We start from the raw sequence: 102651 nt of genomic DNA, 5'->3' as shown, positions 1-102651 counted from the left end.
AACCCCTCTTTCCAGAATGAAAATCTGGCGTCCTAACCGATAGACGAAGGGCGCACATTTCAAAAACGGCGGTCACCGCAAAGCCGGAACCGCCGCCGCAGCAAACATCATTCTCGGAGATTTATCTCCGGATACATCCCGCAAAAGGCCAAAGACCTCTCGCAAAGGATGGCACGCCCTAGGGGAATCGAACCCCTCTTTCCAGAATGAAAATCTGGCGTCCTAACCGATAGACGAAGGGCGCATGCGGTTGCTGGGCGCCCTTATAATCAGGCAGATGAAATGCCGCAAGCGCAAATCAGCGAATTCTTCAAAAAAATGACACAAGAGAGGCGCCGGTCGCGGCGCCTCAATAAGTATTTGTTTTTTCCGCCTAAAATCCGTGCGCGCACGGTCGGCGGAAAATCGGGCTTACCAGCTTCCGGTGTTCTGCATCGAAGCCCAGGGTTCCTGCGGCGGCAGCGCATCGCCTTCCTGCAGGATTTCAACCGAAATGCCGTCGGGCGAGCGCACGAACGCCATATGGCCGTCGCGCGGCGGGCGGTTGATGGTGACGCCGCCATCCGCCATCTTCTGGCAGAAATCGTAGATATTCTCGACCCGATAGGCGAGGTGGCCGAAATTGCGGCCGCCGGAATATTCCTCCGGATCCCAGTTATAGGTCAGCTCCAGCTTCGGCACGTGGTCGTTGTCGCCCTTTTCGAGATCGGCGGGCGCGGCGAGGAAAATCAGGGTGAACCGGCCCTTTTCGTTCTCGATCCGGCGGACTTCCTTCAGCCCCATCAACTCGCAGTAGAAGCGCAGCGAGGCGTCGATATCCGTTATGCGGACCATGGTGTGGAGATAATGCATAGGTCACTTTCCTGTGGGCTAGTCTGAAAATTTCTGCGGCGTTGACCCGCAATTCCCGATTTCATGCGTTTGGGTATTGCAGGAATCAGATGGATGAATGTTATTCTTGCATGAAGAATCAGTTAATTCGCGGCCTGGGTTTTTCAAGAAGCGGGGGCAACATGGCCGAGAGGTCTCAAGCGGGAAGATATTCTGCCGCAGAGGATGCGGGCCTCGAAGCCGGCGAACTGCTCGAGGTGACCGGCTTCGTGAAATGGTTCGATGTCGGCAAGGGTTTTGGTTTCGTTGTGCCGGATAACGGCATGGACGATATTCTCCTCCACATCACCTGCCTGCGCAAGGACGGCTACCAGACCATACTGGAAGGCACCCGCGTCGTGGCGCTGGTGCAAAAGCGCGAGCGCGGCTATCAGGCGTTCCGCATCCTGTCCATGGACCAGTCCACCGCCGTTCATCCCTCGCAGATGCCGCCGGTGAAAACCCATGTCCATGTCGAGGCGACCAGCGGGCTGGAGCGGGTGATCGTCAAATGGTTCAACCGCGAAAAGGGCTTCGGCTTCCTGACGCGCGGCGAGGGCACAGAGGACATCTTCATCCACATGGAGACGCTGCGCCGCTACGGCCTGACCGAGCTGGTTCAGGGCCAGAGCGTGCTGGTGCGATTCGGCGACGGACCGAAGGGCCTGATGGCTGCCGAGGTTCATCCCGACATTCCGAATCCGATGCACCGCACCAACTGAGGCGCCGCGCGCTCTTCCGCGTTGGGTCCGGCCTTTCGACGCTTCCACAGCTTCCGGCTCCACCTCAGGGCGGCGTATCCACATTGAGTTTTGCGCCGACGCCCCATAAGGTCGGCCACGGCGGCGAGACCGCCAGGCTTCGAGGCGAGGATCCCATGAAACGCACATTCGGCAATTGGAAAATGCTGGCGGCCGCCTTCCTGCTGCTGTTCGGCGGGCTTGCCGTGGCCCAGACCGAGATCACCTTCGAAACCTCGCAACTGACGCTTCATACTGCAACCGGCGACCACGAGATCGTCGTCGAACTCGCCGATACCGAACAGCAGCGCCAGCGGGGCCTGATGTACCGCACCGAGCTCGCCCCCGATCACGGCATGATCTTCGACCTCGGCCCGCCGCGCACGGCCTCGATGTGGATGGCGAACACGCTGATCCCGCTCGACATGGTGTTCATTCGCACGGATGGCTCGGTAGCCGGCTTCTACGAACAGGCCGAGCCCGGCTCCAAACGCGTGATCGCCTCGCGCGAGCCGGTGAAATACGTGCTCGAGCTCGCCGGCGGTCAGGCGCAGGCCTACGGGTTGAAGCCCGGCGACACCGTCACCGGCCCGGCGCTCAAGCAATAACGCCGCTTCGCCTCTTTAAGTATTGCGATCGGCCCGCGAACCGTGTATCCGACCCGCATCGGCGGAGTGTAGCGCAGCCTGGTAGCGCATCTGGTTTGGGACCAGAGGGTCGGGAGTTCGAATCTCTCCACTCCGACCATTTTCCCGTACTGAAATCGCTAGAGATACTGATTTCATTGGGTTTGTGCGCGAATAACTCTTGTTTCCATTTTATCGCTGGTATCGATAGACGATGTCCGCAGGATCAGGCGCCTTGGCATGTTCATCCAACACGCCACCCAGCCGCTTCGCGATGGCGATCGATCGCACATTTTCCGGCGCGAAATAACTGACCAGCGTCTCCAGTTTGCGCACGCCGAAAGCCCATTGGCGCAATGCCATAGCTGCCTCTGTGGCGTAGCCGTGGCCTTCGAACCCGTCGAATAGGAACCAGCCCAGCTCATCCTCGGTAAACAGCGGGCCGCTATTGATGCTGACCATACCGATAGCCTGCCCGGTCCCGGCCAATTCCACCATCAACCCGCCGTGACCGAACATGCCCCAGGATCCGATGCAATGGCAGAACATGCCCCAGGTCTCGCGATCATCGAGAGGTCCGCCCATGTAAACCGCACGCTCGGACTGCATTATGGCGGCGTAATCTTGGTAGTCAGAAAAACGCGGTGGCCGCAGGCACAAACGATGGGTCTCCAGAGTTGGAGCGGTCTCGGTCAATTGGCTCTCCTGTGATATCGATTAAGTCGTTGTCCTGAATAAAGGCATCTCCGGACCGCCATCCTTCAAAACGCGATCGGTTCCTGCACCAGTTCCACGCCGAAGCGCGTCCGGACCTTGTCACGGATATGGTCGGCCAGGGCGGCGATGTCGGTGCTTGTGGCGCCGCCGTGGTTGACGAGGACGAGGGCGTGGCGGGCGTAGGTGCCGGCGGGGCCGAGACGGAAGCCCTTGAGGCCGCATTGCTCGATCAGCCAGCCGGCGGAGAGCTTTACCGTGCCGTCGGGCTGGGGATAGCGCGGCGCGCCTTCGATTTTTGCGGCCTTTTGCGCGCTGACGACCGGATTGTGGAAGAATGAGCCGGCATTGCCCAGCGTTCGCCAGTCCGGAAGCTTGGAGGCGCGCAGCGCGACGACGTGGTCCAGCACCTCCTGGGCGGAGGCCTGCTCGGGCAACAGGTCGAGACCGGCGTAATCGCGTTTCGGTTTCCAGGCGCGGGGCAGGGCGAGCGTGACCGACAGGATGACATGGCGGCCGGGCTCGGCCTTGAAATGGCTCTGGCGATAGGCAAAGCGGCAGGCTGCGGCATCGAAGCTGCGAACAACGCCGTCCTTGAGATCATAGGCCTCGAGCGACAGGAAAAAATCGGAGAGTTGCGCGCCATAGGCGCCGATATTCTGGATCGGCGCGGCGCCGACCGTGCCGGGAATGCCGGCGAGATTTTCCAGTCCCGGAATGCCTTGCGCGACGGTCCAGGACACGAAATCGTGCCAGTTTTCGCCGGCCCCTGCGGTGACGATGGTTTCGTTCTCCGTCCGGCGCACGACCTGCCGGCCGCCGATCCGCATCAGCGCGACGATGGCCTCAAGCCGCTCATCCAGAACCACATTGCTGCCGCCGCCGAGAATGCGCAGCGGCAGGCCCGAGACCGCGCTTTCGCGGGCAAGCGCGGGCAGTATGGCGGGATCATCGACGATCACGGCCCGGCGCGCCGCGGATTTCAGGCCGAACGTGTTGCTGCCGGTCAAGTCGAAATCGGAAATTATGTCCATCGGAGCGGTTCACCTTTTGGCGTCCGGCCGGACCGGCGGGCGCTGATGGTCGGTCAGATAGCCGAAAGCGCCGGCGCGGCGCAAGGCCGGCCGACGCTCACGGGGGGCAATCGTTTTCGACCGGCGCTCCGCTCTCAGGTCCGCCCGTAGATCAGGTCGCGGGCGATATCGGTCGGCTGGCCGAGGCGTGCCTTGTAGATCTCGTAGTTTTCCATCACCCGCTGCACGTAATTCCGGGTTTCCGGATAGGGGATCGATTCGATCCAGTCGATCACGAAATCGAGGTTCTTGCCGCGCGGATCGCCGAAGCGCTCGATCCACTGCGGAACGCGCGCTGGTCCGGCATTATAGGCGATGAAGGTCAGGATATAGGAGCCGCCGAACCGGTCGATCTGCTCGCCGAGATAATGCGCGCCAAGCGTTGCGTTATAGGCGGGATCGCTGGTCAGCCGGCTTGCCGAATAGGAAAGGCCGTGCCGGCTCGCCACGCGCTGCGCGGTGGTCGGCAGAAGCTGCAGGAGTCCGCGCGCATTGGCCGGCGAGACCGCGCCGGGGTTGAATTCGGTTTCCTGCCGGGCGATCGCATAGGCGAGCGCCATGCCGGAGCCGGAAATATTGGCGTTTGTCGGGATCACGCCGATCGGGAAGGCGAGTGCTGCGACATCCAGCCCGCGGCCATAGGCGATCTTGCCGATCTGGAGCGACAGCATGTGGCTGCGGTCCTTTTCCGCCTGATAGGCGAGCAGCGCCAGCTCCCCGGGGCTGGTAAGCTGATAGGCAAGCGCGCGATAGAGCGAATCGGCGCGCCAGCCATGGCCGACCGATTCGAGCCGGTCGATCGCCTGGACGGCGGGATTGCGCTGGTAGTTTGTGCGATCGCTCGCCGTCGGGCTCGGATAGGGCGCATCGAGCCGCGTCTGGCCGAGCTTCTGCAGCGCAAGCTGACCGTAGAAGGTGGTCTCGTACTGGCCCGCCTTGCGGTAGAAATCGCGCGCGTTGCCGGGGCCACCCGCTTCCGCGGCGCGGCCCTGCCAGTAATAGGAGCGCGATGCCGAGATCGGCGTCGTTGAAATCGCGACGATGTCGGCGAAATGCTTCGAGGCGGTGCGACCGTCATTCAGGCCCCGCAGCGCAATCCAGCCGGCGTGGAAGGCGGCGTCGAGCCGGTCGAGACGATCCTCCGGCATGGCGGCGGCGACCACCTGGTAGGCTTCGCGCGGATGGCCGTCCTCATAGAACTGCCGGCCGATGATGCGGCTTTCGTCCCACCACTGGTCGGGGTTGACGAGCGCTGCCTGATTGCGCGGCATCTTCTTCAAAAGCGCGGCGGCGGTGTCATACTGGTTGGTCTGACGGGCGTTACGGATCTGTATGTAGAGGAAGGCCGGATCGCTGCGCCATGACGAATGCACGGCGTTGATCAGGCTGCCGGCATTGTCCTGTCGGCGAATGACGGCGGCCCAGGCATTGTAGAAGGACTGCGCATTGCCAAGCTCGGAGAACCGCTTGGCCTGGGTCGCGCGGTCGCGGTAAAGCAGGTAGATCATCCGGTTCTTGTGGTCGGTCTGGCTGAGGATCGAACCGAACTCGTTGAGGATCTGGTTTTCCGAACTGGTGTCGAGCGCCCATCCGGTCCAGGCCCGATTGATGATGGCATGCGCCTTCTGCTTCTGCCCGGTCGCCATATAGGCGCGCGCAAGCAGGATCGTGCCGTCCGAAGTCTCGGGCAGCGTGTTGCCGAAGGCGGCCAGCACATTGTTGGGCGAAGGGTTTTCGCGCGCGAAGGCCCGTTCGGAATTGGCGCGCAGCGAGGAGAGTCCCGGCCAGCCGCGAAGCTCCTGCTGGGCCTCGGCGATTTCGGAGGAGGGGACGCCGGGCTCGCCGGAAACGGCGATCGCCCAGCTCAGAATCTGGTGATCCAGGCTGTTGTCGGGCAGCCGGGCCCGTGCCTGCATCGCGCCGGGCACATTGCTGTCCTTCAACGCGTCGAGACCCTGTTTCAGCACCGTGCTCGAAGTCGGATTGGCGATCGGCTGGCTGATCGCGCCCGTCACCTCAAGTGAGGGCGGAAACGCCGAGCGATCCGGGCGGGCATAGGGAATGGGCGCTGCCGAGGGAAATTCCTGTGCGGCGAGAGGAATCATCTCCGCTGCCGTCATCACGGCGGCGAGCGAAAGCATGGATAGTGTTTTCTTCATTCGATCATCCAGGGGTCGAATTCAGTCGGGCTCCGTCAATCTCGTTTATCGCGGTTAATATCGCCTTAAGCTATCACATAATCGAGCGGTTTGCTCCACCGAATGCTAATGCTTGCAGTACCTGATGTCCGGCATTATGGTGCGCGCGATTAACAACAAGAATGCGGCTTTAGAACGAAGGCCGTCAGGAGAATCTGCATGTTCAAGGGGTCCATACCCGCCCTTGTTACGCCCTTTACAGCCGACGGCGCGGTCGACGAGCAGGCATTCGCCGCGCATGTCGACTGGCAGATCGGCGAGGGCAGCCATGGCGTGTCGCCCGTCGGCACCACCGGCGAAAGCCCGACGCTGAGCCATGACGAGCACAAGCGGGTGGTCGACCTCTGCGTGGAAGTGGTCGCGGGCCGGGTTCCGGTGATCGCCGGCGCCGGCTCCAACAATACCCGCGAGGCGATCGAACTGGCGCTCCATGCGGAAAAGGCCGGCGCCGATGCACTGCTGGTGGTCACGCCCTATTACAACAAGCCGACCCAGAAGGGGCTTTTCGCGCATTTCTCGGCGATCGCCGAGGCCACGAAGCTGCCGATCTTCATCTACAACATCCCCCCGCGCTCGGTCATCGACCTGATGCCGGAGACGATGGGCGCGCTGGTGAAGGCGCATTCCAATATCGTCGGCGTCAAGGATGCCACGGCCAAGCTCGATCGGGTTTCCGAGCAGCGCATGACCTGCGGCAAGGATTTCATCCAGCTTTCGGGCGAGGATGCCACGGCGCTCGGCTTTGCCGCTCAGGGCGGCGTCGGCGCAATCTCCGTCACCGCCAATGTCGCGCCGAAGCTTTGCGCAGAATTCCAGAACGCTCTGCTTGCCGGCGATTTCGCCAGGGCGCTGGAATACCAGGACCGACTCATGCCGCTCCACCGGGCGCTGTTTCTTGAACCGGGCGTTTGCGGCACTAAATACGCGCTGAACCGGATCGGCCGGATGGACGGCGCGGTCCGTCTGCCGCTGACGCCGGTGGATGACAGAACTGCCGCCGAAATCGACGCGGCGCTGAAACATGCCGGATTGCTGAACTGATCGCGTCCGGCCGATAGCAGACTGGAAGACTTTCATGGCTCCGAAGGGCAGCAAGGGTGGTCGGCTCAATATCGTGGCCGAAAACCGCAAGGCACGGTTCAACTACGAAATCCTCGACACGCTCGAGGCGGGCCTCGTGCTGACCGGAACCGAGGTCAAGTCGCTGCGCGAGGGCAAGGCCAATATCGCCGAATCCTATGCCTCCGACGAGGATGGCGAAATGTGGCTGATCAATTCCTATCTGCCGGAATATCTGCAGGGCAACCGCTTCAATCACGAGCCGCGCCGCCGCCGCAAGCTGCTCCTGGGCAAGCGGGAAATTCATCGCCTGCGCTCAGCCGTCAACCGCGACGGCATGACGCTGATCCCGCTGAAGCTCTATTTCAACGATCGCGGAAGGGCCAAGCTCGAGCTTGCACTCGGCAAGGGCAAGAAGCTGCACGACAAGCGCGAAACCGCCAAGAAGCGCGACTGGAACCGCGAAAAGAGCAGGCTTCTCAAGAACCTCGGCTGACGGGAACGGCGATTGCCGCCTTTGCGCGGCCCGCCACTTCAGTCCTCGAAGTCTGAACTCACCACTTCCGGCGCGCGCTGGGGCCGTTCCGACGGTTCGCGTCCGATGTCCTGCTTCAGCGAAACCAGATCGATGAAGTGGTCGGCCTGCCGGCGCAGATCGTCGGCAATCATCGGCGGCTGGGTCGCCATGGTGGAGACCACCGAAACCTTGCGGCCCTTGCGCTGCAGCGCTTCCACCAGCGTGGTGAAATCGCCGTCACCGGAAAAGATCACAAGGTGATCGACCGTCGATGATTGCTCCATCGCGTCGATTGCCAGCTCGATATCCATATTGCCTTTGATCTTCCGCCGACCCATGGAATCGGTGAACTCCTTGGCGGGCTTGGTGACGACCTTGTAGCCGTTGTAATCCAGCCAGTCGATCAGCGGACGGATCGAGGAATATTCCTGGTCTTCGATCAGCGCCGTATAATAATAGGCGCGCAGCAGGTAGGCCTTGCCCTGAAACACCTTCAGCAGTCTGCGATAATCGATGTCGAAACCGAGGCCCTTGGAGGCGGCGTAAAGGTTCGCGCCATCGATGAAGAGCGCAATTTTCTCGCGCGGGTCAAACATAAAACATGTCCTCAAATATAATCTATATTACCGCCGGCTGTTATATGATTGCATCGGCGATATACGGGTAAACGACGAGAGGTCAAAATTGTGCCACAAAGTTTACAATTCGCCTCAGATTTAAGCATCTGTTCAACGGAATTCAACACCAAGTTTTAGGCTGCACAGGTAAAACACGCAACGCGGCAGCGGCGAGGCTCCAAAGGGGTGAATTGCGCCCTTGAATTCCGGGCTCGGCTCCTTTATGAGGTGCCATTCCACAGAAATCTCCTAAAAGGACAGTCAATGGCTCGTGTCACAGTTGAAGACTGTATCGACAAAGTCGACAACCGGTTCGATCTCGTTCTGCTCGCAGGACATCGTGCGCGTCTTATCTCCCAGGGCGCCCAGATCACCGTCGACCGCGACAATGATAAGAATCCGGTCGTGGCCCTTCGCGAGATCGCCGACGAAACCCTTTCGCCCGACGATCTGAAGGAAGACCTGATCCATTCGCTTCAGCGCCACGTCGAGGTCGACGAACCCGAGGCCGACAGCTCGGCCAGCGCTTCGGCCGACGAGGACGCCGCCGAGACCGCGGATCGTCCGGACATGCCGGATGCGATCCCCTTCGACCAGATGTCGGAAGAAGAGCTTCGCTCCGGCATTGAAGGCCTGGTTCCGCCGGAAAAAGGCGACGACTACTGATATTGACGGCTGCGGGCGGACCCCGCGGCCGCTTTCCATTTCAGCGGACTTGAGGTCCGCATTGCGCCCGTAACGGGCCCGGTCACTGAGCCATGATGCGGCAATACGAACTCGTTGAGCGGGTACAGAAATATAAGCCTGACGCCGATATCGCGCTGCTCAACAAGGCCTATGTCTACGCCATGCAGAAGCATGGGCGTCAGAAGCGCGCCAGCGGCGATCCCTACATCTCGCATCCGCTCGAAGTCGCGGCGATCCTGACCGACCTGCACATGGACGAGTCGACGATCGCGGTCGCGCTGCTGCATGACACGATCGAGGATACTTCCGCGACGCGTGACGAGATCGACCAGTTTTTCGGTGATGAGATCGGCGCGCTGGTCGAGGGGCTCACCAAGATCAAGCGGCTCGACCTCGTCTCCCGCAAGGCGCAGCAGGCCGAAAACCTGCGCAAGCTGTTTCTCGCCGTGGCCGATGATGTGCGCGTGCTGCTGGTCAAGCTTGCCGACCGGCTGCACAACATGCGCACGCTCTATTACATGCGCGCCGACAAGCGCCGGCGGATTTCCGAGGAGACGATGGAGATCTATGCGCCGCTCGCCGGTCGCATGGGCATGCAGGACATGCGCGAGGAGCTGGAGGACCTGTCCTTCCAGTATATCAATCCGGAAGCCTATCAGACGATCCACGACAAGCTGCAGGATCTCGCCGGCCAGAACCAGGCCATGGTGAAAAGCATCGAGGACGAGCTCAAGGCTCTCCTGACCGAGCATGGTCTCGTTGACGTGAAGGTGAAGGGCCGGCTGAAGAAGCCGTTTTCGATCTTCAACAAGATGCAGTCGAAATCGCTGTCCTTCGAACAGATGTCGGACCTTTACGGCTTCCGTATCATCGTCGACGAGCTTGAAAGCTGCTACCGGGCGCTCGGCTTCGTGCATACCCGCTGGCGCATGGTGCCGGAACGCTTCAAGGATTACATCTCCAATCCGAAGCAGAACGGCTATCAGTCGCTGCATACCACCATTGTCGGGCCGCTGAGACAGCGCATCGAGCTGCAGATCCGCACCCGCGCGATGCATGATATCGCGGAATACGGCATCGCCGCCCACTCCCTCTACAAGGAAGGCAAGGTTGCCGGCGCGGCGCACGACGAAACCAATGTGTTCTCCTGGTTCCGCAAGACCATCGAGGCGCTGGCCGAAGGCGACAGCCCCGAGGAATTTCTCGAGCACACCAAGCTGGAACTGTTTCAGGACCAGGTGTTCTGCTTCACGCCCAAGGGCCAGTTGATCGCGCTGCCGAAGGACGCGACGCCGATCGATTTCGCCTATGCGGTCCACACCAATATCGGCGATACCTGTGTCGGCGCCAAGGTCAACGGGCGGATGATGCCGCTGGTGACACGGCTCAACAATGGCGATGAGGTGGAGATCATCCGCTCCGGCGTGCAGGTGCCGCCGCCGGCCTGGGAAGGCATCGTCGTCACCGGCAAGGCGCGCGCGGCAATTCGCAGGGCGACGCGGGCTGCGATCCGCAAGCAGTATAGCGGCCTCGGCTATCGGATCCTGGAGCGCACCTTCGCCCGTTCGGGCAAGACCTTCTCGCGCGAGGTGCTGGCCTCGGTGCTGCACCGTCTCGGCCAGAACGATGTCGAGGACGTGATCGCCGCCGTCGGGCGCAACGAGCTCTCCTCCGTCGATGTGCTGAAAGCCGTGTTCCCCGATCACAAGGATGAGCGCGTCACCATCAAGCCAAACGTCGAGGATGGCTGGGTGAGCCTGCCGAAAGGCGAGGGCATGGCGTTTCGCCTGCCGGACGCCGATAGCGAGGCGGGCGTGCCGCTGCGCGGCCTCAACGGCGCGGCAATCGTGCGGTTTTCGCCGTCGGGCGCGGTGCCCGGCGACCGCATCGTCGGCATCACCGAAGATGACGGCAGCATCACGGTCTACCCGATCCAGTCGCCCGGCCTGCAGCAATACGAGGACCAGCCCGATCGTTGGGTCGACATCCGCTGGGATATCGATTCCACCAATGACAAGCGGTTCCGCGCGCGCATTGGCATCAACGTGCTGAACGAGCCCGGCACACTCGCTCGCATCACCTCGACCATCGCCACGCTTGACGTCAATATCCGCTCGATCCGTATGGATGTGATCGCCGAGGATTTCGCCGAGGTCGGCATGGATATGGAGGTCTGGGACCTTCGCCAGTTGACGCAGACGATCAACCAGCTCAAGGCGCTCGATTGCGTGGCGACCGTTAAGCGAGAATTCGTCTGACCGGACCTTCTGATCCATCGTCTTGTTCGGCGCCAAAATGGAACATTATGGTTCGAGTTTGCGTCTAACAGTCATCAACCGACGAAAGGCAGGAACGCCATGTGGGATGGTTTACGCGACTTCTTCAAACGCTTCACGCACCCCAAGGTCAGCGAAAGCGAGGCCGAGGGCGTGAAGCACGTTTTCGACAATATCGACCAGAATTTCGACCCCGGCCGTCCGAAGCCCGAGGATTTGCGGGAGAGCGACGATGAAGAGGTGCGCCGCCGCGTGAAGTCGGACTGAGTCGCCAAAACGCGCTTGCATTCATCCTCCCAGCTGTCAAAACTAGACCATGCTTTTCAAGAGACGTTCTCCGGCAAGTTTTTGGCAGCGATTGCGCGGCGCGGTCTGGCCCAGAAAGGGTTTCTGGCGCGTGCCGGTCTATATCTATCATCGCACCGTGCGGCTGCGCGCCACGCCGCACGCGATCGCCATGGGCATCGCGGCAGGCGTGTTCGTGTCGTGGACGCCGTTCATCGGCCTGCATTTCGTCTCCGCCTTTGCGATCGCCTTCGTTCTTGGCGGCAATCTGTTCGCTTCCGCCCTTGGCACGGCCTTCGGCAATCCGTTGACCTTTCCCTTCATCTGGCTCTCCACCTGGAAATTCGGAAGCTTCATTCTGGGGCGCAGCGCGGAAGGGCGCCAGCATATCGACCTTGTCGATCTGGTGAAGAAGTTCGAGCTTTCCGATCTATGGAAACCGCTGCTGGAGCCGATGATCGTCGGTTCGATCATTCCCGCGCTCGTCTGCGGCGGTCTGTTTTATCTCGCCACCTATTACGCGGTGCAGTCGTTCCAGACCCGCCGCCAGGCGATGATCGCGGCGCGCCAGGCCGAGCTGCAGAACGGCGCCATCAACGGTTCGAAGAATTGAAACCACCGGGAGGAATGCCATGATCGTCGGCCTCGGCAGCGACCTGATCGATATCAGGCGCGTGGAAAAGACCATTGAACGCTTCGGCGAGCGCTTCACCGCGCGCTGCTTCACCGATATCGAACGCGCGAAGTCCGACCGGCGGCGAAACCGCGCCGCCTCCTACGCCAAGCGCTTCGCCGCCAAGGAGGCATGCTCCAAGGCGCTGGGCACCGGCATCGCGCGGGGCGTGTTCTGGAAGGATATGGGCGTGGTCAATCTGCCGGGCGGCAAGCCGACCATGAAGCTCACCGGCGGCGCCGGCATAGCCCTTGCACGCCTGATTCCCGAAGGTCATGAGGCGCGGATCCACATCACGATCACCGATGATTACCCGCTCGCGCAGGCCTTCGTCATCATCGAGGCGGTGGAGGAGAGCGCGAAACCTTCTTAAAAACATTGCCCGTTTTTGGCTAAGGGGCTAAAGCTCATGGCGAAACCGGTGAGCAAAAGGAAGCACTGCGTGTCTGAAAAAGAAGAAAAACAGGAAAGCTCGCTGTGGAGCAATGTGAAGGTCATCGTTCAGGCCTTGCTTCTGGCGGTGGTCATCAAGACCTTCCTGTTTCAGCCTTTCACGATTCCCTCCGGATCGATGATGCCGACGCTTCTGGTCGGCGACTATCTGTTCGTGAACAAGTTTTCCTACGGTTATTCGCGCTATTCCCTCCCGTTCTCGCCGAACCTGTTTTCAGGCCGCATTTTCGGCAGCGATCCCGATCGCGGTGATGTCGTCGTGTTCCGCTATCCGCCAAACCCCGATATCGATTACATCAAGCGCGTGATCGGCCTTCCCGGCGACCGGGTGCAGGTCAGGAACGGTATTCTGTATCTGAACGACGAGCCGGTGCCGCGCACCGCCGACGGCACTTTCACCTCCGATTATCGCCGTGATCCCGGCCGCGATATCCCTGTCTTCCGCGAAACGCTGCCCGATGGCGTGAGCTACGATACGCTGGACGAATTGCGCAACGGTCCGGGCGACAATACCCGCGAGTTCATCGTGCCCGACGGGCATTATTTCATGATGGGCGACAATCGCGACAACTCGCTCGACAGCCGTTTCGATGTCGGTTTCGTGCCGGCGGAAAATCTCATTGGCCGCGCCAGCCTGATCTTCTTCTCGCTCGGCAATGACACCTCCTTCGCCCAGATATGGAAGTGGCCGTTCAACATGCGCTGGGACCGCATGTTCAAGGTTATCGGTGGCTGAATGACGGAAAAGCACGGCGCTGATGTCGACGCATTTGCCAAGCTGATCGGCTTCGATTTCGCCGATCGCAAGCGCCTCGCGCTGGCGCTCACCCATGCCAGCGCGCGCAGCGGCAAGGACGACAATTACGAGCGGCTGGAGTTTCTCGGCGACCGGGTGCTGGGGCTGGTGATCGCCGAGAACCTGTTCCGGCTGTTTCCGGGCGCAAGCGAGGGTGAGCTATCGGTGCGGCTGAACCAGCTTGTCAGCGCCGAGGCCTGCGCGCGGGTTGCCGACGATCTAGGCCTCCACCGGTTCATCAAGACCGGGCAGGACGTGAAGAAGCTCACCGGCAAGCGCGTTTTGTCGATCCGCGCCGATGTCGTCGAAAGCGTGATCGCGGCGCTCTATCTGGAAGGCGGGCTGCAGCCTGCGCGCGATTTCATCGAAACCTGGTGGAAGCCGTTGTTCGCCGATGGCGTGACGCTGCGCCGCGATGCCAAGACGGAACTGCAGGAATGGGCCCATGCCCGCTTCGGCCAGACGCCGGTCTACAAGGTCGAGGACCGTTCCGGTCCCGATCACGAGCCGCGCTTCACCGTGAAGGTCATTGTCGATGGCGTGGCGCCCGAAACCGGCATCGATCGCTCCAAGCGCGCCGCCGAACAGGTTGCGGCGACACGGCTGCTTGAGCGCGAAGGCGTGTGGTCGGCAGAGAGCTGAGCCTGATTTTTTGAATCTGTTATAATGCGGCCGCCACGATGCGGAAAACCGCAGGAGTTGCCATGAGCGAGACTGAAACCATGCCGGAGGGCGCCGACACCCGGTCCGGCTTTGTCGCCCTGATCGGCCCGACCAATGCCGGCAAATCCACGCTGGTGAACCGGCTCGTGGGCGCCAAGGTGACGATTGTCAGCCACAAGGTGCAGACGACGCGCGCCACGCTGCGCGGCATCGCCATCCACGACAGGACGCAGATCGTGTTCATGGACACGCCCGGCATCTTCAAGCCGCGCCGCAGGCTCGATCGCGCCATGGTGATGGCCGCCTGGAGCGGCGCGCGCGACGCCGACCTCATCGTGCTGCTGGTCGACAGCGAGCGCGGCCTGAAGGGCGATGCCGAGGCCATTCTCGAAGGCCTGAAAGAGGTGCGCCATCCGAAGATCTTGGTTCTGAACAAGATCGACCGCGTGCGGCCGGAAGACCTGCTGAAGCTTGCTGCGGCCGCCAATGAGGCGATCGACTTCGAGGAAACCTTCATGATTTCCGCCGCCACCGGTTCGGGCTGCGACGATCTGATGGATTTTCTGGCGAAGCGGCTTCCCCAGGGGCCCTGGTATTATCCCGAAGATCAGATTTCCGATCTGCCGATGCGCCAACTCGCCGCCGAGATCACGCGTGAAAAGCTGTTCCTGCGGCTGCATCAGGAACTGCCCTATTCCTCTCATGTCGAGACCGAAAAATGGGAAGAGCGCAAGGATGGCTCGGTGCGCATCGAACAGGTGATCTATGTCGAGCGCGACAGCCAGAAGAAGATCGCGCTTGGCAAGAACGGCGAAGCGATCAAGGCGATTTCCATGAGCGCACGCAAGGAGTTGTCGGAAATTCTTGATCAGCCGGTTCACCTCTTCCTTTTCGTCAAGGTGCGGGAGAACTGGGGCGACGATCCCGCGCGCTATCGCGAAATCGGGCTCGATTATTCGGACTGATCCGCCGGGAGACGCCGCGCTGTGGAATGGAACGACGAAGGCATTGTTCTGGGCAGCCGCCGCCACGGCGAAACCAGCGTGATCGCCGAGGTGATGACGGTGGAACATGGTCGCCATCTCGGCATGGTGCGCGGCGGCCGGTCGCGGACGATGCGGCCGGTGCTGCAGCCGGGTAACCGGGTCTCGCTCCACTGGCGCGCGCGGCTTTCCGAACATCTCGGCGAATTTCGGGTCGAGCCGATCGAACAGCGCGCGGCGTTTCTGATGTTGTCCGCGCCGGCGCTTCACGGCGTCCAGGCGATGGCTTCACTGCTGCGGCTCCTGCCGGAGCGTGACCCGCACCGCCATCTCTGTGCGGCGATGGAAGTGATCATTTCCCATCTCGACGATGCCAGCGCCGCCGGCGAACTGTTCGTGCGCTTTGAACTGGCGCTGCTCAACGAACTCGGTTTCGGCCTTGATCTCGCCCAATGCGCGGCAAGCGGCGTGACGACGGATCTTGCCTATGTGTCGCCGAAAACCGGCCGTGCGGTCTCCGAGGCGGCGGGAACGCCCTATGCCGACCGTATGCTGGCGCTGCCGGTGTTTCTGCGACCGGACATGAACGAGGCTGCCGACCGGGCCGATCTGGAAGCCGGCTTCAGACTGACCGGTTTCTTTCTCAACCGCCACGTCTACGAGCCGCGCGGCCTGAAGCCGGACATGGCGCGCGAAAGCTTCATCCAGGCCACGCTGAAGGCGCTCGACGCTGCCTCTGTCTGAGTGAATGTGAACTACAGGTTCTCGGCGAGCGCGCAGAATTCGGCGATGCTCAGCGTCTCGGCGCGGCGCGTCGGGTCGATGCCGGCCTTGGCGAGCAGTGCTTCGCCGCCGAGGCTCTTGAGGCTCTGGCGCAGCATCTTGCGGCGCTGGCCGAAGGCGGCCTGCGTCACCCGCTCCAGTGCCGCGGCCGCGACCGGGATCGGCTCCGCGCGGGGCGTGAGGTGCACCACGCTTGAGGTCACCTTGGGCGGCGGGGTGAAGGCCTGCGGCGGCACGTCGAAGGCGATCCGCGCCTCCGTCCGCCATCCGGAAAGCACGCCGAGCCTGCCATAGTGATTGTCGCCGGCTTTCGCGACGATGCGCTGGGCGACCTCCTTCTGGAACATCAGCGTCAGCGATTGCCAGTAGGGTGGCCATGCCCGCGGCAGCAGCCAGTTCACCAGAAGCTGGGTGCCGACATTATAGGGCAGGTTGGAAATGATCCTGACAGGGCGATCGCCGGCAAGGGCGGCGAAATCCGTCTTCAGCGCATCCCCGCTGATGATCTCCAGCCGGCCCGGATAGTGAGACGCGATCTCCTCGAGCGCCGGCAAGCAGCGCTCGTCGCGCTCGATCACGGTGAGTTTCTCCGCGCCGAGCGAGAGGATCGCCCGCGTCAGCCCGCCGGGGCCGGGACCGACCTCGATCACATGGGCTCCCGAAAGATCGCCGGCGGTGCGGGCGATCTTCTGGGTGAGGTTCAGATCGAGCAGAAAATTCTGGCCGAGCGCCTTCTTTGCGTCGAGTTCGTGGGCGGCCAGCACTTCACGCAGAGGCGGCAGGTCGTCGATCTGGCTCATGCTGCGTTTTCCGAAAGCCGCGCCGCGAGCTTCAGCGCCTCTTCAAGGCTGGTCGGATCGGCAACGCCTTTGTCGGCGATGTTGAAGGCCGTGCCGTGGTCCGGCGAGGTGCGCACGAAGGGAAGGCCGAGCGTGACATTGACGCCCTCCTCGAAGCCGAGCGTCTTGACCGGGATCAGCGCCTGATCGTGATACATGCAGATCGCCGCATCGTAGCGGGCGCGCGCGGCGGCGTGAAACATGGTATCGGCGGGGAGCGGGCCTGCGATATCGACGCCTTCTGCACGCAGGCGCTCGATCGCCGGGCGCACGATCTCCTCGTCCTCGCGCCCGATCGTGCCCTGCTCGCCGGCATGGGGGTTGAGGCCGGCGACGGCGAGGCGCGGCGCGGCAAGGCCGAAGCGGGATTTGAGCTCTTGCGCCGTTATGCGGATCGTATCGACGATCAGCGCTTCATCAAGGGCCGCCGGAACATCCTTCAGCGGAATATGGATCGTGACCGGCACCACCCGCAACGCCGGGCAGGCGAGCATCATCACCGGGCGCACCCGTTTTCCGGTCTCGCGTCCGGCCAGGGCAGCCAGAAACTCGGTGTGGCCGGGATGCTTGAAACCGGCGCTATAAAGCACCGATTTGGCGATCGGATTGGTGACCACGGCGCTCGTTTTGCCGCGCATGGTGAGCTTCACCGCCGTCTCTATCGCCGCGATGGTGCCTTCTCCGGTCGCTGGATCGGGTTTGCCGGGCGTGGTGGTGAGCGCGGTGTCGATCGCGAACACCGGCAGGGTCTCGTCGAACCGCTCAAGCGCTGCCTCCGGCGCGGTGATCTCGATCGGGATATCCAGTCCGAGCATTTCAGCGCGCGCAGCAAGAATGCGCGGATCGCCGAGATAGATGAAGGAGGGCAGCCCGCTTTCGCCGCGTCTCTGCCATGCCTTCAGGGCAATCTCGGGGCCGATGCCGGCAGGATCACCCTGCGTCAGCGCCAGCGGTTTTAAGGTGTCCGTTGCCAAGGATTACGACTTGCCCGGGGTGACGATCTGCGCCTTGTCCCGCAATTCCTCGAGGTACTTCTCACTTTCGGCGTCCGTGTCCATCTCGGCGGAGTCTTCCTTGTTGCTCAGTACCAGCCGGGCGGCATAGTCGTCGCTGGCGGTCTTGCGCTCGCACACGGCCAGGAATTCGGCACCCACCGGCGTGGTGATGACGGAAGTGGTGTCGCCGCTCGACTTGATGACCGGGTCCTTCCACTGAGCCGGCAATTGCGGCTCGAGGAAACGGCCGAGATCGATGACGGTGACGTCGTTCATGGTCGCGGCGAAGGAAATCGCCTGATCGCAGCCCGGAAACTTCTTGCGCGCGGCCTCGGCCTCGTTCTTGCGCTTGCCAAGCAGCGAGCCGCGCTCCTTTTCCGGCACCACGAAGACGATCCGCTTCAGCAGGTATTCGGTGGTTTCGGGTTTCTTGCCTTCCTTTTCGGCCGCTTCAAGCTGCGGGATGAACTCGTCGTCGGGAAGCAGCGTGTTGGCGCCGTAGCGGGCGCGCAGAAGCTGGCCCCAGCTCATGCTGACGGCGATGAAGAACTTGAAGTGATCGACGCCGACGCCAGCCTGATTGAGGATGCTGCTCATCTGGGCGACAGACATCTTGTTGCCATTGGCGAAGTTCTGAAACGCATCATCCACCTCAGCCTGGGTGACGGATGCGCCGCGGAACGCGATCTCCGACTGCTTCAGCGCCTGGTCGATCATTGCCTCGCGCGCCTTGGCGTCGGTCGCTCCCTTGGTGCCCATCAGCTGCAGCAAGGCCTTGCGCTTGGCGATATCGTCATTGGTGATCGGCACATTGTTGACGATCACCTCGATATCGACTGTCTTGGCGAACGCCGTCTGGGCAGGGGCGCCGACGATCGATGCGGTCGCGATCACGGCAGCGGCAAAGGCATTCACGGTAAATCTGGCGACGTTCATGTCTTATTCCTTTCCCCGGCCGGGGCTAAAACGCCAACCGGCCGCATCGGTATCTTGTGTCCGCGGGGCGTCACGGCCTCCCAGGAAACGATCGAACACATCGCTCGCTTCAAGCCCCGCTTTGTTTCAGGAGACATGTAACACCGGGCAACGGCTCGCATATCGATCCTGAACCTGTGAGGGAAATGTTTTGTCCATTTCAGCGGCAAAAGCAAGGCATGGCCCCGATTCGTTATCTGCGGAAGCGCTAGAAACTGCCGCCGAAATTGTCGGAGCCGATTGCGATATCGCCGAGCGTGCGCAGCGTCAGGCGCGCGCCGATCGTCCAGTCGACGCCCTTGGCATCGTCGGTATCCCAGCTTTCCTGGTAGGTGATCGAGAACAGGGTGCAGATGTCCTCATAGGTCAACCCCACCCACCGGCGCGTCAGGACATCGTTGCTGAGGTCGTAGGTCAGGGACCCCGAGATGCCCCAATTGTCGTTGAACCGGAACGTGCTTGTAGATTTGATCTCGCTGTTCCGCTCGTCATAGGCGTAGCCGGGCTGGGCCATGACATTGGTGTAGTCGAGCGCGGTGTCGAAGCGGGCCGAGGTGAAGGTAATGCCCGCATCGGTGCGCTGCAGAGAGAAATCGGTCTCGTCGAAACGGGCCGACCCATTGATGCCGATGCCGAACGGGAACGAAATCTGGGCAGCGCCGACATAGTCGGAGCGATCGGTCTCCAGACCCGATTCCATGCCGACGCCCACGAGGTCGGGGGATGCGAAAGAGTTCGCGCCGGCAAGCTGGAAGGATTGACCGAAAAGCCCATCGACCATGATGCCGTTGTCGTAGACGCCGCGATAGCGCAGCCCGATATTGGCGCGGGTGCCGCCCTCGACGCGGTCGTAGCCGGAGAACTTGTCGCGATCGAACAGCGTGGTGGCATCGAAAACGAAGCTCTGGCTGTCCTCGTTCGGCAGGCCGCCGGCATGCTGCTCGTCCGGGCGGACGAAGATCTGGCCGATCGGCTCAAGAATATGCGAGCTGAAGCCGTTGGTGATCAGCATTGGATATTTGACTTCCAGGCCGGCCGTCAGCATGGCGCGGGCGGCAGCGTCCTGATCGACAAAATTGCCGGCGTAGTTGTACGTGCCCGGCGAGATCTGGTTCGGATCATCGACATTGAGCAGGTAACCGTCGGCGCGCGCGGCCAGGATCGGCGTAAGCTGCAGGCCCTGCGGCGTGGTGAAGGTCTTCTTCCACTCGACCTCGCTGGTCAGCCTTGTGCTGTTGCCCTGAAGACCGAGGAAACGGTCGTTGACCGCGGTGGGCACCACATCGTTCTTCTGCCGCACGATATTGGTGAGGTTGTTGGTCACGGAAAGCTCGCCGCCGGCGAACGGGCGCGGAGCGATATAATCGTAATCGATGACCGGCAGAACGATCGCCTGTTCGTCCTCGCTGGCGTTCTGGCTGTTGGCGTCCTGGACGTCGAAATAATTGCCCTTGATGGAGAGCGAACTGCGCTTGCCAAGACCTTCCAGATAGACCTGGTTATTGAAAATCCGGTCGTCATGGCCGTCGATCGAATAGGTGCGGGCGAAATTGGTGTCGCTCTGCACCATGACATCCCAGCCGAAAACCCAGCGCGGGTTGATCTGGAACTCGCCGGTGGAGGCGATCATGCCGCGCAGGTCATTGTCGGCATCGCTGGTGCCGGCGGGGAAGCGGCTGCTGCCCAACTGGTCGATGCCGGCCATGCGCAGCGTGTGCTGGCCGTTGCGGTAGCGCTTGCGATACTCCGCCTCCAGCAGAAAACCCTGCTGGGTGTAGCCTGTTCCGGTGAAGGTGACGTCCGCGCTCGGGCCGAGCGGAATGTAATAGGGCACGGAAATGCCGAAACCGAGGTTTTCCTCAACGGTCGCAGAAGGGAACAGGAAGCCGCGCTTGCGCTTCACGCTGGCGTCGGGAACGGTCACGGTCGGCAGGATCGCGATGGTGTGGCCCAGAAGCTGGAACCGGGGATGCTCCAGCCGCACCGTCTTCTCGACGCCGTTCTGGATGACACGCTGCGCCCTGATCTGCCAGAAGGGCGGCTTTTCCGGATTTTCCGCGCAGGGAATGCAGGCGGTGTAGACGCCGTTTTCCAGCACCATGACATCATTGTCGATTCGCTCGGCGCGCTCGCCGGCGATCGCGATATCTTCCGGGGTGCGCACGCTGATGGCTTCGAGAAAGCCGTTGGCGAAGTCATCGGTGACGTCGAGCTTTTCCGCGCGCAGGCGGTTGCCGTCGGCATCGATAACCTCGATGCCGCCGTAGGCCATCAGCTTGCCGGCCTTCTGGTCGTATTCGACCTTGTTGGCGACCATGCGGTAGCCGGCATAGTAAATCTGCACGCCGCCAAGCGCGTAGACCTGCTGGGTGTCGTGGTTATAGACCAGTTCGTTGGCGCTGAGCAGCATCGGGCCCTGATCGTCGGCGGGCGGCTCGGGAAGCATGCTTTCCTGCGCCGCTGCCATGGAATGCAGCCCCGCTCCGGGTGGGGTCAATGCGGTGGCAAGGACCAGGAGCCCGGCAAGGCGATATGCGCTTAGTTTACGCCGGGCCACTAACCATCCTCCTGATGCAGCAATATCGTCAAACCCAATGCCATCGCCACGACAACCGGAATCCAGGCTGCCAGAAGCGGGGACAGGATTCCGCTGCTGCCGAACGCCTTTACAAGAACACTCGTCACATAAAGCAGAAACCCGGACAGGATGCCACCCAAAATAACGGTGGGCGACTGCGCAAAGCGCGAAAACTTGAGGCAGACCGTCGCGGCGATCAAAGTCATAGCAACCAGCAATAATGGTAGCGAAAGCAGGTAGTTATACTGGGTTTCCAAGGCGCTGGTCGAAGTTCCGAACTGGCGCGCCAGGGTAATTTGCCGCGGCAAGGCGAAGAAGCTTACGAGATCGGGCTGGACGAGGTGCTGCTGGACGAAATCCTCCTCCAGGTTGGTCTTCACCTGCACCTCGTCCATATGTGTGGATAATTCGCCCGCCTCGGTCTGGGTCACATCATGCAGTGTCCACCAGCCATCATTCAGCACGGCCCGGTTGGCATCCTGGCGTTTGGCGATTCCCCCGTTGTCGTCGAAATAGATCACGACGGCGTCGAGCAGTTCGGTCCCGTTCTCGGCGATGCCTCGGCCGCCGATAATCGTATCCTGCCCGTCGGTGATCTGCCTGAGCCAGGGCACGACCTGATCCTGCTTGCCGCCGACGGCCTCCAGCCCGAGGGCCCGTTTCTGGCTCCAGGAGGCGAGCGGGTTGAGCGCCAGCACGCTTGCCGCGCCGAGCAGGGCCGCGCCGACCACGAACGGCATGATGAACTGCCACACCGAGATTCCCGCAGCGCGGGCGACCACGAGCTCATGGCGACGGTTTAGCGCGATCAGCGCCACCATTGCCGAAAACAGCGCGATGAAAGGTATGGTCTGCTGCAGGATATAGGGCAGGCGCAACGCGGTGATCAGCAGGGCGTCGCCAAGATTCTGCCCGGCCTCCTCGGAAATATTGCCGACCACCTCGCTGAAATCGATCAGGTAGATGATCGAGACCACGCCGAACAGGAACCATAAGACGGTGATGACGTAGCGGACGAAGAAGTAGCGACCGAGAACGGAGAAGATCATGCCGCACCTCCGCCATCGGCCTTGCGCGGCAGACGGAACAGCGCGGCCATCATCCGGCCGAGCGGCCCGGTCTTGCGCCGCGCCCGGCGCGGCCGCAGGAGCAGATAGAGCCCGACGGCCAGCGACACGAAGATGATCGCATAGCAGACATAGACGAAGAACGGGTCGTTTTCCGCCTGATTGGAGCTGAAGTGGGAGAGCAGCCTGAGCAGCAGCGTCAGTCCGAACGCGCTTGCCATCGGCGGCACCCGCCGCTCGCGGTGGGAGCGGGCATCGCCGACGATCACGATTGTGAACACGGCATAGATGAAGGGCAGCGTCCAGTCGGTCAGCCGCCGGGTCAGCTCGGCGCGATAGGAGCCGGGATTGCCTAGGTAATCGGGGTCGTCCTGCGGCGGATTGAGCAGGTAGGCGAGGCCGCGATCGGTCGCGCGCCGGCGAGTCTGGCTCTTGTCGCTGGTCAGTTCGGAAAGGTCAAAACTGTAGGAATCGAACTGAACGATGGAGACGTCGCCGTCCTGGTTTTCCCGCTGCACCTGGCCGTCGCGCATGATGAGCTGGCTGCCGCTTTCATCAACCGCGCCTTCCTTGGCGTAATAGATGTAGGAGTTTTCCGGCTCGCGGTAATCGGCGACGAAAAGCCCCTTCAGCACCCGGCCGGACATGCGTTCGGAAATCTGGATGTAGAGCCCGTCCTCGATCTCGCGGAATGTCTTTTCCTCGATCACGGAGGACAGAAGGTCGGCATAGACGGAGGCGATCACGCTGCGGGCCTCGGCGCGTGAGCGCGGCTCGATATAATTGTCGAGGACAAAGGAGAATGCGCAGAGTACGACGGCGAACGCCAGAATCGGACGGTAGATGATCGAGCGCCCGGCGCCGGCGCCGTCGATGACCGCAAGCTCCGAATCATTGTTCATCGACGTCAGCGTCTGCGCCGTGCCGAGCACGATGCCGAAGGGCAGGACGGTCGGAATCACGGTCGGGAGAATCAGCGTCGCCAGCGTCAGGAACGAGACGATCGACTGGCCGCTGTCGGTCACCAGATTGATGCGTCCGAGCACCTGCGTCAGCCACAGCACCGCCAGCACCGGCAACAATGTCGCCAGGAACATGCGCACAACCCGCGCCAATATGTAGCGTTCCAGTATCTTCATGCCGTTAGGTGTCGTGCGTTACGGAACGGACCGGCGTCAGGTCGTTTCGCGAAGCGGGCTGACCTTCTCCTTTCTGGTGAAAATGTAAAGACTTCCGGTGAAAATCACCACCGATGCAAGCCATCCGAGTATGATATCCGAAAGATAATGACCGCCATAGGCCAGCCGCATCGCCGGCGAGGCGAGAGAAAGCGCGATCAGCGGCGGCATCAGCAGGATCCGGAAACGCTCCGGGACGAGGAAGATCGCATAGCAAAACAGCCAGCCGGCGCCCGCCGCCTCGCCGGAAATGAAGGAGCAGTTCGACTGGCAGGCGCCGGAAAAATCACCGGCTGGCACGAAGGTCAGATCGCCGCCGAAAAGATCGGTGTTGCGCGGCCTCGGCCGGTGGGAAATCTCCTTCAGCACGCTGTTGACCAGAAGGCCGGGGCCGATGATCAGGGCGACGAGCCCGGCCAGCAGCCTGCGGGCGAGCGCCTTGTCATAGGTCGCGCCGTGATGGGACCAGACGATGATCAGGCGGTAGATCAGGGTAAGGCCGAGAATGATCGGCAGGTAGAAGATCGCTTCGCGCAGCAGGCCGAGCATCACGTCGCCGGAAATCGGAAAGCTGCCGCATATTTTGCCGTCCGGCGCGCTGGTGCTGCAGGTCGTCTGATGAAAGAACGCCCGGGAGGCCGCGAGGTCGATGCCGGGAAAGAGATAGAAAACGAGAAGCAGCAAACACCACAGCGCCAACAGCAGAATGAATGCGGCCTTGAGCGGTCGCATCGTGCCAAAGCGGCCCGGCAGTTTCTCAAGCCATTGGTGGTGTTGCTGCAATGCGGCGTTTCCGGTTTCGTTGGCGGCGCGGCGCACACACCGTTTCCATTTTCGTCGTTTTAAGTGTTATGAGAACCGGGTCAACCATTCTTGGCCGGTTGCGTTAACAAGGGGTGGATTTCTTTTTCACCCTATCCTGTCAATTCCGTGACACCAGAACCCGGAGCATGAAATGAAGTTCTCGATCTCCTTTGTCGACAAGGCCGAAAGCGCCGGAAACACCGCGATTGTCCTGGCGAGCGCCGGTCACGTTCCCGCGGGACTTCAGGCGGTCGGCATGGGCGAGACGCTTTACGAGAAGGCCTCGGCCACCGCCGGCTTCAAGGCGAAACTGTGTTCGACGCTCGATCTGCTGGCGCCGGCCGAAGGCGACGCGGCGCGGATCGTGCTGATCGGGCTTGGCGAGCGCGACTCGCTTTCGGCCAATGCCTGGCTCAGAGCCGGCGGCAAGGCTGCCGCTGCTGCCGGCAAGGCTGCGAAACTGGTGGTCTATCCGGACAGCGCCGCAACCGCGTCCGAGCTTGCGGACTTCGCGCTCGGCATGATTCTCGGCGGCTATTCCTTCGATCGGTTCAAGACGACGGGCAAGGACGAGGAAGAAGACGGTAACGGACGCGAGATCCCGGTCGAGATCGTCACCGGCGATGTCACAGCCGCCAATTCTGCTTTCGCGGATCGACAGGCTGTGGGCGAGGGCGTGGTGCTGGCGCGCGAACTGGTGAACCTGCCCGCCAACATCCTCGGCCCGCGCGAATTCGCCGACAAGGCCGAGGCGCTCACGGCACTTGGCGCCAAGGTCGAGATACTCGATCGCGACAAGATGGAAGAACTCGGCATGGGCGCGCTGCTCGGCGTCGCCCAGGGTTCCGTGCGTCCGCCCTATCTCGCCGTCATCCACTGGAATGGCGGCGGCAATGACGAGCGCCCGATCGCCTTTGTCGGCAAGGGCGTGGTGTTCGACACCGGCGGAATCTCGATCAAGCCCGCCGCCTCGATGGAGGACATGAAGGGCGATATGGGCGGTGCTGCGGCCGTCATCGGCCTGATGCATACGCTCGCCGCGCGCAAGGCCAAGGTCAATGTCGTCGGCATTCTCGGCCTCGTCGAGAACATGCCGGACGGCAATGCCCAGAGGCCCGGCGATATCGTGACCTCGATGTCCGGCCAGACGATCGAGGTGATTAATACCGATGCCGAGGGCCGGCTGGTTCTCGCCGATGCGCTCTGGTACTGCAAGGAACGCTTCAAGCCGCGCTTCATGATCGATCTCGCGACACTGACCGGCGCGGTCATGGTGGCGCTCGGCGCACACCGCGCCGGGCTGTTTTCCAATGACGACGGCCTTTCGCAGGAGCTTTCCGACGCCGCCGAGCGCACCCAGGAAAACCTGTGGCGGCTGCCGCTTGGCGACGAATATGACAAGATGATCGACAGCCGCTTTGCCGATATGCGCAATACCGGCGGCTCGCGCTATGCCGGGTCGATCACCGCCGCGCAGTTTCTGAAGCGCTTCGTGGGCGAAACGCCCTGGGCGCATCTCGATATCGCGGGCACCGCCATGGGCGCGCCGAAGAGCGAGATCAATGGCGGATGGGCGTCCGGTTTCGGTGTCAGGCTTCTCGATGAGCTGGTGCGCGCCCATTACGAGGCGCGTGACTGAGGGCAGGGGCGTTCATGGCGGAGATCCTGTTCTATCATCTGACGGAATCGCTGCGCGATGCGGCCCTGCCGCCGCTTGTCGAGAAAAGCCTGGAGCGCGGCTGGCGGGTCGCTATCCAGGCGACCAGCGAGGAAGAGCGCGACCGGCTGGACGAGGTGCTGTGGACCTTCCGCGCCGACAGTTTCATCCCGCACGGGCGGGATGACGAGCCGGACGCGGAACGCCAGCCCGTGCTGCTGACGACCGCGGAAACCAATCCTGGCAAGGCCGATATCCGATTCTTCGTGGAAGGCGCGCCGGTCTCGGCCGTCGAGGATTATCAGCGCGTGGTGGTGATGTTCGACGGCCACGATGTCGATGAGCTGACCGCGGCGCGGGCGGAATGGAAGCGGCTGAGGCAGAGCGAGCACAGCCTCACCTATTGGCAGCAGGGCGAAGGCGGGCGCTGGCAGAAGAAGGCGTGAGGGCCGCGGCGCTCGCCCGTCAGTTGGCCTCCAGCGCCTCGGGCTTGGCGATCAGACTATCATCCTCGTTTTGCTTCAGGAATTCAGCGAAGTAGCGCTTCAGCTTCGGAATCTTGATGAGCTCGTCGAACGAATATTTGTGGGCGTCGCGGACCAGCGTCGACGGATTGAAATAGGCCTCGGCGTTTTCCGGCGTCAGCACGAAGGGCGGCTTGCCTTCGCGACCGAGAATATAGCTCATGATCAGCGCGCCGGTGCGATGATTGCCCTCGATATAGAGCTGGGGACGGCTGAGCACGCGGACATAGACGCCGGCCGCACGCTTACGCACCGGCTTGCCCTTATGGCGCTCGTACCAGTCCACGAGACCGCCGATATCGCCCAGTTCACGATCGTAGAAATGGGCCTCCGTGCGTTCGATATGATTGCGGAATTCCGCGCGCGCCTCTCTTGAGGAGCCGCACAGGACCCGGTGGTTGAGCTCCAGGAGATGGTGAAATTGCCCGATCCTGAGGATGTCCGTGTTGTCGCGCAGCAGCTGGTCGACATAGCTGTAGCCCTCCATCATATGCTCGACGATGCTGTCGGACATGCCGTCGCGCTGCATCGTCAGGCGCGCATTGATGAGGGCGAACTGCCGCTGGGTCTCGCGCAGCCTTTCTTCGATCTTTTCAAGGTCGAGTACGTGTTTGAACATCTTGGTTTCCGCTCAACCCTGAATTGGGTTTGAGTTTGATAGCGTAGCGAAACGTGCTTTGAAAGCAACGGCTTCGTTCCGGATATCAAAAGGGCGGCATCCCGAAAGAGCCGCCCGAAATGCGTCGATTGCGACCGTGCCGTCGATCAGCTGAACTCGCCGGAGAGATATTCCTTGGTCAGCTGCTGCTCCGGGTTTTCGAAGATCTGCTTGGTCGCGCCGACCTCGACCAGGAAGCCGGTGCGGCCGCCCTGCGACATGTCGACCGAGAAGAAGGCGGTCTTGTCGGCAACGCGGATCGCCTGCTGCATGTTGTGGGTCACGATCGCGACGGTGTAGTCGTTCTTCAGCTCCAGCATCAGTTCTTCGATCTGGCGCGTGGCGATCGGGTCCAGCGCGGAGCAGGGCTCGTCCATCAGAAGCACGGTCGGCTCAGTGGCGATTGCGCGGGCGATGCACAGACGCTGCTGCTGGCCGCCGGAAAGCGACAACCCGTTCTGCTTCAGCTTGTCCTTGACCTCGTTCCAGAGCGCGGCGCGGCGCAGCGCCTTTTCGACGCGACCGTTGATATCGCCCTTGAAGCCGTTGAGGCGCAGACCGAAGGCGACGTTTTCGAAAATGCTCATCGAGAACGGGTTGGGCTGCTGGAACACCATGCCGATATGCCGGCGCACGACGACCGGGTCGACATTCCGGCCATAAACGTCCTGGCCGAGGAAGTGGACATGACCCTCAAGGCGGAAGGAGGGGATCAGGTCGTTCATGCGGTTCAGCGAACGCAGCACGGTCGATTTGCCGCAGCCCGACGGGCCGATGAAGCCGGTGATCTTGCCTTTTTCGATGTCGACATCGGAATCGCGCACGGCAAGGAAGTCGCCGTAGAAAATCTTCTCGATCCGCGCGCCGATCGCAACTTCGGGGCTGACATCGGCGGCTGGGGCGGTGTTCATTTCCAGTGTGGCAGACATAGTTTTACGACCTTTTTCCTAAACGCGGCGGGTGCCGAAGGAGCGGCTGAGAATGTTGAAGACAAGCACGATGAGCACAAGCACAAGCGATGCGGTCCATGCGAGTTCAATCTGGTTTTCATAGGGCATTGCCGAGAAATTGTAGATCAAGATCGACAATGACGCTGTGGGCTCCGTGAAGCTTCCGATCCAATAATTCGAAAACAGCGCTGTAAACAGCAACGGGGCCGATTCTCCGGACGCGCCCGCAACCGCCAGCATGACACCGGTCATAACACCCGGGAGCGCTGTCGGCAAAACAATTCTGGTGGCAACCTGTGTGGCATTACAGCCCATGCCATAGGCTGCGTCCTTCATGCGCTGCGGCACCATCCGGAAGGCCTGTTCGGAGGTCAACAGGATGGTCGGCAGCATCAGGATCGCCAGGGAAAGCCCGCCGGCGACCGCCGAATAGGTCTTCATGACGATGACCAGCCAGGCATAGACGAAAACGCCCGAAAGGATCGACGGAAAGCCGGTCAGCACCTTGCCCACGAACCGGACCGTCGCGGAGAAGCGGCTGTTGGGATTGATCAGGCCGGTATAGACGCCGCCGAGAACGCCGATCGGGATCGAGATCACCGATGCGATCGCAACCATCACAAGCGTGCCGACGATCGCGTTGCCAATGCCGCCGCCCTGTTCAAAGGGGGCGGGCGGCAGTTCGGTGAGCACCGCCGTGCTGATGCGCGCGCCGCCGCGGCTGATCAGCATGTAAAGCACCGAGATCAGCGGAACCGCCGCAATGCCGGCCAGGATCCAGAGGATGACGGTCTGGATGAAGTTCATCATCGTGCGCCGTTCGGCAAACGAGAAGCTCAGATTGGGATCGCCGAGGGCAATCACCTCGGGATTCATCGTTGTCTGATCGGTCGTCGTGGTCATGTTCGGTTTCCCAATGGCCTTACGTTACGGTCTGGCGCGAGGTGTAGCTCATGATGATCGTGCCGATGATGTTGACGGCCATGGTGATCACCAGCAGGGCGACGGCGGCATACATCAGCGGGCCGATCTGGTTCGCACCGGCTTCCGGGAAGGTGGAGGCCAGAAGCGATGCCAGCGTCGTTGCCGGCGAAAACAGCGACAGCGAAACCTGCTGTGAGTTGCCGATCAGCATGGCAAGCGCCATGGTTTCGCCGAGCGCGCGGCCGAAGCCGAGAACGAGCGAGGCGAAAATGCCGCCGGAGGCTGTCGGGATGATGACCTTGCGGATCGCTTCCCACTTGGTGGTGCCCATGCCGTAGGCCGCTTCCTGGATCTTCATCGGGATCGCCTTGAAGGCGTCCTGGGAGATCGCAGCGACGGTCGGCAGGATCATGATCGACAGCACGATCATGGCCGGGAACATGCCGGGGCCGGCAAGCTTGGTGGAAAAGAACGGAATGAAGGGCACCGTATCGTGCAGCCAGTTGGCGATCGGCCGGATTGCCGGGATCAGCACATAGATGCCCCAGAGGCCGAAAACGACCGAGGGGATCGCGGCCAGCATTTCGACGATCAGCCGGAACACCCAGGCCAGACGGGCATTGAGAAAGCCCTGAGTCAGAAAGATCGCGACCGCGATGCCGAGGCCGCCGCCGAAGATCAATGCCAGAAACGACGAGTAGAGCGTGCCCCAGATTTCCGCGAGAATGCCGTATTCATTGGTGTTGGGGTTCCACTCGACGGTCGTCAGGAAGCTCAACCCGTATTGGCGCATGGCGGGCGCTGCCTGGCCGCCGATCTTCCAGAAAATATAGGCCAGCAAGACGACGATCAGCAGGCCTGCCAGAAATGTCAAAAAGCGGAAGGATTTGTCGTAACCGTACTCGAAAGCGGTCGGCGGGCGCGAAACGCTGCCGTCGCTTGGCGGGGCGGATTTCGATGTATGGGCCATCAACGGGCTCCTGCTGGCGGCGATCGGGTGGCCGCGATCTGACAAATAACGAGCGTCACAATTCTTGCGCGGTGCTGCAATCGGACGAAAGCCGGGGCGCAAACACGTTACGCCCCGGCGAAAGCTTGATCAGGCCGAAATCAGCCGCCGATTTCTTCCATCGACTTCTTGTTGATTTCGATGATGTTTTCCGGCAGCGGGATGTAGCCCAGCTTGTCGGCCATGGTCTGGCCGGTGGTCAGGCCGTAGTTGATCATTTCCTTCAGAGCCGCAACGGTGTCGGCGTCCTGGCCGTCCTTGTAGAACAGCATCCAGGTGAAGGTGGCGATCGGGTAAGCCTGCTCGCCCTTCGGGTCGGTGATGAAGGCGACGTTGTTTTCGTCGAGTTCGGCCGAAGCGAGCGCGGCGCTACCGGCTTCCGGACCAGCCTTCACGAAGTTGCCGGCCTGGTTTTCCAGCATGGCGTAAGGCGTGTTGGTCTGCTGGGCGTAGCCATACTCGATGTAGCCGATCGCGCCGGGGGTCTGCTTGACCGTGGCGGTGATGCCCTGGTTGCCCGGAGCGGCGACGAAGTTCGAAGCCTTCGGCCACGGAACGGTCTTGCCGCCGCCGACCGTGCTTTCGAAATCGGACGAGATTGCCGAAAGATGGTTGGTGAAGTTGAAGTTGGTGCCCGACGAGTCCGAACGAACGACAACGGTGATGTCTTCGTCGGGAAGCTCGACGCCTTCATTCGCGGCGGCGATCGCTTCGTCGTTCCACTTGGTGATTTCGCCGAGGAAGATCTTCGGGTAGACGTCGCGCGGCAGCTTCAGCTCGGAAACGCCTTCGAGATTGTAGGCGAGAACAACTTCACCGGCCGTCATCGGCAGGAGAACAACGCCGCCGTCGACCTTGGCGATTTCTTCGTCATTCATGGCAGCATCGGAGGCTGCGAAATCGACAACGCGGTTGGTGAAGTCTTCGATACCGCCGCCGGAGCCCTTGGCCTGGTAGTTGACTTCGATACCGGTCTTCTGGCCAAAATCCTTAAACCAGGCCGAATAGAGCGGGAAGGGGAAGGAGGCGCCCGAGCCGGTCAGCGACGTGTCGGCGGCGTGAGCGAAAGTGCCGGAGACGGCCATGGCGACGGCAACGGCAGCAACCTTAGCGCCCTTGGAAAAATTTCCGATTTTCATCAGATAGCCCTTTTGAGGTTTGGTTGAAAACGGGAGTGCTATAACAACGAAAGTCATGTAAGCATATATTGTTGTAAAAATTTCATAATTCCCGAAATTTACCGGTGTGCTGTTATTTAATATTCAAATAACTGTCATAAAACTGTCATAAAAGGTCAAGGTACGGATTTATTCTGCGGTTGCCTTTCATCTGGACTGCGCTTGACGCTTGGCGGCATGCCCGGCTTGGGCAAAATCTGGCTAGGCCGGGCTGCAGGGTTCGCCGGCCTTTGATGCAGGCCGCACTTCAATGATGCGAATACCATTTCGGGACGTTCGGCACATCATTGGGTACGTTCAGGCGATACACGGCCCCTTTTTCCCCTTAATCAGAAGATCGATCCGTCCGGGTTAGTGAAACGTGTCGCTTCCGGAAAATCCATCGCTTTAAGGCACATGGCGCATACGTACGTGCTCAACGCAAGTTTGCATGATGCGCCACGTCCTTAAATGTTAGCGACTGCTATCGAATCTGCTTGTATTTCTGTGCGCTTAATGTCATCTCGCTAAATCAGGAATCAGCTTATTAGCTTTAATGGGGGGCTACATGACATTGTCGAGAGAGAACCTGCGCGGCGGGCGCATGACCAAGGTCGCGGGCAAGGCAGCGAGCTACGCGCCGCGCGCAACCGCATCGGTGATAGCGCTCAGCATGCTGGCGCTTTCGTCAGGTGCGGCTTATTTTGGCACGGGGGCTTCGACTGCATTTGCGGCGAATGAGTGTGGATCGGCTGGCGGTGCCAATGCGGTGATCGATTGTACCGGCAATAAGCCGGTCGGCATCACCTATAATTACCTGCAGGGTGCGACTGTTACGCTCAATGATCCCGGCATGAAAATCGGCGATGCTTGGTATAATTTTAGCTTCACTGGCGTGAGGCTCACGTCGAGCGGCGGCAATGCGCTTACCCTCAACGCCGACAGCTACAACAGGATTTACTGGCCGGTTGTGCTGCAAGGCGACGGCGCGGTCGCCGCCAACTTTTCCGGCGGCGAGGTGCGGGGCGGGCTCCTTGCGACAGCCAATATTGTCGTCACGCTCGCGCCAGGCGGCACGGCCGATCATATGGGTACGGTCAAACTTGACGGCACGACGGTAAGCATCGGCTCGGCCCTGACCCCAGGCACCAACGCCGTGATCGTGAACGGCAATGCCGACGGTTCTGAAATGGCGGCGACGATCACCGGCGGTTCGTCCGTCAGCATCGGCGGAAACAATGCCTTTGGCGTACGCCTGACGGGTAGCGGCGTCGGCAATACCGGCTCTGTCGTGGTCGATGGCGCAAGTCAGATCACGGCCTCCAACAGCGTCAATATAGACATCAGCAATCCGGGTCTTCACAAGGCAACCGCGATCAGCGTCGAAACCTCCGGCGCCTCCAGTATGGGCTATGTGTCCTTGTCGGACGGTGCCGATGTCAGCGCATCGGCCACCAACGCTCTTGATCTTGCTCTTTCTACCGGTATTTCCAACAAGGCCGGGGACGGCGGCGTCGAAACCATTGTCGACAACGCAACGCTTTCGTCCACCGCGACTTCGCTTGAGATCTCCACAGCTATTGCGATTGATAACCAAAGTGTCGGCGGTGTGGCTCAAGCCACTGTGAAAGGTGCGGGATCAGTTTCCGCAGCAGCTGAAGCCTATACCGTTTTGGGCAGCGGAACGCAGGCTTCCGCAACGGCGATCCGCAATGCCTCAGACACGCAGAATGCGTTCGTGTCTGTTGCCGAAGGCGGAACATTGGAATCCGAGGCCAATGGTAAGGAAGCCTACGCTACAGCCTCGGGCATCCTCAACAACGCAGGTCTTGAGGCTGCCGTGCGCGTGGATGGCGCCAGCGTTCTGAAAGCAGAAGCCACCAGCACCAAAAGCTACGCCGTTGCGACCGCAATCGAAAACCGGGCGGAGACCGAAGCGCGGATCCGCATTCGCGGCGGCAGCGTCATCACCAGCAGGGCGACGGGCGCGGCGAGCGCCGGTCTTGGCGGGTTTGCCGCCAGTTCGACCGGCGTTCTCAACGCTTCGACGGCGGGCGACGCTTCCACCGTCATCGACGAGATGTCGAGCGTTGCCGCCGGGGCGTTCAGCACCTTGCAGAACACCAACGCTCTTGCGGTCAACACCTTCACGTCGCTTGGAGAGGCGCGAACCGCGCTGGACAACGGATCGACTGCGGTTGCCTTGGCTGAAAGCGAGCTTGATGCTACCGCGCTTGCGGTTCGCAACTTCTCCTATAATGGCGGCGGCCGGGTCGAGCTTGACAATGGCAGCACGATCACTGCCACGGCGGACAGCGTTGACGGCAGCGCCACGGCGACCGGGATCATGGCCGTCGCGGTTGGTGGCGACGCCATTGTTCGCCTGCTGGGCGCAAGCGATGTTTCCGTCGACGTCAGCGGCAGCGATGTTTACGCCTATGGCGTGATGAACACCCTGAGCGGGGCCGGCACGGCCGGTGTTGAAATCGATGCGGGCAGCGTGGTCGATCTCGGAACCTACGACCAGGCGGAGACGAGCGCATATGTGACCGGCGTCAGCAACAGTGCCAAGGACCCGCTTGGCGTGGCCTACGCTTCGATCAAGGGGCTGGTTTCCGGCACGGCGGACGCCAGCGAGGCAGCCGAAGTCTTTGGCGTCGTCAACGCTGCCGCGGGCGGCGAGGCCGTGATCGAACTTTCGGAATCGGCGGAAGTGATCGCGGAAGGCACGAGCAAGAATGACATCGCCACCGCTGTCGCGATAGAAAACACCAACACCGCCGGCCTGGCCAAGGGCGTGGTTGCGGGTGCCGGCAGGGTCACTGCCTTTGCCGAAGGCGCGCTCGATGCCAATGCGGCCGGGTTCAGCAATGTCTCGGGTTCCGGCTTTGCGGGCCTTGCCCTTGCTGAGGCGGGCAGCGTCAGCGCAACCGCGATCAGCGGTACCGCATCTGCCGAGGCACGGGCACTCAACAACTTTGCCAATGACGGCGACGCTTTTGTCGAACTGCTCGATGCCAGCCTCGCTTCGGCCGAGGCCAAAGGCCAAATTGCCACGGCGCGCACCGTGGCCAACGAAGTGCATGGCGCTGGCGAAGCCTTTCTTGATCTTGGTGTCGGCAGCACGTTGCTTGCGAAGGCGTCGGCGAGCGATGAGGCGCGGGCGGTGGCTGCGACCAACTTCGCCCACAGCGCCGGTGGCTCGGCAACCGCTATGCTGGGCGGCCTGATTTCCGTTGGCGCCGAGGGCGATGATGACGTCATTGCGGGCGGAGTGTGGAACAGCTCCCGCTTCGGCGACGCCGACATGATCGTGTTGGGGACGGGCGACGTCAAGGTCGGTATTATCGGGGCTCTTGATGCCTCTGCCACCGGGCTGCGCAACATGACCGAAGAGGGCAGGGCGCGGCTGCTCGTGGAGGACGGCGCTTCGATCAGCGCGATCTCCGCTGCGAGTTTCTATGCAGAATCGATCGGCATCGAAAATGCTGCCGTGGGCGATGGAACGGCCCACTCCATCCTCGGCGGCGTCGCCTCTGTAATAGCGGGCAGCATCAGCGGTGATGCAGAAGGAACGGGCCTCAGCACCGAGACCGATGGCGCCGGCGACGCCGTCACGGAAGTCAAGTCGACGGCTTCGGTCAACACGACGGTGGGGGCCGACAATGGATTTGCAAGCTCGATCGGGGTGGGCAGCCAGGCCCATGGCACCGGCGATGCCTACGCCACCTCCGAAGCCGGTTCCTATATCCAGACGATTGCAGATGGCGGCCCTGTTGCCACGGCCATCGGCATCGGCGCGCTTTCCGAAAACGGCAATGCGACCGTTGTGACCGCGGGCGATATCGCGCTCGAGGCAAGTTCCTCCGGGGATATTTTCGCGGCCGCTGCTCTCGCCCAGGTTAACAATGGCGGCATGGCCAGCCTGACGATGAACGGTGGTTCGGTTTCCGCGACCGCTTCCGGCGCGGCGATCGGCCTCGGCACGTTCACGCTTGGTTCGGGCGCAACCTACGCCGTCAACGCGCTTGGCGGTTCGGTGGCGGCCGATATCGGCATCAAGACCGAGTCCGAAGCCGGCCACACCGGCACGGTGATGATCGGCTCCGATGCCACGATCACCGCTACCGGCGGTCATGACGGCATGGCGCTTGTCGATCTCGACGGCGCGGTCACCGTGACCTCCACCGGCACGGTCGTCGGCACGGCCTGGCTCGGCGCGGGCGATGATAGCTTAAATCTGGCCGGCGGCTCCTGGACCGGCGACATCCAGGGCGAAGACGGCAATGATGCTTTCAGCTGGACCGGCGGCGCGCTCAACAGCGGCTTCTACGGCGGCGCGGGCAATGACACGGCCTATCTCGGCGGCGGCGCGGTCTATGACGGCACCGAGGTGTTCGATGGCGGCGCCGGCGTTGATGCGCTGACCTTTAACGGCGTTTCGGCGACGACGGCGGGCTCGCTGATCGCCAACTGGGAAACCTTCAGCCTCGACAACACCATGCTGACGCTGACGGGCGGGGCGATTACCGTCGGTTCGACGTCGGACGCGTCGCAGGGGATCTACCTCAACGGTTCGACGCTTCAGGTCAACGAGAGCACCATCTTCAACGGCAACATGTTCCTGAACCCCGGCTCGACGCTGTCGTCGGTTAACGGGGCGACGGGCGATGCCATGACGGTGACGGGCAACCTCACCGGCGGCGGCACGCTCGCGATCGATGTCGATCTGGCCAATGCGGTCGGCGACTCGCTCACGGTCAACGGCGCCAATCTCGGCGGCGTCACCACGCTGTCGCTGAACGAGCTGTCGACGGGCTATGCCTCGGGCAAGGCAATCGAGATCATCACGCTCGATGGCGGCGAGCAAGGCGCCTTCGTTCTGCCGGGTTATAATGTCTCGGGCGCCTATGCCTACGCGCTGTCCGAGGTCGGCAATCAGTACTTCCTGACCGGCGATTTCTCCAACGCCACGCCGGTCTACGAGGTTCTGCCCGAGCTGATGCTCACGCTGAACCGCCCCGACTCGCTGCAGGATCGCGTCGGCGAGCGCTACTGGAACCTCGGTGATGTGTCCGATCCGGGCTATGTCTGGGCTGATTTCACCGGCGGCCGCGAGCATTATGACGGCACCGAAGGCACGCTGAACGCCTCCTACAATGCCGATATCTACCGGCTTCGCATGGGCGTGGACGCGCAGTTCGGCGAGACCGAAAGCGGCTTTGCGGTTGGCGGCCTGGTATTCCAGTATGCCAACGCCTCGGCCGATGTCAGCTCGCGCGTCGGCGGCGGCGATGTCATCACCCAGCTCTTCGGCATGGGCGCGACGATGACCTGGTACGGCAATAACGGCTTCTATGTCGATGGTCAGGCCTTCGGCAATGTCATCAACAATGACATCACGATCGCCGGCACGCCGACGCTCAGCATGCAGCAGTCTTATGGCTATTCGCTGTCGGCTGAGACCGGATACCGCTTCGATGTGGCGCCGGGCTGGGCGGTCACGCCGCAGGCGCAGCTCACCTGGGGCTCGGTCAATTTCGATGACTTCACCGGCGTCTATAACGAAGACGTATCGCTGGTGAAAGGCGACAGCCTTGCCGCGCGCATGGGTCTGCAGACCGATTACCGCACCGACTGGACCACCGCTACGGGTGAAGCCCGCAGCGCGTCGTTCCACGGCGTCGCCAATGTCTATTACGACTTCACCAACGACCCGAGCGAGGTCCGGGTCTCGGGCGTCAACATGTCGACGGATGACGGCGACTGGACCGGCGAGATCGGCATTGGCGGCAGCTATACCTGGCTGAACGGCAAGCTCGGCATCAATGGCGACGTAACGGCCTCGACCGGGCTGGAAAACTTCGGCGACAGCTACGGCCTCACCGGCAAGGTCAGCTTCCAGATGCAGTGGTAAGCGGCTGTCCTTTTCCAAAACAGAACCCCCGGAGCCTTTCGGTTCCGGGGGTTTTTCGTTCAGCTCGTCTAAAACGATTTGAGCCGGCTCAGTTGTCGTCCATGCAGCCGAACATGTCGAAGCCCAGAATGCCGTTGTCGCACTCGGGCGGTCCGGGCTTGCAGGAGAGCGTGGGGCAGGCATTGGTGTCCTTGGTCGGGACAACGCGCTGGACCGCATGGCCCTGTTCCGCGAAGCAGATGGTGGGGCTGTCGACATAACGGTCATAGAGGATACGGCCATTGCCGTTCGGCGAGGGATAGCGCAGGATTGCGGCACCCTGCTGGCGCAGGATAGACTGAACCTGATTGCAGGTCAGGTCCTGAATGTCGTATCGGTTTATCGGCTCCTGCGCGCCCGCCGCCCCGAATGAGGCCAGAAGCATGCCGGCTGCGATGAAAGTTTTCATGATCTCCAAACCCGCAAGGGCCTCCCTGATTGTCTTGATAACCCGCATCTAGAGGAATTGTTTCATCATGGTACAACTTAAAATGGACGATTCAATTATTATCGATGTCCTGAAATCCGTCCGCCGCATCGCTCTCGTCGGCGCGTCGCCCAAACCGGAACGCCCAAGCCATCGGGTGATGGGGTTTTTGATGTCGAAGGGCTACGAAGTCGTGCCGGTCAATCCGGGACTGGCGGGCAAGGCGATCCATGGCCAGACCGTCTATGGCAGCCTTTCCGATATTCCGGGTGCCATCGATATGGTCGATATCTTCCGCGCATCGGCTTTCGTCGGCGGCGTCGTGGATGAGGCGCTGACGCTCGCGCCGCTGCCGCGCGTGATCTGGATGCAGCTCGACATCCGCGACGATGCCGCGGCCGAGCGTGCGCGCGCCCGTGGTCTCACCGTGATCATGGACCGATGCCCGGCGATCGAGTATCCGCGCCTGATCGGCGCCTGACGCGCTAGCCCTCTTCGCGCAACATGTCCGGATCCGCGCGCATCTCGTTCAGCAAGGCTTCGTTTTCGCAATAATCGCGGAAGTTGGCTGCCGCAGTGTTGCCGGCGAGGTCGGCGCGGCAGCGCTCCTTGTCGCGGCAGCCGGCGCAATTGGCTTCCATGCCGTAAAAGAGCCGGCGGTACTGGAATTCCGCCTCGACCGGGTCGATGTTGAGCGCCTTCATCATCTCGGTCATTTCCGCAGCGTCGCGCGGCTCGGCGAAGGCGAACTGCGCCGTGGAGAGCGCCGGGAAGATCGGATTTGCGCGATGCCGCCCGTGCGCGCCACGATCGGTTCCCGCAAGGCCTTCAATCAAAAAATCCATTGCTGTTCTCCGCGTTGTCGACAGCGATACTGTCACCTGTATAAAAGACAGCATTGATCCCGATCAAAAAGCCGGAGGGGAGCTTTCGGCCGGGGCACAACACAGGGAAGGAACAGATCATGGAAAACCGGGAACCGGGATTTTCGACGCTTTCGATCCACGCGGGCGCGGCGCCAGACAGTGCTACGAATGCGCGGGCAACGCCGATCTACCAGACGACTTCGTTCGTCTTCAATGATTCCGATCACGCCGCGGCGCTCTTCGGCCTTCGGGAATTCGGCAATATCTACACCCGCATCATGAACCCGACCACGGCGGTGCTGGAAGAGCGCGTCGCAGCGCTTGAAGGCGGTTCGGCCGCACTTGCGGTTGCCTCGGGCCACGCAGCCCAGCTCCTGACCTTCCACATGCTGATGCAGCCCGGCGACAATTTCGTCGCGGCCCGCCGTCTCTATGGCGGTTCGATCAACCAGTTCGGCCATTCCTTCGAGAATTTCGGATGGCAGGTGCGCTGGGCCGATTCCGGCGATCTCGACAGCTTCGCCTCCCAGATCGACGATCGCACCAAGGCGATCTTCATCGAAAGCCTCGCCAATCCGGGCGGTACCTTTGTTGATATCGAGGCGATCGCCAAGGTCGCGCATGACCACGGCCTGCCGCTGATCGTTGACAACACCATGGCGACGCCTTATCTGGTGCGCCCGCTTGCCCATGGCGCCGACATCGTCGTGCATTCGCTGACCAAGTTCCTCGGCGGCCACGGCAATTCCATGGGCGGCATCCTGGTCGATGGCGGCACGTTCGATTGGTCGAAGTCCGGCAAGTATCCGATGCTGTCGGAGCCGCGCAGCGAATATGGCGGGCTGGTGATCCACGAAGCCTTCGGCAACCTTGCCTTCGCGCTTGGCGCCCGGGTTTTGAGCCTGCGCGACCTCGGCCCGGCGATCTCGCCGTTTAACGCGTTCATGATCGCGACCGGCATCGAAACCCTGCCGCTGCGCATGCAGCGTCATTGCGACAATGCGCTCGCCGTCGCCAAATGGCTGAAGCAGTCGGACAAGGTGTCCTGGGTCAGCTATTGCGGGCTGGAGGATGATCCCAATCACGGGCTTCAGCAGCGTTACGCGCCGAAGGGGGCAGGGGCGGTCTTCACCTTCGGGCTGAAGGGCAGTTACGAGGCCGGCAAGACCTTCGTCGGCGGGCTCGAACTGTTCTCGCACCTTGCCAATATCGGCGACACGAAATCACTGGTTATCCACCCTGCATCCACAACCCATGCACAGCTTACGCCGGAGCAGCAGGTTGCCGCCGGCGCGGGTCCGGATGTGGTGCGGCTGTCGATCGGCATCGAGGATGTCAACGACATCATTGCCGACCTCGAGCAGGCTCTGAGCAAGGTCTGATCCGGTTGCGCGTGACGGGTGGTGCTGAGCGCCGCCCGTCACCAAGCCTGAATGGTCCCGGGCCTGCCGCCACTAAACAGCGAGCGCGACCTCGCGGTCGGCGGATTTTGCGGGCTGCGGCGTGGGACCGTCATAGAACACGATGCGATTGCGACCGTCGCCCTTGGCCTGATAGAGCGCGCGGTCGGCCTCGGTCAGCATGGATTCGATATTGCCGATCCGGCCGCGCATCAGCGTAACGCCGATGCTCACGGTCATCCTCAGCTCGTGACCGTCCTCGTGAAACGTGGTGGCTTCCAGCGTCGATCTGATCCGCTCCGCGATCTGGTTGGCGGTGTTTCGATCGGTAACCCGCGTGAAGATCGCAAACTCCTCTCCACCCGTGCGGCCGAATATGTCCCTTTCACGCAGGCATTGGCGCACCACGTGCGTGAAGTTCACCAAGGCCCTGTCGCCCGCATTGTGGCCGTAGACATCGTTGATGCTCTTGAAATCATCAAGATCGAGAGAGAAAAACGCGAACAGGTCCGTCTTGGCGGAGCGTTGGGACATCTTCTCGATTTCATCGACGACCCCGCGACGGTTCAGGACGCCGGTGAGAGGATCGCTGAAGGCGAGGTCGCGCAGGTCGCGTTCCAGCCTTTCGACCGTCAGCCAGACGGCAAGGAAGCCTTTCAGGGAGAACAGCACGAAACCGGTTATCAGTGCAATCGAGGTGGTCGCGCTACCAAGCGAAGGCGGCGCTTCCTGCAGATTGTAGGCGCTGAGCAAGGCAAGGCAGGTAAGGGCCTCAACGACGAAGATTGCCATGAGCGAATGGCGAAACGGTCCTTTGAGCGCGTGCAGGTTCTTGGCCATGAAATAGAAGCCGTAAATCGCGACCGCGAAGGCCGCGATATAGAAACTGGCGACATTGGCAACGCTATCAAACCCCGCAAGCCTGCTGACGACAACGGCGGCGAACCAGAGCCCGACGATTACCGAGGTGAAGGCGGCGGGCCGGTCTTCGCCGCAAAGGCTGAGAAGCCCCGCGGTCGAAAGCGCGCGGGCGCTGATGAGGCCTGTGAACGCTATCATTCCGATCAGACGCAACTCGTCGCGACCGGCCACCGTGAGGAGTGCGAGGCCGATCCCTTGGGCAAGCAGGGCGAACACCCAGTAAAGCACATACGCACGACTTCGATTCCGCAGCCAGAGAGGAAGCAGAAAGGCGGCCAGAAGCAAGCTGTCCGCTGACCAGGCTATGACTGCGGTCAGGTTATAGGGCAAATCGAAATCCCGAATATCTGCAATGCGGGCCCTGAGCATAGCGAGGGTGCAACCCATCCTCCAGATACGCACCGACCCATTTTTGGTGCTAAACGATTTAATTCGATAGTTTGTGAAGTTTTACACAATTGAAACGGGAACAAAAGAACCTTTTTCGCCGGAAATCGTCTCGCGCCGGACGCAAACCATCTCTTGAAGTGACAAGGTGTGGCACTCTATGTAGGGGAAGACGAAAAGATTCGAATGAGACCGGCGACGATCAGCGCCCGAAGGAAAGCCATGACAAATCCCGTAGACACCGCGATGGCCCTCGTACCCATGGTCGTGGAGCAGACCAATCGCGGCGAACGATCCTATGACATCTATTCGCGCCTCTTGAAGGAGCGGATCATCTTCCTGACCGGCCCGGTCGAGGACCATCTGGCGTCGCTCATCTGCGCGCAGCTCCTGTTCCTCGAAGCGGAAAACCCGAAGAAGGAAATCGCGCTTTACATCAACTCGCCGGGCGGCGTGGTGACGGCAGGCATGGCGATCTACGACACCATGCAGTTCATCCGTCCGGCCGTGTCGACGCTTTGCATCGGTCAGGCCGCGTCCATGGGCTCGCTGCTGCTGGCCGCCGGCGAAAAGGGCATGCGTTTCGCCACGCCGAATGCGCGCATCATGGTTCACCAGCCTTCCGGCGGTTTCCAGGGGCAGGCCTCCGACATCGAGCGTCATGCCCGCGACATCATCAAGATGAAGCGCAAGCTCAACGAAGTTTATGTCCGGCACTGCGGAAAGACCTACGAGGAAGTTGAAACCACGCTCGATCGTGACCATTTCATGGATGCCGGCGAAGCGCAGGACTGGGGTTTGATCGACAAGGTCATGACCTCGCGCAGCGAAATCGAAGGCGCGAACTAAGCATCGGGGCCGTTCGGTCGATATTTTTGGACGGATGGCCGCCTTTGGCGGGCCGGGCGATGTCGCAGAGTTGCAATCGCGATATGCAAATCGCGCCGAGCGACGCTTTTGGGGTTTTATCCGCCGTTGAAGCCGTTAATAGTATGGCAAACCGAAGCTGTTACGACAACGTAGTGCGTAACAGGACCGGGCTTGACGGCATGGCCTTGAAGCGGGCATGACCCGTCGTGTTGTTGCCCTTTTGTTTTGCGAGCGTTCTTCAGGGCGGCAGAAAGCGAATATGATAGTGGCCGTTCAAGGCGGGCGGCTTACTGGAAGGAAGTGATAATGAGCAAAGTCGGCGGTAACAATGGCGGTGACTCGAAGAACACGCTCTATTGTTCCTTTTGCGGAAAGAGCCAGCACGAGGTCCGTAAGCTGATCGCTGGCCCGACGGTTTTCATCTGCGATGAATGCGTCGAGCTGTGCATGGACATCATCCGCGAGGAAAACAAGACCTCGATGGTGAAGTCCAGCGACGGCGTGCCCACGCCGCAGGAGATCATGGAGGTTCTGGACGAGTATGTGATCGGACAGAGCCATGCCAAGCGCATTCTGTCGGTGGCGGTCCACAACCACTACAAGCGGCTTGCGCACGCCTCCAAGGGTGGTGGCGAGATCGAGCTGTCGAAGTCCAACATCCTGCTCGTCGGTCCGACCGGCTGCGGCAAGACCTATCTGGCCCAGACGCTCGCCCGTATCATCGACGTGCCGTTCACCATGGCGGATGCGACGACGCTGACGGAGGCGGGCTATGTCGGCGAGGATGTCGAGAACATTATCCTGAAGCTGCTGCAGTCTGCCGATTACAACGTCGAACGCGCCCAGCGCGGCATCGTCTATATCGATGAGGTCGACAAGATTTCGCGCAAGTCCGACAACCCCTCGATCACCCGCGACGTTTCGGGCGAGGGCGTTCAGCAGGCGCTGTTGAAGATCATGGAAGGCACGGTTGCCTCCGTGCCGCCGCAGGGCGGGCGCAAGCATCCGCAGCAGGAATTCCTGCAGGTTGACACCACCAACATCCTGTTCCTGTGCGGCGGCGCGTTTGCCGGTCTGGACAAGGTCATCTCGGCGCGCGGCGAGCGCACCTCGATCGGCTTCGGCGCCTCGGTGAAGGCCGCCGATGATCGTCGCGTCGGCGACGTTCTGCGCGAACTGGAGCCGGAAGATCTGGTCAAGTTCGGGCTGATCCCCGAATTCATCGGCCGTCTGCCCGTTATCGCGACGCTGGAAGACCTCGATGAGGCCGCACTGATGCAGATCCTGACCGAGCCGAAGAACGCTCTGGTCAAGCAGTATCAGCGGCTGTTCGAGATGGAGGATGTCGAGCTGACATTCCACGAGGACGCACTGCTCGCCATTGCACGCCGCGCGATCGAACGCAAGACCGGCGCGCGCGGCCTGCGCTCGATCATGGAGAAGATCCTGCTCGACACCATGTTCGAACTGCCGGCCATGAAGGGCGTTCGCGAGGTCGTGATCTCGGACGAGGTGGTCGAAGGGACGGCGCAGCCGCTCTACATCTACGAGAATCGCTCGGGCGACAAGGCCAATGCCTCGGCTTGAGGCGGGCGCTTTCTGAATATATTTGGCGCGGGCAGGGCGGTTTCATCGTCCTGCCCGCATCGTTTCACGGTACATCCGGCACGAAACGGCCGAGATTGCCGGTTTGTTCCGCCGAATTCGCGGTACAGCTTGAAATCGATCTTTCAAAGCGCCACTTGTTCCGCAACAATTGAGAAGAAATCAACGGGTTGCTCCCAACGGCCCGTCAATGCTGCCCGGTCTTCCTCCGGGCGGTCGGAAAGGAAAAAGACATGACGCAGAACGCGCCAGCAGCGGAAGCCGCCGCTTTCCCCGTGTTGCCCTTGCGTGACATCGTGGTTTTCCCCCACATGATCGTTCCGCTGTTCGTCGGCCGCGAGAAATCCATTCGCGCGCTGGAAGAAGTGATGAACGCCGATCGCCAGATCATGCTCGTCACCCAGATCAATGCCGCCGACGACGATCCGGAACCCGACGCGCTTTACCGCATCGGCACCATCGCCAACGTGCTGCAATTGCTGAAACTGCCCGACGGGACCGTCAAGGTTCTGGTCGAGGGCAAGTCGCGTGCGCAGATCGACGATATCCGTCTTGAGAACGACTTCTACGAAGCCAATGCCAGCGTGCTGGCGGAGCCGGAAGAAGATGCGGTCGAGATCGAGGCGCTGTCGCGCTCGGTGGTATCCGAGTTTGAAAACTATGTGAAGCTGAACAAGAAGGTTTCGCCCGAGGTTGTCGGCGCCGCCGGCCAGATCGAGGACTACTCGAAGCTTGCCGATACGGTGGCCTCGCATCTCGCGATCAAGCTGACCGAGAAGCAGGAAATGCTGGAAACCACCAGCGTCAAGAGCCGTCTGGAAAAGGCGCTCGGCTTCATGGAAGGCGAGATCTCGGTTCTTCAGGTCGAAAAGCGCATCCGCACCCGCGTCAAGCGGCAGATGGAGAAGACCCAGCGCGAGTATTATCTGAATGAGCAGATGAAGGCCATTCAGAAGGAACTCGGCGAGGGCGAGGACGGCCGCGACGAAATGGCCGAGCTCGAAGAGCGCATCAAAAAGACCAAGCTCTCCAAGGAAGCCCGTGAAAAGGCCGACGCGGAGATGAAGAAGCTGCGCAATATGAGCCCGATGTCGGCCGAATCGACCGTCGTTCGCAACTATCTCGACTGGCTGACGGGTCTGCCCTGGAATTCCAAGTCGAAGATCAAGCGCGATCTGAAGGCGGCCGAGAAGGTGCTGGAGGAAGATCACTTCGGCCTGGAAAAGGTCAAGGAACGCGTGGTCGAGTACCTTGCCGTGCAGGCGCGCGCCAAGAAGCTCAAGGGCCCGATTCTGTGCCTCGTCGGTCCGCCCGGCGTGGGCAAGACCTCGCTCGCCCAGTCGATCGCTAAGGCGACCGGCCGCGAATATGTCCGCATGGCGCTTGGCGGCGTTCGTGACGAGGCAGAGATCCGCGGTCACCGCCGGACCTATATCGGTTCCATGCCCGGCAAGATCATCCAGTCGATGAAGAAGGTCGGCAAGAGCAATCCGCTGTTCCTGCTCGACGAGATCGACAAGATGGGCGCCGATTTCCGCGGCGATCCGTCCTCGGCCCTGCTTGAGGTGCTGGATCCGGAACAGAATGCGACGTTCATGGACCACTATCTCGAGGTCGAATACGATCTGTCGAACGTGATGTTCATCACCACGGCGAACACGCTCGATATTCCGGGCCCGCTGATGGACCGCATGGAGATCATCCGCATCGCCGGCTATACCGAGGACGAGAAGCTGGAAATTGCCCGCCGTCACCTTCTGCCGAAGGCGATACGCGAGCACGCGTTGAAGCCCGAGGAGTTCTCGGTCGATGATGGCGCGCTGACCCGCACGATCCAGCAGTATACCCGCGAGGCGGGCGTGCGCAGCCTTGAGCGCGAGCTGATGAAGCTTGCCCGCAAGGCCGTGACCGAAATCGTCCGGGGCGACAAGACCGCGGTTCACATCACCGCGGACAATCTGCCCGACTATCTCGGCGTCCAGCGCTATCGCCACGGCGAGGCGGAAGGCGACGATCAGGTCGGCGTCGTTACCGGTCTGGCGTGGACGGAAGTCGGCGGCGAACTGCTGACGATCGAAGGCGTGATGATGCCCGGCAAGGGCCGCATGACGGTCACCGGCAACCTGCGCGACGTGATGAAGGAATCGATTTCGGCAGCGGCATCCTATGTCCGCTCGCGCGCCGTCGACTTCGGAATCAAGCCGCCTATGTTCGACAAGAACGACATTCACGTTCACGTTCCGGAAGGCGCCACGCCCAAGGACGGTCCGTCGGCGGGCGTCGCCATGGCGACAGCCATCGTCTCGGTCATGACCGGCATTCCGATCCACAAGAATGTGGCGATGACGGGTGAGATCACGCTGCGCGGTCGGGTTCTGCCGATCGGCGGTCTGAAGGAGAAGCTGCTTGCGGCGCTACGCGCCGGCATCACCAAGGTGCTGATCCCGGAAGAGAACGCCAAGGACCTGCCGGACATTCCGGACAACGTCAAGAACGGTCTCGAAATCGTGCCGGTATCGCGCATGGGTGAGGTGCTTCAGCACGCGTTGCTGGAGATGCCGAAGCCCATTGAATGGGATCCGGAAGCCGATCCGGTCGCGATTTCGAGCGAGGAATCGGAAGGCGACTCGGTCAAATCCGTGGCCCATTGAGGTCGAACAATTGCCACTTTTCACGGGCTCCTGTGGAAAAGGGGCGCAGGAGGCCGGTTTTTAACCGGCCTTTTGCGTGCAAAATGCCCCAAACCCCTTGCAATTCCCTGCCACGCAAGGCTTTTGAATTGCAGCGGGCTTTGGTGGAGTGTAACTAAACCCCTGAGACAAGACCTCGTTTCGAACCATTTGAGAAAGGGTGGAAACATGAACAAGAGTGAACTCGTAGCATCCGTGGCTGAAAAGGCCGGCCTGTCGAAGACCGACGCGGCTTCCGCTGTTGACGCTGTATTCGACGCCGTTCAGGGCGAACTGAAGAATGGCGGCGAAGTCCGTCTCGCCGGTTTCGGCGCCTTCACCGTATCCCACAGCGCCGCGCGCAAGGGCCGCAACCCCTCGACGGGCGCCGAAGTCGATATCCCGGCGCGCAACGTTCCGAAGTTCACGGCCGGCAAGGGCCTCAAGGAAGCTTGCAACTCCTGATCTCGCTGTTTGGCGAAAAACCCGGAGCCTCGCGTTCCGGGTTTTTTTCTACGTAAATTGGTTAGTTTAGACTTACCAATATTGGCGGCTTGCATTGCCGATTTACCCGATCCTGTCTCGCTTGCTTGAAAGTTTCGCGTTGCGCTTCATATCATGAGGTGATGCCGTTCATGTCCTGGCTTCGGCCTGGACGGGTAACGGGAAACGTTTTTCATGCTATGCTAAAATGTCATAGAGGATTTGCCGGTATCAGGACGAGCGCCCTTGAATAGCCACCTGAAGCCCAATGCGGAGGAGAAGCGCCTCGCGGCGCTGCGGAAGCTCGAGGTGATCGATACGCAGCCGGAGGCGGAGTTCGATGCGCTCGCCAGGGCGGCGGCACTTGTTTGCGGCACGCCCGTTTCCCTGATTTCGCTGATCGACAGGGATCGTCAGTGGTTCAAGGCGAATGTCGGCTTGGAAGGGCTGGTCGAGACCGAGCGGCGCCTGTCTTTCTGCACGCACGCGATCGAGGGCGAGGGGCTTCTTGAGGTTGGCGATGCCCGCAAGGATGAGCGCTTTGCCGCAAATCCTTTCGTTACGGGCGACCCCGGGATTCGCTTCTACGCCGGCGTGCCCCTCAAGCTTTCCGGCGGCGAAAATGTCGGCACTCTCTGCGTCATCGATATGGAAGCGCGCAGTCTTTCGGATGAACAGCGGCAGATCCTGAGCCATCTTGCCGAAGCGACGGCCAGGGCGCTGGAGATGCGCCGGGCTTTCCTGCACGAGAATGAACTTCTGACCGCCGCCGCCGAAACGCAATCGATCCTGCAAAACAGCGAGGATGCGATCGTCACCATGGATATGGGCGGCAGGATCACGCAGTGGAACAGGGCCGCCGAGCGCATGTTCGGCTATGCGGCCGAAGAGGCCCTGGGCGCTTCGGCCGGTATCATGTCCGGCGACGATACCGCCGCCTACGACCCATATTCGCGGCTGATGGAACTCGGCAACGCCCGCACGATCCGCACGGAGCGCAGGCACAGGGATGGATCGACCATTCCGGTCTCCGTGTCGATCGGGCCGGTGGTCTCCGAAGATGGCGATATCGTCGGCGCCACCGAAATCATCCGCGACATTTCCGACATCCTGGCGACGCAGAACGAGCTTTCGCAGGCGGAGCAGCGGCTGCGCCGGCTCTATAGGGCCACGCCGGCAATGCTTCACGCGGTCGATCCCGACGGACGGCTCTTGAGCGTCAGTGACCGCTGGCTGGAGGAGATGGGTTATAGCCGGGAGGATGTGATCGGCCGGCCTCTCGCGGCGTTCATGCCGGAGCGTTCGGCGCGGCGCCTCCACACCGAATTGCTGCCGAAGCTTTCGAGCGAAGGGCGCTACGCGGATGCTGAGGGGCAGATGATCACCCGTTCCGGCGCGGTGATCGACGTCCTGCTATCTGCCGATATCGAGCGCAACGCGGCCGGAGAGATCGTGCGGTCAATCGGCATTGTCGAGAACGTCACCTATCGCCGGCAGATCGAAATGGCGCTGCGCGCCGAAAGGCGCAGGCTCGGCCAGATCATCGAGGGCACCAGCGCGGGCACATGGGAGTGGAACGTCACCACCGGCGAGAACCGGGTGAATGAGGAATGGGCGGCCATGCTGGGCTATACGCTGAAGGAGCTCGCGCCGGTCACTATCGATGCCTTCCGGGACCGCATTCATCCCGATGACCGGCCGCTGCTCGATGCGCGGATTGACGCGCATTTCAGCGGTGAGACCGATAATTACGAAGCCGAGCTGCGCGTGCGCCACAAACAGGGGCACTGGGTGTGGATCGCCACGCGCGGGCGCGTGCTCGAACAGCGAAGCGATGGACGGCCGGAACGGATGTTCGGCATTCACGTGGACATTACGGTCCAGAAGCGCAGGGAAGAGGAACTCCGCCTGAGCAAGGAGCTTCTCGACCGTACGGGACAGGTGGCGGGCGTCGGAGGCTGGGTACTGGACCTGATCGAAGGCAGGTTGCGGTGGTCGAAAGAGACCTGTCGCATTCACGAGGTCGAGCCGGATTTCGAGCCGGTTCTGGAGGAGGCGATCAATTTCTACGCGCCGGATTCGCAGCCTCTCATTCTGGCAGCGGTTGAACAATGTATCGCGACAGGCGAGGGGTGGGATCTGGAGCTGCAGCTCGTCACCGCGAAAGGAAACCTGCTCTGGGTCCGCGCCGTTGGCTCGGCGGAATTCGTGGACGGCAAGACGGCGCGGCTGGTCGGCACGTTCCAGGATATCAGCGAGGCGGTGGCCCAGCGCAAGGCGCTTGAAGACGTCAACCGGCTGTTTTCAGTGGCGACCGAAACGGGCAGGATCGGCATCTGGGACGCCGACCTCGTTACCGGCAAGACAAACTACTCCGATATCTGGTGCGAACTGATCGGTTACACCCGCGAGGAGGTGACCGACAGCGGAACCGCCTGGCAATCCTTTATCCACCCCGACGACATGGAGCGCGCGCTGGCGGCGGATGCCGCCCATGTTCGCGGCGAGGCGCCGATCTTCGAGGAGCAGTTCCGGATGCGCCACAAGGATGGCCGATGGATCTGGATCCTCGACCGGGGGCTGGTCACCGAACGCGATGAGGACGGCCGGCCGCTGCGGATGATCGGCACTCATACCGATATCACCCGGCAGAAGGAGCAGGAGGCCGAGCGGCTCCTGAATGCGGAGCGCATGGCGATTGCCGCCGATAATGGCGGCATCGGCATCTGGGAGATCAATCTCTCCACCAATGAGGCAAGCTGGGATGCCGGCATGTACCGCCTTTACGGTTTGCCGCCGGATACCCCCACGCCACTGGCCACCCTTTGGCGGCGCTACACGTTTGAAGAGGATGTCGCCCGCCTGGTGGATGCCGTCAGGCACGCCATCGACAATGACGATCAGTTGGACGAGGAATACCGGATTGTCTGGGCAGATGGCTCGCTCCATCATCTGCGCGCTTCGGCGCGGCTGGTGCGCGGTGTCGACGGCGGACCGGATCGGTTCATCGGCGTCACATGGGAAGTCACCGAAGAGCGGCAGCTCGGGTTTGAGCTTGCGGAGCAGCACGAACGCATGCGGGTCACGCTGGATTCGATCGGGGACGCCGTGATCACGGCGGATGCGGATGGCATGATCCGCTGGCTGAACCCGATCGCCGAGCGTATGACCGGATGGACCGCCGCCGATGCCGAGGGCGAACCGTCGCATCACGTGTTCCGCGTCATCCGGGAAGACAGTCGCGAACCGGCAATGGACCCGATCCGCACCTGCCTGGAATTGCGCCAGGTGGTCGGACTGTCGGAGGATACACTCCTGGTTTCGCGCGACGGACGGGAGTTCGCGATCGAGGATTCCTGCGCTCCGATCAGGAGCGCAGAGGGCGAGGTGCTGGGCGCCGTGCTGGTGTTTCACGACGTCAGCGAACAAAGGCGACTGGCCCGTGAAATGTCCTACCGCGCCAGCCATGATCAGCTTACCGGGCTTATCAACCGGTCGGAATTCGAGCGGCGGATGCACAGGACCCTCGACGCGGCGCGCGCCGGCGGCCCCGATTCGGCGCTGCTTTTCATCGATCTCGACCGCTTCAAGATCGTCAATGACAGTTGCGGCCATGCCGTGGGCGACGAGCTGCTGATCAAGATCAGCCGGCTGATGCAGGGCGTGATCCGGTCGAACGACGCTCTCGCGCGTCTTGGAGGTGACGAGTTTGCCGTAATCATCGAAAACTGTCCCATCGAAATCGCCCAGGCCATCGCCCAGAAAATCTGCGATGCGGTTGCGGATTTCGTTTTGGTCCATGAGGGTAAGCATTACCGGATCGGCGCCAGTATCGGCCTTGCGAGGATCAATGAAGCCGCGTCGAGCGTCGCGACGATCCTTCAGGAGGCGGATGCCGCCTGTTATGCTGCCAAGGAGGAAGGACGCAACCGGGTTCATGTCTGGCGGGACCATGACGAGACCGTCAGGTCGCTGGTCGGCCAGACGAGCTGGGTCACCCGCATCGAGGAGGCGCTGGAGGAGGACGGCTTCGTCCTTTATGCCCAGAAAATCGTCCCGTTTTCCGGAGCGGGCGGCAAGACCCATGTCGAACTTCTGCTGCGCATGATCGGCGACAATGGCGAGGTCATCCCGCCAAGCGCCTTTCTGCCGGCCTCCGAGCGCTTCAATCTCGCGACCCGGATAGATCGCTGGGTGCTTGCCCATGCGCTGGAATGGATGGCGTCGGCCGGCGCCGGACCGCAAAGCGTCGTGTCGGTGAATGTCTCGGGCCAGTCGGTCGGCGACCGCGGTTTCCACAGGTTTGCCCTGGAACTGCTTGATACGGCAAGCGAGGCGGTGCGCCGCAGCCTGTGCCTGGAAATAACCGAGACGTCCGTGATCTCCAATATGGCCGAGGCCATGGAATTCATTCGGGCGCTGCGGGAACGCGGCGTGATGATCGCGCTCGACGATTTTGGCGCGGGCTCCTCGTCCTTCAGCTACCTCAAGCGCTTCTCCATCGATTTTCTCAAGATCGACGGCCAGTTTGCCCAGGGGCTGCTGACCCATCCCGTCGACGAGGCGACGATCCGGTGCTTCGTGGAGATGGCCCGGATCCTGCACATCCAGACGGTCGCCGAATATGTCTCCGATGACAAGATCGCCGCGCGGTTGAGAGACATGGGAGTCGATCTGGCGCAGGGCTATGCCTACCACCACCCCGAACCGGCGGCCGGGCTCAAGCTATAGGCGCGCGCTGGGCCCCGGGATTGCGATTTACAGTTGCCATGGCGAAGCTCCTCGCAATCATCAGGGTAGGCAAGCAGCGTTTCGGGTCATCAAAACGCTTGACCGCGACTAAATTTTGCTGCACTAGGTACCGTACCGTACGTTACCTCGGGCGTCGGGCGGAAAAGTGGATTCCGGTTTTTCGTTACCCGACGCGTCCAAGAAGAATCTAGAGCATTGGGGCGATCCAACTAATCGCCCGGTGTTCTAGTCGAAAGAGCCTTTTATTGACCGACGATACCGATATCGAGGCCCATTTTTCGCCCCGCCAGCAGGCGGTGCTGGAGCAGGCGCTGCGGCTTCTGGTCGAGGGCGGCGAGAAATCCGTGACGACCGCAGGCATCGCGCGCGCGGCAAGCTGCTCGAAGGAAAGTCTCTACAAGTGGTTCGGCGATCGCGATGGCCTTCTGGCGGCGATGGTTGCTTACCAGGCCAGCAAGGTGCGCACCTTCGAGAGCGCCGGCCATCGCCTTGATAGCGACGAACTCAAGCGGCATCTGCAGACATTCGGACAGGATCTGCTGGAAGTGCTTGCCGGCGATGTCTCGCTGGCGCTGAACCGGCTGGCGATCGGCCGGGTGACGCGGGATGGACAAAAGCTCGGCCGCATGCTTCTGGAACGGGGCAGGGCGCAGATCGACCAGCGTGCCCGCGCGCTGCTGGAAGACGGAAGACGCTCCGGCGTGCTGCTGTTCGACAATGGCGACGAGGCTTACCGCGTGCTCTATGGGCTGATCGTCGGCGACAGCCATGTGCGCCAGCTTCTGGGCGAGCCCGCCGACCGCGGCATGTTCCAGCGGCGCGCCGAGCGCGCTGTAGACCGTTTCTGGCTGCTTTACGCGGCCAAGTGAATTGACGCCGCCTTGGGGCGGTGGATCAAAAGACAGGTTGTCAAGGGAAGGAAAGACAATGCGTGTTTACTACGATCAGGATGCTGATCTCAATCTCGTCAAGGGCCGCAAGGTCGCGATCATCGGCTATGGCTCGCAGGGCCGCGCCCATGCACTGAACCTGAAGGACAGCGGCGCCGAAAACGTCGCGATCGCCCTTCGCAAGGGTTCGGCGACCGCCAAGAAGGCCGAAGCCGATGGCTTCGAGGTCAAGACCGTCGCCGAGGCTGCCGCCTGGGCCGACCTGATGATGATGGCGACGCCTGACGAGCTGCAGGCCGGCATCTACAACAGCGAGATCGCCCCCAACATCCGCGACGGCGCGGCGATCGCATTTGCCCACGGCCTCAACGTTCACTTCGGCCTGATCGAGCCCAAGAAGAGCGTTGACGTCATAATGATCGCGCCGAAGGGCCCCGGCCACACCGTGCGCGGCGAATACCAGAAGGGCGGCGGCGTTCCCTGCCTCGTTGCCGTTCACCAGGATGCGTCCGGCAACGCGCTTGACGTTGCGCTGTCTTATGCGTCCGGCGTTGGCGGCGGCCGTTCGGGCATCATCGAGACCACGTTCCAGGAAGAATGCGAAACCGACCTTTTCGGCGAGCAGGTCGTTCTGTGCGGCGGTCTGGTCGAGCTGATCCGCGCCGGTTTCGAAACTCTGGTCGAAGGCGGCTACGCCCCGGAAATGGCCTATTTCGAGTGCCTGCACGAGGTGAAGCTGATCGTTGACCTGATCTATGAAGGCGGTATCGCCAACATGAACTACTCGATCTCGAACACGGCCGAGTGGGGCGAGTACGTCACCGGTCCGCGGATCATCACCGAAGAGACCAAGGCCGAGATGAAGCGCGTTCTGAAAGACATCCAGACCGGTCGCTTCACCAGCGAATGGATGCAGGAATGGCATTCCGGCGCCGCCCGCTTCAAGGCCACCCGCCGCGTCAACGATCATCACCAGATCGAGGAAGTCGGCGAAAAGCTGCGCGGCATGATGCCCTGGATCAAGAAGGGCGCGCTGGTCGACAAAGAGCGCAACTAAGCCTTCGCGTAAGCGATGTCAGATAAGCCGGAGGCGTAAAGCGCTTCCGGCTTTTTCGTTAAGTTTGGCTTGTCAGAGGGAGTATGTTCCAACGTATACGCCACCGTCAGCCAAAATATCTTCAAATTCATCAAGTGATTCGTTAACGGCCTCTAAAAATTCAACTGACTTTATAAATTTTGAAGGAAATTTTTCATTCTTTATAGAAAAAATTATATCAATTTCCCGGTCAGGCGAATTTATAATTTCATTTATATCCATCGTTGTTTTTCTGATATTTTTCAGTAGACTGAAATTTGATCCATGAATCAGATTTCCGATTATATTGTGAATATTATCATTCTTCGTAATTGAGTTTTGCGTAATTTTTATCTGTTTCTGCTTTAGAATTGCGGGCTCGTAAGTGAGCTCTGCTAGGCGCCTCAGCGATAGGGCGAGAAGCGTCATATCTCTCCGAAAGAGCTCTTCTGCTATATCTAGGTACCTTCCGGAGCCGATTGAGTTGGCGGACCTTGATGTGGCGAAAGCCGCAGAACGAGCGAGATGCTCAGTCGCGTCATTGTAGGCATATTTACACAAGATTTCGTTGAACTTGATCTCCATTCTTCTACGTCTTTCACATTAATCGAACTCAAACAATGCCACGCTGATGCCATTTGTTACCTTAAGCTGCATGGTACGCGACATAAAATTACAAAATTCGAGGAGAAAATAGGTCAGCATTATTGACTTAAATCACGTGCTGTGGTGATCTTCCGGGCACAAAAAAGACGTTTGAGGAAACCCCCATGCTTGACTGGGAAGCGATTTACGCCACACGCGCCAAACGGATGGGCGCCTCCGAAATCCGCGAACTGCTGAAGCTGCTCGACCAGCCGGACATCATTTCGTTCGCTGGCGGCATTCCCGATCCCGCGCTGTTTCCGGCGGCCGATTTTCAAAAGGCCTATTCCGATATTCTCGGCAGTTCGGAAGCCGGGCAGGCGCTGCAATATTCCGTCAGCGAAGGCTATCCGCGCCTGCGCGAATGGATCGTGCAGCGCATGAATGCGCGCGGCATCAACGCCGATATCGGCAATATCTTCATCACCTCGGGCTCGCAGCAGGCGCTCGACTATCTCGGCAAGCTGCTGCTGTCGCCGGGCGATACCGCGCTGGTGCAATGGCCGACCTATCTCGGCGCGCTGCAGGCCTTCAATGCCTATGAGCCGCGCTATGACAGGCTCGACCTTTCGCGCAATACCGCGCCGGAAGATTATGCGAAGGCGGCGAGCGAGGCCGGCAGTCGGGTGAAATTCGCCTATCTCTCGGCCGACTTCGCCAACCCGACCGGCGAATGCCTGACGCCGATGGAGCGCGAGAAACTGCTCGACATTGCCGATAAGCTGGATATCGCCGTCATCGAGGACGCAGCCTATCGCGCGCTGCGCTTTGACGGCGAGCGCCAGAAGACGCTGCTTGCCATGGATTGCGAACGTTCAGGCGGCATCGAGAACACCCGCACGCTCTATTGCGGCAGTTTCTCGAAAACGTTGTCGCCGGGCCTGCGCGTCGGCTGGGTATGCGCGGCACGGCCGGTCATCCGCCGGCTGGTGCTGGCAAAGCAGGCCGCCGACCTGCACTCGCCGACGATCAACCAGATGGCCGTCGCGCGCGTTGCCGAGGCCGGTTTCGACGCCCAGGCAGAAAAGATCATCGCCGTCTATCGCGAGCGTCGCGACGCCATGCTGGATGCGCTCGCCAGGCATATGCCCGATGGCGTGAGCTGGACCAAACCACAGGGCGGCATGTTCGTCTGGGTGACGCTGCCGGAGCATATCGACAGCGCCGCGCTGCTGAAGGAATCGCTCAAGGAGGCCAAGGTGGCCTTCGTGCCCGGCAATGCGTTCTACGCGGACGGCAGCGGCAAGAATCATCTGCGCCTGTCGTTCTCCTGCTCGGCGCCTGCCGCCATCGATGAGGGCATGCGCCGGCTCGGCGCGCTGATCGGCAGCGAACTCGCAGCCGCCGCCTGACAAGGGCGACCGGAAAAACGTTCAGTCAGAAAGAGGCCCGGCGCTCAACGTCGGGCCTCTTTTTCTGTTCAATTCGTTCTCGCGCCAAATCATCCCTCCAATCCAGGGCCCGTATTTCGGGTATTGTCATCAAAGTCTCAACCGGCGTCATTACGACTGTTGTCGCAGGGGATTGCGTCCGGCAGGGAAGGGATTGTGATGAACGTGGTAGACAAGGAAATGCGGACCGCGGCGGATGGCCACAGCGTCCAGCACTATATCGACGAACACCCGTATTGGGCGGATGGCACGGCTGCACCCGCACCGCAGATGACGGCGATGCAGTGGCGGATCTGGAGCCTTTCGGTTGCCGGCAAGTTCTTCGAAGGGCTTGTGGTTTTCATGACCGGCGTCGCCATGCCGCTCATCGCAAAGGAATTCGGCCTCAATGCCGCCCAGCACGGTATGGTTGGCTCGGCCTCGCTGTTCGGCATACTGATCGGGGCGAGCGCGCTTGGCAGCCTTTCGGATCGCTTCGGGCGCAAGCGGGTGTTCATCTTCGAGATCGGGCTTTTCATCGCCTTTCTGGCAATGATCGTGTTCACCCCGAACTTCCCGTGGCTCATTGTCTGCCTGTTCGGCATGGGGCTTGCGCTTGGCTGCGATTACCCCACGGCTCATCTGGTGATTTCGGAAAGCACGCCTTCGCGCACCCGTGGCGGGCTTGTGCTTTCCGCCTTCGGGTTTCAGGCCGTCGGCGCGCTGTTCGGCACGGTTCTCGGCTATATCATCCTCACGCTCGACCCGTCGGTCGGCGCATGGCGCTGGATGTATGGCTGTGCGATCATTCCGGCGCTTGCGGTCTTTATCGGCCGGTTCTTCATTCCCGAAAGCCCGCACTGGCTGGCCGTCAGCGGCCGGGAGCGCGCCGCGGAGACGGAGCTGCAGAAGCTGCTGCGCCGCAAGCCGCTCTATCCGAAGACGATCTCCATCAATGGCCGCCGGGAAAAGCGCGAGGACAAGCCGCATGCGACCGGCTATCGCGGCCTGTTCCAGAACCGGAACCGCAAGGCGCTGATCCTGGCCTCCGTGCCCTGGTTCCTCCAGGATCTCGGCACCTATGGGATCGGCATCTTCACGCCGACGATCCTGGCGGCCACCGTGGGGCACCAACGCCAGCATGCCCAGAACATCGCCGATCTCGTGCACAACGACCTGATCGCCGCCAAGGGCACCGCACTGCTGGATGTGCTTCTGCTGGTCGGCATTGTCGCCGCCGTCCTGCTCGCTGACCGGATCGGGCGGATCAGGTTGCAGGTCTTCGGTTTCATCGGCTGCGCCGCAGGCCTGTTCATCGCCGCCCAGGCAGGGGCCTATAGCGGGGCGACCCAGACCGCACTGATTTTCACCGGCTTCATGCTGTTCAATTTCATGACCAATCTCGGCCCCAACGCCCAGACCTATCTGATCGCAGGCGAGGTGTTCCCGACGCAGATCAGGGGAACGGGGGCGGGGTTCGCGGCCTCCTTCGCCAAGATCGGGGCCTGCCTCACGGCCTTCCTGTTCCCGATCCTTCTCGCCGATATCGGCACGACGGCGCTGCTCTACGCCCTTGTGGCGACCTCGCTTTTCGGCGCGCTGGTGACCTTCTTCTTCCGCATCGAGACCAAGGGCATCAGCCTCGACGCTTCCTGAGCATCACGCATAAAAAAGAGCCCCGGCCGAAAGACCGGGGCTCCTCATTTCAGCCAATCAAGACCGATCAGCCAGCGGCTTCACGGGCCTTTTCGAGCCAACCGTCAACCATGTCCTGGTTGTTCTTGATCCACTCGGTGGCCTGCGCCTGAACGTCGTCGTCGCCATTGTTCATCTTCGAGTTCTGGGCGAAGATGTCTTCCAGCGGGATCGATACTTCCTTCAGGAGCGCATCGACGGCCGGATTGTCGGCGATGAATTCGTCGTTGACGACCGGAACGATGTCGTTGGCGACAAAGCCCATGTAGCACGGATCGGCGACGCAGGTGTCGAGACCCTTGGCCGGAGCCGGCAGCTCGACGCCTTCCTTCTGCGGCACTTCAATCCACATCACGTCCTTACCCGGCGAAAGCTGGTCAACAGTCCAGTTCGGGGTCCAGGTGTAGAACAGGATGTGCTCGCCGTTCTGGTAGGCGGCGATCGCATCGGCCATCGAAGCGGAGTAGCCGGCCTTGATCGGGTTGATGTCGTCACCCAGGTCGAACTCTTCCATGTGCTTCGAAATCGTCAGCTCGCAGCCCCAGCCGGGCGGGCAGGCGACCAGATCGGCCTTGCCGTCGCCGTTGCGGTCGAAGGCTTCCTTGACTTCGTCGCGCTTGAAGTCGTCAAGCGTCTTGATGTCGAATTCTTCGATCGCGGCCTTGTCGACGAGGTAGCCCTGCAGGGCGCCGCCCTTGGCGACCGCGCCGTCAACCTTGGCCTTGCCTTCGAAGGTCGGCTTGTAGGTTTCATGCAGCGGGAACCAGCCATTGACCCAGAGGTCGACATCGCCCTGCGACACAGCCTGATAGAAGGCGGACGCGCCGAGCGTCATCGGGCCGGTTACGCTGTAGCCGAGATCCTCGAACATCTGCTTGTAAATTTCGGCCTGGAACCAGCCGGTGTCCCAGTCGGCCTGCGCCATCTTGATGGTCTTGCCATCGCCAGGTTCCTGCGCGAAGGCGGCAGTGGCCGGGACGATGCTGGCGGCGCCAAGCATGAGGGCGGCGGTCAGTTTGGTGAGATTGTTCATGAGCGTTTCTCCGTTTCTTCGTGTTGCGGCGCTTGCCCTGTTGCAGGCAACCGCCTTGGCGACGGGATTGGAGATCCCTTTCAGAAAACGTCCGGATGGACGCCTTCGTTTTATTCGGCGGCCTTTTTCTGACCGCTGAAAAGCGTACCCAACGCCTGACGGAACGTCATCCGGTTGGGGTCTGATGGCTCGACGAGGCCCTGGGTGATGCGGTCGAGCACGATGGCAAGAACCACAATCCCGACGCCGCCGGCGGTAGCACCACCGACATCAAGCCGGCCGAGGCCAGTGTTGACGACCTGTCCAAGGCCGCCCGCGCCGATAAGCGCTGCGATGACAACCATTGACATGGCCAACATCAGCGTCTGATTCAACCCCGCCATGATGGTTCTCATGGCAAGCGGGAGCTGAACTTCGAACAGCGTCTGCGAATAGGTGGCGCCGAAAGCCTCCGATGCCTCGATCAGATCGGTGCGCACATTGCGGATGCCGAGATTGGTCATGCGGATGATCGGGGGCAGCGCGAAGATGATGGTGGCGATGATGCCCGGCGCCATGCCGACGCCGAACAGCATCACGATCGGCACGAGATAGACGAAGCTTGGTACCGTCTGCATCACGTCGAGGATCGGCCGTACGATCTTCCACATCGTATCGCTGCGGGCGACGAGAATGCCGACCGGCACGCCGATAATGGTGCAGAAGAACACCGAGGTCAGGATCATGGCGAGCGTGGTCATCGTTTCCGGCCACAGCCCGATGAGATCGACGAACAGGAAGCCGACAATCGTGACGATCGCCATAGTCTTGCCGACGATGCGCCAGGCCAGCAGCGCAAAGACCGCCGTCAGCACCAGCATCGGAATGAAGGCCAGGAACCCGTCAAGCGCCATCAGCACCTGGTTGACCGGCACCTGAAGCGCGCGGAAGAACGGCCGGAAATTCGGCACCAGAAAGCCGCGGACGAAATCGTTTACCCAGGCGTCGAAGGGAATGGTGAAATACTGTGATGGATCGAACATGGTCTAGCTCCCTCTCGACTTATTCGCTGGCCGGCTGGCCGGCCTGCTTCTTGGCTTCTTCTTCGGCGAGTTGGGGAGGGGGCTCCTCCGTATCGGCGGCGAGCTGCTCGAAGATCGCTTCCTGGTCGACGACGCCGACAAGCTTGCCGTCGTCATCGGTCACGGCCATCGGCACGCCGGCCTGCGCCGCGCCATAGACCTCGTTCAGGTAGGACTCTTCCGAAACGGTCGGCGGCTCGGCATACATCACGTCGCGAACGGGGGCCGTGCGCTGCGCTTCCATCGCGTCGGAGCGCATCAAAAGGCCGACCGGCACGCCCTTTTCAACGACATAGGCGAGGTCGGACTTGGCCTTGTCCATCACCGCAAGCGCGTCGGCCGTGGTCGAATCGACCTTCACCCATGCGGCATCGCGGGAAATGTCGGAGACCTTGAAGACCCGGCTGCGGTCGATATCGGAGACGAAGGCGCGGACATAGTCATCGGCGGGCTCGGAGACGATTTCCTGCGCCGTGCCGACCTGGACGAAGGCGCCGTCCTTCATGATCGCGATCCGGTCGCCGAGGATCATGGCTTCGTTGAGGTCATGGGTGATGAAGACGATGGTCTTCTTCAATTCTTTTTGAAGAACCACCAACTCGTCCTGCATTTCGCGCCGGATCAGCGGATCGAGCGCGCCGAACGGTTCGTCCATCAGCAGAATTTCGGGATCATTGGCAAGGCCGCGGGCAAGGCCCACGCGCTGTTGCATGCCGCCGGAAAGCTGGCTCGGATAGCTGTTGGCATAGGCCTCGAGCCCGACCTTGGCGAGAGATTCGCGCGCGGCCTTGTGGCGCTCTTCCTTGCCCATGCCCTTGAGCTTCAGGCCGAAGGCGACATTGTCTATGATCGTTTTATGAGGAAACAGCGCGAAGTGCTGGAAAACCATGGTGATTTTCTTGCGACGCACATCGCGCAGCGTTTCCTTGTCGCAGGAGGCGACGTCGACATTGTCGATAATGATCTGGCCGGATGTCGGCGGGATCAGGCCGTTGAGCGTGCGAACGATCGTCGATTTTCCGGAGCCGGACAGCCCCATGATCACGAAAATTTCACCTTCATTGACGTCGAAACTGACGTTGTCGATCCCGACCGTGACGCCGGTTGCCTTGAAGATATCTTCCTTGCTTTCGCCAGCAGCGAGGCGTCGCGCGCCTTCGCCATCGTCGTCATTGAACAGTTTCGACACGTTTTTAGCGGTCAGTTTGACGCTCATACTTGTTCCTTCTCCGGCGGACATCGGTTTGTCCAGCGCTTTTGCCAGCGCTTGCACGCGATAAAACGCGAGGATTGCGTGCGGACGATGATCCCGCATGGGGGCGGGCATGCGAAGCCTCAGGCGGCGTCGCTCGGGCCTCCAGATAAGCAATAAAGGAGGCTTGCCGCAAACAGCGTTCGTTGACGGCACGGCTGATGTTTAGAATTTGGACGCCCGAATGTCAAATTTGCGGCCACAAAGTGCCCTCGCGCGAAAACCGTCCGGATTGAGCGCGATGCGCGAGATTTGCACGCATTTCAACCGTCTTTCGCCTTGAACAGCGGGGGCTGGCGCGCTAGTCCATGAGGCGTTGTTGAACGGGATGAAACGGGTGACGGTTTGATCGACCCCTATGAAGTGCTGGGCATAGATCGCGATTGCGACGCCGAGGCCGTGCGCGCGGCCTATCGGCGGCTTGCCAAGGAGGCGCATCCCGACAGCGGCGGCGACGGAGAGCGTTTCGCCCGCCTCCAGGCCTCCTATGACCTTTTGAAGGACCCGGTGCGCCGCAAGGTCTATGACGACACCGGCTACGATCCCGAACTGGCCGACGCCAAGGATCTCAAGGGCGTGCTTCTGCTTGAGCCGCTGGTCAACGAGATGATCCTAGACGAGCGCGAGCCGGGCAGTTTCGATCCGGTCGCGGCGATGCGGCGCAAGCTTTCCGACGACATTCTGAAGAGCCGCTTCCACATTCTGGAGCTTGAGCGCCATCGAGCGCGGGTGCGCAAGCACCTTGCACGGCTTGCCCGGCGCAAGAGCGACAAGGGCAATTCCGATGTGCTGGGCTCCATGCTGCGGGCGCGCAGCGAATCGATCGCCGAGGCGATCCGCAACGCCGAAACCCAAATCGAGGCGATCGAGCAGGCCTATGTGATGCTTGAAGGCTATGCCTATGAGATGGAACATGACGGCGAAGCGGAGGATGCCGCCGGGCAGCGTCTGGAAGACAAGTCCGCGCAGGACAAGGCGGCTGAATAGGGGCGGCTGAATAGGGGCTGCTGAGTAGGGCCCGCGGAACAGGGCTTCAGAGTAAAGGGCAGGGACACGCTGCCGGGGGATACCGAAATGGCTGAAATGGAATGGGCGCGCCTGCTCGATCTGGAACCGCTCTACCGTCCCGACCGCAAAGCCTCGCCCCGCCGCCCGGCCTTTGACCAGGACGCCGACCGTATCACCTTTTCCGCGCCGTTCCGCAGGCTCGCCAACAAGACTCAGGTCCATCCGCTCTACGATCACGACCACATCCATCACCGGCTGATCCATAGCGTGGAGACCGCGAGCGTCGGCCGCTCGCTTGGGCTGGAGGTCGGTTACTGGCTTGAGGCGGAAGGCAAGATTGCTAAAGGCGGGCAGGCGATCGTCGCCGGCCTCGTGCATGCGGCCTGCCTTGCGCATGATATCGGCAATCCGCCCTTCGGCCATTCCGGCGAGGCGGCGATCGGCGCGTGGTTTGCCGAACGCTTCGACCGGGGCGAGGGGCTGTTTGCCGATCGCGACGCCTGTTTTGCCGAGGAGTTCGAGGCATTCGAAGGCAATGCGCAGGGGTTTCGGATCCTCACCCGGCTGGAAATGAACCGGCCCGGCGGCATGCGGCTGACGCACGGCACGCTCGGCGCGTTCATCAAATATCCGGTGACGGCGCGGGTGCGAAAATCGATCGCCGTCCATGATGGCGGGCTGAAGAAGTTCGGCGTGTTCGAGAGCGAGCGGGCCGAGCTTGAGACCGTCGCCGCCCGCACCGGCCTGATCGCGGGCGATGCCTCTGGAACCTGGTGGCGGCGTCATCCGCTGGTTCTGCTGGTCGAGGCGGCCGACGATATCTGCTACAACATTCTCGATCTCGAGGATGCCTTCACCACCGGCGATCTCGGCTATGGCGATGTCGCGCCGCTTCTGTCCGACGTTGCGGGCTTTTCGCCGAAGGATGATCGCGGCGACACGCCAGCCGAGAAGATCGCGGTTTTGCGGGCGGTGGCGATCCACAAGGCTTTCGAGGCATGCAGCGCCGCCTTTGCCGAGAACTATGATGCGATCATGGGCGGCAGTTTCGCCGGCGCGCTCGTCAGTGCCTCGGCCCAGGCGGAAAACTTCGCTGCGATCGAAACTTTGGCGAATGAGCGCATTTTCACCTCGCCGCGGAAGACCGAACTCGAGGTCATGGGCCGCAACCTTGTCCATCGTATTCTCGACGGCATTCTGCCGGTGGCCGACGCACTCGCTGCGGCTGACTGGCAGGCGGATCGGATCGACGGCTATCCCAGGCAATTGCAGCGCGCGCTGGGCATGGACCTGCGCCACGCCCGCGACCCCTACAGCGCGCTCCACGCGCTCGCCGACTACGTCTCCGGCATGACCGACCGCTATGCCGTGAAGATCGCGGAGATGATCTCGCGCTAATCCATATTGCTTGAAACGAAAACGCCGATGGGGAGAGCTAACACCTCAGCGCAATGCTGGCGTGCGCCGAACCCCATACCCTGCGGAAAACAAATCGCTATCTTGGAGCCATCAAAGCCAAGTCGAGGATTCGGAAAATGAAGACCATCCGCAAGAATGAATTTACCCATCAGCCCAATCCGCTGGTTCGTTTCGCGCGCGGCGTTGTCAGGCTCTATGACGACTACCACGAGCTGAACGCGGAGGCCCGCCGCCGCTATCCGGATGCCTTCCGTTGACCCGAGCCCTACGGTTCCGTCCGCTGGCATGAACGCCGACGGAACCGTAACGCTTTCGCGGTTCCGCGAAGGCCAGTAGCTTTTCTACCCCTTGATCTACCCCTTCACCTGCGACTTGCACGGGCTTGACCCAAGCATAAAGTTACACCTTCCGCAGGCTATTCATTAAAAAAATGAATAATTTGGGCCGACCTCCTCACTAATCACTTTTATCGGCCGACTCGCCTTCCTCGGCCTTGTGGCGGAACTGGGTTGCCACCAGTCAGCCCCGAGCGGTCTCAGAAGAGGGACGCAGGGAAGCACCACCACGGGCCATCGACACTCTGTCGGGATGCGCCGGGTCGGGTTGCTGTAACGCTGCGGGCGGGGAAACCGCGTTTCAAGGTCGTTCCACGCACAGCGCGACGCCCATGCCGCCGCCGATGCATAGCGTGGCCAGTCCCTTGCGGGCATCGCGGCGTTTCAGTTCGTGAAGCAGCGTCACCAGAACGCGCGCGCCCGATGCGCCGATCGGATGACCGAGCGCGATTGCGCCGCCATTGACGTTGATCTTGTCCGCATCCCAGTTCATCTGCGCGTTGACGGCGCAGGCCTGGGCCGCGAATGCTTCATTGGCTTCCACCAGATCGAGGTCGGCGGCCGACCAGCCCGCCTTTTCCAGCGCCTTGCGCGAGGCGGAGACGGGCGCAATCCCCATGATCGCCGGATCAACCCCGGCCGTTGCCCAGGACGCGATCCGCGCCAGCGGCGCAAGGCCGCGCCTGGCGGCCTCGTCGGCATGCATCAGCACCAGCGCCGCCGCGCCGTCATTGAGACCCGAGGCATTGCCCGCCGTGACGGTGCCATCCTTTTCGAACGCCGGGCGAAGGGCGGCAAGACCTTCTTCGCTGGCGTCGGCGCGGATCTGTTCGTCGCTGTCGATCACAATCTCCGTCTTGCGGGTGCGAACGGTGACGGGAACGATTTCCTCGGCAAACCGGCCGGCCTGCTGCGCGGCGGCGGCCTTGCGATGGCTTGCCGCGGCAAACGCATCCTGCGCGGCGCGGTCGATCCCGTATTTTCTGGCGACGTTTTCAGCGGTGATGCCCATATGCATGCCGCCAAACGCATCGGTCAGCCCGTCGGAAAGCATGGTGTCGACCAGCGATGCATTTCCCATCTTCACGCCGCCGCGCAGATGCGCGCAGTGAGCGGAGAGAGACATGGACTCCTGGCCGCCGGCAACAATCACGCGGGCATCGCCAAGGGCGATCTGCTGCATGCCGAGGGCGACGGCGCGCAAGCCGGAACCGCAGACCTGATTGATGCCGAAAGCCGTTGAAGTGTCGGGAACGCCGGCCTTCATGGCCGCCTGCCGGGCAGGGTTCTGCCCGGCGCCGGCGGTAAGCACCTGGCCGAGAATGACCTCGTCGACCTCGGCGGGGCTGACGCCGCAGCGCGACAGGGCTTCGGTAATCGCGATGCTGCCCAGCTCATGCGCGGGCATGGCGGCAAGGCCTTTCATGAATGCGCCGATGGCCGTGCGGGCCGCAGCTACGATGACGATGTCATGCATGGCTTGCGCCCTCCTTTTCAAGCGCGACGGTGAAGCGGGCTTCCGTCTTGGCGGTGATCTCGTCGAGGGTGACGCCTTCGGCCAGTTCGGTCAGAACCATTTTCGGCTCGCCGTGCCGGGCGAGGGTGAAGACGCCGAGATCGGTGATCACCATATCGGCGACGCGCTTGCCGGTCAGGGGCAGGGTGCATTCCTTCAGGAGCTTGGGCGTTCCCTTCGCCTCATGTTCCATCACCACCACGACACGTTTGACGCCGGCGACAAGGTCCATCGCGCCGCCCATGCCCTTGACCATCTTGCCGGGAATCGTCCAGTTGGCGAGGTCGCCGTTTTCGGCGACCTGCATGGCGCCGAGAATCGTCAGATCGATATGGCCGCCCCGGATCATCGCGAAACTCTCCGAACTGGAGAAAAAGCTGGTTTCGGGCAGCGACGTGATCGTCTGCTTGCCGGCATTGATCAGGTCGGCGTCCTCCTCGCCCTCGAACGGGAAGGGGCCCATGCCCAGCATGCCGTTTTCGCTTTGCAGCCGGATATCCATGTTCTCAGGAATATAGTTGGCGACAAGCGTGGGGATGCCGATCCCGAGATTGACGTAGAAGCCGTCCTGCAATTCGCGGGCCGCGCGGGCCGCCATTTGTTCGCGTGTCCAGGCCATTATGCGTCCTCCTGCCGTGCTTCGCGCGTTGTGCGCTTTTCGATGTGCTTGACCGGATTCGGTACGTGGACGATGCGCGACACGAAGATGCCGGGCGTATGAATGTGATCTGGGTCGATTTCGCCGGGCTGCACCAGATGCTCCACCTCGGCAAAAGTCATCCGCGCTGCCGTGGCCATGTCCGGATTGAAGTTGCGGGCGGTCTTGCGATAGACCAGATTGCCCTCGGTATCGCCCTTGAAGGCGTGGACCAGGCTGATATCGGCGACAAGTCCGGTCTCCATGACATAGTCCTCGCCGTTGAAGCTGCGGACTTCCTTGCCCTCGGCAATCACGGTTCCGACGCCGGTCTTGGTGTAGAATGCCGCAATGCCCGCGCCGCCGGCGCGGATGCGTTCGGCCAGCGTTCCCTGCGGGTTGAATTCGAGCTCGAGGTCACCCGCGAGATACTGCTCGGCAAACAGCTTGTTCTCGCCGACATAGGACGAGATCATTTTCCTGATCTGCCGGGTTTCGAGAAGCCGTCCGAGGCCGATGCCGTCGACGCCGGCATTGTTCGAAATCACGGTCAGGTTGCGCGCGCCGGAAAGCTCCACGGCCTTGATCAGCGCTTCGGGAATGCCGCAAAGGCCGAAGCCTCCCGACATGATCACCATATCGTCGCGCAACTGCCCGGCCAGGGCTTCGGTTGCCGACGCGAATACTTTTCTCATTGTCTCCTCCATTCGGATTTCCGTCCGCGAACGTCACGATAAATCTTGTCATCTGTCCGGCGTTAGTCGTATTTATACTGCATGGATAGAACTTCAGCATCGCCGTTGACCTTCACATTGCCGCAACTGCCCGTGCCGCTCGTCTTTGCCACGCATCGGGTCATCCGGGATTGCAACAGCGAGTTCGCGGCGGTCTTCGGCTATGAACGCGAGGCTTTGATCAACCAGAGCTTCGCCCGGCTCTATCCCGCGCTCGAGGATTTCGTGCGCACCGGGAAAATGTGGCGCGATCATCTGCCCGGCGGCGCCGTCTACTATGACGAGCGGATCATGGCCGATACCGGGGGGCGGCGCTTCTGGTGCCGCGTCAGGGGGCGCTCCTTCGATGCCGCCGACCCGTTCGCCGCGGCGGTTTACTGCTTCGAACCCATGGCCCGCCCGGCAAGCGCGGGCAACCGGACCCTGACCGGTCGGCAGCGCCAGATCCTGGCCCTGGTCGCCCAGGGCAAGACCAATGCCGCGATCGCGGAGGAACTCAACCTGTCGCGCAGAACCATAGAGGCGCACCGTCTGCGGCTGGCGCGCGCGGTGGGCGTGCGCAACAGCTCCGAACTGATCGCCTGGTTCCTCAACAGCGAGGGAAATCGATCGTAAGTCGTTTCCCGGCGCACAGGTCCCGGCACGGCTTCTCGCTCTTACCGTCACATGACAGGGCTGCGAGAATATCGTAACTCTCTAAGAGAAACCCACGCGCTGAGAGACGAAAACGCATGAACATAAAACAGCTCGAAGTTTTCCGCGCGGTGCTTTCGACGGGCTCGACGATGGGGGCGGCCAAGAGCACGGGGCTCAGCCAGTCGGGCGTCAGCCGCCTCGTCCAGCAACTGGAATCCGATCTCGATCTGACGCTGTTCCAGCGCGTGAAGGGGCGGCTGGTGCCGACGCCGGAAGCGCGCACCCTGGAAGCCGAGGCGAAGACCGTGCTCCTGAACCTGGCGCGTTTCAGCCAGCTTGCCGAAGAAATCCGCACCGGAGCGTCGGAAACTGAGGCGGTGCGCATCGGCCTGCCGAGCAGCATGTGGGAGAATTTCGCGCCCGCCATGTTGAAAGACTATCGCGAGAGCTTTCCCGGCGTCAGGGTCGAGACCTTTTTTGAGACGACCATGACCATCCAGCGGATGATCGACCAGCGCGTGATCGACTTCGGCTTCCTGCGCCATGAGGGCGAGATCAGCCCGGGTATCCGGCTCGAGATCGTCGCCGAGGGGCGAAGCGTGGCCGTTATGCACCGCAACCACCGGCTGGCCGCCCGCGATGTCATCCGGCCGGAGGACCTGCGCGGCGAGCCGCTCATCATGCTCGGCCGGCTGCGCGCCCATCGGGTGATGCTCGACCGGCTGTTGCAGAACGAGGCGGTCCGTCCCGACGTGCGCATCGAAACGCACTCCAACTCCTCGGCCTGCGCCTATGCCGCCGAAGGGTTGGGGATCGCGCTTGCGAGCAGCTTCTACGCCAATCTCTACAAGCACCTGCCCGTGGTGCAACGGCCGTTCGAGCCGAAACTCACGCAGCGCTTCGGGATCGCGACCGCCGATGGCGTGCCAATGTCGCTTGCCGCCAAAGGGCTGATGGCGGCGCTGAAGCGCCAGATCGAGCGCTCTCAGGTGGTTGAATAGACTGCCTCCGCTGTCGTTTTCTCGACGAAGCGCGACGCCAGCATCCGGTAGGCGTCGCTGCATATTGCTATGAAAAATAGCATAGTGTTGCGGTGTCTTTTTCGCTTCGTCATACTTTTGCCGATAAGCAAACCTGCCACCGCAAGGGCAGGGTTCAGAGGGGTTCTGATGCTCAGATTTTTTCTCCATCGCGTCGCGATGGCTATACCGACGGTGATCATCGTATCGATCACGGTGTTCGGCCTGATCCGTCTCATTCCCGGCAATCCGGCGGAACTCTTGCTCGGCGATATGGCCGATGACCGACAGATCGCCGCGCTCGAGACCGAGCTTGGTCTCGACAAATCGCTGCCGCAGCAATTCCTGATCTGGAGCGAAAACGCGCTCTCCGGCGATCTCGGACGCTCGATCATCAATGACGAGCCGGTGCTGCCGCTGGTCGCCTCGCGCTTTGTCATCAGTGGCGAGATCGTGCTGATCGCGGTGGTGCTGGCCGCCATTCTGGCCGTGCCCGCGGGCATTATCGCGGCATGGCGGCAGAATTCGGTGACGGATCTCGCGCTTGTCGGAACGGCGACGCTGCTTCTTTCGATCCCGACCTTCTGGCTCGGCCTTTTGCTTCTCCTGCTGTTCGGGCTAGAACTCGGCTGGCTTCCGGTGCTGGGCTATGTCTCGCTGCGCGACAATTTCACCGAGGGGCTGATCTACATCATCCTGCCGGTGGCCACCCTCGTCATGCATGAGATGGGCGTGCTGCTGCGCATGTCCCGCGCCTCGACGCTGGAAGTCCTGCGGCTCGATTACATTACTCATGCCCGCGCAAAGGGGCTTTCCGAAATGGCCGTTTTGTGGCGTCACGCCTTCAAGAACGCCTTCGGCCCGACCTGGACGATGATCGGCCTGATCCTCGGCAATCTGCTCGGCGGCATCGCCGTGATCGAGACCGTGTTCTCGATCCCCGGCCTCGGCCGGCTGATGGTCGATAGTATCTTCCAGCGCGACTATCCGGTCATTCAGGGCTGCCTGCTGTTCGTGGCGCTCTCCTATGTCGTCGTCAACCTGATCATCGACCTGTTCTATCCGCTGTTCGATCCCCGGGTGACGGCACAATGAGAAAACTTTCCTATAATGCCGCGATCGGCGGTTTCCTGATCGGTCTCCTGCTCGTTGTAGCCCTTCTCGGCGTCTTCTGGACCCCCTATGATCCGCTGAAGCTCGATTTCGTCGCCCGGCTGAAGCCGCCGAGCCTTGCCCACTGGATGGGCACCGACGAATTCGGCCGCGACGTGTTGAGCCGGATCATGGTCGGCGCTGGGGCCAGCGTGTGGATCGGCACGCTGACGGTCACCTTCACCATTGTCATGGGCACGCTGATCGGCCTCGTCAGCGGCTATACGCGCGGGCTGACGGACGGTCTGATCATGGCCGTCAACAATGCGCTGCTCGCCTTTCCGGGCATCCTGCTGGCGCTCGGCCTGCTCGCCGTCTTCGGGGCCAACCAGTACGGCATCATCTTCGCGCTCGGCATCGCCTACACGCCATCAATGGCGCGGCTGGTGCGCGGCGTGGTGCTGACGCTGCGGGAATCCGAATTCATCGAGGCCTCGAAGCTGATGGGCAACAGCGAGATCTACACGGTGTTCCGCCATATCCTGCCCAATTGCCTGGCGCCGATGTCGGTGCTGGCGACCACCATGTTCGGCTGGGCGATCCTGTCTGAAAGCGCGCTCTCCTTCCTCGGCCTCGGTGTGCCGCCGCCGGCGCCCACCTGGGGCAACATGCTGGCCGCCGGCCGGCCGTTCATCGAGCAGGCCGTCTGGCTCGGCGTGTTCCCCGGCCTTTGCATCGCACTCACGCTGCTCGGCATCAACCTTCTGGGCGACGCGCTGCGCGACCGGCTCGACCCACGCATGAGGGGGCTGAAATGATGAGGGATATTCTCCTTTCCGTCCGCGACCTGACGCTCGCCCTCGGCAATGGCGTCAAGCTGGTCGACAATGTCTCCTTCGATGTGCGGCCCGGCGAGATCTTCGGCATTGTCGGCGAATCGGGTTCCGGCAAGACGCTGGCGACCCGCGCGCTGATGTCGCTTCTGCCCGCCGGCATCACGCCTGTCAGCGGCGAAACGGTGTTCGAGGGCCGCGACACGCTGACCATGAGCCCGCATGATCTCAGATCGCTGCGCGGCGCGCGGATCGGCATGGTGTTCCAGGAGCCGATGACCTCACTCAACCCGTCGATGACTATCGGCCGGCAGCTTGAGGAAGGGCTGAAGCTCCATACCGGGCTTTCCCGCGAAAAGCGCCGGGATGCGATCCTCGCCATGCTGGAGAGGGTCGGCATCGTCGATCCGAAGGGCGCGCTTACGGCCTATCCGCACGAGTTTTCCGGCGGCATGCGCCAGCGCATCATGCTGGCCTCGGTCATGCTGTTGAAACCGGCGCTGCTGATCGCCGACGAACCGACGACGGCGCTCGACGCGGTGATCCAGCGCGACGTGATGGAGCTGATGGTGGAGCTGACCCGCGCGGAAGGCACGGCGGTGCTCCTGATCAGCCACGATTTGCCGATGGTGGCACGCTATACCAGCCGGATCGCGGTGATGGAAAAGGGCGTCGTCGTCGAGACCGGCACCACCGACGACATCCTGACCAACCCGCAGCATGCCTATACCCGCAAGCTGCTGTCATCGCTGCCAGGACGCGGCGAAACCCGTGTGTTCCCGCCGGACGATACGCCGGTGTTGTCCGTCAAGAACGTGATCGTCGACTACCACAAGGCCGGCGCGCTGTTTAGCAAGGGCCAGGCCAAGCGCGCCCTGCACGGCGTCTCGGTCGATATCCGCCAGGGCGAGGTGGTGGCGCTGGTCGGCGGCTCGGGCTCCGGCAAGACCACGCTCGGGCGCACCATCGCCGGCCTCATTCACCAGACCGAGGGCGATATCCTGTTCAACGGCAAGCCGCGGGAACAGGACTGGGCGAATTATCGGCAGAATTGCCAGATGGTGTTCCAGGACCCGTACTCCTCCCTCGATCCGCGCATGTCGATCGTCAAGCTTGTCGAAGAGGCGCTGCGCACCATGCCCGGGCTCAACGCCGCCGAACGGCGCCGGCGGGCGCTCGCGACCCTTGCCGAAGTAGGCCTGCCCGGCGAGTTCGCCGACCGCCTGCCGCACGAGCTTTCAGGCGGCCAGCGCCAGCGCGTGGCAATCGCCCGCGCCGTGGTGCGCGAGCCGAAACTGCTGATCGCCGACGAGCCGGTCTCCGCGCTTGATGTGACGGTCAGGGCGCAGGTGCTGGCGCTGTTCGCCGACCTGCAGAAGAAGCACGGCTTTTCCTGCCTGTTCATCAGCCACGACCTCTCCGTGGTCGAGCAGATCGCCGACAGGGTGATCGTGATGCAGCACGGCAAGATTGTTGAGGAAGGCCCGCGCGACGAGATCTTCGACCGCCCGCAGCACGCCTATACGCAACGCCTGCTTCGGGCCATTCCGGCCCTCGATTTCAACGAGAGCGGCGGCGTCAAGCTCAAATGGCGTCTGGAGGAACAAGATGACTGAGACAACCGAAAAGACCGAAGCGACGGCCGCCGAACTCGCGAAGATCTGCGATGCGCAGGATTTCACCGTCCGCTTCAAGGTCAAGAACCTTTTGACGGGCGAAACCATCGAACGCGGCGCGACCGAGGAAACGCCGTCAGCCTCGACCCGCAAGATCTCGATCATGATGTCCGCGCTGAAGGCGATCGGGGAGGGGCGGCTCAGCTTCGACGAGAAGATCGTCTATGAGCCGCGCCACGCCGAACAGGTGGCGAGCGGCGTGCTGCGCCACATGACGCCCGGCATGGTGCTGTCGCTGCGCGATGCGATCGCCGGCATGATCACGCTTTCCGACAATGTCTGCACCCATATGGTGTTCGAGCGCCTGACGCTGGAGGAGGTTCAGGCCTATTGCGCGGCAATCGGCATGACCGGCACCCATCACCGCTTCCTGATCCCGCCGATCGCGCTGCCCCATGACCATCCGCTCGACGCGGTGACGGTGACGACAGCGGCCGATCAGGTGATGCTGCTCGACACGATCCTTGCCGCCCAGACCGATGCCGATGCCTCGGCGCGGCTCGGCATTTCGCAGGAGCTGTCGGCCTTCGCGCTGAAAATGCTGAAATCGCAGGTCCTGCGCTACGGAATTCACTCGCGCCTTCCCTTCGACACGGTGATCGCCAGCAAGGGCGGAAGGGGAAAGCGCGGGCGCATGGATGCGGGCATCGTCTATCGCGACGGCGCGCCGCTTTTCATCCTCGCCGCCTACACGGACGGGGTACCGCTCACCATGCCGGACGGGCTTCCCGGCTATACGGTGGCACTCGAGACGATCGGCCGGCTTGCCCGCGCCTGTTTCACCGGACTTTGAAGGCCTGAAAACAGAACCAAAGAGGGATAACCATGAAGAAACTACTCCTTGCCGGCGTGATGCTGGCGGCGCTCACCCAGACGGCGGCGGCGCGCGATATCGTCGTCGCGCTCTCTTCCGATCTCCGCTCCAACGATCCGGGCGTCAACCGCGACGGCAATACCGACGCGATCATGATGCACATTCTCGAAGGTCTCGTCGGCTATACCGAGGATGGCGCGGTTAAGCCGCTTCTCGCCAAGTCCGTCGCCATGTCCGATGACGGGCTGACCTATACCTTCACGCTGCGCGATGACGTCACCTTCCACAATGGCGACAAGATGACCGCCGACGACGTTGTCTGGTCCATGAACCGCTACATGGACGCCGACAGCAAGTGGCGCTGCCTGCCGGATTTCGACGGCAGCCGCGTGGTCAAGCTGACCGGCGTCGAAAAGGTCGATGATGCGACCGTGACGATGACGATTGCCGAGCCCTCGGCGGTCTTCCTCGGCCTCATGGCCCGCCCGGAATGCGGCTTCACCGGCATCATCTCGCCGAAATCCGTGGGCGAGGATGGCAGCTTCGCAGCGCCGATCGGCACGGGCCCGTTCAAGTGGGACGAGTGGAAGAAGGGCGAATATGTCCATCTCGCCAAGAATGACGCCTATGTCTCGCCGCCAAACGACGGCGAACCGGATGGCACGGTCGGGGCCAAGGATCCGCTCGCCGACGGTGTCAAGTTCATGGTGGTTCCGGATGCTTCGACCGTGAAGGCCGGCATCCAGTCCGGCGCGCTCGATCTTGCCGAAATCTCGCCGGATCTGATGCCGGAATTCGAGGATCGCGATGACAGCAAGCTGATCGTCGCCGTCAATAACGGCAAGAACCTGTTCTACATGCAGACCCGCGATCCGGTTCTCGCCAATCCGGGCGTTCGCCGCGCCATGGCCATGGCGCTCGATCTGCCGCAGCTTGTTGCCGCCGCCTCCAACGGAACCGGTACGCCCAACTGCTCGATGATCGCGACCAACTCGATCTATTACAGCGAGACCCAGCAAGAGTGCCTGCTCTACGATATCGAGGCGGCGAAGAAGGAGCTGAAGGACGCCGGCTATAACGGCGAACCGATCTCGATCATCGCCAACCGTCGCGGCAATGTGCCGAGCTATCCGGCGGCGATCATCGCCCAGGCGATGATGCAGCAGGCGGGCCTCAACGTGCAAATCGAGGTGCTCGACTATGCGACCCAGGTGGAACGCCGCCGGTCGGGCAATTACCAGGTGATCTCGCAGTCGGTTTCGCCGCGCCTCGATCCGGCGCTGATGATGAGCTTCTATGTCGGCGACAAGGACGAGAACACATCGCTGATGTGGGAGAATCCGGAGGCCATCGAACTGCTCGACGCCGCCTATCGCGAAACCGATCAGGAAAAGCGCCAGCAGATCTTCGACGATTTCCACACGCTGATGCTCGAGGATATGCCGGGCCTGTTCATGTACGACATGGTCGACATCTGGGCCGCGACCGCGAGCCTCGAAGGCGCCCCCGTTTGGCAGGGCAATCCCCGCGTATGGGAAGTCTCGGTCGACTGACCGGCTTGTCGCCGCGCTGCACATGCGGCGCGGCGTTTCTCCTCAAGAACCCTTATCCCGCGGCCCGTCGACATGGGCCGCGCGACCTTTCATGACCCCAGACCCGCTGCCCCGGCAGCAAACAGGACCTCCCCATGACGCAGCAGGCGATCGAACAACTCGCGAGTGAAATCGAGGCATTGAAGCCGGAATTCATCGAACTCTCCGACCGGATATGGGAGCTTGCCGAACTCAAATTCGAGGAATTTGAATCGGCGAAGCTCCAGACGGCGCTTCTGGAGAAATACGGGTTTTCCGTCACGAGCGGCGTAGCCGGCATCGAGACCGCCTTTTGTGGCGAATATGGCAGCGGCAGGCCGGTGATCGCGATCCTCGGCGAATTCGATGCGCTCGCCGGCATGAACCAGGTCGCCGGCATTGCCGAGGAAAAGTCCGACAAGCCGGGCGCAAGCGGCCATGGCTGCGGCCACAATCTGCTCGGCGCGGGCTCGCTTCTGGCGGCCGTCGGCCTTGCCCGGCATCTGGAAAAGAACGGCATTGCCGCGACCGTGCGCTATTATGGCTGCCCGGCGGAGGAGGGCGGCGGCGCCAAGACGATCATGGCCGAGGCCGGCGTGTTCGACGATGTCGACCTTGCGCTCACCTGGCATCCCGCGCCCTTCAACGGCGTGCGCTCCACCAATAATCTCGCCGTGATCGAATATGACATCCGCTTCAAGGGCACGGCCGCGCATGCCTCCAACGCCGCCCATCTCGGCCGCTCGGCGCTCGACGCGCTGGAACTCACCAATATCGGCATCAATTTCCTGCGCGAGCACATGCCCTCCGATTGCCGGATCCACTACGCGATCACCGAAACCGGTGGCGTCGCGGCCAATGTCGTGCAGGCGCGCGCGGCCGGTCGCTACATGATCCGGGCTCCGGAAATCGTCGGCGCGCGGGCGCTTGCCGAACGGGTGAAGAAGATCGCGGAAGGTGCCGCGATGATGACCGAGACCAGCGTCGAGCTGGAACTCGGCAAGGCGACCAACAGCCTGCTGCCCAACATCACGCTCGAAACGGCGATGCATGAGCAGATGACGGCGCTCGGCCCCGTGCCCTTCGACGAGGCCGACGAGGCTTTCGCGAAGGACATTCAGAAAACCTTCTCGCAGGAGGCGATCGACAGCAGCATCCGGCTCTATCAGGTCAAGGATGACGCGCTTTCCAACAGCCGGGTCGACGGAAGCCAGCCGCTTCACCGGGGACTGAGGGCGTTTGAGGGCAAGTCGCATTTCCGCGCCGGCTCGACCGATGTTGGCGATGTCAGCTGGGTTATTCCCACGGCGCAATGCTGGACGCCGGCCTGGGCGATCGGCACCAATCCCCACACCTGGCAGGTGGTCGCCCAGGGCAAGAGCCCGGCTGCCCACAAGGCCTTCGTCCACGCCGCCAAGGCCATCGCCGCCACCGGCCTCAAGGCCGCCACCGATCCGGAGCTGATCGAGCGAACGCGCGCCGAGTGGAAAGAAAAAACCGGCAAGCGCCAAAGAGCGTGATCCGCCACACGGTCGCCGAACGCTGCCCTTGCGCAAAGCTGCGGAAGTCAAGCTGAGGGCGAAGCTGTAAGCGCTTCATTCGACCCGGCCCGCTCCCCGCGAGCGGCGCCGGGACGCGTTGCTTTGGCCGTTCTGTTTTCGTGGAAACCAGATTTTTTCCGAACTGAGCTCGGGCTTTCTGCTTTTAGCTCGAACATGCAAATGCTCTGTCGCTAAACCGTACGCGCGAAACCGATTTCACGCGACGTACGCCCAAACTTGAAATGATGAAATGGCTCCCCGGGTCGGATTCGAACCGACGACCTATCGATTAACAGTCGAGTGCTCTACCGCTGAGCTACCAGGGAACAATCGCGCCGTCTGAGGCGCTACGGTGTGAGCGGGTTAATACAAATGGTGAGGCGATTTGCCAAGCCCTTTTCGACAAAAAAAGCAAAGAAGTTTATGACCCTCGCGCGTTCCGTTTTCCTGCGGCGGGATGCGGGCCCGATCGAGCCGCCGAGAGAGATCAGGACTGCGCCTTGACGCCGTCTGTTTTGTTGCGGCCGTCGCCACGCTCGGATTGGTGCAGATCGCGCATCAGTCTTTCGATCCGCCGGCGCTGACGCCGGCTGCGCAACTGCGATGCGGCATAGCGGTGCGGGGACACCACCAATTGGTCGCGTTCGCCGACAATATCGAAAACCCGTTCGGCTGCGACCGGTCGGTCCTCCGAGGTGTAGGTCGCCACGATGGTGACGTTGATGTCCTCAATGGTCTCGAAGCGATCGAAATCCGGCGGCGACATCTTGGCGATCAATGCGCGGAACGTGCCGAGGTCGAGATGCTCGGCCGCGGCCAGCGGGCCCTGGAACAATTTGGCGCGCGGATCGGAAGTATTGTTCTCATCGAAGGTGAGGTTGCTGAGCGAGTAGCTGAAATGCTCGCGGTCAGTCCCGTTCTTCACGGTGAGATCGAGCAGGACAGCGTCGATGAACAGCGCCTTCGCGCTCATATTGGCAACCAGGCAATGGCCGTCGAGGGTCGGGCTCCCGCCGCGATTGATCAGGATCTTGGCGCGCCGTCCCTCCCGGAATCCGCTGAAAATCAACTGCAGATAGATCGCCCAGATAAAAAGCGTGGCGACGCTGGCAACCGCGCTGATCGCGCCTGCGTTTTCGTTGACCCAGCCCCACATTTCAACCTCCGCGGCTTGTCGGGGCCATTCGCTTTTCTAAAGCTAGGTCCCGTCGTCGTCCTTCGGCGCCTCGCCGGCGTTCTCTTTTGTCGCAACGTCTGCGATTGGCTTGGGTTCCTTGTAATCGCCCTGTGCAAGATAGACGGTGGAGGTGGGATAGGCGAAACCGGAACCGTGGCGTTCAACGATATCGCGAACCGAAAGCAGCAATTGCTCCTGCACCTCCAGGAAGACGTTGATGTCGGAAGCCGAGATATTGGCGTAGATATCGATCAGCACGGCCGAATCGCCATATTCCACGAGCCGGACGCGCCTTGGCGATTCGAGCACGCTTTCATGGGATGCAAGCAGGGTGCGGATATCCTCCATGACCTTGTTGAGCGTGTCGGTGCCGGTTTCGTATCGAAGGCCGATCTTGTGCCGGAACAGGAAGACGTCGCGACGGCTGTAATTGGTGATCTTGCGCTTCACCAGATCGGCATTGGCGACGATGATGAGGGTGCGGTCGAGCGCGCGGATGCGCGTCGAACGGATCCCGATTTCCTCCACCGTGCCGGCGGTATCGTCGAACTGGAAGAAGTCACCGACCCGCACGATCCGGTCCGCGTAAAGCAGCACGCCACTGATGAAGTTCTCAAGCGTCGGCTGGGCGGCAAGCGCGATCGCCAGGCCGCCGACGCCGAGACCGGCGACGACGCCATAGATCGGAATGCCGATCTGGGTCGCGCCATAGCCGAGCACGATAATCGCCACGATGAAGGACATCACCTGGAAGCCGGTGCGCAGCAGGCTGGCATCCAGCGAGGCATTGCTCACGGCGGGATTGCGGATGGTCCACATATAGAGCGTCTGCAGAAGCTGGTAGGTGAACCAGGCCGTGGCCGTCCAGATGAGCGCGCTCAGGGCAGTGGTGGTGACGTAGAGCAGGTCGCCGGTGATGTTGATCTGCTCCTCAATCAGGAAGCGGATGAGGTTTGCCGCGGCGATGATCAGCAGGGGCGTGACAACGCGACGCATCTGCCGCCTGGCCGGGTCCAGCGGAACCGCGCGTCGCGCGTTCCAGCGGCTGAACCAGACCAGCGCGATCACCGAAACGACGGTGATGAGCGCCAACCCCAACCATTGCCAATAGGCCTGGTTGCCGAATTCATAGCGCAGCCAGTAGGGGCCATCGAGAATGAACTCGTACCAGCGCGGCGCGACTAGGTTGCCCGGCGTATAGATGTAATACTGGTAAAGGTCCTCGCCATTGTCGGCGATCATCGGCAGGGTTTTCACCTCGTCGTAATCGTCGGCGATCTGGTTGATAGTGCTCTGGGTGAAAAGATATTCGCCCTCCCGCGGGCCGTCCCTTTGCCGCTCGATGGTCAGGCTGGTGCCGGGAATGATCCATTTTGCCGGCAGCGCTTCAGCGTCCGAATTCGATAGCGCGAACGCGCCGGCGGCAAGGCCAGGTATTTCCTCCACCGGCGGCAGATAGATCCGGTCGAATATCTCCTGGAGCTGCAGCACCGTCTCTATGCTCGCGCGCTGACGCGACGCGGCCGGTATCGCGGAGAGATCGAATGTCCGCGCTGCCTTCTCCAGCAGCGACTGCACCAGAACGAGCTGATCGCGTTGGTCGCGGGTCATGAAGAAGGTGTCGCCGTCGAAATAGCTGTCGCGCACCTCAAGCCAGAGTTCGCTGGCCGTCTGCATGATCACCAGAAAGCTTTCCAGCGTCGCGCGCGGGCTGCGGGTGTCGGGCGGCGAGATGGGGTTTGTCACCAGACGCTCGTAACGCGCCTTGAGGCCGGCATTTCCCTGCGCGTCCTGGAAGATTTCCTGCACCAACTCGGCGGAGGTCTTTTCCTCGTCAGCCTCCTGGGCGGCGGCCGGCGGGAGCTGCAGACACACTGCCGTCAAAAGGACGAAAACGCACCACGCCGCAAAAAATCTGGCGGAATTGAAGATGGTCGGCATTGGTCCCCTCCGTTGCGACGCGCCGGCATTTCGACCCTGAAACCGGACTTCGTGACACTAACCGATTCGCGCGGCCTTTTGAGCCTGCGGCGCCGCTTTTTGCCGGCTTTGGCGGCAACAGGGTGCCTGGCAGAGCCGGCGATCATCTGTTCCGATGCGCCAACGAGCATTCGGGGCCTCTTCGTGAAATAAAATGAGGTGGCGCCGGGCAGCGCTATTGCAAATCAAATTAAATCATTCTAAATCCGCGCCAACCCTTCGATCGACAAAGTTTGGCCTCGTGGCGGAGTGGTTACGCAGAGGACTGCAAATCCTTGCACGCCGGTTCGATTCCGGCCGAGGCCTCCACTTTCCCTTTTTCTCTAAAATTATACCACCGTACCGCCAGCCTCGCTTGAGCATGCGCGATCCTGTTCATGATTTGCATGATGAGGGATGCCGGCGATTGCGATGGTATCGCTACCACGCCTGTTGTTTGAATAACTTGCCTCCGGCACGTCTACGCGTTTTCTGCCCCGAATATCTTCTTTGTTTTCGGAGTATGGGCGGGCGGAACTGCTATTATTTTTGCTCAATAGCACAATATCCTGATCATTTCCCTGAGAGATTCTTAATCGCAGAGGAACTTTTTTGTTCAAGGTCCCGTTTAAAAGTTACGCGGATCGAACAGACGAGCCGCAAACATAAGGTTGTTTGAACAGGGGGAGTCCTTCTAAAGCGAGGGCTCCAGAAGGAGGACGACATGTTTGCCTGTCGCAGTAAATCTACACTTCTGGCGAGTGCTTTTTTCGCAGGGTCGCTCGCCGTTACATTTTATGGTGCGAACCCTGCCAATGCGCAGTCTCTGAATATCGGCGGCGAGAACGGGATAAGCGTCGGCGTTAACACCGACACCGATCCCTCCGGCGGCATCGGCGCGGGCGTTGACGCAAGCGTCGGCGGCTCGGATGGCGTGAATGCCGGCGCATCAGCCGGCGTCGGCGGCGGTCAGGCCGCAAGCGTTGATGCCGGCGCGAGCGTCGGCGGTTCCGGCGGTGTTGATGCCGGAGCGTCAGCCGATGTCGGCGGCGGCCAGGCGGCGAGCGCCGATGTCGGCGCAAGCGTCGGCGGCTCCAGCGGCGTGAACGCCGATGCATCTGCCGATGTTGGCGGCAGCAGCGGGATAGGGGCCTCGGCCTCCGCCACGATCGGCGGCGACAGCGGTGCGAATGCTGATGTCGATGTCGGCATTGGCGGCGATGATGGCACCGGAGCGGACGTTGATATCGGCATTGGCGGCGGAGGCGGCAACAATGGCGGCGGCAACGGTGGCGGCGGAAATGCCGGTGGGGGCAATGGCGGCAGCGGCACGGCCGGCGGCGACGGCTCGGGCGGCGGATCGATGCCCGACAATCGCAACGACCAGCGTCTCGTGATCGCCTTCGACGATCTGAGCAGCGGCGAGCAGCAGACCGTGCGTAAACAGTGCCAGGCCGTGATGCGCACGCCGGACAATTATGAAGCCGGTCTGCAGCGGCTCTGCATTCTGGTCAACCGTTATCGCTGATCATCAGATACCATCGGGGCCGGCGCTCGCGCCGGCCCTTTCGTCATGTCCCGGGTGAGCAGGCGCGGCCTTGCGCGCCTTCTTCTCTTCGGCTTTTTCGCAAAACTCCCGTCTTGCATGGAGGCGACAGCGCATCTATGAACACAGTGTGAGCGTCAAGTCGGCGCTGAACGCTGATTGTTTGCGAGGTTGTTGGCCATGATGAATTTCGAAACGGCGCGCAGGAAGATGGTGGAAAACCAGATCCGGCCGACCGATGTAACAGCCTATCCTGTGCTCGAGGCCTTTCTTGCCGTGCCGCGCGAGGCGTTTCTGCCGCCGCAATCCAGGTCGCTCGCCTATATCGACGAGGACATTCAGGTAAAGCCCGCCAATGAAGCTGGCCCCGCCCGCTACATGATGGAGCCGTCGCCGCTTGCCAAGCTGGTCCAGCTTCTGGAGCTTTCCAAGAAGGATGTGGTGCTTGTGGTCGGCGCGGGCGATGGCTATGCCGCGGCTATCCTTTCGCTGCTCGCCCAGTCGGTCGTCGGCATCGACAGCGATGAGGAACTGGTTGAAAGCGCGAGTGCGAAATTCCTGGAACTCGGCTATGACAATGCGGTTGTGGTCAGCGGCGTTCTTCCCGAGGGCTACCCGTCCGAGGCGCCCTATGACGCGATCTTCCTCAACGGCGCGGTCGAGGTCGTTCCCGAGGCGCTGCTGAACCAGTTGCGCGATGGCGGCCGGCTCGTCTGCGTCGAAGGTACGGGTTATTCCGCCCGAGCAACCATCTATCATCGCGATGGCGATGTGTTTTCGTCGCTCTCCTCCTTCAATGCCGCCGTCAAGCCGCTCCCCGGCTTCGCGCGGGCGAAGGCCTTCGAATTCTAGAGATTTGTAAGTTCTACCGGACGTGTCCCTAAAATCCTGTGTATAGCACTGAAAATATGACGGTTTCGGTCTTCATGCGGCTGGAGCTGGCGTATCGTTGTCGATGATTCGACGCTAGGGACATCAACGCGCGGGAAGGTTTGTAATGGCGCAGCCGAAATTGCAGCAAGAGCCCTCGATGGAAGAAATTCTCGCTTCGATTCGCCGTATCATCGACAGCGGCGACGATGTCGGGCGTTCTCCGCGCGCCGCGCGTGACAACGCTGCCGCGCCGAGGGACGAGAGCTACCGTGCGCCCGAGGCCTATCGCCAGAGCGATCATGACGCGGGCGATGCATCCCCGGCCGCGCAGGATCCCGAGCCTTTTGGCGACAATTCCTTCGTCTCGCGCCGTCCGGCCTTCACCTTTGATGATGATTCCCAGCCGCCGAACGAGACGGAAGCGACGCAGGGTGAAGAAGCCGAACAGCCGTTCGAGGCAAACCAGGAGCCGGTCACGCATCAGGCGTCCGAACCGCAGGTGCGGCAGGCGCCAGAACCGCAGCAACCGGCAGCGCCCCGGCCGCATCCGCTGGAACGCGATGCGGTCTATCCGGGCACGATCGGCGAGGTTGCGCGTCAGGTGCGGGAGGCGACCGGTGGGGCGCATGAGCCCGACAGCGCCGCGCCCGCAGACGAGGCCGGCCATTCGCCGCGCATGGAGGAGGGCCAGGAGCACCTGCTTTCCTCCGATTCCGAACAGAGGATCGGAAATGCCCTGCATGAACTCTCCGCCGCGCTGGATCGCGAGGGCGCGCGCAAGATCGAGGAAATCGTGATTTCGGAACTGCGTCCGCTGCTCCGCGACTGGATCGAGGAGCACATGCCCTCGATCGTGGAAGAAATGGTCGGCAAGGAAATCGAACGGATGCGCAACGCAAAGCGCTGAGAACTCGCGCGTTGGACCTGCCAAAGCCGTCCCTTCCGGGGCGGCTTTATTGTTGACAGGCCTGAAGCCAAGCGCATAACAACGACAGGCCGCGAAGGGCCGCCGCGAAAGCCGCGGCAACCCGCCGCCGTTTAATCCGGACGCAGGCGCGCTATATGTGTTTCGCCCGGTTTTGGTATCAGCAGGAATTGGCGAAGACATGCTTGAGAAGACGTATGACGCGAAAAGCGTCGAACCCAGGATTGCCACCCGGTGGGAACAGGCCGATGCCTTCCGCGCCGGAGCCAACGCAAAGCCGGGCAGGGAGAGCTTCTCGATCGTGATCCCGCCGCCGAATGTGACCGGCTCGCTGCATATGGGGCACGCGCTCAACAACACGCTGCAGGACATCATGATCCGCTTCGAGCGGATGCGCGGCAAGGACACGCTGTGGCAGCCCGGCATGGACCATGCCGGCATCGCCACCCAGATGGTGGTCGAACGCCAGTTGATGGAACGCCAGCTTCCCGGCCGCCGCGAGATGGGCCGCGACGCTTTCGTCGACAAAGTCTGGGAGTGGAAGGAAGAGTCCGGCGGCCAGATCATCAACCAGCTCAAGCGCCTCGGCGCCTCCTGCGACTGGTCGCGCGAGCGCTTCACCATGGATGAAGGGCTTTCCGAGGCCGTGCGCGAGGTTTTCGTCTCGCTCTACAAGCACGGCCTGATCTATCGCGGCAAGCGGCTGGTCAACTGGGACCCGGAATTCGAAACGGCGATTTCCGATCTCGAGGTCGAGAACCGCGAAGTCGACGGCCATATGTGGCATTTCAAATACCCGCTGGCCGGCGGCGAGACCTATACCTATGTCGAGAAGGACGCGGACGGCAACGTCATCCTCGAGGAGGAGCGCGATTACATCTCGATTGCGACCACCCGTCCGGAAACCATGCTCGGCGATGGCGCCGTCGCGGTTCATCCATCGGATGAGCGGTATGCGCCAATCATCGGGAAATACTGTGAAATTCCGGTGGGACCGAAAGAGCATCGGCGTCTGATCCCGATCATCACCGATGAATATCCGGACAAGGATTTCGGCTCCGGCGCGGTCAAGATCACCGGCGCGCATGATTTCAACGACTATCAGGTCGCCCGCCGCAACCATATTCCGCTCTACCGGCTGATGGACACCAAGGCGGCACTGCGCGATGACGGCGAGCCCTATGCCGTCTGCGCTGAGCAAGCGATGAAGATCGCGAAATCCGGCGAACTGCCGACCGAAGCCGAGGTCGACGACATCAACCTCGTGCCTGATGAATATCGCGGCCTTGACCGCTATACCGCCCGCAAACGCATCGTTGATGCGATCAATGCCGAGGGTCTTGCCGTCACCGTGAAGGACGAGGAGGGCAATGATATCCCCTTCGTCGAGAACAAGAAGATCATGCAGCCCTTTGGCGACCGTTCGGGCGTCGTCATCGAGCCGATGCTGACCGATCAGTGGTTCGCCGACGCCAAGGAACTTGCCAAGCCGGCGATTGAATCGGTCCGCGAGGGCCGCACCAATTTCGTGCCGAAGAACTGGGAAAAGACCTATTTCGACTGGATGGAGAACATCGAGCCGTGGTGCATCTCGCGCCAACTCTGGTGGGGCCACCAGATCCCGGCCTGGTACGGACCGGATGGGCAGGTCTTCGTCGAAAAGACCGAGGAAGAGGCGCTCGACGCCGCGATCCAGCATTACATCGCCCATGAGGGTCCTTGGAAGGCCTGGGTCGAGGAGCAGCTCGAAAACTATGAGCCCGGCAATATCCTGACGCGCGACGAGGACGTGCTCGACACCTGGTTCTCTTCCGCGCTCTGGCCGTTCTCAACGCTCGGCTGGCCCGAGGAGACGGACGAGCTTGCCCGCTATTATCCGACCAGCGTGTTGGTCACCGGCTTCGACATCATCTTCTTCTGGGTTGCCCGCATGATGATGGCCGGGCTCCACTTCATGAAGGATGAGGACGGCAAACCGGTCGAACCCTTCCACACCGTCTATGTCCACGCGCTGGTGCGCGACAAGAACGGTCAGAAGATGTCGAAGTCGAAGGGCAACGTCATCGATCCGCTCAACCTGATCGAGGAATATGGCGCCGACGCGCTGCGGTTCACGCTGGCGATCATGGCCGCGCAGGGCAGGGACGTGAAGCTCGACGAGAGCCGCATCGCCGGCTATCGCAACTTCGGCACCAAGCTCTGGAACGCCACGCGCTTTGCCGAGATGAACGGCATGAAGCTCGACGGCTCGTTCCGTCCCTCCGGCGCGACCCAGACCATCAATCGCTGGATCCTGACCGAGCTTTCGAAGACCACCGAGGAGGTGACCACGGCGATCGAGAACTTCCGCTTCAACGAGGCGGCCGATGCGCTCTATCGTTTCGTCTGGCACGAGCTCTGCGACTGGTATCTGGAACTCCTGAAGCCCGTGTTCATGGGCGAGGACGAGGCCGCGAAAGCCGAGGCGCAGCATTGCGTTGCCTATGTTCTGGCCGAGACCTACAAGCTCCTGCACCCGTTCATGCCGTTTATGACCGAGGAGCTGTGGAACCATATCGGCGGCGAGGGGCTCTGCTGCCACGCCGACTGGCACGAGCCGGGCTTCCGGGATGAGGAAGCGGCGGACGAGATCAACTGGCTTGTCGATCTGATCTCCGGCATCCGCTCGGCGCGCGCGGAAGTGAACGTGCCGCCGGCCGCCAAGGCGCCGCTGATCCTCGTCGGTGCAAATTCAACGACCCGCGAACGCACCGCCCGCCATTATCCGGCGCTGGAACGGCTCGCCCGCATTGATTCGCTCGATTTCGAGAAGGACGCGCCGAAAGGTTCGGCCCAGGTCATCATCGGCGAGGCCACCGCCTGCATTCCGCTCGGCAGCCTTATCGATGTGGCGGCTGAAACCGCGCGCCTGACAAAGGCGATCGGCAAGGTCGACGCCGATATCGAGCGCAGCCAGAAGAAGCTCGGCAACGAGAAATTCGTCGCCAACGCCGATCCGGAAGTGGTGGCCACCGAGCACGAGCGTTTCGAGGAGCTGAAGCAGCAGCGCGAGCAACTGACCGTCGCGCTCTCGCGCGTCGCGGAGGCCGGCTGACGGCATAGGACGTGTTGTCAAGAGCGGGCTTGCCCCGCTCTCGTCTCAGCCTCGGCGGGCCTCGTCCAGGATCCTGAGGGACAGCAGGATCATCAATCCGCCGGCAAGACGGTTGAGCCATGCTCCAAAACGGAAATATTGCCGGCGCAGCGTTTCGCCGGACAGCATCACCGCGATCAGGCCATACCAGAGGAAGGCCTGAAGCGTGATCCAGACGAGCAGGATCGCATAGAAAGCGGGCGGCGCGCTCGCCGGCAACAGCACGGCGAAAACGCTGGTCCAGAACACCGCCGATTTCGGGTTGGACAGCGTCGTCAGCAGCCCCGCTCGGAAGCCCGAGCCATAGACCGGGGCGGATTTCGTACCCGATCTTCCGCCAAAGATCATCCTGCATCCGACATAGAAGAGGTAGGCCGCGCCCGCGATCCGGAGCAGCCGGTACACGTCTCCCGCGCTTGCCAGCAGCGCGCCGATGCCGAGCAGGCCGAGGGCGAGCCATACGAAGCTTGCGGCCGCCACGCCGGCGGCGGCCATCAATCCCGCCCGCCGCGATATCATGGTCGCGCAATAGGTGACGGCGAGCGTGTTTGGCCCGGGTATCATCGCCATCAACAGGTGAATGAGAGCAAGATGAAGCATCAGCGCTGTCATGACGGCCTCAGGCGTGGATGCATCGAAGCGGTTTCCGGCGTGTCCGGGCAATCATGCGCCGCCCTCACATGCGCACCGAATGGCCGCCGTCGACGGTCAAGGTCTGGCCGTTGACGAACGAGGCGGCATTGCCGGCAAGGAACAGCGCTGCGCCGGCGATCTCGTCGGGCCTGCCCCATCGCCCGAGCGGCACGCGGCCAGCCGCGAATGCAAGCATGTCGGGATCACTGGCGAGATGGGCATTGGTTTCCGTGGCGAACATGCCGGGGGCAATGGCATTGCTGGTGATGCCATGGGGGCCGTATTCGACGGCGAGCGCCCTGCAGAGACCGGCAAGCCCCTGTTTCGCGACCGGATAGATGGTGTCGCCCGGCATGGCAAGCGTGCCGAGGAGCGAGGTGAGAAAGATCAGCCGGCCATGGCCTGCCGCCTTCATTCGTTCGGCAACGTCACGGCTCAGCGATACGGCGGACAGAAGATCGGTGTTGAGCAGCGCGGCGATCTCCTCGTCCGTGAATTCGCCAAGGCTTCTGCGGTCGCGCGCGCCGACATTGTTGACGAGGATATCGACCTTCCCGTGATGGCGATAGATATCCTCGATCGCAGCGCGGCGGGCCGGCGCATCGGCGATATCGAAAGCCGCATGGTCGGCAAATGGGCCGAGCGCCTCGCTTGCCGCGGCCAGTTTCGCTCCATCGCGTCCGGTGATGATCACCCGCGCGCCGGCATCGACGAAACCGCGGGCGATCTCATAGCCGAGACCCTTTCGACCGCCTGTGACGAGCGCAACCCGCCCTTGAAGCGAAAACCGATCCAGAACCGACATGAGGCCTCGCATGAACAACAATGACGCACGATCTTGTCGCTCTTCGGCCCGGCCGACAAGTGCCGGGCCTCGGGAGCAGCGGCCGCGCGCGTCGATTTTCTACAGAATCGCGTCTTCGAAATCGTCGCGAGCGATATCGCTGCACAGTTCCTGCCACTGGCAACCGGAGCACGCCACCCGAAAACCGCCGTGGCGGAAAGCCTGGCGCAACTGGCCAAGCTGGTTGCGATCCAGCGTGAAACCGGAGCCGGCAGCAGGCGCGCCGGCGGCCATGATCGGCCCCAGGGCTTCAGCGGCAAGGCGATCGCGCGCGGTCACGCTTTCGCGGTGGCAATGCGGATCGGGTTCTGACAGCAGCGGGGCGCAGATATCGTCCGCACCCTCGATGATCTCGATCGGCTCGCCGCCCGCAATCCGTCCTACAACCACCGTCATATTGGCTGTGAAGCCAGGGCTGTAGCCCTTGCCCGCATAGGTGAGCATGCAAAGCAGATGGTGCGGGCGCAGCCTTACCGTCATCAGCCGGCGCGCTTCGGGCCGCGGGCAAGGGCCTTCAGCAGAGCGGCGGCGAGCGCCGATTTCAGCACGGCGCCAAGCAGGAAGGGCAGGACGCCGGCCGTGAACGCGGCGCCGACGCCGATCATCAGCGAAAGCCAGGCAGCGCCGAGCAGCAGGCAGAGCGCATTGCCGGCCAGCATGGCGAGGAAGGCGAGGATGACGCGATGGCCGTTCCAGCCGCGCTCGGCCAGAAAGCCCGCGACCATTCCGGCGATCGGGAAGGCGAACAGATAGCCCCCGGTAGGCCCCATGAAATGGGCAAAGCCCGCAGCGCCGCCCGCCAGAACCGGCAGGCCCAGTGCGCCCTCCATCAGCCATGCGACGATGGTGAGCCCGCCGAGCCGCCAGCCGTAAAGCGCGCCGACCAGCGTTACCGCGAAAGTCTGCATCGTGACCGGAACCGGAACCATCGGGACTTCGATATAGGAAGACAGCGCAAGGAACAGGCTGCCCAGAAACACCGCCGCCGCCTTCCAGGCGAGGCTGCGGCCTTGCGGGGCGAGCGGGCTGAAAGCCGGCAGAAGGGCGGGGTTGGATGAACGCATGAGATGCTCCTTTAAAATTATAGATAATTTATGGAATCTATCTCTAAATGAATCCACACAATATCGCGCAAGGCAAGCCCCGCGTCTCTTGATCGAGAGGCAGTTGTGGAAAGCGGCAAAAATGGGAGTTGGTTCGGAGCACTGGACCCGCGCTCTGACAGGGTGATTGGGGCCGTCAGCTTCAGCCGGCGGAACGGTCGACCTGCGTCCTGGCGGGCTTCTGTCCGATCCACTGGACATGGCGGCCAAGCAGAAGGGTTGCGGCTTCTATATCGCCGCGGCGCAATGCCAAGAGGATGGCGCGATGGTCGCGGTCGGTTGGCGTGTCCCATTCCGCGCGCCAGCCGGAAAACAGGAAGCGCGCGCTGGCGATGTGGAGATCATCGATGCTGCGCATCAGCCGCGGCATGCCGCAGGGAGCGAGGATCAGCCGGTGGAAGCGGCGGTTCGCCTCTTCCCAGGCATGGACGTCGCGGGCCTGATCGCCGGCGCGGGTTGCCTCCTCGGCTTCATCGAGAATGGCGCTGGTGAGATGAGGCGCAGCATTACGCAGCGCCAGCACTTCGAGCGCCGAGCGCATCTCGGCAATCTCGCGCACCTCCTCCATGCTGAAGCCGGCCACGCGCACGCCCCGGCGCGGCTGGCTTTCCACGAGGCCCTGCGCCTCAAGCCGGCGAAATGCCTCGCGCACCGGCACGTGGCTCGCGCCGAACTCCTCGGCGATATGATCCTGCCTGAGCGGCGCGCCGGCGGCGATCTCGCCGGAGACGATGCGCTCGGCAAGGGCGCGGCTGATGCGGGCGGCGATGGGTTCCGGTTTGGTCATGGAATTATAGATAATCCGCGCAGGGCAGAAGGTCGATAGGGCGTTTTGTCGGAATTTGGGGTGCGCCCACAAAAAGAAGTGTTGCCGGGGCTAGAAACGCCCGCTCAGGCCGTCATTCGTTCTGCGGCGATCGGAAAGGGCAGTGCGTGTTCCCACCAGAGATAGCCAAAAATCGGCGTGCGATACATTCTCATCCGGTCCCCGTGCGCCATCTCTTCGATATGCGGAACTTGCGAGGACAGGAACCGGAAGGGGGTTGATGAGGATCTGATATCCGCCGGCAGCTCGAGCCAGTGGATCGTCCCGTTCCCGGCTGCAAGCGTCTTGTGTCTGTCATACAGGACGTAAACAACATCGCCGTAATAGCGGGCATTGCAGGCCGACGCCAGAAGACCAGCAGAAGCCGCGAAGTTCAGGCCGGTCAGCCACAACAGGAGTTCGGTCGGGATATGAACAAGTGTCGATAAGGCCGGCAGCGCGAAGAGCCCGAACCCGAAGCAGCGCAGGAAAAAGAATACGACGATTCTCATGCGTCGCGATCCTGTTGGTTTCAGGACCAGTGTAAGTCCACACGACAGGGTTGCGCAAGGACGGGGTGACCATATCTCGTCGAACGCTGTCTTGGCCGCGGCAGAAAAGAGCGAGGGGGGCGGCCTTGGGCATTGCCGGCAAACAGAAAAAGGGCCGCACAGTGGCGGCCCTTTCGAATGCGTATCGAAAATCCAGCGCTTAGCGTTTGGAGAATTGGAACGAACGGCGGGCTTTCGCGCGGCCGTACTTCTTGCGCTCGACGACGCGGCTGTCGCGGGTCAGGAAGCCGCCGCGCTTGAGAACCGAACGCAGTTCCGGCTCGAAATAGGTCAGCGCCTTGGAGATGCCGTGGCGAACAGCACCGGCCTGGCCGGAAAGGCCGCCGCCGGTTACCGTTGCGACGATGTCGAACTGGCCATCACGGGCAGCGGCGACGATCGGCTGCTGGAGAACCATCTGCAGCACCGGACGACCGAAATATTCGGAGAAATCCTTGCCATTGACGGTGATCTTGCCAGTGCCGGCTTTCACCCATACGCGGGCGACGGCGTCCTTGCGCTTGCCGGTGGCATAGGCGCGGCCAAGGTCGTCGACCTTGCGCTCGTGAACCGGAGCGGCGGGGGTTGCTTCAGCGGTCGCAGCGTCGCCAAGCGTCTTCAGATCGGACAGATCGGCCATTATGCGCTCCTCACATTCTTCTTGTTGAGCTTGGCAACGTCGAGCACTTCGGGCTGCTGGGCTTCATGGGGGTGGTTGGTGCCTGCATAGACGCGCAGGTTCTTCATCTGGCGACGGCCGAGGGGGCCGCGCGGAATCATGCGCTCGACAGCCTTTTCGATGACGCGTTCCGGGAAACGGCCCTCGATGATCTGGCGCGCAGTGCGTTCCTTGATGCCGCCGGGGTAACCGGTGTGCCAGTAGTACATCTTGTCGGTGTACTTCTTGCCGGTCATGGCGACTTTTTCGGCATTGATGACGATGACATTGTCGCCGTCGTCAACATGCGGGGTGAAAGTGGCTTTATGCTTGCCGCGCAGGCGCATGGCGACGAGGGTGGCGAGACGGCCGAGGACGAGACCTTCGGCATCGATCACGATCCACTTCTTTTCCACCTCTGCGGGCTTCTGGGAGAAGGTAACCATTGTGTTGCTCTCGATTTTGATCCAGCCCCAAAGGGTGGACGTTTCTTGTTGCTTTGCTTGGGTTGAAGCCCAAGCCTGATGGCATATGCGGACTGGCCAGATATGCTGGCGGTTGTATAGAGCCAGGACTGACATTGGTCAAGAGCGAAAGAGTGGTATATACGCAATTTATTTCAACAAAAACAGCAGGTTAAAGACGCGGTATAACGATACCTCATTTGTTATGCGATTATAGCTGCCGATCTCCCATGAGTTATCAACTCTGCTGGATGATTTGCTCTCTGAACAGGATGGTACGCGTGACGGGTCTTCCGCCGCGCATTCTCCGGTAGCCGATCTTGTTGCCGCTCTCGTCAGGGTGCGACGCCAGGCCGGCCAGCGCGACCCCGTTCTTTCGATCCAGCGTCTCGAGTTCGGGCATGGCGGCGATCAGGGCGGCAGCGGTTGTCTCTGCGATACCCGTCATCGTCGTTGCGTGCCGCTTGGATCCTCGGGTCGAGCCTGAGGATCCAAGCGAGCAGGGGGAGTCGCCCCTGTAGACCATGAGTGAGTTGACCAACTTAAATAAGTTAGTTACTTAACTTAGTGCGCGGGTTATCGGTGCCTGTAACGCCAACCCGGCTTGGTGGACCACACGCGCGACCATATGGTTCAGAGCGGAAACAACGCCGCAGGATGAGGCAGAAATGAGCAGGAAAGACTTATGAGCAAGAAGGATATGGGAAAACGCGAGCGGCTGGTGGAGGCGGCGGTGGACCTTGCATACCGGCAGGGCTATACCCGCACGACGATCGCCGACATCGCGAAGGAATCCGGCGTGCCGCTCGGCAATGTCTATTATTACTTCAAGACGAAGGATGACATTGCCACCGCTATCCTCGACCACCACAAGGGCCAGTTTGAAAAGCTGAAGGCTGAACTGGCCGAATTGCCGTCGCCCAAGGCCCGTCTCGTCGGTTTCATCAACAAGACCGTCGGCAACGCCGGCGAGATCGCCTTGAGAGGCTGCCCCACGGGTTCGCTGAGCGCCGAACTGCTGAAGGCCAGCGACAAGGCAGCGGTGGAAGCCTTTCCGCTGCTTGCAGCGCCAATGGAATGGATGGCGGAGCAGTTTGCCGAAATGGGCCATGGCGATGACGCCGAGGCGCTGGCGCTGCAACTGCAGTCATCGCTCCAGGGCGCATCGCTGCTGGCGCAGAATGCCCGCAACCCCGAGCTCCTGGCCCGCGAAGGGGCAAGGCTGAAGATGTGGGTCAACGGGCTTTAGCCCGGTGCGCTTCACCCGGCCGCCAGCCCCGGAATCGGTACGCCGAAGGTCTGGGCGAGCAGGACGAAGTTGAGGCTAAGCACGGCGATCGCGGCGAGGATGGCAAGCGCGCCGATCAGCCGGCCATTGGCGTATTCGCCCATGATCTTGCGGTTGCGGGTGAAGATCACCAGCGAAATCATCGGCACCGGCAGCGCGATCGAGAGAATGATCTGGCTGACGACCAGCGCCTGGGTGGCGTTCACGCCAAGGGCGACGACCACAAAGGCCGGCAGCATGGTGATCAGCCGCCGCAGCCAGATCGGGATCCGGAAGCCGACGAAACCCTGCATGATCATCTGCCCGGCCATGGTGCCGACGACGGAGCTGGAAATGCCCGATGCGATCAGCGAGATCAGGAAGACGGCTGCCGCAGCGCCGCCGAGCAGCGGCGTGAGCATATGGTAGGCGGTCTCGATTTCGGCGACCTCGCTGTGGCCTTTATGAAATGCGCCCGCGGCCATCATCACCATCGCCATGTTGACCACGCCCGCCACCGCGAGCGCCGCCACCACCTCGATATTGGAAAACCGCAGCACGCGGCGACGTTCGGTCTCGTTCTTGACGGCGACCCGGTGCTGGGTGAGGCCGGAATGGAGGTAAACCGCGTGCGGCATGACGGTGGCCCCGATAATGCCGACGGCAATCGCCAGCGCCGTGGCATCGGGAATGGCGGGACGAATGATACCCGACGCGGCCTCGCCCCAGGCCACGGGCGCGATGAAAAGCTCGATGATGTAGCAAAGCCCGATCACGCTGATCATCGCGCCGATGATCAGCTCCATCGGCCGGAAGCCGCGCCGCTCGAACAGCAGAATGCCGTAGGTGACGATCGCGGTGACGCCCATCCCCGCCATCAGCGGCATGTTGAACAGCAGCGCGAGCCCGATCGCGCCGCCGAGAAATTCGGCAAGGTCGGTCGCCATCGCCGCGATCTCGCTGACGATCCAGAGCAGGATCACGACCGGTTTGGAAAATTCATCGCGGCAGACTTCCGCCAGATTGCGCCCGGTCACGATGCCGAGCTTGGCCGACAGCGCCTGAAACAGCATGGCGACCAGATTGGCGAACAGCACCACCCAGAGGAGCGTGTAGCCATAACCGGCGCCCGCCTGGATATTGGTGGCGTAATTGCCGGGGTCGACATAGGCGATTGCGGCGATCACCGCCGGACCGACAAACAGCAATGCCGATTTCGGCCGCACCCGCCCGGAGGCGAGGGCCTGTTCGATTGCCGTATTGGTCTTGTCCGTGAGCGAGCGGCGCTTGGTCTTCAGGTCGGTCATGGGGCGAGGCATGTTGGATAGTCTGGAATTATTAAAAATATAGCCTAGGCTACATTTTTGTCAATCGTCGTTATCATGGCGAGATCGGGGCCCGCAAATGGCGATTTGCCTTGTCGTCGACCACCGGATACAAGGTACAGACGATAATTTACCCTCGGCTACAGATTGATCCTGCATTTCAGGGAGCGTCCGGTGAGCGACGATCAAAAACCATCCGATTGCGACGCCGCCGACCGGTTTTCAAAGGCGCGGTCCGAGCGCGCAAGCGCGCTTCTGGAGGATTACACAGAGCTGATCGGCGACCTGATGGCCGAGCACGGCGAGGCGCGGATCGCCGATATCGCCCGTTCCATGGGGGTCGCCCACCCAACGGCCACCAAGGCGGTGGCGCGGCTGAAACGCGAGGGGCTCGCAACCTCGCGGCCCTATCGCGGCGTGTTCCTGACGCCGGCGGGCGAAGCGATGGCGGAAAAGGCGCGGCAACGCCACCGGATCGTGCACGATCTGCTGCTGGCCATCGGCGTGCCGGCGGAAGCGGCCGAACTCGACGCCGAGGGCATAGAACACCACGTCTCCGAAGAGACGTTGAGGGCCTTTGCGGCCTTCCTGGCCGGAAAACACGAGCGCGAGCCACCGAAAGACTGAGCGCGTCACGGCCGCTCAGTCCCAGAATGGCCGGCCGGCCTCTGCACGCGCCTCCGCCGGCGTGACGCCGATATCTCTCAGCTGGTCGTCCGAAAGTTCCAGCAGATCCATCCGTTGACGCCGCCGCTGCGGCCAGCGGACGAACAGAGTGTGGAGCATAAGCCCGGCGGCGCGGCGGATGGCGCTGAAGCGGGCAAGGCTCCGGGCCGGGGCGGAGTCGGTCATGGGGGTATCCTCTCGTTTTCGGGAAGGTTTATGCCGCCGTCTCGCCCTTTGCTTCGGTCGTGACCGAAACGATCGGCGATGACGACGCGTGTCCCCGGTGCTAGTTTGGGCCCATGACAAATACGGTTTCCGCAAACACGCTCGCCTCCGTCGCCGCCCTGATCGGCGATGTCGCGCGGGCGAACATTCTGTCCGCGCTGCTTGGCGGCAAGGCGCTGACCGCCGGCGAGCTTGCCGGCGTCGCCGGCGTTACGCCGCAGACCGCGAGCGGCCATCTGGCCCGTCTTGTAGATGGCGCGCTGGTGGCGGTCGAAAAACAGGGGCGGCATCGCTATTTCCGCCTCGCTTCCGCCGATGTCGCCGAGACGCTGGAGCATCTGAGCCTGCTTTCGGCGGCTGGTCCCACGCGCTATCGCCCCACCGGCCCGAAGGACGAGGCAATGCGGGTGGCGCGCACCTGCTACGACCACATGGCCGGCGCCATAGCGGTCGGCATCACCGATTCGCTGGTGCGCGCGGGATATCTGGAATTCGACGGGGCCGCGGGGCTGGTGACCGACAAGGGCCGGGCGTTTTTCTGCGATTTCGGCATATCGCTGGAAGAGGCCGGCAAAAGTCGGCGGGCACTCTGCCGCACCTGCCTCGACTGGAGCGAGCGCCGCCATCATATCGGCGGCTGGCTGGGGGCGGCCATGCTCGCGCGCTGCCGCGAGCGCCACTGGCTGCGGCCGGCGAAAGAGGGCCGGGCGCTGACCCTGACGCGGGAAGGGCAGGCGGGCTTTGCCGCCACCTTCGCGATCGACCCGGCGGTGCTGCGCATCGTCGCGTGAGGCGGAAAGCTGTGGGTAACGCCCGCCGCCGCACGACCGCGCCGGCACCGACCTGCTATAGCAGGCTATGCGACCCGCTAACCTGCGGCGCGTCCGCGACAAATCCATCCGAAACGAAGGTGAAGGCGAAGTGCAAGTCGACATCGATATGGGAACGACATCGACCGGTGACGTGGCCAGTCTCGATATCGAGGAGCTGCTGGCGACCCGGCTTCTGGTGCAGGGCAATTCCGGCTCCGGCAAGTCGCATCTCCTGCGCCGCCTGCTGGAGCAATCCGCCAAATGGGTGCAGCAGGTGGTAATCGATCCCGAGGGCGATTTCGTCACGCTTTCGGATGCCTTCGGCCATGTCGTGGTCGATGGCGAGCGCTCCGAGGGCGAGCTGATCGGCATCGCCAACCGCATCCGCCAGCATCGCGTTTCCTGCGTGCTGACGCTGGAAGGCCTCGAGATCGAGGACCAGATGCGCACCGCCGCCACCTTCCTCAACGCGCTGTTCGATGCCGATCGCGACCACTGGTATCCGGTGCTGACCGTGGTTGACGAGGCGCAGATGTTTGCCCCGTCCGGCGGCGGCGAGGTGGCCGAAGAGGTACGCCGCCAATCGCTCGGCGCCATGACCAACCTGATGTGCCGGGGCAGAAAGCGCGGTCTTGCCGGCGTGATCGCCACGCAGCGGCTGGCCAAACTGGCGAAGAACGTCGCCGCCGAGGCCTCCAACTTCCTGATGGGCCGGACCTTTCTCGATATCGACATGGCGCGCGCGGCCGATCTTCTGGGCATGGACCGCCGCCAGGCCGAACAGTTCCGCGACCTGAAGCGCGGCAATTTCGTTGCGCTCGGCCCTGCGATGTCGCGCCGGCCGCTCAAGGTGGTCATCGGCCCGGTGGAAACCTCGGCGCGTTCCTCCAGCCCCAAGCTGATGCCGCTGCCCGAAAAGCCGGAGGATGTCGACGATCTGATCTTCACTCCCGATCCGGAAGACCTCGCCCGCCAGGCCACCGCCCCGCGCCGGGTGACGCCGCGACCACGCCCGACCGTCGATATCATCGACCAGCTTTCCCAATCCGCCGATGCCGCGCCGGAGACGACGCGCGGCCCGCGCGCAAACGCGATGAGCGACGAGGAACGGGAAGACTGGATCACGATGACGCTGGCCGAGATCGCGGACGGAAAGGAATCGGCTTTTCGTTCGGATTCAGAGCTTTACCAGGACTTTTTGATGCGCGGTCGCATGAAGCGGATTTCCGGCGCGCCGCTCTCCATGTCCGATTTCCGCCGTCGGCTTGCGGTCGCCCGTTCCGGCGTCGACGACGCAATGGCCGAGAGCGAGGGGTGGCAGATGGCGCTGTCGCTGACGCCGCATGTCACCGATGATCTGCAGGGCGTGTTCCTGATGCTGGCCAAGGCAGCGCTTTCCGGTGAGCCGTGCCCCTCCGACGCCACGATCGCGCGCGCCTACGGTACCCATTCCGCCCGCCGCGCCCGGCGCTTCCTCGACTGGTTCGAGGAACAGGGCCTCATCGTGCTCCACACCGAGCCCGGCGGCAAACGCGTCGTCGCCTTTCCCGATCTCGACGCCAAGACCGAAGGCGGCGACCCCGATGCTCCGGCGGATGCCGGCGAACGGCGGGATGCGGCGGAGTAGGGTGTCCGGCCCCGTTCGTCCGGCGCTGTGTGACGCTCCCCGAGAAGCCGTTGTGGCGGGCGCTGTATTTTGCTGAACCGCCACCCTCTCATGGGTCATGCTCGTGCTTGACACGAGCATCCAGGCAACACGGAGAACACCGCCTGGACCCTCGGATCAAGTCCGAGGGTGACACCTGATAGGAGAGAGTGCCGTCGGAGAGGCTGTGGGGTCGCAGGCAAACGAGCCGTCGGCCGCGCTACCCCGCATTGAGATACCGGATCGCCTCGTCGCGGCGGAACAGGTAGAGCAGGGTTCTGAGCGCCGTGCCGCGTTCGCTCTGCAATTCCGGGTCCTTACTGACGATATAGCCGGCATCCTTGCGGGCGGTGGCAAGGATGTCGCTGTGGGCCTCGAGGCTTGCGAAGCGGAATCCGGGAATGCCGGACTGGCGGGTGCCGAGCAGTTCGCCTTCGCCGCGCAGCTTCAGATCCTCCTCGGCGATGCGGAAGCCGTCATTGCTTTCGCGCAGCACCGAAAGCCGGGCGTGGCCCATTTCCGATAGCGGCCCCTTGTAGAGCAGGATGCAGGAGGAGGCCTCGTCGCCGCGCCCGACGCGCCCGCGCAACTGGTGAAGCTGGGCGAGGCCGAAGCGCTCGGCATGTTCGATTACAATGATCGAGGCATCCGGCACGTCGACGCCCACTTCCACCACCGTGGTGGCGACCAGCAGGCGGGCCTCGCCCGAGCGGAACGCCTCCATCGCCGCATCCTTGTCGGCGGATGACATCCGGCCATGAATCAGGCCGACCTTTTCCGGCCCGAGCGCCTTTGCCAGCGTTTCGTAGCGCTCCTCGGCCGACATCAGCTCCACGGCCTCCGATTCCTCGACCAGCGGGCAGATCCAGTAGGATTTTTTTCCTTGGGCGAGCGCATCGCGCAACCTGCCGACGACATCGCCGATCCGCTCCAGAGGGATCGTGACGGTCTGGATCGGCTTTCGCCCGGCCGGTTTCTCGGTGAGGTTGGAGACGTCCATGTCGCCGAAGGCGGCGAGCACCAGCGTGCGCGGTATCGGCGTTGCCGACATCACCAGAAGATGCGGCGCCATGCCCTTGGCCGTCAGCCGCAGGCGCTGATGGACGCCGAAACGGTGCTGCTCGTCGACAATGGCGAGCCGGAGATCGTGATAGGCGACATTGTCCTGAAACAATGCGTGGGTGCCGATCACGATCCTTGCCTCGCCACTGGCGATCCGGGCCTCGATCTCCTTGCGCTCGCGCGCCTTGGTCTTGCCGGTCAAAAGGCTGACGGTCACGCCGGCCTTTTCGGCAAGGGCAGCGATGCCCTCATAATGCTGGCGCGCCAGAATTTCGGTCGGCGCCATCAGCACCGCCTGACCGCCATCCTCGACCACGGCCAGCATCGCAAGCAGGCCGACAATGGTCTTGCCGGAGCCGACATCGCCCTGCAGCATGCGCAGCATCCGGGTCTCCTGCGCCATGTCGGCGAGGATCGCCGTCACTGCCTGTTCCTGTCCGGCGGTCAGCGCGAAGGGCAGGGCGGCGCGCACCTTGTCCGACAGCGCGCCCGTTGCCCGCACCGGCCGGCCCCTGGCCTTGCGCATCCGGCTTCTGACCAGCGACAGCGAAAGCTGGCCGGCGAGGAACTCGTCATAGGCAAGCCTGCGGCGCGCCGGCGCCTGCGGCTCGATATCTGTTTCATCGCGCGGGGCGTGGAGGGCGGCAAGCGCCTCGCCGGTCGTTGGAAAGCCCTGTTTTGCACCGATTGCGGGATCGATCCATTCGGGAAAGACCGGAACCCGCGCGAGCGCCGCCTCGATCGACCGGCGCAGAATCTTGGCGGAAAGGCCCGCCGTCAACGGATAGACCGGTTCCACCGCCGGCAGCGTATCGGCCTTGTCGGCCGGCACGATATAATCGGGATGCACCATTGTCGGGCGACCGTTGAACCATTCCGCGCGCCCGCTCACCACCACCATCTCGCCGACCGGCAACTGTTTTTCCAGCCAGTCGGCCCTGGCGTGAAAGAAGGTCAGCGTCAGCTCGCCGGTCTCGTCATGAAGGTAGACCCGATAGGGCGCGTTAGAGCGCGAGGGGGCCGGCTGGTGGCGGTCGACGCGGCCCTCCACGGTCACGATCGCGCCCTCGGGCAGGTGCGCGATGCCGGGCTTCAGCCGACGGTCGATCACCGAGGTCGGGGCATGAAACACGAGATCGATGACGCGGGCCTCGTCCTCGCTGCCGGTCAGCTTCACCAGCAGCTTGGCAAGTTTGGGCCCGATCCCCGCAAGCGAGGAGGCCGGAGCGAACAGGGGATCGAGCAGGGCGGGTCGCATATTTTTGAAATGTACCGGCTGAGCGGCTTTGGCAAGGCTGACAAGCGCGAAACGAGCCGCTATAGAGGCCAATCAACAGAGAAGGTATCGAAATGACCGGTTTGAAGCGCACCAGCGCCGACCTTGACCCGCGGCGGCGGCGCATGCTGTTTCGCGCGTGGCACCGCGGCATTCGCGAGATGGACCTGATCCTCGGCCAATATGCCGAGGACAATATCGCCGACATGGACGATGCGGCGCTCGACCAGTTCGAGACGATCATGGCCGAGGAGGATAACGACCTGATCGCCTGGATCAATGGTGCTTCGCCCGTGCCGGAGCATCTGCGCATGCCGCTTTTCGAACAGATTGCCGCCTACCGGCCGGATTTCGATCCGGTGGAAAAGAACGCCTGAGGCGCAGCCCGACCATGATTTCCGGATTCAACCCGAAGAAACTCGAAAGCCTCACCGGCGCGGTGACCATTGCCAATGCCGTGCCGGGTACGGAGCCGCTGGTGCTGGCCGAAATGGCGCGCGCCGGGCAATCGGTCGCCTATGTCTTGTCAGACGGCCAGCGGATTGCCGATTTCGAGCAGATGCTCGGCTTCGTTGCTCCGGACATTCCGGTTCTCACGCTGCCGGCCTGGGATTGCCTGCCCTATGACCGGGTTTCGCCCGGCGCCGATACCGAGGCGCGCAGGTTGTCTGCGCTTGCCGGCCTTGTCGCCCATGCCAAGAAACCGCATCCGGCGATCATCCTCGTCACCGTCAACGCGATGCTGCAGAAGCTGCCCCCGCGCGAGATCGTGGCCTCGCTCGGCTTTTCCGCCCGCGCCGGGCAGGTGATCGACATGGACGCGATCGTCCATCGTCTCGCCGATGCCGGTTTCGAGCGCGTGCCCACCGTCCGCGCCGTGGGCGAATATGCGGTGCGCGGCGGCATTCTCGACGTGTTCGTGCCCGGCGCGGATAACGGGGTCCGCCTTGATTTCTTCGGCGATACGCTGGAAACCATCCGCGCCTTCGATGCGGCGAGCCAGCGCACCACCGGCACGGTCAAGTCGCTGGAACTCAACGCCATGAGCGAGGTGACGCTCGGCTATGACAATATCGCGCGGTTCCGCAGGAATTACCTGTCGATGTTCGGCGCTGCCACTCGCGACGACGCGCTCTATCAGGCGGTCTCCGAAGGCCGACGCTATGCCGGCATGGAACACTGGATGCCGCTGTTTTACGAGCGGCTGGAAACCATGTTCGACTATCTCGACGGGTTCAGCGTCGTCGTCGATCACACCGCCCGCGAGGCCGCCGCGGAGCGCGCGGCGCTGATCGAGGATTATTACCAGGCCCGGCGCGCCAATATGGGCGAGGGGCGCGGCGGCGCGCCCTACAAGCCCGTGCCGCCGGATACGCTCTATCTCGACGACAAGGCATTCTCGGCGGGGCTTGATGCCATCGGCTCTATCCGGCTTTCGCCGTTCAACGAGGCCTCCAGCGTCGGCAAGCCGGTGATCGCGATCGAGGCCCATGCCGGCCCGCGCTGGGCCACCGAGGCCAAGGCACGCAATGACGACGCCCGCGTCAACGTGTTCGAACAGGCGGTGCGCCATATCGCAGACAAGCGCGCCGGCGGCGGCAAGGTGCTGATCACGGGATGGTCGGAGGGTTCGCTCGACCGGCTGCTGCAGGTGCTGAAGGAGCACGGGCTTGAGAAGATCAAGCCGATCGGCGCTCTGGCCGAGGTTGAAAAGCTTGGGCGGGGCGAAGCCGCCAGTGCGGTGATGAGCCTGGAAGGCGGGTTCGAGACAGGCAACCTTTTTGTCATCGGCGAGCAGGATATTCTCGGCGATCGTCTGATCCGCAAGAACCGCCGCCGCCGCAAGGCGAGCGATTTCATTGCGGAGGTTTCGGGCCTCGACGAAGGCTCGCTGGTGGTTCACGCCGAGCACGGCATCGGCCGCTTCATCGGGCTGAGGACGATCGAAGCGGCAGGCGCACCGCGCGATTGCCTGGAACTGCAATATGCCGACGACGCCAAGCTGTTCCTCCCCGTCGAAAACATCGAACTTCTGTCGCGCTATGGCTCGGACGCAGCCGAGGCGACGCTCGACCGGTTGGGCGGCGGGGCGTGGCAGGCCAAGAAGGCGCGGCTGAAGAAGCGCCTGCTCGACATGGCCGACGAACTGATCGCGATTGCCGCCAAGCGCGCCACGCGTTTCGCGCCGGTGCTGGCGACGGAGGAGGGGCTTTACGACGAATTCGCCGCCCGCTTCCCCTACGAGGAAACCGAGGACCAGTTCAACGCCATCGAATCGGTGCGCGGCGATCTCGGCCTTGGCCGGCCGATGGACCGGCTGATCTGTGGCGATGTCGGTTTCGGCAAGACCGAAGTGGCGTTGCGCGCGGCCTTCCTTGCGGCCATGAACGGGGTTCAGGTCGCCGTCGTTGTGCCGACCACGCTTCTGGCGCGCCAGCACTACAAGACCTTCGCCGAGCGGTTCCGCGGTCTGCCGATCAAGGTCGCGCAGGCATCGCGCCTGGTGCCCGCCAAGGAACTGGCGCAGACCAAGAAGGATCTTGCCGAGGGCAAGCTCGATGTCGTGATCGGCACCCATGCGCTTCTCGGCGCCTCGATCAAGTTCGCCAATCTCGGCCTGTTGATCATCGACGAGGAGCAGCATTTCGGCGTGAAGCACAAGGAACGGCTTAAGGAGCTGAAGAGCGACGTGCATGTGTTGACGCTGTCGGCGACGCCGATCCCGCGCACGCTGCAGCTTGCCATGACCGGCGTGCGCGAATTGTCGCTGATCACCACGCCGCCGGTCGATCGGATGGCGGTGCGCACCTTCATCTCGCCGTTCGATCCGCTGGTGATCCGCGAGACGCTGATGCGCGAGCATTTCCGCGGCGGCCAGAGCTTCTATGTCTGTCCGCGCCTTTCCGATCTGGAGGAGGTTCAGGCCTTCCTGCAGGCGGAAGTGCCGGAGCTGAAGGTGGCCGTTGCTCACGGCCAGATGGCGGCCGGCCAGCTCGAAGACATCATGAACGCCTTTTACGACGGCAAGTATGACGTCCTGCTGTCGACAACGATCGTGGAATCCGGCCTCGACGTGCCGACCGCGAACACGCTGATTGTCCACCGCGCCGACATGTTCGGGCTCGCCCAGCTCTACCAGTTGCGCGGGCGCGTCGGGCGCTCGAAAACGCGGGCCTTCGCGGTGTTCACGCTGCCGGTCAACAAGCGGCTGACCGATACCGCCGATCGCCGGTTGAAGGTGCTGCAATCGCTCGATACGCTCGGCGCTGGTTTCCAGCTTGCCAGTCACGACCTTGATATTCGCGGAGCAGGGAACCTGCTTGGCGAGGAGCAGTCCGGCCATATCAAGGAAGTCGGCTTCGAGCTCTACCAGCAGATGCTGGAAGAGGCGGTGGCTGAGGCCAAGGGCGACGAGGATGCCGGCGGCTCCGACTGGTCGCCGCAGATCGCGCTCGGCACATCGGTGATGATCCCGGAAAGCTATGTGCCCGATCTCAATCTGCGCATGGGGCTTTACCGCAGGCTTGGCGAACTGACCGACGCGACCGATATCGACGGCTTCGGCGCGGAGCTGATCGATCGCTTCGGGCCGATGCCGGAAGAGGTGCAGTCACTCCTGAAGATCGTGTTCATCAAGTCGTTGTGCCGGATCGCAAATGTCGAGAAGCTCGATGCCGGGCCGAAGGGGATCGTGGTGCAGTTCCGCAACCGCGAATTCCCGAACCCGGCGGGCCTCGTGCAGTTCATCGGCGAAAACAGCGTTTCGGCAAAAATCCGCGCCGATCACAGCATCTATTTCAACCGCGACTTGCCGACCCCCGACAAGCGCCTCGGCCAGGCGGCGGTGATCATGAGCAAGCTGTCGAAGCTCGCAGCGGCCTGAAGACACCTGCCGTCACCGGTTTTCCGCCCGAGGCGAAATCGGCGACGGCGTAGCGCGCGATGAGCGCGAGGTGCTGTTGCGGCAGATGGGCCCGGAAGGGATCGCCGATCAGGATGTCCGCGCCCGTTTCCGCGAGCGTTCTGAGCGCGGCGAGCGTTTGATCGGCGGTGTCGGGGTCGTAGAACACATCGCCGGCCAGCACGACTGCCGGCTCCCGGTTCGATGCATCGGAATTGTCTCGGTTGTCGCCGCTTGCTCCCAATACTCTCTCCCGCTGGCGGGAGAGATGCCCCGAAAGGGGCA

Annotated in this window: 88 protein-coding genes, 5 tRNA genes and 3 pseudogenes (1 of these 96 only partly in view); 51 read left to right on the top strand and 45 right to left on the bottom strand. The window is 62.1% G+C overall.

Annotation, left to right across the window (positions count from 1 at the left end; genetic code table 11):
* The 3 genes from V6766_RS15780 to V6766_RS15770 form a co-directional block, all read right to left on the bottom strand.
* A tRNA-Glu gene (locus tag V6766_RS15780) sits at nt 1-54 on the bottom strand; it reaches 121 nt to the left of the window's first position.
* A 115-nt stretch (nt 55-169) separates the two neighbouring features.
* Nucleotides 170-244: transfer RNA gene (locus V6766_RS15775), tRNA-Glu, on the bottom strand.
* A 167-nt stretch (nt 245-411) separates the two neighbouring features.
* Entirely contained in the window at nt 412-852 is a 441-nt protein-coding gene (locus V6766_RS15770; protein ID WP_448428644.1) for a VOC family protein, read from the bottom strand.
* A gap of 161 nt (nt 853-1013) precedes the next feature.
* Here V6766_RS15770 and V6766_RS15765 point away from each other — a divergent pair, with 161 nt between their 5' ends.
* From V6766_RS15765 to V6766_RS15755, 3 genes are all read left to right on the top strand, one after another.
* Nucleotides 1014-1592: a cold-shock protein gene (locus tag V6766_RS15765; protein ID WP_448468012.1), complete on the top strand. Its 579-nt coding sequence runs from the start codon at nt 1014-1016 to the stop codon at nt 1590-1592.
* Between the two features lie 155 nt (nt 1593-1747).
* Complete coding sequence (locus tag V6766_RS15760; protein WP_448468010.1) at nt 1748-2218, top strand: DUF192 domain-containing protein; 471 nt, start codon at nt 1748-1750, stop codon at nt 2216-2218.
* Nucleotides 2219-2280: 62 nt separating this feature from the next.
* Nucleotides 2281-2357, top strand: a tRNA-Pro gene (locus V6766_RS15755).
* Between the two features lie 71 nt (nt 2358-2428).
* Here V6766_RS15755 and V6766_RS15750 read toward each other — a convergent pair.
* The 3 genes from V6766_RS15750 to V6766_RS15740 form a co-directional block, all read right to left on the bottom strand.
* A complete protein-coding gene (locus tag V6766_RS15750; protein ID WP_448428648.1) occupies nt 2429-2932 on the bottom strand; it encodes a GNAT family N-acetyltransferase in 504 nt (167 codons plus the stop codon).
* Nucleotides 2933-2997: 65 nt separating this feature from the next.
* A complete protein-coding gene (gene murB / locus V6766_RS15745; RefSeq protein ID WP_448468008.1) occupies nt 2998-3984 on the bottom strand; it encodes a UDP-N-acetylmuramate dehydrogenase in 987 nt (328 codons plus the stop codon).
* Nucleotides 3985-4118: 134 nt separating this feature from the next.
* Complete coding sequence (locus V6766_RS15740; RefSeq protein WP_448468006.1) at nt 4119-6182, bottom strand: transglycosylase SLT domain-containing protein; 2064 nt, start codon at nt 6180-6182, stop codon at nt 4119-4121.
* A 198-nt stretch (nt 6183-6380) separates the two neighbouring features.
* Between V6766_RS15740 and dapA the strand changes: the two genes are divergently transcribed.
* Both dapA and smpB read left to right on the top strand, forming a co-directional pair.
* Nucleotides 6381-7262 (top strand): 4-hydroxy-tetrahydrodipicolinate synthase, encoded by an 882-nt coding sequence (gene dapA / locus V6766_RS15735; protein WP_448468004.1) that lies wholly within the window; start codon nt 6381-6383, stop codon nt 7260-7262.
* A gap of 34 nt (nt 7263-7296) precedes the next feature.
* Nucleotides 7297-7776: an SsrA-binding protein SmpB gene (smpB, locus tag V6766_RS15730; protein ID WP_230720559.1), complete on the top strand. Its 480-nt coding sequence runs from the start codon at nt 7297-7299 to the stop codon at nt 7774-7776.
* A 38-nt stretch (nt 7777-7814) separates the two neighbouring features.
* Here the strand turns inward: smpB and V6766_RS15725 are convergent, their stop codons facing one another.
* On the bottom strand, nt 7815-8393 hold the full coding sequence (locus tag V6766_RS15725; RefSeq protein ID WP_448468002.1) for a LabA-like NYN domain-containing protein: 579 nt from the start codon (nt 8391-8393) through the stop codon (nt 7815-7817).
* A 285-nt stretch (nt 8394-8678) separates the two neighbouring features.
* Between V6766_RS15725 and rpoZ the strand changes: the two genes are divergently transcribed.
* From rpoZ to recO, 9 genes are all read left to right on the top strand, one after another.
* A complete protein-coding gene (gene rpoZ / locus V6766_RS15720; protein ID WP_448468000.1) occupies nt 8679-9080 on the top strand; it encodes a DNA-directed RNA polymerase subunit omega in 402 nt (133 codons plus the stop codon).
* A 92-nt stretch (nt 9081-9172) separates the two neighbouring features.
* A complete protein-coding gene (locus tag V6766_RS15715; RefSeq protein ID WP_448467999.1) occupies nt 9173-11359 on the top strand; it encodes a RelA/SpoT family protein in 2187 nt (728 codons plus the stop codon).
* Between the two features lie 99 nt (nt 11360-11458).
* On the top strand, nt 11459-11644 hold the full coding sequence (locus V6766_RS15710; protein ID WP_448467997.1) for a hypothetical protein: 186 nt from the start codon (nt 11459-11461) through the stop codon (nt 11642-11644).
* A 49-nt stretch (nt 11645-11693) separates the two neighbouring features.
* Nucleotides 11694-12275 (top strand): DUF2062 domain-containing protein, encoded by a 582-nt coding sequence (locus tag V6766_RS15705; RefSeq protein WP_448467995.1) that lies wholly within the window; start codon nt 11694-11696, stop codon nt 12273-12275.
* Between the two features lie 19 nt (nt 12276-12294).
* Nucleotides 12295-12708, top strand: a complete 414-nt coding sequence (acpS, locus tag V6766_RS15700) for a holo-ACP synthase (protein WP_448467993.1) — start codon at nt 12295-12297, stop codon at nt 12706-12708.
* 69 nt (nt 12709-12777) lie between these two features.
* The gene (lepB, locus tag V6766_RS15695; RefSeq protein WP_448467991.1) at nt 12778-13524 is read left to right on the top strand and encodes a signal peptidase I; all 747 of its coding nucleotides are present in this window, start codon (nt 12778-12780) and stop codon (nt 13522-13524) included.
* The gene (rnc, locus tag V6766_RS15690) at nt 13525-14226 is read left to right on the top strand and encodes a ribonuclease III (protein ID WP_448467989.1); all 702 of its coding nucleotides are present in this window, start codon (nt 13525-13527) and stop codon (nt 14224-14226) included. It begins immediately after the preceding gene.
* Nucleotides 14227-14288: 62 nt separating this feature from the next.
* On the top strand, nt 14289-15212 hold the full coding sequence (gene era, locus V6766_RS15685; RefSeq protein WP_448467987.1) for a GTPase Era: 924 nt from the start codon (nt 14289-14291) through the stop codon (nt 15210-15212).
* A 21-nt stretch (nt 15213-15233) separates the two neighbouring features.
* Complete coding sequence (gene recO, locus V6766_RS15680) at nt 15234-15974, top strand: DNA repair protein RecO (protein ID WP_448467985.1); 741 nt, start codon at nt 15234-15236, stop codon at nt 15972-15974.
* An 11-nt stretch (nt 15975-15985) separates the two neighbouring features.
* Here the strand turns inward: recO and rsmA are convergent, their stop codons facing one another.
* The 7 genes from rsmA to V6766_RS15645 all read right to left on the bottom strand — a co-directional run bounded on the left by rsmA (nt 15986) and on the right by V6766_RS15645 (nt 24428).
* Nucleotides 15986-16813, bottom strand: a complete 828-nt coding sequence (gene rsmA / locus V6766_RS15675; RefSeq protein WP_448467983.1) for a 16S rRNA (adenine(1518)-N(6)/adenine(1519)-N(6))-dimethyltransferase RsmA — start codon at nt 16811-16813, stop codon at nt 15986-15988.
* Nucleotides 16810-17826, bottom strand: a complete 1017-nt coding sequence (pdxA, locus tag V6766_RS15670) for a 4-hydroxythreonine-4-phosphate dehydrogenase PdxA (protein ID WP_448467981.1) — start codon at nt 17824-17826, stop codon at nt 16810-16812. The genes rsmA and pdxA overlap by 4 nt, the downstream gene beginning before the upstream one ends.
* Before the next feature lie 3 nt (nt 17827-17829).
* On the bottom strand, nt 17830-18783 hold the full coding sequence (locus V6766_RS15665) for a peptidylprolyl isomerase (RefSeq protein WP_448467979.1): 954 nt from the start codon (nt 18781-18783) through the stop codon (nt 17830-17832).
* Nucleotides 18784-19030: 247 nt separating this feature from the next.
* Nucleotides 19031-21289, bottom strand: a complete 2259-nt coding sequence (locus V6766_RS15660) for an LPS-assembly protein LptD (RefSeq protein ID WP_448467978.1) — start codon at nt 21287-21289, stop codon at nt 19031-19033.
* Nucleotides 21290-21378: 89 nt separating this feature from the next.
* Nucleotides 21379-22449 carry an LPS export ABC transporter permease LptG gene (gene lptG / locus V6766_RS15655; protein WP_448467976.1) on the bottom strand — a complete coding sequence of 357 codons (1071 nt, stop codon included), beginning with the start codon at nt 22447-22449 and terminating at the stop codon, nt 21379-21381.
* Nucleotides 22446-23606, bottom strand: a complete 1161-nt coding sequence (locus V6766_RS15650) for an LptF/LptG family permease (RefSeq protein WP_448467974.1) — start codon at nt 23604-23606, stop codon at nt 22446-22448. The genes lptG and V6766_RS15650 overlap by 4 nt, the downstream gene beginning before the upstream one ends.
* Before the next feature lie 36 nt (nt 23607-23642).
* A complete protein-coding gene (locus tag V6766_RS15645) occupies nt 23643-24428 on the bottom strand; it encodes a phosphatase PAP2 family protein (RefSeq protein WP_448467972.1) in 786 nt (261 codons plus the stop codon).
* A 172-nt stretch (nt 24429-24600) separates the two neighbouring features.
* Here V6766_RS15645 and V6766_RS15640 point away from each other — a divergent pair, with 172 nt between their 5' ends.
* Both V6766_RS15640 and V6766_RS15635 read left to right on the top strand, forming a co-directional pair.
* Nucleotides 24601-26088 (top strand): leucyl aminopeptidase, encoded by a 1488-nt coding sequence (locus V6766_RS15640; RefSeq protein ID WP_448467970.1) that lies wholly within the window; start codon nt 24601-24603, stop codon nt 26086-26088.
* Between the two features lie 14 nt (nt 26089-26102).
* Complete coding sequence (locus tag V6766_RS15635; protein ID WP_448467968.1) at nt 26103-26552, top strand: DNA polymerase III subunit chi; 450 nt, start codon at nt 26103-26105, stop codon at nt 26550-26552.
* 19 nt (nt 26553-26571) lie between these two features.
* Here the strand turns inward: V6766_RS15635 and V6766_RS15630 are convergent, their stop codons facing one another.
* From V6766_RS15630 to pstS, 5 genes are all read right to left on the bottom strand, one after another.
* Nucleotides 26572-27249 carry a hypothetical protein gene (locus V6766_RS15630; protein ID WP_448467966.1) on the bottom strand — a complete coding sequence of 226 codons (678 nt, stop codon included), beginning with the start codon at nt 27247-27249 and terminating at the stop codon, nt 26572-26574.
* A 146-nt stretch (nt 27250-27395) separates the two neighbouring features.
* Entirely contained in the window at nt 27396-28217 is an 822-nt protein-coding gene (pstB, locus tag V6766_RS15625) for a phosphate ABC transporter ATP-binding protein PstB (RefSeq protein ID WP_448467964.1), read from the bottom strand.
* 18 nt (nt 28218-28235) lie between these two features.
* Nucleotides 28236-29141, bottom strand: coding sequence for a phosphate ABC transporter permease PstA (gene pstA / locus V6766_RS15620; protein ID WP_448467962.1), 906 nt, complete (start codon nt 29139-29141; stop codon nt 28236-28238).
* 19 nt (nt 29142-29160) lie between these two features.
* Nucleotides 29161-30132, bottom strand: a complete 972-nt coding sequence (pstC, locus tag V6766_RS15615) for a phosphate ABC transporter permease subunit PstC (protein WP_448429321.1) — start codon at nt 30130-30132, stop codon at nt 29161-29163.
* Nucleotides 30133-30272: 140 nt separating this feature from the next.
* Nucleotides 30273-31310 carry a phosphate ABC transporter substrate-binding protein PstS gene (pstS, locus tag V6766_RS15610; RefSeq protein ID WP_448467960.1) on the bottom strand — a complete coding sequence of 346 codons (1038 nt, stop codon included), beginning with the start codon at nt 31308-31310 and terminating at the stop codon, nt 30273-30275.
* A gap of 586 nt (nt 31311-31896) precedes the next feature.
* Here pstS and V6766_RS15605 point away from each other — a divergent pair.
* A complete protein-coding gene (locus V6766_RS15605) occupies nt 31897-37245 on the top strand; it encodes an autotransporter outer membrane beta-barrel domain-containing protein (RefSeq protein WP_448467958.1) in 5349 nt (1782 codons plus the stop codon).
* Nucleotides 37246-37333: 88 nt separating this feature from the next.
* Here the strand turns inward: V6766_RS15605 and V6766_RS15600 are convergent, their stop codons facing one another.
* Nucleotides 37334-37693: a hypothetical protein gene (locus tag V6766_RS15600; protein ID WP_448467956.1), complete on the bottom strand. Its 360-nt coding sequence runs from the start codon at nt 37691-37693 to the stop codon at nt 37334-37336.
* Between the two features lie 67 nt (nt 37694-37760).
* On the opposite strand from V6766_RS15600, the gene V6766_RS15595 reads away from it, so the two are divergent.
* Complete coding sequence (locus V6766_RS15595; protein ID WP_448467954.1) at nt 37761-38192, top strand: CoA-binding protein; 432 nt, start codon at nt 37761-37763, stop codon at nt 38190-38192.
* A 4-nt stretch (nt 38193-38196) separates the two neighbouring features.
* Here V6766_RS15595 and V6766_RS15590 read toward each other — a convergent pair whose 3' ends face one another.
* Nucleotides 38197-38556 (bottom strand): DUF6455 family protein, encoded by a 360-nt coding sequence (locus V6766_RS15590; protein WP_448467952.1) that lies wholly within the window; start codon nt 38554-38556, stop codon nt 38197-38199.
* Between the two features lie 119 nt (nt 38557-38675).
* On the opposite strand from V6766_RS15590, the gene V6766_RS15585 reads away from it, so the two are divergent.
* Entirely contained in the window at nt 38676-39959 is a 1284-nt protein-coding gene (locus tag V6766_RS15585; RefSeq protein WP_448467950.1) for an O-acetylhomoserine aminocarboxypropyltransferase, read from the top strand.
* Nucleotides 39960-40031: 72 nt separating this feature from the next.
* On the opposite strand, the gene V6766_RS15580 is transcribed toward V6766_RS15585, so the two are convergent.
* On the bottom strand, nt 40032-41126 hold the full coding sequence (locus tag V6766_RS15580; protein WP_448467948.1) for a GGDEF domain-containing protein: 1095 nt from the start codon (nt 41124-41126) through the stop codon (nt 40032-40034).
* 381 nt (nt 41127-41507) lie between these two features.
* On the opposite strand from V6766_RS15580, the gene clpP reads away from it, so the two are divergent.
* From clpP to ilvC, 7 genes are all read left to right on the top strand, one after another.
* Nucleotides 41508-42134, top strand: coding sequence for an ATP-dependent Clp endopeptidase proteolytic subunit ClpP (gene clpP, locus V6766_RS15575; RefSeq protein ID WP_448429307.1), 627 nt, complete (start codon nt 41508-41510; stop codon nt 42132-42134).
* Between the two features lie 327 nt (nt 42135-42461).
* Nucleotides 42462-43742, top strand: coding sequence for an ATP-dependent Clp protease ATP-binding subunit ClpX (gene clpX, locus V6766_RS15570; protein WP_448467946.1), 1281 nt, complete (start codon nt 42462-42464; stop codon nt 43740-43742).
* A gap of 251 nt (nt 43743-43993) precedes the next feature.
* A complete protein-coding gene (gene lon / locus V6766_RS15565; protein ID WP_448467944.1) occupies nt 43994-46411 on the top strand; it encodes an endopeptidase La in 2418 nt (805 codons plus the stop codon).
* A gap of 207 nt (nt 46412-46618) precedes the next feature.
* A complete protein-coding gene (locus V6766_RS15560; protein ID WP_018066007.1) occupies nt 46619-46894 on the top strand; it encodes an HU family DNA-binding protein in 276 nt (91 codons plus the stop codon).
* Between the two features lie 264 nt (nt 46895-47158).
* Nucleotides 47159-51643, top strand: coding sequence for a PAS domain-containing protein (locus tag V6766_RS15555; RefSeq protein WP_448467942.1), 4485 nt, complete (start codon nt 47159-47161; stop codon nt 51641-51643).
* A 266-nt stretch (nt 51644-51909) separates the two neighbouring features.
* Nucleotides 51910-52533 (top strand): TetR/AcrR family transcriptional regulator, encoded by a 624-nt coding sequence (locus tag V6766_RS15550; RefSeq protein ID WP_448467940.1) that lies wholly within the window; start codon nt 51910-51912, stop codon nt 52531-52533.
* 58 nt (nt 52534-52591) lie between these two features.
* Entirely contained in the window at nt 52592-53611 is a 1020-nt protein-coding gene (ilvC, locus tag V6766_RS15545) for a ketol-acid reductoisomerase (RefSeq protein WP_448467938.1), read from the top strand.
* Between the two features lie 72 nt (nt 53612-53683).
* Here the strand turns inward: ilvC and V6766_RS15540 are convergent, their stop codons facing one another.
* Nucleotides 53684-54214, bottom strand: coding sequence for a hypothetical protein (locus V6766_RS15540; RefSeq protein WP_448467936.1), 531 nt, complete (start codon nt 54212-54214; stop codon nt 53684-53686).
* A 185-nt stretch (nt 54215-54399) separates the two neighbouring features.
* Here V6766_RS15540 and V6766_RS15535 point away from each other — a divergent pair, with 185 nt between their 5' ends.
* Together V6766_RS15535 and V6766_RS15530 are read left to right on the top strand one after the other, a co-directional pair.
* On the top strand, nt 54400-55626 hold the full coding sequence (locus tag V6766_RS15535; protein WP_448467934.1) for an aminotransferase-like domain-containing protein: 1227 nt from the start codon (nt 54400-54402) through the stop codon (nt 55624-55626).
* Between the two features lie 198 nt (nt 55627-55824).
* Nucleotides 55825-57300: an MFS transporter gene (locus tag V6766_RS15530; RefSeq protein WP_448467932.1), complete on the top strand. Its 1476-nt coding sequence runs from the start codon at nt 55825-55827 to the stop codon at nt 57298-57300.
* 67 nt (nt 57301-57367) lie between these two features.
* On the opposite strand, the gene proX is transcribed toward V6766_RS15530, so the two are convergent.
* The 3 genes from proX to V6766_RS15515 all read right to left on the bottom strand — a co-directional run bounded on the left by proX (nt 57368) and on the right by V6766_RS15515 (nt 60649).
* Nucleotides 57368-58372 carry a glycine betaine/L-proline ABC transporter substrate-binding protein ProX gene (gene proX / locus V6766_RS15525; RefSeq protein ID WP_448429287.1) on the bottom strand — a complete coding sequence of 335 codons (1005 nt, stop codon included), beginning with the start codon at nt 58370-58372 and terminating at the stop codon, nt 57368-57370.
* Between the two features lie 110 nt (nt 58373-58482).
* Nucleotides 58483-59394 carry an ABC transporter permease gene (locus V6766_RS15520; RefSeq protein WP_448429285.1) on the bottom strand — a complete coding sequence of 304 codons (912 nt, stop codon included), beginning with the start codon at nt 59392-59394 and terminating at the stop codon, nt 58483-58485.
* 19 nt (nt 59395-59413) lie between these two features.
* Nucleotides 59414-60649 carry a quaternary amine ABC transporter ATP-binding protein gene (locus V6766_RS15515; RefSeq protein ID WP_448467930.1) on the bottom strand — a complete coding sequence of 412 codons (1236 nt, stop codon included), beginning with the start codon at nt 60647-60649 and terminating at the stop codon, nt 59414-59416.
* A 381-nt stretch (nt 60650-61030) separates the two neighbouring features.
* On the opposite strand from V6766_RS15515, the gene V6766_RS15510 reads away from it, so the two are divergent.
* The 3 genes from V6766_RS15510 to V6766_RS15500 all read left to right on the top strand — a co-directional run bounded on the left by V6766_RS15510 (nt 61031) and on the right by V6766_RS15500 (nt 63369).
* Entirely contained in the window at nt 61031-61672 is a 642-nt protein-coding gene (locus V6766_RS15510) for a J domain-containing protein (RefSeq protein WP_448467927.1), read from the top strand.
* Nucleotides 61673-61759: 87 nt separating this feature from the next.
* Nucleotides 61760-63091, top strand: a complete 1332-nt coding sequence (dgt, locus tag V6766_RS15505) for a dGTP triphosphohydrolase (protein WP_448467925.1) — start codon at nt 61760-61762, stop codon at nt 63089-63091.
* 137 nt (nt 63092-63228) lie between these two features.
* Nucleotides 63229-63369, top strand: coding sequence for a hypothetical protein (locus V6766_RS15500; RefSeq protein WP_448467923.1), 141 nt, complete (start codon nt 63229-63231; stop codon nt 63367-63369).
* 379 nt (nt 63370-63748) lie between these two features.
* On the opposite strand, the gene V6766_RS15495 is transcribed toward V6766_RS15500, so the two are convergent.
* The 3 genes from V6766_RS15495 to V6766_RS15485 are packed head-to-tail and all read right to left on the bottom strand — an operon-like array spanning nt 63749 to nt 66295.
* On the bottom strand, nt 63749-64924 hold the full coding sequence (locus V6766_RS15495) for an acetyl-CoA C-acetyltransferase (protein WP_448467921.1): 1176 nt from the start codon (nt 64922-64924) through the stop codon (nt 63749-63751).
* On the bottom strand, nt 64917-65582 hold the full coding sequence (locus V6766_RS15490) for a 3-oxoacid CoA-transferase subunit B (RefSeq protein WP_448467919.1): 666 nt from the start codon (nt 65580-65582) through the stop codon (nt 64917-64919). Before V6766_RS15490 ends, V6766_RS15495 begins: the two co-directional genes overlap by 8 nt.
* Nucleotides 65582-66295, bottom strand: a complete 714-nt coding sequence (locus tag V6766_RS15485; RefSeq protein ID WP_448467917.1) for a CoA transferase subunit A — start codon at nt 66293-66295, stop codon at nt 65582-65584. The genes V6766_RS15490 and V6766_RS15485 overlap by 1 nt, the downstream gene beginning before the upstream one ends.
* A gap of 105 nt (nt 66296-66400) precedes the next feature.
* Here V6766_RS15485 and V6766_RS15480 point away from each other — a divergent pair, with 105 nt between their 5' ends.
* The 9 genes and pseudogenes from V6766_RS15480 (at nt 66401) to V6766_RS15440 (ending at nt 75495) form a co-directional block, all read left to right on the top strand.
* The gene (locus V6766_RS15480; protein WP_448467915.1) at nt 66401-66949 is read left to right on the top strand and encodes a helix-turn-helix transcriptional regulator; all 549 of its coding nucleotides are present in this window, start codon (nt 66401-66403) and stop codon (nt 66947-66949) included.
* 116 nt (nt 66950-67065) lie between these two features.
* Nucleotides 67066-67971, top strand: a complete 906-nt coding sequence (locus V6766_RS15475) for a LysR family transcriptional regulator (protein ID WP_448467913.1) — start codon at nt 67066-67068, stop codon at nt 67969-67971.
* 168 nt (nt 67972-68139) lie between these two features.
* Complete coding sequence (locus V6766_RS15470; protein ID WP_448467911.1) at nt 68140-69084, top strand: ABC transporter permease; 945 nt, start codon at nt 68140-68142, stop codon at nt 69082-69084.
* Nucleotides 69081-69899 carry an ABC transporter permease gene (locus tag V6766_RS15465; RefSeq protein WP_448467909.1) on the top strand — a complete coding sequence of 273 codons (819 nt, stop codon included), beginning with the start codon at nt 69081-69083 and terminating at the stop codon, nt 69897-69899. Before V6766_RS15470 ends, V6766_RS15465 begins: the two co-directional genes overlap by 4 nt.
* Nucleotides 69896-70691, top strand: a pseudogene (locus tag V6766_RS15460) (ATP-binding cassette domain-containing protein); the annotation flags it as partial. The gene V6766_RS15465 and the pseudogene V6766_RS15460, both read left to right, overlap by 4 nt.
* Nucleotides 70692-70708: 17 nt before the next feature.
* Nucleotides 70709-71530: pseudogene (locus V6766_RS15455) on the top strand (ATP-binding cassette domain-containing protein); the annotation flags it as partial.
* A complete protein-coding gene (locus V6766_RS15450; protein ID WP_448467907.1) occupies nt 71523-72383 on the top strand; it encodes a serine hydrolase in 861 nt (286 codons plus the stop codon). The pseudogene V6766_RS15455 and the gene V6766_RS15450, both read left to right, overlap by 8 nt.
* A 32-nt stretch (nt 72384-72415) precedes the next feature.
* Nucleotides 72416-73957 (top strand): ABC transporter substrate-binding protein, encoded by a 1542-nt coding sequence (locus V6766_RS15445; RefSeq protein ID WP_448467905.1) that lies wholly within the window; start codon nt 72416-72418, stop codon nt 73955-73957.
* A 134-nt stretch (nt 73958-74091) separates the two neighbouring features.
* Nucleotides 74092-75495, top strand: a complete 1404-nt coding sequence (locus V6766_RS15440) for a M20 family metallopeptidase (RefSeq protein ID WP_448467903.1) — start codon at nt 74092-74094, stop codon at nt 75493-75495.
* Nucleotides 75496-75767: 272 nt separating this feature from the next.
* On the opposite strand, the gene V6766_RS15435 is transcribed toward V6766_RS15440, so the two are convergent.
* The 3 genes from V6766_RS15435 to V6766_RS15425 all read right to left on the bottom strand — a co-directional run bounded on the left by V6766_RS15435 (nt 75768) and on the right by V6766_RS15425 (nt 78634).
* Nucleotides 75768-75842: transfer RNA gene (locus V6766_RS15435), tRNA-Asn, on the bottom strand.
* Between the two features lie 161 nt (nt 75843-76003).
* Nucleotides 76004-76672, bottom strand: coding sequence for a hypothetical protein (locus tag V6766_RS15430; protein ID WP_448467901.1), 669 nt, complete (start codon nt 76670-76672; stop codon nt 76004-76006).
* A 42-nt stretch (nt 76673-76714) separates the two neighbouring features.
* On the bottom strand, nt 76715-78634 hold the full coding sequence (locus tag V6766_RS15425; RefSeq protein ID WP_448467899.1) for a mechanosensitive ion channel family protein: 1920 nt from the start codon (nt 78632-78634) through the stop codon (nt 76715-76717).
* Nucleotides 78635-78908: 274 nt separating this feature from the next.
* Here V6766_RS15425 and V6766_RS15420 point away from each other — a divergent pair.
* The 5 genes from V6766_RS15420 to V6766_RS15400 all read left to right on the top strand — a co-directional run bounded on the left by V6766_RS15420 (nt 78909) and on the right by V6766_RS15400 (nt 85090).
* A tRNA-Cys gene (locus V6766_RS15420) sits at nt 78909-78982 on the top strand.
* A 394-nt stretch (nt 78983-79376) separates the two neighbouring features.
* Nucleotides 79377-80180 (top strand): hypothetical protein, encoded by an 804-nt coding sequence (locus tag V6766_RS15415; RefSeq protein ID WP_448467897.1) that lies wholly within the window; start codon nt 79377-79379, stop codon nt 80178-80180.
* 201 nt (nt 80181-80381) lie between these two features.
* Nucleotides 80382-81050, top strand: a complete 669-nt coding sequence (locus V6766_RS15410) for a protein-L-isoaspartate O-methyltransferase family protein (RefSeq protein WP_448468036.1) — start codon at nt 80382-80384, stop codon at nt 81048-81050.
* A 145-nt stretch (nt 81051-81195) separates the two neighbouring features.
* Entirely contained in the window at nt 81196-81978 is a 783-nt protein-coding gene (locus V6766_RS15405; RefSeq protein ID WP_448467895.1) for a DUF2497 domain-containing protein, read from the top strand.
* 199 nt (nt 81979-82177) lie between these two features.
* Nucleotides 82178-85090 (top strand): valine--tRNA ligase, encoded by a 2913-nt coding sequence (locus tag V6766_RS15400; RefSeq protein ID WP_448467893.1) that lies wholly within the window; start codon nt 82178-82180, stop codon nt 85088-85090.
* 45 nt (nt 85091-85135) lie between these two features.
* Here V6766_RS15400 and V6766_RS15395 read toward each other — a convergent pair whose 3' ends face one another.
* The 9 genes from V6766_RS15395 to V6766_RS15355 all read right to left on the bottom strand — a co-directional run bounded on the left by V6766_RS15395 (nt 85136) and on the right by V6766_RS15355 (nt 90635).
* Entirely contained in the window at nt 85136-85741 is a 606-nt protein-coding gene (locus V6766_RS15395) for a LysE family translocator (protein ID WP_448467891.1), read from the bottom strand.
* A gap of 64 nt (nt 85742-85805) precedes the next feature.
* The gene (locus V6766_RS15390) at nt 85806-86567 is read right to left on the bottom strand and encodes an SDR family oxidoreductase (protein ID WP_448467889.1); all 762 of its coding nucleotides are present in this window, start codon (nt 86565-86567) and stop codon (nt 85806-85808) included.
* A 99-nt stretch (nt 86568-86666) separates the two neighbouring features.
* A complete protein-coding gene (locus V6766_RS15385; protein ID WP_448467887.1) occupies nt 86667-87086 on the bottom strand; it encodes a DUF1284 domain-containing protein in 420 nt (139 codons plus the stop codon).
* Nucleotides 87086-87670 (bottom strand): biotin transporter BioY, encoded by a 585-nt coding sequence (locus V6766_RS15380; protein ID WP_448467885.1) that lies wholly within the window; start codon nt 87668-87670, stop codon nt 87086-87088. The genes V6766_RS15385 and V6766_RS15380 overlap by 1 nt, the downstream gene beginning before the upstream one ends.
* 181 nt (nt 87671-87851) lie before the next feature.
* Nucleotides 87852-88496: a GntR family transcriptional regulator gene (locus V6766_RS15375; protein ID WP_448467883.1), complete on the bottom strand. Its 645-nt coding sequence runs from the start codon at nt 88494-88496 to the stop codon at nt 87852-87854.
* A 104-nt stretch (nt 88497-88600) separates the two neighbouring features.
* Nucleotides 88601-89026 (bottom strand): hypothetical protein, encoded by a 426-nt coding sequence (locus V6766_RS15370; RefSeq protein WP_448467881.1) that lies wholly within the window; start codon nt 89024-89026, stop codon nt 88601-88603.
* 199 nt (nt 89027-89225) lie between these two features.
* Entirely contained in the window at nt 89226-89705 is a 480-nt protein-coding gene (gene rpsI, locus V6766_RS15365; RefSeq protein WP_448432794.1) for a 30S ribosomal protein S9, read from the bottom strand.
* Nucleotides 89705-90169 (bottom strand): 50S ribosomal protein L13, encoded by a 465-nt coding sequence (gene rplM / locus V6766_RS15360; RefSeq protein ID WP_174801068.1) that lies wholly within the window; start codon nt 90167-90169, stop codon nt 89705-89707. Before rplM ends, rpsI begins: the two co-directional genes overlap by 1 nt.
* A gap of 256 nt (nt 90170-90425) precedes the next feature.
* The gene (locus V6766_RS15355; protein WP_448467879.1) at nt 90426-90635 is read right to left on the bottom strand and encodes a transposase; all 210 of its coding nucleotides are present in this window, start codon (nt 90633-90635) and stop codon (nt 90426-90428) included.
* A 237-nt stretch (nt 90636-90872) separates the two neighbouring features.
* Here V6766_RS15355 and V6766_RS15350 point away from each other — a divergent pair, with 237 nt between their 5' ends.
* The gene (locus tag V6766_RS15350; protein ID WP_448467877.1) at nt 90873-91436 is read left to right on the top strand and encodes a TetR/AcrR family transcriptional regulator; all 564 of its coding nucleotides are present in this window, start codon (nt 90873-90875) and stop codon (nt 91434-91436) included.
* Nucleotides 91437-91447: 11 nt separating this feature from the next.
* Here the strand turns inward: V6766_RS15350 and V6766_RS15345 are convergent, their stop codons facing one another.
* Complete coding sequence (locus V6766_RS15345; protein WP_448467875.1) at nt 91448-92761, bottom strand: Nramp family divalent metal transporter; 1314 nt, start codon at nt 92759-92761, stop codon at nt 91448-91450.
* Between the two features lie 192 nt (nt 92762-92953).
* On the opposite strand from V6766_RS15345, the gene mntR reads away from it, so the two are divergent.
* Nucleotides 92954-93406: a manganese-binding transcriptional regulator MntR gene (gene mntR / locus V6766_RS15340; protein ID WP_448467873.1), complete on the top strand. Its 453-nt coding sequence runs from the start codon at nt 92954-92956 to the stop codon at nt 93404-93406.
* A 15-nt stretch (nt 93407-93421) separates the two neighbouring features.
* Here the strand turns inward: mntR and V6766_RS15335 are convergent, their stop codons facing one another.
* Entirely contained in the window at nt 93422-93631 is a 210-nt protein-coding gene (locus V6766_RS15335) for a DUF1127 domain-containing protein (RefSeq protein ID WP_448467871.1), read from the bottom strand.
* Between the two features lie 113 nt (nt 93632-93744).
* Here V6766_RS15335 and V6766_RS15330 point away from each other — a divergent pair, with 113 nt between their 5' ends.
* Nucleotides 93745-94461 carry an ArsR/SmtB family transcription factor gene (locus V6766_RS15330; RefSeq protein ID WP_448467869.1) on the top strand — a complete coding sequence of 239 codons (717 nt, stop codon included), beginning with the start codon at nt 93745-93747 and terminating at the stop codon, nt 94459-94461.
* Nucleotides 94462-94591: 130 nt separating this feature from the next.
* Entirely contained in the window at nt 94592-96109 is a 1518-nt protein-coding gene (locus V6766_RS15325) for a helicase HerA domain-containing protein (protein WP_448467867.1), read from the top strand.
* 238 nt (nt 96110-96347) lie between these two features.
* Here V6766_RS15325 and recG read toward each other — a convergent pair whose 3' ends face one another.
* Nucleotides 96348-98447 carry an ATP-dependent DNA helicase RecG gene (gene recG / locus V6766_RS15320; protein WP_448467865.1) on the bottom strand — a complete coding sequence of 700 codons (2100 nt, stop codon included), beginning with the start codon at nt 98445-98447 and terminating at the stop codon, nt 96348-96350.
* A gap of 92 nt (nt 98448-98539) precedes the next feature.
* Between recG and V6766_RS15315 the strand changes: the two genes are divergently transcribed.
* Nucleotides 98540-98842: an FAD assembly factor SdhE gene (locus V6766_RS15315; RefSeq protein ID WP_448467863.1), complete on the top strand. Its 303-nt coding sequence runs from the start codon at nt 98540-98542 to the stop codon at nt 98840-98842.
* A gap of 14 nt (nt 98843-98856) precedes the next feature.
* A complete protein-coding gene (gene mfd / locus V6766_RS15310) occupies nt 98857-102348 on the top strand; it encodes a transcription-repair coupling factor (RefSeq protein WP_448467861.1) in 3492 nt (1163 codons plus the stop codon).
* Here mfd and V6766_RS15305 read toward each other — a convergent pair.
* Nucleotides 102314-102651, bottom strand: a pseudogene (locus V6766_RS15305) (hypothetical protein); the annotation flags it as partial. The gene mfd and the pseudogene V6766_RS15305 overlap by 35 nt on opposite strands.

It is taken from the genome of Martelella sp. AMO21009 (genome assembly GCF_053484295.1).
Note: the sequence above shows the minus strand (reverse complement) of the source record. Positions and strands in the feature narration are given on the sequence as shown.

What these genes read in the sequence shown, in the direction of transcription:
- V6766_RS15370 (WP_448467881.1), bottom strand. Translation starts at nt 89,026, where the DNA reads ATGAGAATCGTCGTATTCTTTTTCCTGCGCTGCTTCGGGTTCGGGCTC.
- V6766_RS15405 (WP_448467895.1), top strand. Translation starts at nt 81,196, where the DNA reads ATGGCGCAGCCGAAATTGCAGCAAGAGCCCTCGATGGAAGAAATTCTC.
- rplM (WP_174801068.1), bottom strand. Translation starts at nt 90,169, where the DNA reads ATGGTTACCTTCTCCCAGAAGCCCGCAGAGGTGGAAAAGAAGTGGATC.
- V6766_RS15520 (WP_448429285.1), bottom strand. Translation starts at nt 59,394, where the DNA reads ATGTTCGATCCATCACAGTATTTCACCATTCCCTTCGACGCCTGGGTA.
- V6766_RS15355 (WP_448467879.1), bottom strand. Translation starts at nt 90,635, where the DNA reads ATGACGGGTATCGCAGAGACAACCGCTGCCGCCCTGATCGCCGCCATG.
- era (WP_448467987.1), top strand. Translation starts at nt 14,289, where the DNA reads ATGAGCGAGACTGAAACCATGCCGGAGGGCGCCGACACCCGGTCCGGC.
- V6766_RS15415 (WP_448467897.1), top strand. Translation starts at nt 79,377, where the DNA reads ATGTTTGCCTGTCGCAGTAAATCTACACTTCTGGCGAGTGCTTTTTTC.
- rsmA (WP_448467983.1), bottom strand. Translation starts at nt 16,813, where the DNA reads ATGAGCCAGATCGACGACCTGCCGCCTCTGCGTGAAGTGCTGGCCGCC.
- V6766_RS15425 (WP_448467899.1), bottom strand. Translation starts at nt 78,634, where the DNA reads ATGCCGACCATCTTCAATTCCGCCAGATTTTTTGCGGCGTGGTGCGTT.
- acpS (WP_448467993.1), top strand. Translation starts at nt 12,295, where the DNA reads ATGATCGTCGGCCTCGGCAGCGACCTGATCGATATCAGGCGCGTGGAA.
- V6766_RS15515 (WP_448467930.1), bottom strand. Translation starts at nt 60,649, where the DNA reads ATGAGCGTCAAACTGACCGCTAAAAACGTGTCGAAACTGTTCAATGAC.
- V6766_RS15490 (WP_448467919.1), bottom strand. Translation starts at nt 65,582, where the DNA reads ATGGCCTGGACACGCGAACAAATGGCGGCCCGCGCGGCCCGCGAATTG.
- V6766_RS15330 (WP_448467869.1), top strand. Translation starts at nt 93,745, where the DNA reads ATGACAAATACGGTTTCCGCAAACACGCTCGCCTCCGTCGCCGCCCTG.
- V6766_RS15410 (WP_448468036.1), top strand. Translation starts at nt 80,382, where the DNA reads ATGAATTTCGAAACGGCGCGCAGGAAGATGGTGGAAAACCAGATCCGG.
- V6766_RS15635 (WP_448467968.1), top strand. Translation starts at nt 26,103, where the DNA reads ATGGCGGAGATCCTGTTCTATCATCTGACGGAATCGCTGCGCGATGCG.
- clpX (WP_448467946.1), top strand. Translation starts at nt 42,462, where the DNA reads ATGAGCAAAGTCGGCGGTAACAATGGCGGTGACTCGAAGAACACGCTC.
- V6766_RS15530 (WP_448467932.1), top strand. Translation starts at nt 55,825, where the DNA reads ATGAACGTGGTAGACAAGGAAATGCGGACCGCGGCGGATGGCCACAGC.
- V6766_RS15345 (WP_448467875.1), bottom strand. Translation starts at nt 92,761, where the DNA reads ATGACCGACCTGAAGACCAAGCGCCGCTCGCTCACGGACAAGACCAAT.
- V6766_RS15630 (WP_448467966.1), bottom strand. Translation starts at nt 27,249, where the DNA reads ATGTTCAAACACGTACTCGACCTTGAAAAGATCGAAGAAAGGCTGCGC.
- V6766_RS15540 (WP_448467936.1), bottom strand. Translation starts at nt 54,214, where the DNA reads ATGGAGATCAAGTTCAACGAAATCTTGTGTAAATATGCCTACAATGAC.
- rpoZ (WP_448468000.1), top strand. Translation starts at nt 8,679, where the DNA reads ATGGCTCGTGTCACAGTTGAAGACTGTATCGACAAAGTCGACAACCGG.
- V6766_RS15465 (WP_448467909.1), top strand. Translation starts at nt 69,081, where the DNA reads ATGAGAAAACTTTCCTATAATGCCGCGATCGGCGGTTTCCTGATCGGT.
- pstS (WP_448467960.1), bottom strand. Translation starts at nt 31,310, where the DNA reads ATGAAAATCGGAAATTTTTCCAAGGGCGCTAAGGTTGCTGCCGTTGCC.
- V6766_RS15715 (WP_448467999.1), top strand. Translation starts at nt 9,173, where the DNA reads ATGATGCGGCAATACGAACTCGTTGAGCGGGTACAGAAATATAAGCCT.
- V6766_RS15495 (WP_448467921.1), bottom strand. Translation starts at nt 64,924, where the DNA reads ATGCATGACATCGTCATCGTAGCTGCGGCCCGCACGGCCATCGGCGCA.
- V6766_RS15380 (WP_448467885.1), bottom strand. Translation starts at nt 87,670, where the DNA reads ATGCGTTCATCCAACCCCGCCCTTCTGCCGGCTTTCAGCCCGCTCGCC.
- murB (WP_448468008.1), bottom strand. Translation starts at nt 3,984, where the DNA reads ATGGACATAATTTCCGATTTCGACTTGACCGGCAGCAACACGTTCGGC.
- V6766_RS15315 (WP_448467863.1), top strand. Translation starts at nt 98,540, where the DNA reads ATGACCGGTTTGAAGCGCACCAGCGCCGACCTTGACCCGCGGCGGCGG.
- smpB (WP_230720559.1), top strand. Translation starts at nt 7,297, where the DNA reads ATGGCTCCGAAGGGCAGCAAGGGTGGTCGGCTCAATATCGTGGCCGAA.
- V6766_RS15765 (WP_448468012.1), top strand. Translation starts at nt 1,014, where the DNA reads ATGGCCGAGAGGTCTCAAGCGGGAAGATATTCTGCCGCAGAGGATGCG.
- V6766_RS15400 (WP_448467893.1), top strand. Translation starts at nt 82,178, where the DNA reads ATGCTTGAGAAGACGTATGACGCGAAAAGCGTCGAACCCAGGATTGCC.
- mfd (WP_448467861.1), top strand. Translation starts at nt 98,857, where the DNA reads ATGATTTCCGGATTCAACCCGAAGAAACTCGAAAGCCTCACCGGCGCG.
- V6766_RS15560 (WP_018066007.1), top strand. Translation starts at nt 46,619, where the DNA reads ATGAACAAGAGTGAACTCGTAGCATCCGTGGCTGAAAAGGCCGGCCTG.
- V6766_RS15600 (WP_448467956.1), bottom strand. Translation starts at nt 37,693, where the DNA reads ATGAAAACTTTCATCGCAGCCGGCATGCTTCTGGCCTCATTCGGGGCG.
- V6766_RS15350 (WP_448467877.1), top strand. Translation starts at nt 90,873, where the DNA reads ATGAGCAAGAAGGATATGGGAAAACGCGAGCGGCTGGTGGAGGCGGCG.
- pstA (WP_448467962.1), bottom strand. Translation starts at nt 29,141, where the DNA reads ATGACCACGACGACCGATCAGACAACGATGAATCCCGAGGTGATTGCC.
- V6766_RS15470 (WP_448467911.1), top strand. Translation starts at nt 68,140, where the DNA reads ATGCTCAGATTTTTTCTCCATCGCGTCGCGATGGCTATACCGACGGTG.
- dgt (WP_448467925.1), top strand. Translation starts at nt 61,760, where the DNA reads ATGGCTGAAATGGAATGGGCGCGCCTGCTCGATCTGGAACCGCTCTAC.
- V6766_RS15475 (WP_448467913.1), top strand. Translation starts at nt 67,066, where the DNA reads ATGAACATAAAACAGCTCGAAGTTTTCCGCGCGGTGCTTTCGACGGGC.
- V6766_RS15640 (WP_448467970.1), top strand. Translation starts at nt 24,601, where the DNA reads ATGAAGTTCTCGATCTCCTTTGTCGACAAGGCCGAAAGCGCCGGAAAC.
- V6766_RS15485 (WP_448467917.1), bottom strand. Translation starts at nt 66,295, where the DNA reads ATGAGAAAAGTATTCGCGTCGGCAACCGAAGCCCTGGCCGGGCAGTTG.
- rnc (WP_448467989.1), top strand. Translation starts at nt 13,525, where the DNA reads ATGACGGAAAAGCACGGCGCTGATGTCGACGCATTTGCCAAGCTGATC.
- V6766_RS15430 (WP_448467901.1), bottom strand. Translation starts at nt 76,672, where the DNA reads ATGTGGGGCTGGGTCAACGAAAACGCAGGCGCGATCAGCGCGGTTGCC.
- V6766_RS15375 (WP_448467883.1), bottom strand. Translation starts at nt 88,496, where the DNA reads ATGACCAAACCGGAACCCATCGCCGCCCGCATCAGCCGCGCCCTTGCC.
- V6766_RS15585 (WP_448467950.1), top strand. Translation starts at nt 38,676, where the DNA reads ATGGAAAACCGGGAACCGGGATTTTCGACGCTTTCGATCCACGCGGGC.
- ilvC (WP_448467938.1), top strand. Translation starts at nt 52,592, where the DNA reads ATGCGTGTTTACTACGATCAGGATGCTGATCTCAATCTCGTCAAGGGC.
- V6766_RS15390 (WP_448467889.1), bottom strand. Translation starts at nt 86,567, where the DNA reads ATGTCGGTTCTGGATCGGTTTTCGCTTCAAGGGCGGGTTGCGCTCGTC.
- V6766_RS15605 (WP_448467958.1), top strand. Translation starts at nt 31,897, where the DNA reads ATGACATTGTCGAGAGAGAACCTGCGCGGCGGGCGCATGACCAAGGTC.
- V6766_RS15760 (WP_448468010.1), top strand. Translation starts at nt 1,748, where the DNA reads ATGAAACGCACATTCGGCAATTGGAAAATGCTGGCGGCCGCCTTCCTG.
- V6766_RS15650 (WP_448467974.1), bottom strand. Translation starts at nt 23,606, where the DNA reads ATGAAGATACTGGAACGCTACATATTGGCGCGGGTTGTGCGCATGTTC.
- V6766_RS15395 (WP_448467891.1), bottom strand. Translation starts at nt 85,741, where the DNA reads ATGACAGCGCTGATGCTTCATCTTGCTCTCATTCACCTGTTGATGGCG.
- V6766_RS15445 (WP_448467905.1), top strand. Translation starts at nt 72,416, where the DNA reads ATGAAGAAACTACTCCTTGCCGGCGTGATGCTGGCGGCGCTCACCCAG.
- lptG (WP_448467976.1), bottom strand. Translation starts at nt 22,449, where the DNA reads ATGATCTTCTCCGTTCTCGGTCGCTACTTCTTCGTCCGCTACGTCATC.
- proX (WP_448429287.1), bottom strand. Translation starts at nt 58,372, where the DNA reads ATGAACAATCTCACCAAACTGACCGCCGCCCTCATGCTTGGCGCCGCC.
- V6766_RS15335 (WP_448467871.1), bottom strand. Translation starts at nt 93,631, where the DNA reads ATGACCGACTCCGCCCCGGCCCGGAGCCTTGCCCGCTTCAGCGCCATC.
- pstC (WP_448429321.1), bottom strand. Translation starts at nt 30,132, where the DNA reads ATGGCCCATACATCGAAATCCGCCCCGCCAAGCGACGGCAGCGTTTCG.
- V6766_RS15590 (WP_448467952.1), bottom strand. Translation starts at nt 38,556, where the DNA reads ATGGATTTTTTGATTGAAGGCCTTGCGGGAACCGATCGTGGCGCGCAC.
- V6766_RS15595 (WP_448467954.1), top strand. Translation starts at nt 37,761, where the DNA reads ATGGTACAACTTAAAATGGACGATTCAATTATTATCGATGTCCTGAAA.
- V6766_RS15770 (WP_448428644.1), bottom strand. Translation starts at nt 852, where the DNA reads ATGCATTATCTCCACACCATGGTCCGCATAACGGATATCGACGCCTCG.
- recG (WP_448467865.1), bottom strand. Translation starts at nt 98,447, where the DNA reads ATGCGACCCGCCCTGCTCGATCCCCTGTTCGCTCCGGCCTCCTCGCTT.
- lon (WP_448467944.1), top strand. Translation starts at nt 43,994, where the DNA reads ATGACGCAGAACGCGCCAGCAGCGGAAGCCGCCGCTTTCCCCGTGTTG.
- dapA (WP_448468004.1), top strand. Translation starts at nt 6,381, where the DNA reads ATGTTCAAGGGGTCCATACCCGCCCTTGTTACGCCCTTTACAGCCGAC.
- V6766_RS15535 (WP_448467934.1), top strand. Translation starts at nt 54,400, where the DNA reads ATGCTTGACTGGGAAGCGATTTACGCCACACGCGCCAAACGGATGGGC.
- V6766_RS15450 (WP_448467907.1), top strand. Translation starts at nt 71,523, where the DNA reads ATGACTGAGACAACCGAAAAGACCGAAGCGACGGCCGCCGAACTCGCG.
- V6766_RS15710 (WP_448467997.1), top strand. Translation starts at nt 11,459, where the DNA reads ATGTGGGATGGTTTACGCGACTTCTTCAAACGCTTCACGCACCCCAAG.
- V6766_RS15500 (WP_448467923.1), top strand. Translation starts at nt 63,229, where the DNA reads ATGAAGACCATCCGCAAGAATGAATTTACCCATCAGCCCAATCCGCTG.
- V6766_RS15385 (WP_448467887.1), bottom strand. Translation starts at nt 87,086, where the DNA reads ATGACGGTAAGGCTGCGCCCGCACCATCTGCTTTGCATGCTCACCTAT.
- clpP (WP_448429307.1), top strand. Translation starts at nt 41,508, where the DNA reads ATGACAAATCCCGTAGACACCGCGATGGCCCTCGTACCCATGGTCGTG.
- pstB (WP_448467964.1), bottom strand. Translation starts at nt 28,217, where the DNA reads ATGTCTGCCACACTGGAAATGAACACCGCCCCAGCCGCCGATGTCAGC.
- V6766_RS15740 (WP_448468006.1), bottom strand. Translation starts at nt 6,182, where the DNA reads ATGAAGAAAACACTATCCATGCTTTCGCTCGCCGCCGTGATGACGGCA.
- V6766_RS15660 (WP_448467978.1), bottom strand. Translation starts at nt 21,289, where the DNA reads ATGGCAGCGGCGCAGGAAAGCATGCTTCCCGAGCCGCCCGCCGACGAT.
- rpsI (WP_448432794.1), bottom strand. Translation starts at nt 89,705, where the DNA reads ATGGCCGATCTGTCCGATCTGAAGACGCTTGGCGACGCTGCGACCGCT.
- V6766_RS15440 (WP_448467903.1), top strand. Translation starts at nt 74,092, where the DNA reads ATGACGCAGCAGGCGATCGAACAACTCGCGAGTGAAATCGAGGCATTG.
- V6766_RS15705 (WP_448467995.1), top strand. Translation starts at nt 11,694, where the DNA reads ATGCTTTTCAAGAGACGTTCTCCGGCAAGTTTTTGGCAGCGATTGCGC.
- V6766_RS15665 (WP_448467979.1), bottom strand. Translation starts at nt 18,783, where the DNA reads ATGAACGTCGCCAGATTTACCGTGAATGCCTTTGCCGCTGCCGTGATC.
- V6766_RS15725 (WP_448468002.1), bottom strand. Translation starts at nt 8,393, where the DNA reads ATGTTTGACCCGCGCGAGAAAATTGCGCTCTTCATCGATGGCGCGAAC.